The sequence below is a fragment of the Plantactinospora sp. GCM10030261 genome (genome assembly GCF_042666615.1).
GTDB lineage: Bacteria > Actinomycetota > Actinomycetes > Mycobacteriales > Micromonosporaceae > KBS50.
On the sequence record NZ_JBHTDD010000008.1, the window covers coordinates 112,612 to 224,573 of the forward strand.

The 111,962-nt window shown below is 70.4% G+C and carries 112 protein-coding genes, 2 tRNA genes and 1 pseudogene (2 of these 115 only partly in view); 50 read left to right on the forward strand and 65 right to left on the reverse strand.

Annotated features, from left to right (window positions below; translation table 11 throughout):
- Positions 1-95, forward strand: the 3' portion of a protein-coding gene (locus ACFQUZ_RS12255; protein ID WP_377441341.1) for a hypothetical protein. It extends 1,915 nt beyond the left edge of the window; the window shows 95 of its 2,010 coding nt (coding positions 1,916-2,010); the start codon falls outside the window, past its left edge; the stop codon is at positions 93-95.
- 7 nt (positions 96-102) lie between these two features.
- Here ACFQUZ_RS12255 and ACFQUZ_RS12260 read toward each other — a convergent pair whose 3' ends face one another.
- A complete protein-coding gene (locus tag ACFQUZ_RS12260) occupies positions 103-1,650 on the reverse strand; it encodes a glycosyltransferase family 87 protein (RefSeq protein ID WP_377441343.1) in 1,548 nt (515 codons plus the stop codon).
- A gap of 111 nt (positions 1,651-1,761) precedes the next feature.
- Positions 1,762-4,431, reverse strand: a complete 2,670-nt coding sequence (locus ACFQUZ_RS12265) for a transglycosylase domain-containing protein (RefSeq protein WP_377441345.1) — start codon at positions 4,429-4,431, stop codon at positions 1,762-1,764.
- A gap of 127 nt (positions 4,432-4,558) precedes the next feature.
- Here ACFQUZ_RS12265 and ACFQUZ_RS12270 point away from each other — a divergent pair, with 127 nt between their 5' ends.
- Positions 4,559-4,681 carry a hypothetical protein gene (locus ACFQUZ_RS12270; protein WP_377441347.1) on the forward strand — a complete coding sequence of 41 codons (123 nt, stop codon included), beginning with the start codon at positions 4,559-4,561 and terminating at the stop codon, positions 4,679-4,681.
- A gap of 136 nt (positions 4,682-4,817) precedes the next feature.
- Here ACFQUZ_RS12270 and ACFQUZ_RS12275 read toward each other — a convergent pair whose 3' ends face one another.
- Positions 4,818-5,273, reverse strand: coding sequence for a DUF5318 domain-containing protein (locus tag ACFQUZ_RS12275; RefSeq protein WP_377441349.1), 456 nt, complete (start codon positions 5,271-5,273; stop codon positions 4,818-4,820).
- Between the two features lie 185 nt (positions 5,274-5,458).
- On the opposite strand from ACFQUZ_RS12275, the gene ACFQUZ_RS12280 reads away from it, so the two are divergent.
- Positions 5,459-6,190 carry a PadR family transcriptional regulator gene (locus ACFQUZ_RS12280; protein WP_377441351.1) on the forward strand — a complete coding sequence of 244 codons (732 nt, stop codon included), beginning with the start codon at positions 5,459-5,461 and terminating at the stop codon, positions 6,188-6,190.
- 23 nt (positions 6,191-6,213) lie between these two features.
- Positions 6,214-7,293 (forward strand): inositol-3-phosphate synthase, encoded by a 1,080-nt coding sequence (locus ACFQUZ_RS12285; protein ID WP_377441602.1) that lies wholly within the window; start codon positions 6,214-6,216, stop codon positions 7,291-7,293.
- Between the two features lie 190 nt (positions 7,294-7,483).
- Here the strand turns inward: ACFQUZ_RS12285 and ACFQUZ_RS12290 are convergent, their stop codons facing one another.
- The 3 genes from ACFQUZ_RS12290 to ACFQUZ_RS12300 form a co-directional block, all read right to left on the reverse strand.
- Positions 7,484-8,443: a hypothetical protein gene (locus ACFQUZ_RS12290; protein ID WP_377441353.1), complete on the reverse strand. Its 960-nt coding sequence runs from the start codon at positions 8,441-8,443 to the stop codon at positions 7,484-7,486.
- A 92-nt stretch (positions 8,444-8,535) separates the two neighbouring features.
- Complete coding sequence (locus ACFQUZ_RS12295; RefSeq protein WP_377441355.1) at positions 8,536-9,015, reverse strand: methylated-DNA--[protein]-cysteine S-methyltransferase; 480 nt, start codon at positions 9,013-9,015, stop codon at positions 8,536-8,538.
- Positions 9,016-9,082: 67 nt separating this feature from the next.
- Positions 9,083-10,534: a CCA tRNA nucleotidyltransferase gene (locus ACFQUZ_RS12300; RefSeq protein ID WP_377441357.1), complete on the reverse strand. Its 1,452-nt coding sequence runs from the start codon at positions 10,532-10,534 to the stop codon at positions 9,083-9,085.
- Between the two features lie 117 nt (positions 10,535-10,651).
- Between ACFQUZ_RS12300 and murJ the strand changes: the two genes are divergently transcribed.
- From murJ to ACFQUZ_RS12335, 7 genes are all read left to right on the forward strand, one after another.
- On the forward strand, positions 10,652-12,415 hold the full coding sequence (murJ, locus tag ACFQUZ_RS12305) for a murein biosynthesis integral membrane protein MurJ (RefSeq protein WP_377441359.1): 1,764 nt from the start codon (positions 10,652-10,654) through the stop codon (positions 12,413-12,415).
- A 242-nt stretch (positions 12,416-12,657) separates the two neighbouring features.
- Complete coding sequence (locus ACFQUZ_RS12310) at positions 12,658-14,277, forward strand: protein kinase (RefSeq protein WP_377441361.1); 1,620 nt, start codon at positions 12,658-12,660, stop codon at positions 14,275-14,277.
- Positions 14,274-14,978: an RNA polymerase sigma factor SigM gene (gene sigM / locus ACFQUZ_RS12315; protein WP_377441363.1), complete on the forward strand. Its 705-nt coding sequence runs from the start codon at positions 14,274-14,276 to the stop codon at positions 14,976-14,978. The genes ACFQUZ_RS12310 and sigM overlap by 4 nt, the downstream gene beginning before the upstream one ends.
- Positions 14,975-16,000, forward strand: coding sequence for a hypothetical protein (locus tag ACFQUZ_RS12320; protein ID WP_377441365.1), 1,026 nt, complete (start codon positions 14,975-14,977; stop codon positions 15,998-16,000). Before sigM ends, ACFQUZ_RS12320 begins: the two co-directional genes overlap by 4 nt.
- A gap of 183 nt (positions 16,001-16,183) precedes the next feature.
- Positions 16,184-17,137: a thioredoxin-disulfide reductase gene (trxB, locus tag ACFQUZ_RS12325; RefSeq protein ID WP_377441367.1), complete on the forward strand. Its 954-nt coding sequence runs from the start codon at positions 16,184-16,186 to the stop codon at positions 17,135-17,137.
- A gap of 29 nt (positions 17,138-17,166) precedes the next feature.
- Positions 17,167-17,490: a thioredoxin gene (gene trxA, locus ACFQUZ_RS12330; RefSeq protein WP_377441370.1), complete on the forward strand. Its 324-nt coding sequence runs from the start codon at positions 17,167-17,169 to the stop codon at positions 17,488-17,490.
- Positions 17,491-17,693: 203 nt separating this feature from the next.
- Positions 17,694-18,842 carry an N-acetylmuramoyl-L-alanine amidase gene (locus ACFQUZ_RS12335; protein WP_377441372.1) on the forward strand — a complete coding sequence of 383 codons (1,149 nt, stop codon included), beginning with the start codon at positions 17,694-17,696 and terminating at the stop codon, positions 18,840-18,842.
- Positions 18,843-18,888: 46 nt separating this feature from the next.
- Here ACFQUZ_RS12335 and ACFQUZ_RS12340 read toward each other — a convergent pair whose 3' ends face one another.
- Positions 18,889-19,545 carry a GNAT family N-acetyltransferase gene (locus ACFQUZ_RS12340; RefSeq protein ID WP_377441374.1) on the reverse strand — a complete coding sequence of 219 codons (657 nt, stop codon included), beginning with the start codon at positions 19,543-19,545 and terminating at the stop codon, positions 18,889-18,891.
- Positions 19,546-19,825: 280 nt separating this feature from the next.
- On the opposite strand from ACFQUZ_RS12340, the gene ACFQUZ_RS12345 reads away from it, so the two are divergent.
- Positions 19,826-21,130, forward strand: a complete 1,305-nt coding sequence (locus tag ACFQUZ_RS12345; RefSeq protein ID WP_377441375.1) for a PLP-dependent aminotransferase family protein — start codon at positions 19,826-19,828, stop codon at positions 21,128-21,130.
- A gap of 8 nt (positions 21,131-21,138) precedes the next feature.
- On the forward strand, positions 21,139-22,155 hold the full coding sequence (locus ACFQUZ_RS12350) for a D-alanine--D-alanine ligase (protein ID WP_377441377.1): 1,017 nt from the start codon (positions 21,139-21,141) through the stop codon (positions 22,153-22,155).
- A 420-nt stretch (positions 22,156-22,575) separates the two neighbouring features.
- On the opposite strand, the gene ACFQUZ_RS12355 is transcribed toward ACFQUZ_RS12350, so the two are convergent.
- The 9 genes from ACFQUZ_RS12355 to rpmH form a co-directional block, all read right to left on the reverse strand.
- Positions 22,576-23,589 (reverse strand): hypothetical protein, encoded by a 1,014-nt coding sequence (locus tag ACFQUZ_RS12355; RefSeq protein WP_377441605.1) that lies wholly within the window; start codon positions 23,587-23,589, stop codon positions 22,576-22,578.
- Between the two features lie 539 nt (positions 23,590-24,128).
- Positions 24,129-25,151 (reverse strand): ParB/RepB/Spo0J family partition protein, encoded by a 1,023-nt coding sequence (locus ACFQUZ_RS12360; protein ID WP_377441379.1) that lies wholly within the window; start codon positions 25,149-25,151, stop codon positions 24,129-24,131.
- Between the two features lie 25 nt (positions 25,152-25,176).
- Positions 25,177-26,406, reverse strand: coding sequence for an AAA family ATPase (locus ACFQUZ_RS12365; RefSeq protein WP_377441381.1), 1,230 nt, complete (start codon positions 26,404-26,406; stop codon positions 25,177-25,179).
- Between the two features lie 770 nt (positions 26,407-27,176).
- The gene (rsmG, locus tag ACFQUZ_RS12370) at positions 27,177-28,037 is read right to left on the reverse strand and encodes a 16S rRNA (guanine(527)-N(7))-methyltransferase RsmG (protein ID WP_377441383.1); all 861 of its coding nucleotides are present in this window, start codon (positions 28,035-28,037) and stop codon (positions 27,177-27,179) included.
- Positions 28,038-28,040: 3 nt separating this feature from the next.
- Complete coding sequence (locus tag ACFQUZ_RS12375; RefSeq protein ID WP_377441385.1) at positions 28,041-28,655, reverse strand: protein jag; 615 nt, start codon at positions 28,653-28,655, stop codon at positions 28,041-28,043.
- Positions 28,656-28,860: 205 nt separating this feature from the next.
- Entirely contained in the window at positions 28,861-29,883 is a 1,023-nt protein-coding gene (gene yidC, locus ACFQUZ_RS12380; RefSeq protein ID WP_377441387.1) for a membrane protein insertase YidC, read from the reverse strand.
- Between the two features lie 3 nt (positions 29,884-29,886).
- Positions 29,887-30,168 carry a membrane protein insertion efficiency factor YidD gene (gene yidD, locus ACFQUZ_RS12385; protein WP_377441389.1) on the reverse strand — a complete coding sequence of 94 codons (282 nt, stop codon included), beginning with the start codon at positions 30,166-30,168 and terminating at the stop codon, positions 29,887-29,889.
- Positions 30,165-30,587: a ribonuclease P protein component gene (gene rnpA / locus ACFQUZ_RS12390; RefSeq protein WP_377441391.1), complete on the reverse strand. Its 423-nt coding sequence runs from the start codon at positions 30,585-30,587 to the stop codon at positions 30,165-30,167. The genes yidD and rnpA overlap by 4 nt, the downstream gene beginning before the upstream one ends.
- 35 nt (positions 30,588-30,622) lie before the next feature.
- Positions 30,623-30,760, reverse strand: coding sequence for a 50S ribosomal protein L34 (gene rpmH, locus ACFQUZ_RS12395; protein ID WP_377441393.1), 138 nt, complete (start codon positions 30,758-30,760; stop codon positions 30,623-30,625).
- 633 nt (positions 30,761-31,393) lie between these two features.
- Here rpmH and dnaA point away from each other — a divergent pair.
- The 5 genes from dnaA (at position 31,394) to ACFQUZ_RS12420 (ending at position 38,209) form a co-directional block, all read left to right on the forward strand.
- Positions 31,394-33,292, forward strand: coding sequence for a chromosomal replication initiator protein DnaA (dnaA, locus tag ACFQUZ_RS12400; protein ID WP_377441395.1), 1,899 nt, complete (start codon positions 31,394-31,396; stop codon positions 33,290-33,292).
- A gap of 916 nt (positions 33,293-34,208) precedes the next feature.
- Positions 34,209-35,342 (forward strand): DNA polymerase III subunit beta, encoded by a 1,134-nt coding sequence (gene dnaN, locus ACFQUZ_RS12405; RefSeq protein WP_377441397.1) that lies wholly within the window; start codon positions 34,209-34,211, stop codon positions 35,340-35,342.
- Positions 35,343-35,406: 64 nt separating this feature from the next.
- Positions 35,407-36,285: a phosphogluconate dehydrogenase (NAD(+)-dependent, decarboxylating) gene (gnd, locus tag ACFQUZ_RS12410; RefSeq protein ID WP_377441399.1), complete on the forward strand. Its 879-nt coding sequence runs from the start codon at positions 35,407-35,409 to the stop codon at positions 36,283-36,285.
- A gap of 36 nt (positions 36,286-36,321) precedes the next feature.
- The gene (gene recF, locus ACFQUZ_RS12415; RefSeq protein ID WP_377441401.1) at positions 36,322-37,455 is read left to right on the forward strand and encodes a DNA replication/repair protein RecF; all 1,134 of its coding nucleotides are present in this window, start codon (positions 36,322-36,324) and stop codon (positions 37,453-37,455) included.
- A 73-nt stretch (positions 37,456-37,528) separates the two neighbouring features.
- Positions 37,529-38,209, forward strand: coding sequence for a DciA family protein (locus tag ACFQUZ_RS12420; protein ID WP_377441607.1), 681 nt, complete (start codon positions 37,529-37,531; stop codon positions 38,207-38,209).
- Between the two features lie 98 nt (positions 38,210-38,307).
- Here the strand turns inward: ACFQUZ_RS12420 and ACFQUZ_RS12425 are convergent, their stop codons facing one another.
- The gene (locus tag ACFQUZ_RS12425; RefSeq protein WP_377441403.1) at positions 38,308-38,862 is read right to left on the reverse strand and encodes a hypothetical protein; all 555 of its coding nucleotides are present in this window, start codon (positions 38,860-38,862) and stop codon (positions 38,308-38,310) included.
- A gap of 643 nt (positions 38,863-39,505) precedes the next feature.
- On the opposite strand from ACFQUZ_RS12425, the gene gyrB reads away from it, so the two are divergent.
- From gyrB to ACFQUZ_RS12455, 6 genes are all read left to right on the forward strand, one after another.
- A complete protein-coding gene (gene gyrB / locus ACFQUZ_RS12430) occupies positions 39,506-41,449 on the forward strand; it encodes a DNA topoisomerase (ATP-hydrolyzing) subunit B (RefSeq protein WP_377441405.1) in 1,944 nt (647 codons plus the stop codon).
- A 126-nt stretch (positions 41,450-41,575) separates the two neighbouring features.
- Positions 41,576-44,101 (forward strand): DNA gyrase subunit A, encoded by a 2,526-nt coding sequence (gyrA, locus tag ACFQUZ_RS12435; RefSeq protein ID WP_377441407.1) that lies wholly within the window; start codon positions 41,576-41,578, stop codon positions 44,099-44,101.
- Positions 44,102-44,104: 3 nt separating this feature from the next.
- On the forward strand, positions 44,105-45,061 hold the full coding sequence (locus tag ACFQUZ_RS12440; protein ID WP_377441409.1) for a DUF3566 domain-containing protein: 957 nt from the start codon (positions 44,105-44,107) through the stop codon (positions 45,059-45,061).
- A gap of 235 nt (positions 45,062-45,296) precedes the next feature.
- Positions 45,297-45,370: transfer RNA gene (locus ACFQUZ_RS12445), tRNA-Ile, on the forward strand.
- A 176-nt stretch (positions 45,371-45,546) separates the two neighbouring features.
- Entirely contained in the window at positions 45,547-45,675 is a 129-nt protein-coding gene (locus tag ACFQUZ_RS12450) for a DLW-39 family protein (RefSeq protein ID WP_377441411.1), read from the forward strand.
- Between the two features lie 39 nt (positions 45,676-45,714).
- Positions 45,715-45,787: transfer RNA gene (locus tag ACFQUZ_RS12455), tRNA-Ala, on the forward strand.
- A 93-nt stretch (positions 45,788-45,880) separates the two neighbouring features.
- Here ACFQUZ_RS12455 and ACFQUZ_RS12460 read toward each other — a convergent pair.
- The 19 genes from ACFQUZ_RS12460 to ACFQUZ_RS12550 form a co-directional block, all read right to left on the reverse strand.
- A complete protein-coding gene (locus ACFQUZ_RS12460; protein ID WP_377441413.1) occupies positions 45,881-47,092 on the reverse strand; it encodes a tyrosine-type recombinase/integrase in 1,212 nt (403 codons plus the stop codon).
- A gap of 1 nt (position 47,093) precedes the next feature.
- A complete protein-coding gene (locus ACFQUZ_RS12465; protein ID WP_377441415.1) occupies positions 47,094-47,285 on the reverse strand; it encodes a helix-turn-helix domain-containing protein in 192 nt (63 codons plus the stop codon).
- Positions 47,282-47,485 (reverse strand): hypothetical protein, encoded by a 204-nt coding sequence (locus ACFQUZ_RS12470; protein WP_377441417.1) that lies wholly within the window; start codon positions 47,483-47,485, stop codon positions 47,282-47,284. The genes ACFQUZ_RS12465 and ACFQUZ_RS12470 overlap by 4 nt, the downstream gene beginning before the upstream one ends.
- Before the next feature lie 89 nt (positions 47,486-47,574).
- On the reverse strand, positions 47,575-49,167 hold the full coding sequence (locus tag ACFQUZ_RS12475) for a replication initiator (protein ID WP_377441419.1): 1,593 nt from the start codon (positions 49,165-49,167) through the stop codon (positions 47,575-47,577).
- Positions 49,164-50,024: a hypothetical protein gene (locus tag ACFQUZ_RS12480; RefSeq protein ID WP_377441421.1), complete on the reverse strand. Its 861-nt coding sequence runs from the start codon at positions 50,022-50,024 to the stop codon at positions 49,164-49,166. Before ACFQUZ_RS12480 ends, ACFQUZ_RS12475 begins: the two co-directional genes overlap by 4 nt.
- Complete coding sequence (locus tag ACFQUZ_RS12485) at positions 50,021-50,227, reverse strand: hypothetical protein (RefSeq protein WP_377441423.1); 207 nt, start codon at positions 50,225-50,227, stop codon at positions 50,021-50,023. The genes ACFQUZ_RS12480 and ACFQUZ_RS12485 overlap by 4 nt, the downstream gene beginning before the upstream one ends.
- Positions 50,228-50,240: 13 nt before the next feature.
- Positions 50,241-50,663 (reverse strand): DUF3307 domain-containing protein, encoded by a 423-nt coding sequence (locus tag ACFQUZ_RS12490; protein ID WP_377441425.1) that lies wholly within the window; start codon positions 50,661-50,663, stop codon positions 50,241-50,243.
- Positions 50,660-51,007: an RRQRL motif-containing zinc-binding protein gene (locus ACFQUZ_RS12495; protein WP_377441609.1), complete on the reverse strand. Its 348-nt coding sequence runs from the start codon at positions 51,005-51,007 to the stop codon at positions 50,660-50,662. The genes ACFQUZ_RS12490 and ACFQUZ_RS12495 overlap by 4 nt, the downstream gene beginning before the upstream one ends.
- A gap of 785 nt (positions 51,008-51,792) precedes the next feature.
- On the reverse strand, positions 51,793-52,461 hold the full coding sequence (locus tag ACFQUZ_RS12500; protein ID WP_377441427.1) for a GGDEF domain-containing protein: 669 nt from the start codon (positions 52,459-52,461) through the stop codon (positions 51,793-51,795).
- Positions 52,458-52,976, reverse strand: a complete 519-nt coding sequence (locus tag ACFQUZ_RS12505; protein ID WP_377441429.1) for a hypothetical protein — start codon at positions 52,974-52,976, stop codon at positions 52,458-52,460. The genes ACFQUZ_RS12500 and ACFQUZ_RS12505 overlap by 4 nt, the downstream gene beginning before the upstream one ends.
- A gap of 88 nt (positions 52,977-53,064) precedes the next feature.
- Entirely contained in the window at positions 53,065-53,259 is a 195-nt protein-coding gene (locus ACFQUZ_RS12510) for a hypothetical protein (RefSeq protein ID WP_377441431.1), read from the reverse strand.
- Complete coding sequence (locus ACFQUZ_RS12515) at positions 53,256-54,173, reverse strand: FtsK/SpoIIIE domain-containing protein (protein WP_377441433.1); 918 nt, start codon at positions 54,171-54,173, stop codon at positions 53,256-53,258. Before ACFQUZ_RS12515 ends, ACFQUZ_RS12510 begins: the two co-directional genes overlap by 4 nt.
- Positions 54,174-54,287: 114 nt before the next feature.
- Positions 54,288-55,223 (reverse strand): hypothetical protein, encoded by a 936-nt coding sequence (locus tag ACFQUZ_RS12520; protein ID WP_377441435.1) that lies wholly within the window; start codon positions 55,221-55,223, stop codon positions 54,288-54,290.
- 129 nt (positions 55,224-55,352) lie between these two features.
- Positions 55,353-55,685 carry a hypothetical protein gene (locus ACFQUZ_RS12525; RefSeq protein ID WP_377441437.1) on the reverse strand — a complete coding sequence of 111 codons (333 nt, stop codon included), beginning with the start codon at positions 55,683-55,685 and terminating at the stop codon, positions 55,353-55,355.
- Between the two features lie 134 nt (positions 55,686-55,819).
- A complete protein-coding gene (locus tag ACFQUZ_RS12530; RefSeq protein ID WP_377441438.1) occupies positions 55,820-57,025 on the reverse strand; it encodes an MFS transporter in 1,206 nt (401 codons plus the stop codon).
- A 9-nt stretch (positions 57,026-57,034) separates the two neighbouring features.
- On the reverse strand, positions 57,035-57,253 hold the full coding sequence (locus ACFQUZ_RS12535) for a DUF397 domain-containing protein (protein ID WP_377441440.1): 219 nt from the start codon (positions 57,251-57,253) through the stop codon (positions 57,035-57,037).
- 14 nt (positions 57,254-57,267) lie between these two features.
- On the reverse strand, positions 57,268-58,116 hold the full coding sequence (locus tag ACFQUZ_RS12540) for a helix-turn-helix domain-containing protein (RefSeq protein WP_377441442.1): 849 nt from the start codon (positions 58,114-58,116) through the stop codon (positions 57,268-57,270).
- Positions 58,117-58,406: 290 nt separating this feature from the next.
- Positions 58,407-58,691 carry a hypothetical protein gene (locus ACFQUZ_RS12545; protein WP_377441444.1) on the reverse strand — a complete coding sequence of 95 codons (285 nt, stop codon included), beginning with the start codon at positions 58,689-58,691 and terminating at the stop codon, positions 58,407-58,409.
- 97 nt (positions 58,692-58,788) lie between these two features.
- Positions 58,789-59,283: a hypothetical protein gene (locus ACFQUZ_RS12550; RefSeq protein WP_377441446.1), complete on the reverse strand. Its 495-nt coding sequence runs from the start codon at positions 59,281-59,283 to the stop codon at positions 58,789-58,791.
- 263 nt (positions 59,284-59,546) lie between these two features.
- Here ACFQUZ_RS12550 and ACFQUZ_RS12555 point away from each other — a divergent pair, with 263 nt between their 5' ends.
- The 3 genes from ACFQUZ_RS12555 to ACFQUZ_RS12565 all read left to right on the forward strand — a co-directional run bounded on the left by ACFQUZ_RS12555 (position 59,547) and on the right by ACFQUZ_RS12565 (position 61,140).
- The gene (locus ACFQUZ_RS12555) at positions 59,547-59,942 is read left to right on the forward strand and encodes a hypothetical protein (protein ID WP_377441447.1); all 396 of its coding nucleotides are present in this window, start codon (positions 59,547-59,549) and stop codon (positions 59,940-59,942) included.
- A gap of 668 nt (positions 59,943-60,610) precedes the next feature.
- Entirely contained in the window at positions 60,611-60,886 is a 276-nt protein-coding gene (locus ACFQUZ_RS12560; RefSeq protein ID WP_199757668.1) for a type II toxin-antitoxin system Phd/YefM family antitoxin, read from the forward strand.
- Positions 60,883-61,140, forward strand: coding sequence for a Txe/YoeB family addiction module toxin (locus ACFQUZ_RS12565; protein WP_216931574.1), 258 nt, complete (start codon positions 60,883-60,885; stop codon positions 61,138-61,140). The genes ACFQUZ_RS12560 and ACFQUZ_RS12565 overlap by 4 nt, the downstream gene beginning before the upstream one ends.
- 195 nt (positions 61,141-61,335) lie before the next feature.
- On the opposite strand, the gene ACFQUZ_RS12570 is transcribed toward ACFQUZ_RS12565, so the two are convergent.
- Together ACFQUZ_RS12570 and ACFQUZ_RS12575 are read right to left on the reverse strand one after the other, a co-directional pair.
- A complete protein-coding gene (locus ACFQUZ_RS12570; protein WP_377441448.1) occupies positions 61,336-61,803 on the reverse strand; it encodes a hypothetical protein in 468 nt (155 codons plus the stop codon).
- A 176-nt stretch (positions 61,804-61,979) separates the two neighbouring features.
- Entirely contained in the window at positions 61,980-63,098 is a 1,119-nt protein-coding gene (locus ACFQUZ_RS12575) for a helix-turn-helix transcriptional regulator (RefSeq protein WP_377441450.1), read from the reverse strand.
- Here ACFQUZ_RS12575 and ACFQUZ_RS12580 point away from each other — a divergent pair.
- Positions 63,087-63,929, forward strand: a complete 843-nt coding sequence (locus ACFQUZ_RS12580; protein ID WP_377441452.1) for an alpha/beta fold hydrolase — start codon at positions 63,087-63,089, stop codon at positions 63,927-63,929. The two genes, ACFQUZ_RS12575 and ACFQUZ_RS12580, sit on opposite strands and share 12 nt — an antisense overlap.
- Positions 63,930-63,997: 68 nt before the next feature.
- Here ACFQUZ_RS12580 and ACFQUZ_RS12585 read toward each other — a convergent pair whose 3' ends face one another.
- Together ACFQUZ_RS12585 and ACFQUZ_RS12590 are read right to left on the reverse strand one after the other, a co-directional pair.
- Positions 63,998-64,627: a M15 family metallopeptidase gene (locus tag ACFQUZ_RS12585; RefSeq protein WP_377441454.1), complete on the reverse strand. Its 630-nt coding sequence runs from the start codon at positions 64,625-64,627 to the stop codon at positions 63,998-64,000.
- Positions 64,628-64,739: 112 nt separating this feature from the next.
- A complete protein-coding gene (locus ACFQUZ_RS12590) occupies positions 64,740-65,264 on the reverse strand; it encodes a hypothetical protein (RefSeq protein WP_377441456.1) in 525 nt (174 codons plus the stop codon).
- 258 nt (positions 65,265-65,522) lie between these two features.
- Here ACFQUZ_RS12590 and ACFQUZ_RS12595 point away from each other — a divergent pair, with 258 nt between their 5' ends.
- The 3 genes from ACFQUZ_RS12595 to ACFQUZ_RS12605 all read left to right on the forward strand — a co-directional run bounded on the left by ACFQUZ_RS12595 (position 65,523) and on the right by ACFQUZ_RS12605 (position 69,159).
- Positions 65,523-66,872, forward strand: a complete 1,350-nt coding sequence (locus ACFQUZ_RS12595) for a DUF222 domain-containing protein (protein WP_377441457.1) — start codon at positions 65,523-65,525, stop codon at positions 66,870-66,872.
- 80 nt (positions 66,873-66,952) lie between these two features.
- Positions 66,953-67,708, forward strand: a complete 756-nt coding sequence (locus ACFQUZ_RS12600; protein WP_377441459.1) for a class I SAM-dependent DNA methyltransferase — start codon at positions 66,953-66,955, stop codon at positions 67,706-67,708.
- Positions 67,709-67,977: 269 nt separating this feature from the next.
- On the forward strand, positions 67,978-69,159 hold the full coding sequence (locus ACFQUZ_RS12605; RefSeq protein ID WP_377441461.1) for a sodium:calcium antiporter: 1,182 nt from the start codon (positions 67,978-67,980) through the stop codon (positions 69,157-69,159).
- Positions 69,160-69,175: 16 nt separating this feature from the next.
- Here ACFQUZ_RS12605 and ACFQUZ_RS12610 read toward each other — a convergent pair whose 3' ends face one another.
- Entirely contained in the window at positions 69,176-69,811 is a 636-nt protein-coding gene (locus ACFQUZ_RS12610; RefSeq protein ID WP_377441463.1) for a dienelactone hydrolase family protein, read from the reverse strand.
- Positions 69,812-70,155: 344 nt separating this feature from the next.
- On the opposite strand from ACFQUZ_RS12610, the gene ACFQUZ_RS12615 reads away from it, so the two are divergent.
- The 3 genes from ACFQUZ_RS12615 (at position 70,156) to ACFQUZ_RS12625 (ending at position 73,986) form a co-directional block, all read left to right on the forward strand.
- A complete protein-coding gene (locus tag ACFQUZ_RS12615) occupies positions 70,156-71,502 on the forward strand; it encodes a ferric reductase-like transmembrane domain-containing protein (protein WP_377441465.1) in 1,347 nt (448 codons plus the stop codon).
- Between the two features lie 117 nt (positions 71,503-71,619).
- Entirely contained in the window at positions 71,620-72,564 is a 945-nt protein-coding gene (gene sigJ, locus ACFQUZ_RS12620; protein ID WP_377441467.1) for an RNA polymerase sigma factor SigJ, read from the forward strand.
- A gap of 195 nt (positions 72,565-72,759) precedes the next feature.
- Entirely contained in the window at positions 72,760-73,986 is a 1,227-nt protein-coding gene (locus tag ACFQUZ_RS12625; RefSeq protein WP_377441469.1) for an NAD(P)/FAD-dependent oxidoreductase, read from the forward strand.
- 112 nt (positions 73,987-74,098) lie between these two features.
- Here the strand turns inward: ACFQUZ_RS12625 and ACFQUZ_RS12630 are convergent, their stop codons facing one another.
- The 3 genes from ACFQUZ_RS12630 to ACFQUZ_RS12640 are packed head-to-tail and all read right to left on the reverse strand — an operon-like array spanning position 74,099 to position 76,374.
- Positions 74,099-74,557 carry a GNAT family N-acetyltransferase gene (locus tag ACFQUZ_RS12630; RefSeq protein WP_377441471.1) on the reverse strand — a complete coding sequence of 153 codons (459 nt, stop codon included), beginning with the start codon at positions 74,555-74,557 and terminating at the stop codon, positions 74,099-74,101.
- Between the two features lie 10 nt (positions 74,558-74,567).
- Positions 74,568-75,017 carry a GNAT family N-acetyltransferase gene (locus ACFQUZ_RS12635; RefSeq protein ID WP_377441472.1) on the reverse strand — a complete coding sequence of 150 codons (450 nt, stop codon included), beginning with the start codon at positions 75,015-75,017 and terminating at the stop codon, positions 74,568-74,570.
- Between the two features lie 10 nt (positions 75,018-75,027).
- Positions 75,028-76,374: an MFS transporter gene (locus tag ACFQUZ_RS12640; protein WP_377441474.1), complete on the reverse strand. Its 1,347-nt coding sequence runs from the start codon at positions 76,372-76,374 to the stop codon at positions 75,028-75,030.
- A 400-nt stretch (positions 76,375-76,774) separates the two neighbouring features.
- On the opposite strand from ACFQUZ_RS12640, the gene ACFQUZ_RS12645 reads away from it, so the two are divergent.
- The 3 genes from ACFQUZ_RS12645 to ACFQUZ_RS12655 all read left to right on the forward strand — a co-directional run bounded on the left by ACFQUZ_RS12645 (position 76,775) and on the right by ACFQUZ_RS12655 (position 81,510).
- A complete protein-coding gene (locus tag ACFQUZ_RS12645; RefSeq protein WP_377441476.1) occupies positions 76,775-79,522 on the forward strand; it encodes a fibronectin type III domain-containing protein in 2,748 nt (915 codons plus the stop codon).
- A gap of 147 nt (positions 79,523-79,669) precedes the next feature.
- Positions 79,670-80,533, forward strand: coding sequence for a hypothetical protein (locus tag ACFQUZ_RS12650; RefSeq protein WP_377441478.1), 864 nt, complete (start codon positions 79,670-79,672; stop codon positions 80,531-80,533).
- On the forward strand, positions 80,530-81,510 hold the full coding sequence (locus tag ACFQUZ_RS12655) for a nucleotidyltransferase family protein (protein WP_377441480.1): 981 nt from the start codon (positions 80,530-80,532) through the stop codon (positions 81,508-81,510). The genes ACFQUZ_RS12650 and ACFQUZ_RS12655 overlap by 4 nt, the downstream gene beginning before the upstream one ends.
- Before the next feature lie 28 nt (positions 81,511-81,538).
- Here the strand turns inward: ACFQUZ_RS12655 and ACFQUZ_RS12660 are convergent, their stop codons facing one another.
- The 5 genes from ACFQUZ_RS12660 to ACFQUZ_RS12680 are packed head-to-tail and all read right to left on the reverse strand — an operon-like array spanning position 81,539 to position 84,665.
- Positions 81,539-81,820: a PqqD family protein gene (locus ACFQUZ_RS12660; RefSeq protein ID WP_377441482.1), complete on the reverse strand. Its 282-nt coding sequence runs from the start codon at positions 81,818-81,820 to the stop codon at positions 81,539-81,541.
- On the reverse strand, positions 81,817-83,037 hold the full coding sequence (locus ACFQUZ_RS12665) for an asparagine synthase-related protein (RefSeq protein WP_377441484.1): 1,221 nt from the start codon (positions 83,035-83,037) through the stop codon (positions 81,817-81,819). Before ACFQUZ_RS12665 ends, ACFQUZ_RS12660 begins: the two co-directional genes overlap by 4 nt.
- A complete protein-coding gene (locus ACFQUZ_RS12670) occupies positions 83,030-83,875 on the reverse strand; it encodes an ABC transporter permease (protein WP_377441485.1) in 846 nt (281 codons plus the stop codon). The genes ACFQUZ_RS12665 and ACFQUZ_RS12670 overlap by 8 nt, the downstream gene beginning before the upstream one ends.
- The gene (locus tag ACFQUZ_RS12675) at positions 83,872-84,486 is read right to left on the reverse strand and encodes an ATP-binding cassette domain-containing protein (RefSeq protein WP_377441487.1); all 615 of its coding nucleotides are present in this window, start codon (positions 84,484-84,486) and stop codon (positions 83,872-83,874) included. Before ACFQUZ_RS12675 ends, ACFQUZ_RS12670 begins: the two co-directional genes overlap by 4 nt.
- A gap of 32 nt (positions 84,487-84,518) precedes the next feature.
- Positions 84,519-84,665, reverse strand: coding sequence for a lasso RiPP family leader peptide-containing protein (locus ACFQUZ_RS12680; protein WP_377441489.1), 147 nt, complete (start codon positions 84,663-84,665; stop codon positions 84,519-84,521).
- A 161-nt stretch (positions 84,666-84,826) separates the two neighbouring features.
- Between ACFQUZ_RS12680 and ACFQUZ_RS12685 the strand changes: the two genes are divergently transcribed.
- The 3 genes from ACFQUZ_RS12685 (at position 84,827) to ACFQUZ_RS12695 (ending at position 85,960) form a co-directional block, all read left to right on the forward strand.
- Positions 84,827-85,216, forward strand: coding sequence for a lasso peptide biosynthesis B2 protein (locus ACFQUZ_RS12685; protein WP_377441491.1), 390 nt, complete (start codon positions 84,827-84,829; stop codon positions 85,214-85,216).
- A gap of 73 nt (positions 85,217-85,289) precedes the next feature.
- A complete protein-coding gene (locus ACFQUZ_RS12690; RefSeq protein ID WP_377441493.1) occupies positions 85,290-85,574 on the forward strand; it encodes a type II toxin-antitoxin system Phd/YefM family antitoxin in 285 nt (94 codons plus the stop codon).
- On the forward strand, positions 85,571-85,960 hold the full coding sequence (locus ACFQUZ_RS12695) for a type II toxin-antitoxin system VapC family toxin (RefSeq protein ID WP_377441495.1): 390 nt from the start codon (positions 85,571-85,573) through the stop codon (positions 85,958-85,960). Before ACFQUZ_RS12690 ends, ACFQUZ_RS12695 begins: the two co-directional genes overlap by 4 nt.
- Here the strand turns inward: ACFQUZ_RS12695 and ACFQUZ_RS12700 are convergent, their stop codons facing one another.
- Positions 85,961-86,914 (reverse strand): GNAT family N-acetyltransferase, encoded by a 954-nt coding sequence (locus tag ACFQUZ_RS12700; RefSeq protein WP_377441497.1) that lies wholly within the window; start codon positions 86,912-86,914, stop codon positions 85,961-85,963.
- Positions 86,915-87,381: 467 nt separating this feature from the next.
- Positions 87,382-87,609 carry a hypothetical protein gene (locus ACFQUZ_RS12705; protein ID WP_377441621.1) on the reverse strand — a complete coding sequence of 76 codons (228 nt, stop codon included), beginning with the start codon at positions 87,607-87,609 and terminating at the stop codon, positions 87,382-87,384.
- Here ACFQUZ_RS12705 and ACFQUZ_RS12710 point away from each other — a divergent pair.
- Both ACFQUZ_RS12710 and ACFQUZ_RS12715 read left to right on the forward strand, forming a co-directional pair.
- Positions 87,608-88,096: pseudogene (locus ACFQUZ_RS12710) on the forward strand (DUF5753 domain-containing protein); the annotation flags it as partial. The gene ACFQUZ_RS12705 and the pseudogene ACFQUZ_RS12710 sit on opposite strands and share 2 nt — an antisense overlap.
- Entirely contained in the window at positions 88,086-88,193 is a 108-nt protein-coding gene (locus ACFQUZ_RS12715; protein ID WP_377441611.1) for a DUF397 domain-containing protein, read from the forward strand. The pseudogene ACFQUZ_RS12710 and the gene ACFQUZ_RS12715, both read left to right, overlap by 11 nt.
- A gap of 66 nt (positions 88,194-88,259) precedes the next feature.
- On the opposite strand, the gene ACFQUZ_RS12720 is transcribed toward ACFQUZ_RS12715, so the two are convergent.
- The 5 genes from ACFQUZ_RS12720 to ACFQUZ_RS12740 form a co-directional block, all read right to left on the reverse strand.
- Entirely contained in the window at positions 88,260-88,880 is a 621-nt protein-coding gene (locus tag ACFQUZ_RS12720) for a GNAT family N-acetyltransferase (protein ID WP_377441499.1), read from the reverse strand.
- A 47-nt stretch (positions 88,881-88,927) separates the two neighbouring features.
- A complete protein-coding gene (locus ACFQUZ_RS12725; protein ID WP_377441501.1) occupies positions 88,928-90,421 on the reverse strand; it encodes a sigma-70 family RNA polymerase sigma factor in 1,494 nt (497 codons plus the stop codon).
- 334 nt (positions 90,422-90,755) lie between these two features.
- On the reverse strand, positions 90,756-91,160 hold the full coding sequence (locus ACFQUZ_RS12730; protein ID WP_377441503.1) for a YciI family protein: 405 nt from the start codon (positions 91,158-91,160) through the stop codon (positions 90,756-90,758).
- Between the two features lie 147 nt (positions 91,161-91,307).
- Entirely contained in the window at positions 91,308-91,622 is a 315-nt protein-coding gene (locus ACFQUZ_RS12735; protein ID WP_377441505.1) for a hypothetical protein, read from the reverse strand.
- A gap of 69 nt (positions 91,623-91,691) precedes the next feature.
- Positions 91,692-92,639: a L,D-transpeptidase gene (locus ACFQUZ_RS12740; protein ID WP_377441507.1), complete on the reverse strand. Its 948-nt coding sequence runs from the start codon at positions 92,637-92,639 to the stop codon at positions 91,692-91,694.
- Positions 92,640-92,760: 121 nt separating this feature from the next.
- Between ACFQUZ_RS12740 and ACFQUZ_RS12745 the strand changes: the two genes are divergently transcribed.
- Positions 92,761-93,501: an ABC transporter ATP-binding protein gene (locus ACFQUZ_RS12745; RefSeq protein WP_377441509.1), complete on the forward strand. Its 741-nt coding sequence runs from the start codon at positions 92,761-92,763 to the stop codon at positions 93,499-93,501.
- Complete coding sequence (locus ACFQUZ_RS12750) at positions 93,501-96,026, forward strand: ABC transporter permease (RefSeq protein ID WP_377441511.1); 2,526 nt, start codon at positions 93,501-93,503, stop codon at positions 96,024-96,026. Before ACFQUZ_RS12745 ends, ACFQUZ_RS12750 begins: the two co-directional genes overlap by 1 nt.
- A 64-nt stretch (positions 96,027-96,090) precedes the next feature.
- Here ACFQUZ_RS12750 and ACFQUZ_RS12755 read toward each other — a convergent pair whose 3' ends face one another.
- Together ACFQUZ_RS12755 and ACFQUZ_RS12760 are read right to left on the reverse strand one after the other, a co-directional pair.
- A complete protein-coding gene (locus ACFQUZ_RS12755; RefSeq protein ID WP_377441613.1) occupies positions 96,091-96,708 on the reverse strand; it encodes a response regulator in 618 nt (205 codons plus the stop codon).
- 245 nt (positions 96,709-96,953) lie between these two features.
- Positions 96,954-101,552: an HAD-IC family P-type ATPase gene (locus ACFQUZ_RS12760; RefSeq protein WP_377441513.1), complete on the reverse strand. Its 4,599-nt coding sequence runs from the start codon at positions 101,550-101,552 to the stop codon at positions 96,954-96,956.
- Positions 101,553-101,698: 146 nt separating this feature from the next.
- Here ACFQUZ_RS12760 and ACFQUZ_RS12765 point away from each other — a divergent pair, with 146 nt between their 5' ends.
- A complete protein-coding gene (locus tag ACFQUZ_RS12765; RefSeq protein ID WP_377441515.1) occupies positions 101,699-101,962 on the forward strand; it encodes a hypothetical protein in 264 nt (87 codons plus the stop codon).
- A 136-nt stretch (positions 101,963-102,098) separates the two neighbouring features.
- Here ACFQUZ_RS12765 and ACFQUZ_RS12770 read toward each other — a convergent pair whose 3' ends face one another.
- Positions 102,099-102,533, reverse strand: a complete 435-nt coding sequence (locus ACFQUZ_RS12770; RefSeq protein WP_377441517.1) for a DUF6069 family protein — start codon at positions 102,531-102,533, stop codon at positions 102,099-102,101.
- Positions 102,534-102,704: 171 nt separating this feature from the next.
- Here ACFQUZ_RS12770 and ACFQUZ_RS12775 point away from each other — a divergent pair, with 171 nt between their 5' ends.
- Positions 102,705-103,829 carry a sensor histidine kinase gene (locus ACFQUZ_RS12775; RefSeq protein WP_377441519.1) on the forward strand — a complete coding sequence of 375 codons (1,125 nt, stop codon included), beginning with the start codon at positions 102,705-102,707 and terminating at the stop codon, positions 103,827-103,829.
- Positions 103,826-104,485: a response regulator gene (locus ACFQUZ_RS12780; RefSeq protein ID WP_377441521.1), complete on the forward strand. Its 660-nt coding sequence runs from the start codon at positions 103,826-103,828 to the stop codon at positions 104,483-104,485. Before ACFQUZ_RS12775 ends, ACFQUZ_RS12780 begins: the two co-directional genes overlap by 4 nt.
- Before the next feature lie 5 nt (positions 104,486-104,490).
- Here ACFQUZ_RS12780 and ACFQUZ_RS12785 read toward each other — a convergent pair whose 3' ends face one another.
- Both ACFQUZ_RS12785 and ACFQUZ_RS12790 read right to left on the reverse strand, forming a co-directional pair.
- Complete coding sequence (locus ACFQUZ_RS12785; protein ID WP_377441523.1) at positions 104,491-105,057, reverse strand: TetR/AcrR family transcriptional regulator; 567 nt, start codon at positions 105,055-105,057, stop codon at positions 104,491-104,493.
- Complete coding sequence (locus ACFQUZ_RS12790) at positions 105,050-105,856, reverse strand: alpha/beta fold hydrolase (protein ID WP_377441525.1); 807 nt, start codon at positions 105,854-105,856, stop codon at positions 105,050-105,052. Before ACFQUZ_RS12790 ends, ACFQUZ_RS12785 begins: the two co-directional genes overlap by 8 nt.
- A 107-nt stretch (positions 105,857-105,963) precedes the next feature.
- Between ACFQUZ_RS12790 and ACFQUZ_RS12795 the strand changes: the two genes are divergently transcribed.
- A complete protein-coding gene (locus ACFQUZ_RS12795; protein ID WP_377441527.1) occupies positions 105,964-106,158 on the forward strand; it encodes a hypothetical protein in 195 nt (64 codons plus the stop codon).
- Positions 106,159-106,323: 165 nt separating this feature from the next.
- The gene (locus ACFQUZ_RS12800; RefSeq protein WP_377441529.1) at positions 106,324-106,884 is read left to right on the forward strand and encodes a YbaK/EbsC family protein; all 561 of its coding nucleotides are present in this window, start codon (positions 106,324-106,326) and stop codon (positions 106,882-106,884) included.
- A 117-nt stretch (positions 106,885-107,001) separates the two neighbouring features.
- Here the strand turns inward: ACFQUZ_RS12800 and ACFQUZ_RS12805 are convergent, their stop codons facing one another.
- The 4 genes from ACFQUZ_RS12805 to ACFQUZ_RS12820 all read right to left on the reverse strand — a co-directional run bounded on the left by ACFQUZ_RS12805 (position 107,002) and on the right by ACFQUZ_RS12820 (position 111,244).
- Positions 107,002-107,451, reverse strand: coding sequence for a SufE family protein (locus ACFQUZ_RS12805; protein ID WP_377441531.1), 450 nt, complete (start codon positions 107,449-107,451; stop codon positions 107,002-107,004).
- 56 nt (positions 107,452-107,507) lie between these two features.
- Positions 107,508-107,933, reverse strand: coding sequence for a CBS domain-containing protein (locus ACFQUZ_RS12810; RefSeq protein WP_377441533.1), 426 nt, complete (start codon positions 107,931-107,933; stop codon positions 107,508-107,510).
- 53 nt (positions 107,934-107,986) lie between these two features.
- Entirely contained in the window at positions 107,987-109,741 is a 1,755-nt protein-coding gene (locus ACFQUZ_RS12815) for a proline--tRNA ligase (RefSeq protein ID WP_377441535.1), read from the reverse strand.
- 105 nt (positions 109,742-109,846) lie between these two features.
- A complete protein-coding gene (locus tag ACFQUZ_RS12820; protein WP_377441537.1) occupies positions 109,847-111,244 on the reverse strand; it encodes a hypothetical protein in 1,398 nt (465 codons plus the stop codon).
- A gap of 610 nt (positions 111,245-111,854) precedes the next feature.
- On the opposite strand from ACFQUZ_RS12820, the gene ACFQUZ_RS12825 reads away from it, so the two are divergent.
- On the forward strand, positions 111,855-111,962 hold the beginning of the coding sequence (locus ACFQUZ_RS12825) for an SGNH/GDSL hydrolase family protein (RefSeq protein ID WP_377441539.1). The gene runs 720 nt beyond the window's last position; the window shows 108 of its 828 coding nt (coding positions 1-108); its start codon is at positions 111,855-111,857; its stop codon lies beyond the right edge, outside the window.

The window sequence follows — 111,962 nt, forward strand, 5'->3', positions numbered from 1 at the left end:
CCGGCACCCCGTGGCAGGCCACGATCGACCTGCCGGTCGACGATCTTGGCATCCAGCGCGAGGACGTCGGCTCCGTGGTGGTCTACCGCTTCTGACGGACGGTCAGGGCGTCGCCGGAGACGGCGCGTCGGGGGCGGTGCGCCGGCCCTCGCCGGCGTTGGTGGCGCCCGGGAGACGGAACTTCGCCGCCCACGGTGCGTCCGCCGCGCCGTCCAGGACGCCACCGTCCGGGTCGTCGGCGTACGTCTGACGCACCGGATCCTGCTCGGGATGCAGGATGTCGTGCACCACAAGCGCGCAGAGCACCCCGACGGTGATCAGCCGCAGTCCGGCGGCCAGCACGAAGACGCCCTCCGGAAAGACCGGGGTGTTGGTGGCGGCGCCCAGCAGTTCCCCGTAGAAGGCGACGAAGTAGCACACCTCGGCGGCCTGCCAGGCGAGGAAGGCTCCCCACCGGGGGCGGGCCAGCACGGCGAGAGGCAGCAGCCAGAGCACGAACTGCTGCGACCAGACCTTGCTGAAGATCAGGAAGGCGGCGACCACGAGGAAGGCGAGCTGGCCCAGTCGCGGCCGGCGCGGGGCCCGCATCGCCAGGCCGGCGATCGCCAGGCAGGCCACCGCGAACAGCGCGTACGAGAGGTTGTTCAACGCCGGGATGTGACCACTGAGCCATTGGAACGGCCCCTGGTCACCGGCCTGGCCGGAGGCCCACAGTCCGTCGAGGTACCGGCCGATGTACCAGAGGGTGCCCCAGTCGACGGCGCGGGTGCTGTTCAGCTCGAAGAAGCGCAGCCAGCCCTCCCGGTAGGGCAGGGCCACCGGCAGGTTTACCGCTATGACGGTGACCACCGCCACGGCGATCGCGGTAAGCGCCGCCCGCATCCGAGCCGCCCGCACGGCGAGCACCAGGATCGGACCGAGGAGGAACAGCGGCCAGAGTTTCGCGGCCCCGGCCAGCCCCAGCAGGAGGCCGGCCAGCGCGGGTCTGCCGCGTGCCCAGGCGTACAGGCCGAGTGCGCCGAGTCCGATGGCCAGCAGGTCCCAGTTGACCGTCGCCGTGAGCAGCAGGGCGGGGGACAGCGCGAACATCGCGGCGTCCCACGGGCGGCGTCGGCGCAGGGCGAGGATGACCGCGACGGTGGCCACCGCCAGTGCGCCGAGCACCAGTGCGTTCAGGTTGTAGAACCACTGGCCCTGGTTGATGTCCGGCCGGTCCGCCCCGAGGGCGTGCACCGGCAGCCCGATGGCGCCCATGAAGTAGCCGGTCACCACCGGATACTCGACCGGATGGTCGCGGTACGGCACCGCCCCCTCGTTCAGCCGCTCCGCGTAGTAGAGCGCGAGGACGTCGGTGTAGCAGAACCGGGTGTACTGCTCGTTGGCCTGCCACGCTCCGTCCTGGCAGGGTGACTTCTGCACCCAGTGCAGGGCCAGGACGAGACAGGTCAGGGCCAGGACGATCCGGGCCGGTATCCAGAACCGGCTGGCGCTCGGCCGACCGCTCGCTCCGACCGCGTGCGCGCCGAGCGGGCCGCCGATCGACTCTGACAGCCCGCGGACGAAGCCGTCCGAACGGGAAGGATGGTCGACGCGGTCCGGGTTGTTGAGACGATCCGGATGGTCTGTGTCGGCCGTCGGCTGCGGGCTCATGAACAGGCATCCTGCCGTATCGGGGGGCAGGTTGTCCGCATCAGGGTGTTTCGTGTCGGCTGCGCGGCGCCCGCCGGCCGGTGCACGTGTCACCGGCCGGCGGTCGGCACGTTATTCCCGGCGCGTCGCGGTGGGCGTGGGCAGCAGCCCGCCTCCGCCGCCTCCGCCGCCGTCGTCGCCACCGTCACGGGGTGTGATGTTGGGGAACGGGTTGTTGTTTCCGTTGCCATTGCCCTCACCCGGCGGCGGGCAGGCCGGGTTGAACGGGTTGGGACAAACCGCTGGGTTCTGTGGCTGCTCCGGTGCCGGCGGTTCCGGAGACTTGCCGTCGCCGAGGTTCGGGTCGCCCAGTCCGGCCTTGTCCGGGAAGGAAAGCTCCTTCTCGCCCTTGAGCGCGCCCTCCATGTACCGCTCCCAGATGTCACCGGGCAGGTCGGAGCCGTACATGTTCTTGCCGCTCTTGGTGAGCAACGCCTCGGTCTTCGGACCGACGTTGCCGACCCAGACGGCGGTCGCCAGTTGCGGCGTGTAGCCCACCATCCAGGCGTGCGCGTTCTTGTCGTCCTTCTCGTTCAGTTCCCAGGTGCCGGTCTTGGAGGCGGCCGGCCGGTTGCCCGCCAGCGTGTGGTTGACCTTCGCGGGGTACTTCTTCAGCACCGCCGTCACGTCGTCGGTCACCTCGGGGCGGATCCGCTTCTGCGGCTTGAGCTGCTCCCCGCCGATCTTGTTCCACTCGCCGGTTTCCTGGTTCTGCCGCCAGACCCCGACCACGAAGTGCGCCTTGTTGTACGTGCCCCGGTTCGCGATGGTGGCGATCCCGTTGGCGTGGTCGAGGACGGTGACCGGATACTGCCCAAAGGCGACGTTGTAGAAGAACGGGCAATTGTTGGCCTGGCACTCCTCACTGCCCGACTTCGTCGGCGCCAGCTTCTTGCCCTCCGTCTTGGCCAGGTCGTACGGCTTCGGGGGGTTGTCGGCGCTGGACCACATGGTGGAGACGCCGGCGGCGCGCGCCATGTCGATCACCTTGTCCGCCCCGATATCCTCCGCGATCTTGTAGAACGGCACGTTGTACGAACTCAACGTCGACTCTTCGAGAGTGCAGTACTTGCCGCACTTGGTCTGGTTGTTCTCCCGCACGTTGCGGACCGTGAACGGTACGTTCTTCGGCTTGTAGGTGCTCGAGTCCCAACGGGAGTCGAGCGAGATGCCGGCCTCCAACGCGGCAGCCAGGGTGTAGACCTTGAATGTCGAGCCGGGTTGGTGCCCACCGTAGAGGTTGCCGGCGGTGTCCACATTCGTGCCGGCGTAGTCCGTGCCGGCGCCGCTGTCACCGCCGTAGTAGGCCACCACCCGGCCGTTCTTCGGGTCGACGGAGACGACCGCCGCCATGACGTTCTCCCGCTCGTCGGCCACCTCGGAACCCTTGGCCTTCCGGCGGGCGGTTGCCTCCGCGGCCTTCTGCATCTTGGGGTTGATACTCGTCTGGATCCGCAACCCGCCGTACCGCAACTCGTCGGAGCAGGTCGGCTTGCCGGATCCGTCGCCTTCCTTCAGCGTGCAGATGCCCATCGCCGCCAGCTCGTCGTCGATGTAGTTGACCACGTTGCCCCGCGGCGTGTTGACGCCGACAAGCGAGTTGCCGTTCTTGGGCGGCAGCACCTTGGGGTATTCGGTGGGTCGGTCCTGCGGCGCCAGCTTGCCCATCTCGACCATGCCGTCCAGGACGTAGGTCCAGCGGTCCTTCGCGGCCTGCGGGTTGTTGGCCGGGTCGTAGCCCTTGTGCCCGGAACTCGGCTCGGGCTGCTTGATCACCGCGGCCAGCACCGCGCCCTCGGCGACGGTCAGCTTGTTCGCCGGCTTTCCGAAGTACGCCTTCGAGGCCGCCTCGATGCCGTGCGCGCCCCGACCGAAGAAGATCGTGTTCAGGTAGTGCTGCATGATCGTCGGCTTCGGGTACTTGTCGTTCAACTTGGAGGCGAGGATCGCCTCCTTCACCTTCCGGGCGTACGTGTCGTCCTTCAGGTTCGCGATCGCGTTACGGGCGTACTGCTGGGTGATTGTCGACGCGCCCTGCTTCGTGCCGCCGGTGAAGTTGTTCCACGCGGCCCGGGCGATGCCCGCGTAGTCGACGCCGGAGTGCTGGTAGAACTTGCGGTCCTCGGCCGAGACGACCGCGTCCTGGACGTACTGCGGCACCTGGTTGATGGTGACGAACTCGCGGTTCTCCTCGCCCAGCTTGGCGATCACCTCCTTGTTGTCGGAGGCGTAGATCGTGGTGGACAGCCGCAACGCGATGTCCTCGGGCAGCACCACCTTTGTGGAGTAGTAGGTGCCACCCACCACGCCGATGCCGGACAGCATGATGAAGACGGCGAACGCCGCGATGATCAGGTTCAGCCGCTTCCGCTTCTTGTCCCCCCGGGCCGCGTCGCCGTTGCCGCCGCGGCCACCGCCGGGCCGACCTGGTCCGCTCCCGCCCGGTCCGCCGGGACCCGGGCCGCCGGGGCCGTAGCCGGCCGGCGAGACCGGGCGCACCGACGCCCGGCCAACCGTCGCCCGGCCGGCCGAACCTGAGTTCACCGAGGCCGAGCCGACCGAGGCCCGGCCCGGCGTGGCCCGACCGGTCGATCCGCCGCTGTTGAGGTAGCCGGCCGTTCCGCCGCCGCCGTAGCCGCCCGATCCGTCGCCGTAGCCGCCGGATCCGCCGCTACCGCCGGAGACGGGCACGGACGCCCGGCCGGCCCGTGCCTGGCCGCTGGCCGCACCGCCCGGGCTCACCGAGGCACGGCCCGCCGAAGCGGCGCCGCGGGTCGGTCCGCTGACGGACGCCCGTCCGGCGCCGGCACTCGCGGACCCGTAGCCCTCTCCCGGCGCGGAACGCCGGTACGCGTCATCGCGTGGCCCGGTGCTCCCGTTCGGCCCGAAGGAGGCCGACCCGCGCGCGGAACTGGGATCGCCGTACGAGTTCATTCGTCACACCCTGCCGGTCGCGGTGCTGGACGCGTCGCCCACCACCGGGTTGCCGTGACTTGGGCCACGTCGCACCGCGCGCCTCCGCGCGGCGGGGATCCTGGCCAGATCTTCGATATTCTGCTGAGTTGTCCGGATATCGAGGTAGTGCCGCTGGGTCGAAACCGTCTCGGGCCGGACCAGGGAACCGTCGATCACCGTCGCGCCTCGCGTCGTCGTATCTCCATACCGCCGCCGCCCGCGCTCGCGACCCGGTCGTCCTCGGACTCCGCACCGGCGGCGGCCAACCCGTCCCGCCCGAGCAGGTACTGCTCGACGAGATGGTTCCAGTCACAGCTGCGGCACACCTCCACCACGAAGACCTGGAACTCACGCACAGTCATTGCCAGCACGGGAAGCTCGGCGAGCGTGCGCGCCTGACCCGCGGACTGCTTGAGTTCGTCGCCGTAAATGTAGTGGACGTGGGTGAGGTTCTCACGGCGGCAGATCGGGCAGAGCCGGTCCGTCGGCTCGCCGTGGAAGTGGGCGGCGTTCTTCAGGTACGGCGAGGCGTCGCACACCTCGTACGTGCCGACCTGCCCGGAGAGCACACCACGCAGGACCGCCCGCTTCTGGAGCGAGTAGTCCACCACCTGGCGCTGCGTACGCATGCGGGCAAGGGTACGCGGTCGCGCCGGGGTAGGCGACCATCGTGACGCTGCGTAGGAGCCACCGTTGCGGACCGGGATTTGCCCCCCGGCCGCGCCCCGGCTACCGTGCGATATATCGGCCCGATACATCGGCCGGATTTCCGAACCGGTTTGTGGGTATCCGGACGGTGGAGAGGAGGAGACCGGTGCTGGAGTTCGCCATCCTCGGACTTCTCCACGAATCCCCGATGCACGGCTACGAGCTGCGCAAGGAACTCGTAGCCAAGCTGGGCGCCATCCGGGCGGCGATCAGCTACGGATCGCTGTACCCCACGCTGCGCCGTCTCCAGGCGGCGAACCTGATCACGGAGGCGACCGGCACCCCGGCCAACCCCGAGGAGGTCCCCGTTCTCACCAGTCGGCGGGGGCGGGTGGTCTACACGATCACCGCCGAGGGCAAGGAGCGCTTCGCCGAGCTGATCGGCCAGGCGGGTCCGGAAACCTATGACGACACCGGGTTCGGCGTGCACTTCGCGTTCTTCGCCCGTACCGACCAGGCGACCCGCCTACGGATCCTGGAGGGTCGACGCCGCAAGATCGAGGAACGTCGGGAGGGACTGCGGGACGTGTTGTCCCGAGCCGCGTCCCGACTGGACGCGTACACGCTGGAACTCCAGCGGCACGGCCTCGACGCCTGCGAGCGCGAGGTGCGCTGGTTGGAGGAGTTGATCGCCAACGAGCGCTCCGGTCGGTCCCCCGAGGGCCGGCTCTCGGAGGCCAGCCGGCCCCCGGAGGCCAGCCGGCCGGCCACGGACTCACCTCCGGCCGACCCGGTGCCACCACCGGCCGGCACGGACTCACCACCGGCCGGCACACATTCACCAGATGACAGCCCGACTCCGCCTGGACGGTCCAGGAATGAGCAGGAGCGGCCGTGAAAACCAACAAGGAGGCAAACCCGATGGGCTCCGTCCGCGTCGCCATCGTCGGTGTCGGGAACTGCGCCTCGTCCCTGGTTCAGGGCGTGGAGTACTACCGCGAAGCCGACCCGAACGACCGCGTCCCGGGTCTGATGCACGTCAGGTTCGGCGACTACCACGTCTCCGACGTCCAGTTCGTCGCCGCCTTCGACGTCGACGCCAAGAAGGTCGGGATGGATCTCGCCGAGGCCATCGTGGGCAGCGAGAACAACACGATCAAGCTTTGCGACGTGCCGCCGACCGGCGTGACCGTGCAGCGCGGTCCGACCCTGGACGGCCTCGGGCAGTACTACACCGAGATGATCGAGGAGTCCGGTGCCGAGCCGGTGGACGTGGCACAGGCGCTGCGCGACGCCCGGGTCGACGTCGTCGTCTCCTACCTCCCGGTGGGTTCGGAGGAGGCCGACAAGTTCTACGCGCAGGCGGCGATCAACGCCGGTTGTGCCTTCGTGAACGCCCTGCCGGTGTTCATCGCCTCCGACCCGGTCTGGGCGCAGAAGTTCACCGACGCCGGCCTGCCGATCGTGGGTGACGACATCAAGAGCCAGGTTGGCGCGACGATCGTGCACCGCGCCCTGGCCAAGCTGTTCGAGGACCGGGGCGTCGAACTGCTCCGGACGTACCAGCTGAACTTCGGCGGCAACATGGACTTCATGAACATGCTGGAGCGCAAGCGGCTGGTCTCCAAGAAGATCTCCAAGACCCAGTCGGTGACCTCCCAGATCCCCCACGAGGTCGCCAAGGGCGACGTCCACATCGGCCCGTCCGACCACGTGCCGTGGCTCGACGACCGCAAGTGGGCGTACATCCGGCTGGAGGGTCGCTCGTTCGGCGACGTGCCGCTGAACGCCGAGCTGAAGCTGGAGGTCTGGGACTCGCCCAACTCGGCCGGCGTCATCATCGACGCCGTCCGCGCCGCCAAGATCGCCCTGGACCGCGGGATCGGTGGTCCGATCCTCTCCGCGTCGTCGTACTTCATGAAGTCGCCGCCGGAGCAGTACGCCGACCACGACGCCCACCAGGCCGTCGAGGACTTCATCGCCGGCCGCGTCGAGCGCTGACGGCGCCGTCGACCGACCGCGAGACGAGGCAAAGCGGCGGTGGGGCCGGATCCGAGTGGATCCGGCCCCACCGCTTTCGTCGTCCCGGCCAGGTGCGCGGCGCGCGGTCAAGCATGTCGACGAGCCGGTCATACGTCCGGTTCCTACCGGCCGAGGACCGGACCGGTTGCCCGGCCCGCTCCGGCGGCGGTCACTTGCGCCAGCTGGGCTTACCCTTCTTGGCCAGCACCGCACGATCCGACTGGGCCTTCGCGCCGCGGGCGGCGCCAGCGCCCATGATCAGCGGTTCCACCTCCCCGACGCCGACGACGGCCGCGGTGATGTCGAGGATGACGTGGGCCGTCGTGCCCGAGAAGATGGAGACGGCGTCGCTGTAATTGTCGTCGTATCCGACGCCCACGGCGTACGCGTTCGAGAGGACGGCGCCGGCCGAGAAGTTGATGCTGGAGGCCACCGGCCGCGACCCGCCGTACGGGTACAGCGTAAGGAAGCTCCCGGCCACCGGCGAGACGACGGTGAGGTTCCCGAACACCGCGTCCGCGTAGAACAGGAAGTCCGACAGGTCGACGTGGATCGTCCGGCCGCCGATCACCCGGCCGCTGCTGTCCAGGTTGCCCGCGGCGTTGATGATGCGGGCGCGCGAGGCCGCGCTCCGAGTGTCGATCACGCGCTGCGGCTGGATCGGCACGATCCGGTTGGCGTTGCCCGACGTGTGGACGTAGTCGGTCAGGGAGCTGCCGTCGTACTCGAAGGTCGCGACGCGGAGGTTGTAGCCCTCATCCATGCCGATCGAGCCGAGCGGCGCGTCCCCGGCCAGGTCGATGCCGCTCGGCGCCATACGCAGCGCCGGCGACGCGAAATCGCCCTGAAGCCGGGTGTTCGCCAGTTGCAGGGTCGCCCCGGTGCCGCTGCTGGTGATGCCCGTGGTGGTGGCGCCCGCGGTCACGGTCTGGCCCTGGACCACCGGTTCACCGGGCGCCGCCTGGGCCGGTCCCGCCGCGGCGGCCGAGACCACCCCGGCGCCGGCCACACCGGCCGCGACGGTGCCCGCCCGGCGGAGCAACCGCCGGCGGCCGATGGCCTGGCTGTCCTGCTGTTCAGACATACGAGATCCCCCCGTGAGAGATAGGTGAACGAGAAAGTCGAGCAAGATCCTGCAGCATCGGGACGGCCGGGACAATGGCCGATCGGCGCACATTTTCGCCCGCGGAGGCCGCCTCCGGTGGCGCCCCTGACGCGGTCTCAGGTCCAGGCGCGCTCGAACGCGACCCGCGCCTCCAGCTCCAGCAGTCGGCGTTTGCGGTCCAACCCACCGCCGAAACCGACGAGCTTGCCGCCGGCACCGACGATGCGATGGCAGGGGACGATCACCGGAATCGGGTTGCGGTTGCACGCCACCCCGACGGCGCGCGCCGCGCCGGGGTCACCGAGGATCGCGGCCACCTCGCCGTACGTCCTGGTGGCGCCGTACGGGATCCGGGTCAACTCCCGCCACACGGCGCGCTCGAACACGGAACCGCGAGGCACCGACAGCGGCAGCGTGAAGGCGGTCGACTCCCCTGCGAAGTACGCGCGCAACTCGGCGACCGCGACGCGCAGCCGGGGATCGGCCGGCTCGTCGGCCACATTCGCTACCGGGCCGAAGGCCGTCCCGCAGACGCCGTCATCGTCGACGCCGACGGAGAACTCACCGATCGGCGAGTCGAGCACGGTCCACCACATGGCCCAAGCTTGGCACGGGCGCCCGACAGTCTGACCCCGACGGCACCGGTCCCGGTGAAGCGGTTCGTCAGCCGGTGATGCCCTGGTCGCTGGCCCAGCGGCGCAGTTCGGCCTCCGCCTCGGCGCGGCTGAGTGGTCCGCGTTCCAATCGCTGATCCTTGAGATGTTTCCAGGCCCGCCCCACGATCGGGCCGGGCGGCACCCCGAGCAGCTCCATGATGGCGTTGCCGTCCAGGTCCGGCCGCACCCGGGCAAGGTCCTCCTCGGCCTGGATCCGCCCGATCCGCTCTTCCAGGGCGTCGTAGTCCTCGGCCAGTTGGCGGGCCTTGCGCCGGTTGCGGGTGGTGCAGTCCGACCTGGTGAGCTTGTGCAGCCGGGGCAACAGGTCACCGGCGTCGGTGACGTACCGCCGGACCGCGGAGTCCGTCCACTCGCCCCGGCCGTACCCGTAGAACCGCAGATGCAGCGCGACCAGGTTGACCACCTGGGTCGTGACGTCCTTGGGGAAGCGGAGCGCCTTCATCCGCTGCTTGGTCAGCCGCGCCCCGACCACCTCGTGGTGGTGGAAGCTGACCCGGCCGTCGGGGGCGACCGCCTTGGTCGCGGGCTTGCCGACGTCGTGCATCAACGCGGCCAGACGCAGGACGAGGTCGGGTCCGCTTTCCTCCAACCGCACGGCGTTGCTCACCACGGTGAGGGTGTGTTCGTAGACGTCCTTGTGCTGGGCGTGCTCGTCGATCTCCAGCTTCAGTCCGGACAGCTCGGGCAGGAACCGGTCGGCGAGTCCGGTGTCGACAAGCAGCCGCAGCCCGGTGATCGGGTCCACGCCGCACAGCAACTTGCTGAACTCGTCCCGGATCCGCTCGGGGGTGATCCGGTCCAGGTCGGTCGCCATCGCCGCCATCGCGGCGCGGACCTCCGGCGCGACGGCGAAGCGCAGTTGGGCCGCGAACCGGGCGGCCCGCAGCATCCGCAGCGGATCGTCGCCGAACGACTCCTGCGGGGTGCCGGGGGTACGGATCACCTGGGCGGTCAGGTCGGCGAGGCCGCCGTACGGGTCGGTGAACCGGTGCTCGGGCAGGCTGACCGCCATCGCGTTGATTGTGAAATCGCGCCGCTCCAGATCGTCGATCAGGTTGGTGCCGTAGCGGACGGTCGGGTTGCGGGTGACCCGGTCGTACGACTCCGCCCGGAACGTGGTGATCTCCAGACGCAGGCCGCCGCGCTGCGCCCCGATGGTGCCGAACTCCCGACCGGTCTCCCAGATCGCCTCCGCCCAGCCCTTGAGGACCCGCAGCGTCTCGTCGGGATGCGCGTCGGTGCAGAAGTCGAGGTCTTCGCCGAGCCGGCCGAGCAGCGCGTCGCGTACCGAGCCGCCGACCAGGTGCAGTTCGTGACCGGCGGCGGCGAACCGGCGGCCCAGTTCGTCGGCGACGGGGGAGACACGCAGCAGCTCTGCGACGGCGTTGCGTTGCGCGGCGGTGAGCTGGGCCGCGCCCGGTGCGGAGGTTTCGGACATGGGATCACCAGCCTATCGGTCCGGCGGTCCGCCCGGGACACCGGGCAACGGGGTTGGTTAGGGTCTGGAGGCAGCCGACGGGCGGGTCCCGGCCGTCGTATCCCCTGGGAGGATCACATGGGCGGCCGGGTGTACCGGAGCGCGAACGCCGCGGGTGACGGCGGCGGGCCCCGCCCGGTCGACAGTGACGCCCGCGACCCTGACGGCGCGTTCATCGCCGCCGAACCGCTCAACCAGCCGGCGGTGGAGGCCAACGCGCCGCCGACCGAGCAGGTCGCCGAGGCCAGTGCCGCTGCGAACAGCGCGGTGATGGCGGTCGGCAGCCTGATCAGCAGGGGTACGGGGTTCGTCCGGACCATGATGATCGGCGCGGCCCTCGGTGGGGAGCTGATCGGCAACGCCTACACGACCGCGCAGTTCCTGCCGAACCAGGTCTACGAGTTCCTGCTCGGTGGTGTGCTCACCAGCGTGCTGGTGCCGGTGCTGGTGCGTCGGCGCAAGGCCGACCCGGATCGCGGGGAGGCGTACGCCCAACGGCTGCTCACCCTGGCGGTCATCGCGCTCGCCGCGGCCGTCGCGGTCGCCCTCCTGCTCGCCTCGGGGTTGACCGCGCTGTACGCCAGCGGGCAGTCGGCGGACTACCGGGGCCTGGTCACCGGCCTGTCGTACCTGATGCTGCCGATGCTGTTCTTCACCGGGATCAGCGCCCTGGTCAGTGCGATCCTCAACACCCGGGGGCACTTCGCCGCCCCGATGTGGGCTCCGATCCTGAACAACCTCGTGGTGATCGCCGTCTGCGCGGTCTACATCGCGGTCTTCGGCGCGGAGATCATCCAGCCGGACCAGATGACGGTCGGACGGGTACTGCTTATCGGTGGCGGGACCCTGCTCGGCGTGGCGGTGCAGGCCGCGGGCCTGATGCCGGCGCTGCGCAAGGTCGGCTTCCGGTGGCGTCTGCGGTTCGACTTCGGCGCGCTCGGCCTGCGCGAGTTGGGCCGGCTCGGCGCCTGGATGATCTGCTACGTCGGGGTCAGCCAGATCGCCGTCTTCGCGGTGGTCAACCTACTGACCCGCGCGGGCGGCGAGGACTCGGCCGGCATTCTGATCTACAACAACGTGTTCCTGCTGCTGATGATGGCGCACGGCATCATCGCCGTGTCGATCATCACGGCGCTGCTGCCCCGGATGAGCGCGGCCGCGGCCGACGGCCGGTACGCCGACCTCACCGCCGACCTGTCCCGCGGCACCCGGATGGTCACCGCGGTGCTCGCGCCGATCGCGGTCTGTTACGCGGTGTTGGCCGTGCCGATCTCCGTGGTGGTTTTCCGGTACGGCGCTTTCACCGGCGAGAACGCCGCCGCCACCGCCACCGTGCTGGGAGCGGCGGCGGCGGGCCTGGTGCCGTTCGCGCTCAGCCAGTTGTTCACCTTCGCCTACTACGCGCTGCCGGACACCCGTACCCCCGCATTGATCAACATTCCGGTGGTGGCCCTGCGGGTGCTCCTCTACATCGGCTTCTACCTCGTTTTCTCGGCCACCTTCGCGGCGGCCGGCATGATGATCGGCAACGCCGTCTCCTATGTCGCCGCGGCGGTCGTCTCGGCCTGGCTGCTCCGTCCCCGGGTGGGCCGGATCGGGCTCGGCGGGATCCTGCGGACCATGGGCAAGGTGCTGGTCGCCGCGGCGGGTTCCGCCCTGGTCGGCGTACTCGTGGTCAATCTGCTGCCGGGCGGCGACACGCCGAGTTGGATCGAGGCCGCCGCCGGGCTGGTCGTCGGTGGCGCCGCGATCGGCGGCACCTACCTCGGCCTGGCGATGCTGCTGCGGATCCGGGAGATCACCGAGGTGGTGGGCATGGTTCGGCGCCGGCTCGGCCGCTGATCAGGCGGCATCGGGCGGGCTCACCGCATCCGTCAGCCTGGATCGGGCGACCGGCCACGGCCGGGAGTCGCCGACCGGTCTCGGCCGCCCGGGTGCGGGGCCGACGCACAGTCATCGAGGGATGACGTGTCGGGGATCGGTCGGAGCCGGGTAAGGTCGCTCTCGGCGGGTGCCGACAGCACCTAGGCTAGTGGGGGACGCTCGCCGACAACGCGATCAGCGGACGGCGGAGCGGACTTCCGATGCCCACCAGAACGATGCCATCGATCGTCACCATCACCGAGGGAGGACGGGTGACCCAGGTCGGCGAGGGTCGAGAGGCGGACGAGGGCACCCCCCTGACCGCCTCTGTCGATGCTCCGTCCGCCGGTGAGGTCCTTGCCGAGCGGTACGAGTTGACCGAGCACATCAACGACGACAGTGCCGGTCGGCAGGTGTGGCGCGGCATTGACGTCGTGCTCCGTCGTCCGGTCGCCGTCGTGCTGCGGTATCCCGGTGGGGACTCCGCGGTCGAGATGCTCCAGGCCGCGGTCACCGCGAGCCGGGTGATCCACCCCAACCTGGTCGGCGTCTACGACGCCATCGACGAACAGGACCGGGCGTACGTCGTGCGCGAATGGGTGGACGGCCGGTCGCTGCGCGAGCTTGTTGCCCAGGACGGCTGCCTGGACCCGGCGCGGGCCACCACCATCGCGCACTCGGTGGCCGGAGCCGTCGCCGCGGTGCACGCCACCGGCATGGTGCACGGCAACATCCACCCGGGCACGGTCATGGTCGGTGACGACGGGCGGGTGGTCCTCGCCGACGCCCGGGCGGATTCCTCCGACTCCCGCACCACGGACGTGCGGGCCATCGGTGGTGTCCTCTACTTCGCCCTGACCGGCCACTGGCCGCACCACGAGGCCACCCTCACCGGCGGGACCGCCGGGCGGGGACGAGCCAGCCTGCCGGACGCGTTGCGCGACTCCGCCGGCGGTCTCACGGCGCCGCGGCAGGCGCGGGCCGGTGTGCCGGCCTATCTGGACGATCTCACGATGACCCTGCTCGATCCCTCGGTCGAGCCGCCGTCCTCGGACGTCCTCGCCGCCGAGTTGGGCCGGCTCGACATCGCCCAGGAGGAGTACCTCGACGACAGCGGTCCGCTCCGCTTCGCCGGTCGGTCCGACGACGGTGCCGAGCCGACGGGCGGCGGCCGGCGGAAGATCGCCGTCGGGGTGGCCGGGCTGCTCGTGGTCGCGTTGGTCGGGCTGCTCCTCGGCGTCAACGCGCTGGCCGGCGGCGGAGACGACGACCCGGGCTCGGCGGGGACCACTCCGGCCGCGCAGCCCGGTGGGTCGGACACCAGCGCCGGGGCCACCGCCGAGCCGCCGGGCAATCCCCAGCCGATCGAGCTCAACGCCGATCAGGTACGCGTCATCGACCCGGAGGGCACCCGCACCGAACTCCGCGACATCGACAAGGCGGTGGACGGTGACCCGGACGAGGGTTGGGACACCGAGAGCTACAACGACCCGCTCAGCAAGGTGAAGAGCGGGATGGGCATCCTGATCGATCTGAAGGAGCCGCGGACCCTCCAGTCGGTCCAGTTCGCCCTCTCCGCCCCGGGCACGAGCGCGGAACTGCGCACCGGTCCCACGGCGCCGAGTGAGAGCAGCAAGGCCGCGGACACGCAGATCGTATCGTCTTTCACCAGCCGCATCGGCGAGCCGATGATCGAGCACGACACGCCCACCATGACCTTCTCCGCCTTCGACGCCGACACGAAGTACCAGTACCTGCTGTTCTGGATCACCGAATTCCCCCGTGACGACGACGGCAAGTACCGGATCAGCGTCCAGGAGATCACGGTCAACGGGTTGTGACCGGACCGGCGGACCACCGCGCTGACGACGGCGACCTGCTCCGCGCCCACGTCGCCGGTGATCCGGACGCCTTCGCCGAACTCTTCCGCCGGCATCGGGACCGGTTGTGGGCGGTCGCGCTGCGTACCACCGGTGACCGGGAGGAGGCCGCCGACGCGTTGCAGGACGCGCTGCTCTCCGCGCACCGCGCGGCGGCCCGGTTCCGGGGCGACTCGGCGGTCACCACCTGGTTGCACCGGATCGTGGTGAACGCCTGCCTGGACCGGCTGCGGCGCCGGCAGGCGCATCCCACCGTGCCACTGCCCGATGGTTCGCGCTCGGACGATCCGGGTCACCACGGGGGTCGGGAACCGGCGGCGCCGGCCGCCGACCACGACCTCGCCCTGGTGGTCCGGCAGGCGCTCGCCGCCCTGCCGATCGAGCAGCGGGCCGCGTTGGTGCTTGTCGACGTGCAGGGTTATCCGGTCGCGGAGGCCGCCGACATCCTGGGCGTGGCCGAGGGCACGGTGAAGAGCCGATGCGCCCGGGGTCGGGCCCGGCTCGCCGTCCGGCTCGGTCACCTGCGGGGTCGCCCGCCCGTTCCCGCCGACAGCTCGGCCAGTTCGGGCGTGCCGCCCGTCACGCGGGGGAACCCCGGCCCGGTGGACAACGTCGGATCCGAGTCGGTGCACACCGGGCGCGACGGTCAGGAGGAACGGTGACGGCGGGCCAGTTCAGCGAGGTCGACCTGGACCGGCTGGCCGACTTCGTCGGCGGGGCGCTCGACGGCACCCCGGACGAGGCGGAGGTTCGCCGGCTGGTCGAGGAGGATCCGGCCTGGGCTGCCGCGTACGCCGATCTGGCCCCCGCGGTCGCGGCGGTGCGGGACCAGTTGGCCGACTGGGGCGTCCGGCCGGAGGAGCTACCGCCGATGGTGGCCGACCGCCTGGACACGGCGCTGGCGGCGGCCGGGACGGGCACCCCGGTGCCGCGCCCCCGGGAGACCGCCGGCCCGCACGCGCCGATCCGGCGGAGCGATCGTGCGCACCCGACACCCGACCGACCGACACCCGACCGACCCACACCCGACCGACCCACACCCGACCGGCCGACACCCGCTCGCCCGGCATCCCGACCGACCGCTGACCGCCCAATCCGGCGCCGGCGCTTGTCGAAGACGGCCAGACCGGTCCTGCTCGCCGTGTTGGTGGTAGCGGTGATCGGTGGCGGTGCCGGCCTGCTCGGGCGGTTCGGCACACTGTCCGCACTGGACGATTCGAGCGACAACGCCGCCACCTCGGCCGACTCCGGCGCCGGCGAGGTCCTGCGCGCGCCGTCGGCGGTACCGCCCCGGGTCTCCGGCACCGATTACGACGTCGACACGCTGCCGCTGGCCGCGACGATGACCGGCCCCGCCAAGGACGCGCCCGCTCCCGCGTCCACCCCCGGCATGCCGGGGATCGGACCGGAGACCGCCCCCGACGAAGGTGCCGTGCCGCCGGTGGAGTTGGCCCGACTGACCGACGCGGTGACGCTCGGTGCCTGCCTCGACGCCGTCGCGGCGGAGCACTCGGCGAGGCCGGTCACGGTGGAGCTGGTGGACCTGGCCGCGTACCGGGGCAGGCCGGCGGTGGTGACCGTATTCACGGACGGCGCGGGCGCCCGGTGGGTGTGGGTTTCCGGGCCGAGCTGCGGCCTGCCGGGCTCGGGAGCCGACACCCGGGACAGTCGCCGGGTAGGGTGAGCGAACCGACGCGGGCTGACTGAGGTCGGTCGCGTGACGTGACCCACCGGATGCCCGAATCGGGAATCCCCGGTTCGTACGATGAGTTCTGCTCAGCAGTTGCCGGCTATACCAGCGCGGCGGTCGGACGGCTCGGCCGGACGGCGTGCCGGGCGGTGACCATACACAGATCGGGAGACGGCAGTGGACGAGGTCCGCAACCTCATCATCATCGGCTCGGGACCGTCCGGCTACACGGCGGCCGTGTACGCGGCTCGGGCGAACCTCAAGCCGCTGGTCATCGAGGGCGTGCAGTCCGGCGGGGCGTTGATGACCACCACCGAGGTGGAGAACTTCCCCGGTTTCCCGGACGGCATCATGGGCCCCGAGTTGATGGACGCCATGCGCAAGCAGGCCGAGCGGTTCGGCGCGGAGTTCCTCACCGACGACGTGACCTCGGTCGAACTGGTGGACACCGGGGAGCCGGGTTCCGGTCGGACGCACACCGTACGGGTCGGTGAGACGGTCTACCGGTCCCGCGCGGTGATCCTGTCCACCGGGTCGGCCTGGCGTCCGCTCGGCGTGCCGGGCGAGCAGGAGTACCTCGGTCACGGCGTGTCCTCCTGCGCCACCTGTGACGGTTTCTTCTTCCGCAACCAGCACATCGTGGTGGTCGGCGGGGGCGACTCGGCGATGGAGGAGGCCACGTTCCTGACCCGGTTCGCCGAGACCGTGACGATCATCCACCGGCGGGACGAGTTCCGGGCCAGCAAGATCATGGCCGAACGCGCGCTGGCGAACGAGAAGATCCGTGTGGAGTGGAACACGATCGTGGAGGAGATCCTCGGGGCGGATGGCAAGGTGACCGGTGTCCGGGTGCTGAACACGCACACCGGGCAGACCAGGGTCATGGACGTCACGGGGGTGTTCGTGGCGATCGGCCACGACCCGCGGAGCGAACTGTTCCGCGGACAGATAGACATCGATGACAGTGGGTACGTGAAGGTGACCTCGCCGACCACGCACACAAGCGTTCCCGGGGTGTTCGCCGCCGGGGACCTGGTGGACCACACCTACCGCCAGGCGATCACCGCCGCGGGTACGGGATGCGCGGCGGCGATGGACGCCGAACGGTTCATCGCGACGCTGCAGGACTGACAACAACACAACCCCCGAGGAGGGTCCCAGTGGGAGCTACACAGGCGGTCACCGACGCCACCTTCACCAGTGCCGTGCTCCAGTCGGACAAGCCGGTCCTGGTGGACTTCTGGGCCGAATGGTGCGCGCCGTGCCGGAAGGTCGAGCCGCTGCTCGAGGAGATCGCCGGTGAGATGGGGGACAAGGTCACCATCGTCAAGCTCAACATCGACGAGAACCCGGAGACCGCCATGGCGTACCGGGTCATGTCGGTGCCGACACTTACCGTATTCAAGGGTGGTCAGCCGGTCCAGTCCGTGGCCGGCGCCAAGCCCAAGGGGGACCTGGTTCGGCTCATCGAAGCCGCCATGTGACCGCTCGGGAGGCCCCTCGTCGACGCTTCCGCGTCGGTGCGGGGCCTCCTTCGTACCCGCACCGGGTCGAGGCGGTACGGACGCCACAGGATGGGCATACTCTGCCAAGCGGCCGGCCGGGGATTCGGGGCGCGATAGGCTCCCGAGGGCCGTCGTCCGCCGGGCTATGGCGGCTGGCGGTCCCGCAGGCAGAGGAGGTTCACGTGCGCCCGATCCGACGTGGTGACCGAGGCCCGGCCGTCCGGGAGATCCGTTCGGTGCTGGTCGGACTCGACCTGTTGGACGGCGGCGTGACGGGCCTCGACGATTTCGACACGGCGACCGACCGGGCGGTTCGTGCCTTCCAGCAGAGCCGCGGGCTGAGCGCGGACGGTCAGGTCGGCGCGGAGACCTGGCGGGCCCTCGACGCCGCCCGCTGGCGACTCGGCGCCCGCACGCTTTACCACTCGGTGCCGGACCCACTGCGCGGGGAGGACGTCCGCGCGCTACAGGAACGCCTGCTGGAGATGGGGTACGACGTCGGCCGTGCGGACAGCATCTACGGGGTACGCACGGCCCGCGCCCTGGCCCAGTTCCAGCGGGAGGTGGGACTCGCCTCCGACGGCACCTGCGGGCCGCAGACGATGCACGCGCTCCGCCGGCTCGGTCGCAAGGTCGTGGGCGGACGCCCGCAGTGGCTGCGTGAGTCGGAGGCGTTTCGGCAGTCCGGCCCGGACCTGGTCGGCAAGGTGATCGTGATCGACCCGGGGCATGGCGGTGTCGACCCCGGTTTCGTCGTCCCGGACGGGTCGCTGCGTTGGGTCGAGGCCGATCTCGCGTACGACCTGGCGAGCCGGCTCGAAGGTCGGCTCGGCGCCGCCGGTATGCGCGTCCACCTCACCCGAGGGCCGGCGCCCACGGCGGCGCTGCCCGACCTTGCCCGAGCCGAGTTGGCCAACCAGCTCGGTGGCGACCTGCTGATCTCACTACACCTCGACGGCCACCCGAATCCCGAGGCGGACGGTGTCGCGACCTATCACTACGGCACCGGCAGCGGGGTGACCTCGACGATGGGCGAGCGACTCGCCGGTCTCGTGCAGCGGGAGATCGTGGTCCGCACCGGGCTGCGGGACTGCCACACCCACGCCAAGACCTGGGAACTGCTGCGGCTGACCCGGATGCCCGCGGTGCGGGTGGACGTCGGCTATCTCACCTCCCCGGTGGACCGGGAACGCCTGGTCGACCCCCTCTTCCGGGACCGGGTGGTGGACGCGATCGTGGCGGCGGTGCAGCGGATGTACTACCCGCAGGAGCAGGACGTGCCGACCGGTTCCATCGACGTACGCGAGCTTCGGGCCGCGCTCTCCGCCTAGGCACGCCGCGTCGGGGCGCGGACGGGCTCGCGAGGCGGTCCGGGCGTCAGATGCCGGACCGGGTGGCCGGCCGGACCGGGCGGAGCAGCGTCTCCGGGCTCATCGACCCGAGCAGCTTCTCCAGCGCGTACTCGACGTCGGACTTCCAGGACAGCGCGGTCCGCAGCTCCAGCCGCAGCCGCGGATAGCGAGCATGCGGACGGACGGTCTTGAACCCGACGGCCAGGAAGAAGTCGGCGGGCGCGACGCATCCGCCGGTCGGCTCGCCGCTCCCGTCGAACGTGGCGTCACCGAAAGCCTCGATCGCCTTGATGCCCCGTTTCGTGAGATCGCGTGCCACTCCCTGGACCAACATCCGGCCGAGTCCACCGCCGGCGAACGTCGCGACCACGTGCGCGGTGGTGAGCAGCGCCGCGTCGGCGGAGACAGGCGAGGTGGGGAAGGCCATGGACCGGGGCACGTACGCCGGTGGGGCATACATGACGAAACCGGCCGGCATGCCGTCGACGTAGACGAGCTTGCCGCAGGACCCCCACTCCAGCAGCGTCTGGGAGACCCATGCCTCCTTCTCCAGCCCTGGGTCACCCGCGGCGCAGGCGCGGTCGGCCGACACCGGGTCGAGTTCCCAGTAGACGCACTGCCGGCAGGGCCGGGGCAGATCCTCAAGGGTGTCGAGGGTCAAGCTGACCAGCCGTCGTGACATCGGCGTATCCCCACACTCCGGGCCCGCGGGTGAAACTTCGCGATCGGCACCGCGCCGCCGCCTCGGCCCCCAACGAGCGATCGTACGCCGGAACGTCGCGGCGAGGGAGGGGACAGCCCGATTCACACGTGTCCTCGGGTGGGACCCGGTTCTCGTCCGGTCCGCGATGTGGACCCCCGGTTCGGCCGGGGTATCCGCTGGCGGAGACGGGTCTAGGATCGACGGAACCAGCGGTACCCGCCGAATCGCCGGCTCCCGGCGACGCGATCGAGGTGATGTCATGACCGGCACGACGCTCGACGACTACACCGACCGGTACGCCCAGCGGGTGCGCGGCATGACGGCATCCGAGATCCGGGCGCTCTTCGCGGTGGCGAGCCGTCCGGAGGTCGTGTCGCTGGCGGGTGGCGCTCCCTACATCGCCGCACTGCCGCTGGACGCGGTCGGCGAGATGCTCGGGCAGTTGGCCAGCGAGCACGGGACGAGCACGTTGCAGTACGGCATCGGGCAGGGGACGCTGGATCTGCGCGAACGCATCTGCGAGGTGATGGCACTCTCCGGCATCGACGTGGCCTGCGGGGCGTCCCCGGAGGACGTGGTGGTGACGGTCGGTGGCCAGCAGGCACTTGACCTCGTCGCCCGGCTCTTTCTCGATCCCGGGGATGTGGTGCTCGCCGAGGGTCCGACCTACGTGGGCGCGCTCGGCGTGTTCCAGGCCGCCCAGGCGCAGGTGGTGCACGTCGCGATGGACGACGACGGCCTGGTGCCGGAGGCGCTGGAGGCGACCATCGCGGAGGTGGCCCGGTCCGGTCGACGGGCGAAGTTCCTCTACACCATCCCGACGTACCAGAACCCGACCGGTGTCACGCTCAGCGAGGAACGCCGGGAACGGGTGTTGGACATCTGCGAACGCGCCGGACTGCTGGTGGTGGAGGACGACCCGTACGGGCAGCTCGGTTTCGACGGCGCGGCGCCCGCACCGCTGCGGGCCCGGCGCCGCGACGGCGTCTTCTACCTGAGCACGTTCTCCAAGACCTTCGCCCCGGGACTACGGGTCGGCTGGATTCTCGCCCCACACGCCGTCCGGGACAAGTTGGTGATCGCGAACGAGGCGCAGGTGTTGTGTCCCAGCGCGTTCGCCCAGGCGGCGGTGGCCACCTACCTGTCCACCATGCCGTGGCGGCAGCAGCTGAAGGTCTACCGGGAGGTCTACCGGGAACGCCGGGACGCGCTGCTGTCCGCCCTGACCGACCTGATGCCCGAGGACACCACCTGGACCGAGCCCAACGGTGGCCTGTTCGTCTGGGCCACCCTGCCCGAGGGCCTGGACGCCAAGGCGATGATGCCCCGTGCCATCGCCGCCCGCGTCGCGTACGTTCCCGGCGTCGGTTTCTACGCCGACGGCTCGGGCGCCGGCAACATGCGGCTCAACTTCTCCTTCCCGCCGCCCGAGCGGATCCGCGAGGGTGTTCGCCGGCTGGCTGGCGTGCTGGAGCAGGAGGCCGACATGCGGCGGGTCTTCGGCGCCGGGCCGATTGCCGGTGACCGGCCCGGGACCCGGGAGCCACGCCCCGGCTTGGCATGATCTCCGGCATGGACACCAACCCCACCGATCCGATCGCACCAGTCCTCCCGCTGCCCCCGACGACCGGGTCGACCGCCGTCGAGCTGCGTGTGCTGGTGCTCGCCGGCGGCTTGTCGTACGAACGGGACGTGTCGCTGCGGTCGGGCCGGCGGGCGCTCGACGCTCTCCGTTCGATCGGCATCGAGGCGGAACTCCGGGACGCCGACGCGGCGTTGCTGCCGGCTCTCCAGGCCGACCCGCCCGACGCGGTGGTGATCGCGCTGCACGGCGCCACCGGCGAGGACGGTTCGTTGCGCGGCGTCCTCGACCTGACCGGCGTCCCGTACGTCGGTTGTGACGCCCGATCCTCCCGGCTCGCCTGGGACAAGCCGTCAGCGAAGGCGGTCCTCCGCGAGGCCGGGATCCCCACTCCGGACTGGGTGGCACTGCCGCACGACCGGTTCTCCGAGTTGGGTGCGGTCGCCGTACTCGACCGGATCGTCGACCGGCTCGGGCTGCCCCTGATGGTCAAGCCGGCGCAGGGCGGGTCGGGACTCGGCGCCGCGGTGGTCCGGGACAGCGCGTCACTGCCGCCCGCGATGGTCGGCTGTTTCGCGTACGACACCACCGCGCTTGTGGAACGGTACGTCCCCGGGATGGACGTCGCCGTTTCCGTGGTCGACCTGGGCGACGGCCCGGTGGCGCTGCCGGCGGTGGAGATCGTGCCCCGGGACGGCGTCTACGACTACGCGGCCCGGTACACGGCCGGGCTCACCACCTGGCACACGCCGGCCCGGCTGCCGGCCCCGACGGCAGGGCGGGTTGCCGAGATCGCCGTCGCCGCGCATACCGCACTCGGACTACGCGACCTGTCCCGCGTCGATCTGATCGTCGACGACAGCGGCGACCCGCACGTACTGGAGATCAACGTCTCGCCGGGCCTCACCGAGACCTCCCTCCTGCCACTCGCCGTCCGGTCAGCCGGCCTGGATCTGGGCCAGGTGCTGGGAGCGCTCGTCGCTCGCGCGGCGGCCCGCCTCGGCTGATCCCGCCTCGGCTGATCCCGGCTCTGCGGTCCGCCCGGCCGGCGGCCCGCGCCGGGCCCGCCTTCGCCGGCGTGCCGGGAGGAAGTGACCGGGTCCGCAGGGTCCGCCGTGACGGGCAACAGGCCGTCCCGCGCCCGTGTTTCACGTGGAACAACGGCAGGCGTCGGCCGTTCCCTGCGCCGGCCTGGTCCGGGCCGTTCCCTGCGCGCACCGTTTCACGTGAAACGGTGCGCGCGACGGTCCCGCAGAGACTGGCGCTGGCGACGGCGAATCCGGCCGGGCGCCGACGTTCCACGTGAAACGGCCGGTAGCGTGCGCCAGCGGCCGGCAGCGGATCTCGGACCTCAGCTTCGAGGCGTACCCTCAGGGCGCTCCGGGACCTCGGTGGTGGTTCCGCCGGTTGGCGCGCCACCCGCGTGGTCATCCCTGCGGGAATCCCCGGGCCGGCGGGACCACGTCCACGGACCGGCCGCCCTCTCCCGCGTACCGGCCACCGTCCACGGCGGAAGCGGCCGACCCGGCGGGTCCGTTGCCGTCCACGGCGGAAGCGGCCGACCCGGCGGGTCCGTTGCCGCCCACGGCGGAAGCGACAGGCCCGGCGGGCCCGTTGCCCGTCACGGCGGACCCCGCGGACCGGTCAACTCCTCCCGGCGCGCCGGCGGAACCGGCGGGTTGTCCGGTGCCCTCCGCAGCCGGCCCTGCGGGCCGGTCCCACCCTTCCGGCATGCTGGCGGGTCGTCCGGTGTCCTCCGAGGCGTGGGCAGCCTGATCGTTCTCCCCGTCCGCTTCGCCAGCCGGAGCCTCCGCCTCCGCTACCGACACGTCGGGCGTCGCCGGTGGATCGATCGGGACGGTCTGGCTGAAGCTCGACGGCGCCTGCCACTGGATCCGCGGCGGTTCCGCCAACGGCCGTCCGCCGAACTCGGCGAGCCACGCCGCGACAAGTGCCAGGTTCTCCCGCCACTGCCGGTCCGGGATGGGGGGCAGGATCGCGTCCCATAGCGACAGGAACGTCCCTCGAAGCTGAAGTTGGCCATACGGTCGGGCCAGGAACCACATGTGCAGGTGAGCCGAGCCGTCTCCCCAGCGGTTCACGTGCACGCGGGCGACGCCGTCGAGCGAGCGGATGGCTCGCTCCAGGCGGACCGTCATCACCCCCAGTTCCGCGGCGAGCAGGTTGGGCAGGTCACCGAGATCGAGGTGAGACCTGGACTCGAGGATCAACACCATGGGCAGCCCGGTCGGTCTGTCCATGGTCCGGACGCGCCATCGATCGCTGACCCAGATGTACGCGTCATCGGGCGCGTTGCAGGCCGTGCAGTCGTTCCCGTCCTCACCCTTGCGGGCCGGCTCGACCGGCACCGGGTCTTCGAGTTCCTTGAGGCGGAGAGCACCCTCGAAGGGGAAGGAGGGCCATTTCGTGAAGTCTGGTATGGCGGGAGGGGTGTGGGGCACGAGGGTGACCATAGCCCTTTTGCGAGTCGCTGTCGTGGGTGGGATTTGCGGCCGGCGGAACCCTTCGCCGCGACGATCTCTCGCCTGTCGGCTGGTGGATTCGAACAGGGATCAGGTGGCCCCGAACGGACCGCGGCCGGTTCCGGGGAGCCCGCCGGTGGCCGACCAGCCGGCGTATGGAGTCGTTATCCACAGGCTCACACCCCCGCTGACGCCTGGTTTCACGTGAAACGTGACCGCCTGTGGAAAACCCCTGTGGATAGTGAGGGCACCTCGCCCGCGGCCGGGTCTCGTCGTCGTTTCACGTGAAACCTTGCGTGGGGTTCGCCGTGCCCCGGCATGACTCGGGTCGGGCGCGCCGGTTCCCACCCCGGAGCGGTAAGCATCGGAGCCCGGCCAGCCGGACGCCTGGGAGGAGGGCCCTGCAGCGCGACGGCCGTGGATCCGAGTGGATCCACGGCCGGTGGTAGATGGGACGTGGTTATCAGTGCACAGGACGGTCGGCGAGCCCGGTCGGCTCAGTCCTCCGACTGCTTCTCCGTCCCGATGATCCCGACGATCCGCTCCAGGTCGTCCACTGTGGCGAATTCGATCGTGATCTTCCCTTTGTTGCGGCCGATGTCGACCTTCACCCGGGTGTCGAACCGATCTGACAGGCGGTCAGCCAATTCGGTGAGCCCCGGGGCGTGCGGCTTTGCCCGGCGCTTGGCCGGTGACGCCTTGCCCGCCGATCCGTCGGAGAGCGCGAGCTGCACCAGTTCCTCGGTGGCCCGGACCGACAGTCCTTCGGCGACGATCCGCTTCGCCAGGGTGTCCTGCGCGGCCTGGTCATCCAAGCCGAGCAGCGCCCGAGCGTGACCGGCCGAGAGCACCCCGGCGGCGACCCTGCTCTGCACCTGCGGGGGCAGGTTCAGCAGGCGGAGCGTGTTGGAGATCTGTGGCCGGCTACGGCCGATCCGGCGGGCCAACTCTTCGTGAGTGGCACCGAACTCGTCGAGCAGTTGCTGGTACGCGGCCGCCTCTTCGAGCGGATTCAGGTTGGCCCGATGAATATTCTCCAGCAGCGCGTCCCGCAGCATGGCGTCGTCGCGGGTGTCCCGCACGATCGCCGGGATCGACTCCCGGCCGACGGCCTGCGCGGCCCGCCACCGACGCTCTCCCATCACCAGCTCGTACCGCTCGCCACCGAGTTGCCGGACGACGATCGGCTGCAGGAAGCCGACCTCCTGGATGGAAGCCTTCAACTCCTCCAGCGCGTCCTCGTCGAAGACCTGACGGGGCTGCTTCGGGTTCGGCTCGATGGCGTCGACCGGGATCTCGGCGAACCGCGCCCCAGGGACCGGGGCGAGCCGATCCTCGTATCCGCCCGAGGTGAGGTCCGAGGCTTCGGTGGGGGATGACGATCCCGAGTCGGCGTTCGACTGGGTGGCCGACTGGCCGTCCGGTGGGACGATGGCAGCCGCCGTGGCCGGCTGCACGGGTGCGGTCGGGATCAGCGCCCCCAACCCGCGTCCGAGCCCGCCGCGCGGACGGTTCTTCATGCCATGCCTCCCACTTGTTCTGACCTCAGGCATTCCGGCCCACGGCCGTTCGGACGCCCCGCTCGGCGATCTCCTGGGCCGCCTCGAAGTAGCTGGTTGCCCCCCGCGAACCGGGATCGTAGGTCATCACCGACTGGCCGTAGCTGGGAGCCTCCGACACCCGCACGTTGCGGGGGATCACCGCTTGGAGCACCTTGTCACCGAAGTGGTTGCGCACGTCCTGCTCTACAGCGTCGGCCAATCGGGTCCGCCGGTCGTACATGGTGAGCAGGATCGTGGAGACGTCGAGGTTCGGATTGAGGTGCTGACGTACCAGGTTGATGTTGTTGATGAGCTGGTTCAGGCCCTCCAGCGCGTAGTACTCGCACTGGATCGGGATCAGCACCTCCCGAGCGGCTACCAGCGCGTTGACCGTCAACAGGCCGAGCGAGGGCGGGCAGTCGATGAAGACGTAGTCGAACTGGTCCGGGTGGGCACTGATCGCCCGCGACAGCCGGGACTCCCGGGCCACCACCGAAACGAGTTCGATCTCGGCGCCGGCCAGGTCGATGGTGGCGGGTACGCACCAGAGGTTCGGGATCCCTTCGACCGGCTGGGCCACGTCTGAGATCGGTGCGCTGTCGATGAGACAGTCGTAGACGTCCGGGACTCCCGTGTGGTGCGGCACGTTGAGTCCGGTGGAGGCGTTGCCCTGGGGGTCCAGGTCCACCACCAATACCCGGTTCCCGTGCAGGGCGAGAGCGACCGCCAGGTTCACCGTGGTGGTGGTCTTGCCGACTCCTCCCTTCTGGTTGGCAACGCACATGATCCGAGGCTGGTCCGGGCGCGGCATGGTGACCTCACCACTCGGATTGAGAATGTGCACGGCGCGCATAGCCTCCATAGCCAGGGGTGGGTCTTCGTCGTCGGGGGGTGCGGCCGGGAGGGCCACCGAACCGGCACCGTCGTCCACCGGGGCATCGGTGGGGTAGGCGTCCGCAGCGGAGGGATGGGGCGTCCCAGCGGGCGCGGTGCCACCCGACCGTACGGCATCCGTCGGGTGCTCGGCACGTCCGGTCACGTCGGGCGGCCGGGGAACTTCGGCCCGCCCGACGTGCTCGGAGCGGCCGCCCGGCGGCGTCGACACCGGACGCGTCGGTGGCGTGCCGGTCAGGGGCGCCGACGGCTGGCCCGAAACCGGCGCCGAAGCCGGACCAACCCGACCAGCCGACGAAGCGGACACGGGGCCGACCCGACCAGTCGGCGGAGCGGACACGGGGCCGACCCGACCAGTCGGCGGAGCGGACACCGGCCCAACCCGACCAGCCGGCGGCCCCGAGGTCGGAGTCGCCGACGTCGGTCCCTGGAAGGCGGGGCCGTTCGGGTCCGGCACGGATCGGCCAGGCGGGGGTTCGGCTGCCACCGGACCGGCGGTCGGCTCGGACGGTGCGGCTCCTGGCGACTGGAACGCGGGCGTCACCGGTGGCTGCCGACGCTCCTCCCAGGACGGCGCCGGCGCGGCGGGAGCCACCCGAGGCTGCGGAACATACGATCCGTCCGATTCAACCTGGGGGTACGACATGCGGGAACGTCCGCTCGCCGACCAGCCGTCGTAGTCGGTTGTTTCACGTGAAACGGTGGCGCGGTCTCCGTGCGGATCGACCACGTCTGACTCGTCGTACCTACCGTTGTTCTGCACCGTGTGATCCCTGCCCGCTCCGGATGGGGGTCGGCACCGCCGCGCTCACGTCCGCGCGTACGGGCGAAGCGTGTGGCCGGCGATGAGCGTCGGGCCTGTCGAGCATCGCCCAATCGCGTCCGGATCCACACTATCGACGCGCGGCCAGCCTACGGCCGACGGGCGGCTGAGGCCACGGCTCCCCACCATTCGGTCGAGAGTCACCAACCGAACGAGTCAGGGTGTGGTGCCGATACGCCCTGACCCGTCCACTACCGGCTGGTTTGTCGTGGCGCGCCCGCACGGCGCGCCGCACGATCCCATGTGGAGGGTCGTCCCGTAGGCCATGGCATCGTTCAACGGGTACGTCAGGAACGTCCACCGCGCGCGGACCGCGCGCCACCGGCAGCCCGCTCCCGGCGGATGTCGATCACAGTGGTCGGTGGGTCGAGAAGGTCGACGCCGCACTGGCGTACCACCGGGTCGTCACCGCCGAGCCGGTGCACCGCGCCGCGGTGCTCCGCCACCTCGCCGGCTGCCGATGCCCCCTTCATGGCAAGCAACCTGCCGCCGATGTCGACAAGCGGCAGGCACCATCGGGCCAGCTTGTCGAGCGGGGCCACCGCCCGGGCCGTGACGATGTCGGCGGGCGGGTAGCCGGCGCCCGGAATCTCCTCGGCCCGACCCCGCACCACCGTCACGGAGCCGGCGAGGCCGAGTGCCGCCACCGCCTCGTCGAGGAACGCGGTACGCCGGGCCAGTGGCTCCACCAACGCGATGTCCAGGTCCGGTCGGGCGATGGCCAGCACCAGGCCGGGCAGGCCGGCGCCGGATCCCACGTCGACGACCAGCCGCCCGGCGGGGATGAGTTCGGCCAGGGCCGCGCAGTTGAGCAGGTGCCGCTCCCAGAGGCGGGGGGTCTCCCGGGGACCGATCAGCCCGCGCACCACGCCGTCGGTCGCGAGCAGTTCGGCGTACGCGACGGCCAGCGGCAGTCGTGCGCCGAACAGCGCCGTGGCCGCGTCGGCCGATCCCGGCGGTACCGGTACGCCGGAACCGGCGTCGCCAGCGGAACCGGCCAGGTCCGGCGGTTGGGTGGTGGCAGCGCGGCGCACACCGGCAGCCGCCTCGGCGGATGGGCCGTCGGTGTCGTCGCTCTCCGGGGGGACACGCTCCGGCCCGGGTGGTGAACCACCCGGGCCGGAACCATCACCAGTGTCGTCGATCATGCGTCAGTCAACCGGGCGGACGACGATCCGCCGGTTGGGCTCCACACCCTCCGACTCGCTCTCCACCCCACTCATCGCGTTTACCACGTCGTGCACGCACTTGCGCTCGAAGGCCGTCATCGCGTCCAGTCGGACGGGCTCGCCGTACTCGCGGACCTTCTCCACCGCGTTCTTGGCGACCGCGGCCAGCTCCTTGCGCCGGGTGGCCCGGTAGCCGCCCACGTCGAGCAGTAACCGGCTCGGCGATCCGGTCTGCCGGTACACCGCGAGCCGAGCCAGTTCCTGAAGCGCTTCCAGGGTGGCGCCGCGCTGACCGACCAGGGCCTGCAACCGGCCGCCGACCACCTCGACCATCGGCCGTCCACCGGAGATCAGCTCGTCGATGTCCCCGTCGTAGTCGAGGATGTCGAGCAGTCCTTCGACGTAGTCCGCGGCGATCTCGCTCTGCCGGAACAGGTCGCTGTCGTTGCCGCCCTTCGCGGCCCCACCGTTGCCGCCCTCGGCGGGCTCCGCGTCCTCGCGCTCACCGGCCACGTCGGCCGACTCGGCCGTGGCGACCGCCGTGTCGGCATCCTCGCTCAGCGGTTGCTCGGCACGTGGCGTGCTGGTCTCGGTCACCGTCTCATCTCCGTATCCGATCGGCCGGACCCTGCGGTCCGCTGGTTTCCCCGGCCGGCGGGAGGTCGCCGTGGCCCGGGGCACGTCTCATGCGGGCATCCTCGCGCCCTCGCCCCGCCGCGCGGGGGCGATTGGCGGAACCGCACCGGCCTCGCGGCGGCGCGGTTCCGCCTGCTCCGCGTCCGGCGGGCCGGGCGACGGGCCGTCACCGGCGCTTCGCCGGCCGCTTCTTCTTCGGGTTGACCGGCTTGGCGCCCGGCTTGGGCGCCAGCGCCCGGCTCTCCGGGGCCGGCTGGGTGACCGGCTGCGCGCCGTTCGCCTTCGCCCGGTTGAACAACCCACCGGACTTCGCCGGCTGCGCGGGGCCGGTCTTGGCCGCCGGCTTGCCCGCGGTCTTCGCCGGCACCGGCTTGCCGGAGGGCGACATGGTGGGCGGCGGGGGGAACTTGCGCAACACCCACTGCTGCTGGGCGAGGGTGAAGAGGTTGTTGGTAACCCAGTAGATGATCACACCGATCGGGAAGATAGCGCCGGAGATCAACAGCGAGGCCGGGATGCCGTAGAGCATCAGCCGCTGGATCATCCGCTGCTGCGGGTCCTGCGCCCAACCGGTCTTGAGGATCATCTGCTTGCTGGTCAGGTACGTCGTGAGCATCATGATCAGGACCAGCACGCCGGCCATGATCTTGACAGTGGTGCCGTTGGCGTTCAGCGCGGCGAGTTCCTCGGCCGTCGAGCCGAACTTTCCGGCGATCGGCGCGGTGAACAGCGTCGCCATGGAGGCGCTGTCGAACTGCTCAACCGTCCATCCGTACAGGACCTTGTTCAACTCGCTCTTGCCCGGGTCGAGCCGGCGCAGCACGTGGAACAGGCCGAGGAAGACCGGGATCTGGAGGAACATCGGAAGGCAGCCCATGAGCGGGTTGGCCTTTTCCTTCCGGTACAGCTCCATCATTTCTTTCTGGAGCGACTCCCGGTCACCCTTGTGCTTCTCCTGGAGCGCCTTCACCTGCGGCTGGAGCGCCTGCATCGCCCGCTGCGACTTGATCTGCTTGACGAAGACCGGGAACAGGATGACCCGGACCGTCACCACCAGGAAGACGATCGCCAGGATCCAGGACCAGTTGGTGCCGAGCACCGAGCCCGCCGGCACCCCGATGGCGTCCCAGGCCGAATGCCAGGCCAGCAGGATCCACGAAATCGCGAAGTAGATCCAGTCGAGACTCAATTCTCAGGCTCCAGTCACATCGACGTGGCGGCGGCCCGGCACCGGTACCGGGTCATATCCACCGGGGTGGAAGGGGTGGCACCGGAGCAGCCGCCGGACCGCCAGGCCGGTCCCCCGGAACGCTCCGTGCCGCGTCACCGCCTCGAGGGCGTACGCGCTGCACGTCGGGTGGAACCGACAGCGGGCCGGCAGTGCCGGGCTTATCCAACGACGGTACGCGACGATCGCACCCGTCAGCACTCGGGCACCGACCGTGCGGGCGGCAGGTCGTCGCGGTTCGGTCATCGACGCCCCCGGTTCGGTCGACGCGGGGCCCGGGCCGCGGCCAGTGCCGCGTCCAAATCATGACCCAGCCGTGCACTGGACGCCCCGGCCGCCTCGGGAAGCGCCCGCACCACCAGATCGGCACCGGGCGGCAGTCCGTCCATCCGGTCCCGGACCAGATGGCGCAACCGCCGTCGTACGGCGTTGCGGGTAACCGCGTTGCCGACCGCCTTGGACACGACAAAGCCGGCCCGGGGCGGCTCGGTCGTGGACCGCGTACCGCCGCTCGGAGCCGGCTTCGGCGATGGCGGCCGGTCGGCCGCCGGAAAGGCGGGCATCCGCAGGTGTACGACGAGGCTGCCCCGCCCGGCCCGACGGCCACCCCGGATCGCTGCGGCGAACTCGGAGCTGCGCCGCAGTCGGTGTGCGGCGGACAGCACGACTGCCTTGTCCTGCGGATCGGCCCCGGTGGCGCTCAGGCCGCCAGGCGGGCCCGGCCCTTGGACCGTCGGTTGGCGACGATGGCCCGCCCGGCCCGGGTGCGCATGCGCAGCCGGAAGCCGTGGGTCTTGGCGCGCCGGCGGTTGTTCGGCTGGTACGTGCGCTTGCTCACGTCAGGCTCTCCGTCTTCGTACGCCCCGGACACTGATCGTCGGGGTCGTGTGGTGGTCTGGCGTCGGCCGCCGCGGTGGCGGCCTCGGGTTGGTGCTGCCCGGTGGTCGCCGGTGACCGGAGCCGACCGGGCGGCACGCGAACAGCGAGCACTCGTCACCCTAGCAGAGGGCAAGAAGGCAGCCGTTCCAGCCTACGCACGGCGCAATGCACCGTCAAACCCCCGCGATTCCCCGCACTGACCCGGACACCGATGCCGAAACCAGCCCGGACCCCCGCACGTCGACGGCCCGGTGACCCGCGACGGTTGAACGGTTGTGGACGACGCTGTTAGCGTGCCCGTTTGCCGGTCAGCGTCAGCAGTCCCGGTCGCTACCGCGCAAAACCGGGAAAGCTCCTCGATCGTTCGCACGGTAGCCCACGCCACGCGCCGTGGCGGCGTGGGCGGGTCAGACGAACGTGCGATGTGGGAGCCACAATCGGTCGATACACAGGCTGTGGATAACTTGTGGACAGCCACCGGTATCGGCGCCGGGGGGTGCGACATCCTGCCTGCTCGAGCACGGCGGCAGGCCGGACGGCCGTCGGAGGACCGGCGGCGGTCGGGACGCAGAGGCGAGGGGGTGGCGCGACGGTGGCCGACACGATCGACCTTGCCGCGGTGTGGTTGGCCACGACGGACGAGTTGGCCGATGAGATCGGCTCGGCGCAGCAGCGGGCCTACCTCAGGCTGACCCGGCTCCGCGCGATCGTCGAGGACACCGCCCTGCTTTCCGTGCCGGACGCGTTCACCCGCGACGTGATCGAGTCCCGGCTGCGGCCGTCGATCACCGAGGTGCTCTCCCGGCGACTCGGCCGCCCGATCCAGGTGGCGGTGACCGTGCGCGCACCCGAGGACGGTCAGGGGCGCCCGACCGGCACCGTTTACGGCAGCGCCGTGGTCGTGGACTCCGCGGGGTCCGATCCGGGACCCGGCGGTTCCGGTCCGGACTTCCCGGCGGACATCCGGTCCGGCATATCCTCCCCGGACACCGGGCCGGACCGGGCCGACCCGGCGGGATACCGGGACCAGGACTGGCCGGCCTACCGGAACGAGGGTCGGACGGGTGATCCCGAACACCTCACGTCCCGGACGCCGAGCCATCCGGACAGGTCCGTCGCGGCGGAGCCGGTCGACCGGTACGCGGCCGAACCGTCCACCGGGTCCGCCCAGCACGCCGGGTCCGCCCAGCACGCCGGGTCCGCCCAGCACGCCGGCTCGGCCCAGCACGTCGCGGACCGGAACGCCGCGCCGTCCGGTCGGGATGGTCAGGAGGCGCTGTTCGCCGCGCCGTACCCAGAGCCGCGGCGGCCGGCACCGGGAGAGCGTCGGGGGCCGGCCACCGAGCGCCGGCCCGAGCCTCGGCCTCCCGAGCGGCCCGCGGAGCGTTCCCAGCCGCGGTACGGCGAGAGCCTCGGCCCGCGCAACGACCGTCGGCCCGGTGGCGTGCCCGAGCCGACCCAGGGCAACCGGCTCAACCCCAAGTACATGTTCGAGACGTTCGTCATCGGTTCCTCGAACAGGTTCGCCCACGCCGCGTCGGTGGCGGTGGCGGAGTCGCCGGCGAAGGCTTACAACCCGCTGTTCATCTACGGCAGTTCGGGGCTGGGTAAGACCCACCTGTTGCACGCCATCGGGCACTACGCCACGACGTTGGGCAATGCCCGCTCGGTCCGGTACGTTTCGACCGAGGAGTTCACAAACGACTTCATCAACTCGTTGCGGGACGACAAAACCAGCGCGTTCCAGCGCCGCTACCGCGACGTGGACATCCTCCTGATCGACGACATCCAGTTTTTGGAGAACCGGGAGCGGACCCAGGAGGAGTTCTTCCACACCTTCAACACGCTCCACAACGCCAACAAGCAGATCGTGATCACGTCGGACCGCTCGCCGAAGCAGCTCGCCACGCTGGAGGACCGGCTGCGCACCCGGTTCGAGTGGGGACTGCTCGCCGACATCCAGCCGCCCGACCTCGAGACCCGGATCGCGATCCTGCAGAAGAAGGCCGCCCAGGAGCGTCTCTTCGCCCCACCGGACGTGTTGGAGTTCATCGCCTCCCGGGTGTCCAACTCGATCCGGGAGCTTGAGGGAGCCCTCATCCGGGTCACCGCGTTCGCCAGCCTGACCCGGTCGACCGTCGAGCTGTCCCTCGCCGAGGAGGTCCTGCGGGACTTCATTCCGGACGGCTCCGGGCCGGAGATCACCGCCGACCAGATCATGGTCTCCACGGCCGACTACTTCGGGGTCAGCCTGGAGGATCTGCGTGGCCACTCCCGGTCGCGGGTGCTGGTCAATGCCCGCCAGGTGGCCATGTACCTGTGCCGGGAGCTCACCGATCTCTCGCTGCCCCGGATCGGCCAGGCCTTCGGCGGCCGTGACCACACCACCGTGATGCACGCCGACCGCAAGATCCGCCAGCAGATGGCCGAGCGTCGGTCGCTCTACAACCAGATCGCCGAGCTGACCAACCGGATCAAACAAAGCACCTGACCTCCGCTGACCACCACCGCCCGGCCCACCGCCCGGCCCACCGCCCGGCCCACCGCCCGGCCCACCGTTCGACCCTGCCGCCCGCGTCCGTGGTGGCGGACCAGCGCCGACTGCGCCGTCTGCCCGCACCGGCCGACCTGTAGGTGGCCGGGCCTCGGTCCCTGGCTGCCCGCCGCGGCTCATGGGCCCACGATCTGCCCGCCGCGGCTGTAGCCCGACTCCGCGCTCCGGTCATCTCGGCCGGCCTCAGCCTCCTCACAAGGCCTCGGTTGTCCCCAGCCCCGGCCGTTTGTCCACAGCACGTTATCCACCGACGGTGGATAACTCACCCTGTGACAGCGGACAGTTACCCACAGGTTGTGGACAAACCCTGGGGACGACGCTGTGGATGCCTGGGGACAACCTCGGCCTTGTCCACCGATCGACCCTCCCCTGTGTACAGCCTGTTGAAGGTTCTGGGGAAAACTTCGAATCATCGAGGATCCGTTGTCCACAAGGCTGGGGAGAAACCGGGGGGTAACCCGGTGGATAACCGGTGGATAACCGTGGACAACTCGTCGACGGAGCGGGGCTGTGGATCCACACGGGGGGTTATCCCGAGGCCATCCACAGCTAACTCACCGGTCCGCACGCCGCTGACCTTGGTAAACGTCGGTTCTCCACAGTTTGCACAGCACCGATGAAGACGATGAGTTTTATCTTCTGAGAGACAAAAACCAATCATCGGCGTTGGGCATTCTGTGGATTGCACCATCGGCCAGTCCCCGGCCAGGAAGAGATCTTCAAAGTGCGGGGGGTCGGGTCCCCAGCCGATGCCTTCACGCCCTAAGGTGCATCTGGACCCGCACGGTTGGCCGGGCCGGTTAGGTGTCGTCGGCATGAGAGAGTGGTCGCTGACGTCGAGGCGGAGGCAGGCATGAAGTTCCGAGTGGAGCGCGACGCGCTCGCCGATGCGGTGGCATGGACGGCCAAGAGCCTGCCCAGCCGCCCGTCAGTTCCGGTACTGGCCGGGGTGATGCTGCGGGTCACCGACGGCAGCCTGCACGTCTCCGGCTTCGACTACGAGGTTTCCAGCCAGGTCCGCGTCGACGTGCAGGCCGACGCGGACGGTGCCGCACTGGTCTCCGGGCGGCTGCTCGCTGAGATCACCAAGGCGTTGCCGGCGAAGCCGGTGGACATCGCCGCCGTCGGGGCCCACCTGGAACTGGTGTGCGGCAGTGCCCGGTTCACCTTGCCGACGATGCCGGTCGAGGACTACCCGACACTTCCCGAGATGCCGGCGAACGCGGGCACCGTGGACGCCGCCGCGTTCGCCGCCGCGGTGGCCCAGGTGGCGGTCGCCGCCGGCCGGGACGAGACGCTGCCGATGATGACCGGGGTTCGTCTCGAACTGAACGGGAACACCCTCGTCATGCTGGCCACGGATCGATACCGGCTGGCGATGCGGGAGATGCCGTGGCAACCGGACGACCCGGACGTCAGCGTCAACGCGTTGGTGCCGGCGAGGACGCTGCACGACACGGCCAAGGCACTCGGCCCGCTGGGCGGGGAGGTCACGGTGGCGCTGGCGCACGGGACCGCCGGCGAGGGCATGATCGGCTTCGCCGGGGGGACTCGCCGGACCACCAGCCGGTTGCTCGACGGTGCCAACTACCCGCCGGTCCGCTCGCTCTTCCCGGCGACATCCAACGCCCAGGCGCAGGTCACCGTGGCCGCCCTGGTCGAGGTGGTCAAGCGGGTCGCCCTGGTCGCCGAGCGGACCACGCCGGTGCTGCTCAGCTTCAGTGGTGACGGACTGGTCGTGGAGGCCGGCGGCACCGAGGAGGCGCGCGCCAGCGAGGCCATGGACGCGAACTTCACGGGCGAGCCGATGACCATCGGCTTCAACCCGCAGTACCTCATCGACGGTCTGCAGAACATCGGTTCGCCGACGGCGTCGCTGTCGTTCGTGGACGCCTTCAAGCCCGCGGTGATTTCTCCCTCGACCGAGGATGGGGAGCCGGTTCCTGGGTACCGATACCTGATCATGCCGATCCGGGTCACCCGCTGAGGCTGGTTCGGCACTGACCCGGGGCCCGACAGGCTCGCACCACCATCGTCGAAGGGGTAGCACCATGCAGCTCGGTCTTGTCGGTCTCGGCCGGATGGGCGGCAACATGCGCGAACGGCTGCGCGCCGCAGGCCACGAGGTGATCGGGTTCGATCGCAATCCACAGCTGAGCGACGTGGCCAGTCTGGCTGAACTCGCTGAGAAGCTGACCGGCCCGCGCGCGGTGTGGGTGATGGTTCCGGCAGCCGTCACCGACGCCACCATCGACGAGCTGGCCGGTGTGCTCGACGAGGGTGACATCATCATCGACGGTGGGAACTCCCGGTTCAGTGATGACGGGCCGCGCGCCGAGCGACTGGCCGGCCGGGGCATCGGCTATCTGGATGTCGGGGTCTCGGGCGGCATCTGGGGGCGGGAGAACGGCTACGCCCTGATGGTGGGTGGCGCCGAGGAACATGTGGAACGGCTCATGCCGGTCTTCGACGCGCTCAAGCCGGCCGGCGAGTTCGGCTTCGTGCACGCCGGACCGGTCGGCGCCGGGCACTACGCCAAGATGGTGCACAACGGCATCGAGTACGGCCTGATGCACGCCTACGCCGAGGGTTACGAGCTGTTGGCCGCATCCGAACTGGTGACCAACGTGCCGGGTGTCTTCCGGTCCTGGCGGGAGGGGTCAGTGGTGAAGTCCTGGCTGCTCGACCTGATGGATCGGGCGCTGGAGCAGGATCCGGAGCTGGCGCAGCTGCGCGGTTACGCCGAGGACACCGGCGAGGGCCGTTGGACGGTGGACGAGGCGGTCCGGCTCGCGGTGCCGATGAACGTCATCGCGGCGGCGTTGTTCGCCCGGTTCACGTCCCGGCAGACCGACTCGCCGGCGATGAAGGCGGTCGCCGCGCTGCGTCAGCAGTTCGGCGGGCACGCCGTCACCCCCGCCGACGGATAGGCTCGCGTCCCGATCGCGAGCAGGAAAGGTCTCCTCGTGCACGTCCGCCGGCTCGAACTGGTCGACTTCCGGTCGTACGAGCGGGTAGCAATCGATCTTGAGCCGGGCGGGAACGTGCTCGTGGGCCCGAACGGGGTGGGCAAGACGAACCTCGTCGAGGCGCTGGGCTACGTCGCGACTCTGGCCAGCCATCGGGTGGCGACCGACGCCCCGTTGGTCCGCGCCGGTGCCACCGCGGGTGTCATCCGGTGCGCCATCGCGCACGAGGGCCGGGAGCTGCTGGTCGAGCTGGAGATCGTCCCCGGCAAGGCGAACCGGGCCCGACTCGGTCGCTCGCCGGTGCGCCGCGCCCGCGACGTGCTCGGCGCCCTGCGGCTGGTCCTGTTCGCCCCCGAGGACCTGGAGCTGGTCCGTGGCGACCCGGCCGAGCGGCGCCGTTACCTGGATGACCTGCTGGTCGCCCGGGCACCCCGGTTCGCTGGCGTCCGGGCCGACTACGAGCGGGTGGTGAAGCAACGCAACGCCCTGCTGCGCACCGCGTACCTGGCCCGCAAGACCGGCGGTACGCGCGGCGGCGATCTGAGCACGCTCGACGTGTGGGACGTGCACCTCGCGCGGCACGGAGCCGAACTGCTGGCCGGCCGGCTGGACCTGGTGGCGGCGCTGGGTCCGCACCTGACCAAGGCGTACGACGCGGTGGCCGCCGGCAAGCACGCCGCGGCCATCGGCTACCGCGCGTCGGTGGAGCTGCCCGATCCGGTGCCGGACCGGGACGGCCTGGCCGCCGCCCTGACCGCCGGACTGGCCGCGACGCGCTCCGCCGAGGTGGAGCGGGGCACCACCCTGGTCGGCCCGCACCGCGACGAGTTGCTGCTAAACCTGGGACCGCTGCCGGTCAAGGGGTATGCCAGCCACGGCGAGTCCTGGTCGTTCGCGCTGGCGTTGCGGTTGGCGGCGTACGACCTGCTGCGGGCCGACGGGATCGAACCGGTGCTGGTGCTGGACGATGTCTTCGCGGAGCTGGACACCGGTCGCCGGGCTCGGTTGGCCGCGCTGGTCGGCGAGGCGAGCCAACTGCTTGTCACCTGCGCGGTCCCGGAGGATGTGCCGGACGTGCTGCGGGGCGCGCGGTTCGAGGTCGGTACGGGGGAGGTGCGTCGTGCCGGCTGACCGCGACGGCCTGTCCGGGGACCGGGCGCCGGATTCGGGAGCCGCCCGCCGCGGCCGGCCGACCCGGCCGGACCTGAGCCGGGTCGACCCGACCGGTGCCGGCTCACCTGGTCCGTCGGCCGGACCGTCGTCGGCCGGACCGTCGCCGGTCGACGCGACGAGCGCCGGTGCGCCCGGTAAGCCGGCCGGACCGTCGCCGGACCGCCCGGCCGGTGCCGGTAAAGCGGGTGACGGCCCGGCGGGTCCCGAGCTTGCCCGGGCGGTGCTGGACGCGGCGCGAGCGCGGCGGGGGACGAGCCAGCCCGGTCGGCGTACCGGAGGTTCGGGTGGGTCTGCCGACGGTGCCGGCGCGAGCCAGCGGCGCCGGCCGCGCGGCTACTCCGGGCCCGGCCCGGATCCGCGCGATCCGCAGCCGCTCGGCGCGGTGCTGGCCCGGTTGGTCAAGGCCCGGGGATGGCAGCGCCCCACCGCGGAAGCCACGGTATTCGGGTCCTGGGCGAAGGTCGTGGGCGCGGATGTCGCCGAGCACAGCCGGCCCGTCAAGCTGGTCGATGGGGAGCTGACGGTGGAGGCCGAGTCCACCGCCTGGGCGACCCAGTTGCGGCTGCTCAGCGGTTCGCTGTTGCGGCAGATCGCGGCCGTGGTGGGACATGACGTGGTGCGTCGGTTGAATATCCACGGCCCGGCGGCGCCCTCCTGGTCCCGGGGGCCAAGGCGGGTCCGTGGCCGCGGCCCCCGCGACACCTACGGCTAACCCCCGCCCCTCCCTTTTCTCGTCGATCTAGGGCAGATGGTCACTGTTTGATCTCCAATCACGACCATCTGCCCTAGATCGACGAGAAAAGGGAGGGGTCAGGAGTCGGCGTAGACGGCGAAGCCGCGGTCGGCGCAGCGGCGGTAGAACTGGCCGAGCACGGCCAGTTCGGAGCGGGGGAAGCGCCACTGCGGGGCGGCGCCGGAGTCGTCCCGCAACGCGTCCAACCGCTGTTCCAGCCAGCGCAGCTGCTGCTCGGCGAGCCGCCCTTCGGCGAGGGTGGCGCGCAGCACCTCGGCCACGGTGTCGAAGGTGACCACCTCGCCCCGGTCCCGGTGGCCGGCCACGAACCGCTCCAGGCCGCCGGCGATCCACGCGCAGCCGTCGGGGTCGATCACGGGGTCCTCGTCCTCGGCAGCGGCCTCGGTGGCGTAGAGAACCCCGTCCAGGCCGAGCAGCAGGTCCACAAGTTCGGTGTACGCGGTGGCTCGCACTGAGCCGGTTTTGGCGATGTACCCGGCCAGCGCGGCGGTCGGCGATTCGACGTCGACCGACTCGGCCAACTCGCCGAAGTCGACGAACTCCGCCGGCGCCACCGGGTCGTAGAACCGCCCGGTCCGCGGCCACTGCACCGCGACGTTGTCCAACCCCATGTCGGCTTCCTCCAGCGCGTACGGAAGTTCGGTCGGGTCGATCCGGTCGACCAGTTCCTCGGGTGGCGACGCAAAGTTACGGCACGGCGTGCGGTGGCCGCGACCCCCGTGCCGGCCTGGCGGCCCGGACGGCCCCGATCGCCAGCCCGGCCAGCCCGGACCCCCGTGCCGGCCTGGCGCGGCCCGGACGGCCCCGATCGCCAGCCCGGCCAGCCCCGATCGCCGTGCCAACCCGCGTCCCGGACGGCCCCATTGCCGCGCGTCGGCGGACCGGCCGGCCGGTCATGATGGCCGTGATCGGGACACCCGCGTGTGGGGGGAGTAGCGGCCTGCGCGGTTCGGCCGGCTACGAGCGTCTGAGGTGCCTTCCAGAGGGTGCCGTGTGGAGAATCTGTCGGCTCGGCACAGTAGGATTGATGCGAGACGCGGAGCCGGTGCGAGCGCCGGTCGGGGCCACCTCGGCCTTGGTCGACCTTGGCGGCCGGCTCCGACCCGATCGCGATCGCGAGTGGCTGGCGCGATCGGCGCACTCAGTCCCGTACCCGGACAATATCCCCGGGCGGTCCGTGCGTCGACCGACGGCGACCCGCCGAACCTGCGTCCGCGCGCCGTACGGCGCCGTGGGGGCGAGAAAGTGGCCAGGGTGGCAGCGCAGAAGAAGCAGGAGTACGGCGCCGAGTCGATCACCGTGCTGGAGGGCCTGGAGGCCGTCCGCAAGCGACCCGGTATGTACATCGGGTCGACCGGTGAGCGTGGTCTGCACCACCTGGTCCAGGAGGTTGTGGACAACGCGGTCGACGAGGCGATGGCCGGACACTGCGACACCATCGACGTGGTCCTGCTCGCCGACGGCGGCGTCCGGGTGACCGACAACGGCCGGGGCTTCCCGGTGGACCTGCATCCCAAGCTCAAGAAGCCCGGCGTCGAGGTGGCGCTCACGGTGTTGCACGCGGGCGGCAAGTTCGACGGCAAGTCGTACGCGGTCTCCGGCGGCCTGCACGGCGTCGGTGTCTCGGTGGTCAACGCGCTCTCCACCCGGATGGCCGTGGAGATCCAGAAGAACGGCTTCTTCTGGCGGCAGCAGTACGCCAACTCCAAGCCCGGTCCGCTGGAGAAGGGCGAGCCGACCAACCGGACCGGCTCGGCCGTGTCGTTCTGGCCCGACCCGGACGTCTTCGAGACCGTCGACTTCGACTTCCAGACCATCTACCGCCGGCTCCAGGAGATGGCCTTCCTGAACCGGGGCCTGACCATCTCGCTGCGTGACGAGCGGGTCCACGAGGAGGACGGCAAGCCGCGCGAGGTCACGTTCTGCTACAAGGGTGGCATCGCCGACTTCGTCCGGCACCTCAACGCCTCCAAGAACGCGATCCACAAGACGGTGGTCGAGTTCGGTGCCGAGGAGGACGGCATGGCGGTCGAGATCGCCATGCAGTGGAACGAGTCGTACGGCGAGTCGGTCTACACCTTCGCGAACACCATCAACACCCACGAGGGCGGCACCCACGAGGAGGGCTTCCGGGCCGCCCTGACCGGTGTGATCAACCGGTACGGCGCCGACAAGAAGCTGCTCAAGGGGGACGAGAAGCTTTCCGGTGAGGACATCCGCGAGGGGCTCGCCGCGATCATCTCGGTCAAGCTGCGGGAGCCGCAGTTTGAGGGCCAGACCAAGACCAAGTTGGGCAACACCCCGGTGAAGAGCTTCGTGCAGCGGGTCTGCAACGAGTGGCTGGTCGACTGGCTCGACCGCAACCCCAGCGAGGCGAAGACCATCATCCAGAAGGCGTCCCAGGCCGCTCGTGCCCGGATCGCCGCCCAGCAGGCTCGCAAACTGGCCCGGCGCAAGTCGCTGCTGGAGTCGGGTTCGATGCCGGGCAAGCTGGCCGACTGCCAGTCGACCGATCCCCGCGAGTCCGAGCTGTTCATCGTCGAGGGTGACTCGGCCGGGGGTTCGGCCAAGCAGGGCCGGGAGCCGCGGTTCCAGGCGATCCTGCCGATCCGTGGCAAGATCCTCAACGTGGAGAAGGCCCGGATCGACCGGGTGCTCAAGAACAACGAGGTGCAGGCGTTGATCACCGCGTTGGGCACCGGCATCCACGACGACTTCGACATCGAGAAGCTGCGGTACCACAAGATCGTGCTGATGGCCGACGCCGACGTGGACGGTCAGCACATCCAGACCCTGCTGCTCACCCTGCTGTTCCGGTTTATGCGGCCGCTTGTGGAGCTGGGTCACGTCTACCTCGCGGCACCGCCGCTCTACAAGATCAAGTGGAACCGGAAGGGTGACGACTCGCAGTACGCCTACTCCGACCGCGAGCGGGACGGGTTGATCAAGCTGCGTCAGCAGAAGAAGGCCACCGCGAAGCCGGACGACATCCAGCGGTTCAAGGGTCTGGGCGAGATGAACTACCCGGAGCTGTGGGAGACCACGATGAACCCGGCCACCCGTACCCTGCGCCAGGTCACCCTGGACGACGCGGCAACCGCCGACGAGCTGTTCAGCGTCCTCATGGGGGAGGACGTCGAGGCCCGCCGGTCGTTCATCCAGCGCAACGCCAAGGACGTGCGCTTCCTGGACATCTGATGAGACGGGGGCCCGTCGTCGTGCGGCGGCGGGTCAACCGTCCACACAGTTATCCACAGTTTCGCCGGTTTCCACAGCCGTTATCCACAGCCATACGCGGTATTTACTCCTGATAAGGGTTGACTTGTGACGGATACTCCCGAGCCCTCGAACGTCGAGCCGTCCCAGCCGGAGGCGCTTGGCGGCGTCCTCTCCCGCGACCGCATCGAGCCGGTCGGGCTCGAGGTCGAGATGCAGCGCTCGTACCTCGACTACGCGATGAGCGTGATCGTGGGCCGGGCCCTGCCGGACGTCCGCGACGGACTCAAGCCGGTGCACCGCAAGATCCTGTACGCGATGTTCGACTCGGGCTACCGGCCGGACCGGGGCTACGTGAAGTGCTCCCGGGTCGTCGGCGACGTGATGGGCCAGTTCCACCCGCACGGCGACTCGGCCATCTACGACGCGCTGGTCCGGATGGCCCAGCCCTGGTCGCTGCGCTACCCGCTTGTCGACGGCAACGGCAACTTCGGCTCGCCCGGAAACGATCCGGCCGCCGCCATGCGCTACACCGAGTGCAAGCTGGACCCGCTGGCCATGGAGATGCTGCGGGACATCGACGAGGACACCGTCGATTTCCAGGACAACTACGACGGCCGGGCCAAGGAGCCGACGATCCTGCCGTCGCGCATCCCTAACCTGCTGGTGAACGGTTCCGAGGGCATCGCGGTCGGCATGGCCACCAAGATCCCACCGCACAACCTGCGGGAGATCGCCGCGGCCGTGCAGTGGTGCCTGGACAATCCGGAGGTCGACGAGGCCGAGACGCTGGACGCGTTGATCGGGATCGTCAAGGGACCGGATTTCCCGACCCGGGGCCTCATCGTCGGCACGACGGCGATCCAGGACGCGTACCGGACCGGCCGTGGCTCGATCCGGATGCGGGCCGTGGTAGAGGTGGAGGAGGACCGCCGGGGCCGGAACAGCCTGGTGGTCACCGAGCTGCCGTACCAGGTCAACCCGGACAACCTGGCCGAGCGGATGGCGGATCTGATCAAGGAGGGCAAGCTCGCCGGGATCGCGGACATCCGCGACGAGTCCTCCGGGCGGACCGGCCTGCGGCTGGTGATCGTCCTCAAGCGCGACGCGGTCGCCAAGGTGGTGTTGAACAACCTCTACAAGCACACCCAGTTGCAGGAGACGTTCGGCGCCAACATGCTGGCGCTTGTCGACGGGGTGCCACGCACCCTCAACCTGGCCCAGTTCATCCGCTTCTACGTCGAGCACCAGATCGACGTGATCCGCCGGCGGACGGCGTACCGGTTGCGCAAGGCCGAGGAACGGGCGCACATCCTGCGTGGTCTGGTGAAGGCGCTGGACGCGCTCGACGAGGTGATCGCGCTGATCCGGCGCTCGCCGACCGTCGACCAGGCCCGGCAGGGCCTGATGGAGCTGCTCACCATCGACGAGATCCAGGCGACCGCGATCCTGGACATGCAGTTGCGCCGGCTCGCGGCGTTGGAGCGTCAGAAGATCATCGACGAGCTGGCGAAGCTCGAGGTCGAGATCGCCGACCTGAAGGACATCCTCGAGAAGCCGGAGCGGCAGCGCCGGATCATCTCCGAGGAACTGGGCGAGATCGTCGCCAAGTGGGGGGACGACCGGCGGACGCAGATCATGCCGTTCGACGGCGAGGTCTCGATGGAGGACCTGATCGCCCGCGAGGACGTTGTGGTGACAATCACACGGACGGGTTACGCCAAGCGGACGAAGGTCGATCTGTACCGGTCGCAGCGGCGGGGTGGCAAGGGCGTCAGCGGCGCCAACCTGCGGCAGGACGACATCGTCAGCCACTTCTTCGTCTGCTCGACGCACAACTGGATGCTGTTCTTCACCAACAAGGGCCGGGTCTACCGGGCCAAGGCGTACGAGTTGCCGGAGGCCAGCCGGTCGGCCCGCGGCCAGCATGTGGCGAACCTGCTGGCCTTCCAGCCGGACGAGCACATCGCCCAGGTGATCCAGATTCCGGACTACCAGGTGGCGCCGTACCTCGTCCTGGCCACCAGGAACGGCCTGGTCAAGAAGACGCGGCTGGAGGAGTTCGACTCCAACCGCTCGGGCGGGATCATCGCCATCAACCTGCGCGATGGCGACGAGGTGGTCGGTGTGGCGCTCGCCGGCCCGGCTGACGACCTCCTCCTGGTGTCCAAGAATGCTCAGGCGATACGGTTCAATGCCACGGACGAGGCGCTGCGTCCCATGGGCCGGGCGACCTCCGGTGTCATCGGGATGCGTTTCACGGACAGCGATGTGCTCCTGGCCATGGCGGTCGTCCAGGAAGGGATGGATCTGGACGTCCTGGTCGCCACGAACGGTGGGTTCGCGAAACGTACACCGATCGAGGAATATCCGGTCCAGGGTCGGGGAGGAAAGGGTGTGCTCACCGCGAAGATCACTGAGCGCCGTGGCGCGCTGGTCGGCGCGGTCGTGATCAGCCCTGACGACGAGCTTTTCGCGATCACGAGCAACGGTGGTGTCATCCGGACTCCGGTGAAGCCTGTACGCCGAACTCGCGATCGGAACACAATGGGGGTCAAGCTGATGGACCTACCGGACGGCGTGACTATCGTGGCAATCGCGCGTAACGCCGACGAACCTGACGGGCAGGACTAGTTGATGACGGAGACACAGGCGAAGTCGGGGACTGCGGGGGCCTCGACCACCCCGGTCGACGAGGAGGCCGCCGGCGGCGGCTCGCCCGCGACCGGCCGCGCGGCGGTCGGCCGGGCGGCAGTCCCCGCTGACCCGCCGTCCCCCAAGTTCACCAGGGCACCCGGCATGCCGCCTCCGCCCGGCGCTCCGGACAAGCCCAGCGATGATCAGCAGCCGGCCGCCACGAAACCGGAGAAGAAGCCGGCTTCCGGGTCCGCCGGCAGCGGCACGGCCACCGCCGGGTCCGGTGATTCCGGTCGTACGCAGCCGAGCGCCGGCCGGTCGACGGCGGGCGACCCGACGCGGACCGCGGCGGGAGACGGCGGTCGTTCGGCGGCCACCGGTGCCCGACCGGCGGGCGGCCCGGCGGGGGCGACCACGACGGCGTTCCGGCCCGGCTCGGTGGGTGACCGGTCTGGCCCGGTGGGTGACCGGTCTGGCCCGGTGGGTGACCGGCCCGGCCCGGTGGGTGGCGCGGCGGCGGTCGGCGCGGCCCGGGTGACCGAGGCGGTCCGGGCGGCCCGCAGCACCGTCAACTCGGCGGCGTCCCGGGGACCGCGGCGGGCCCGGCTGAACCTCAAGCGGATCGATCCATGGTCGGTGATGAAGTTTTCCGGCGCGGTATCGGTGGTGCTGTTCATCGTGGTGGTGGTCGCCACCTCGGTGCTCTATCTGGCGCTGGACGCGATGGGCGTGTTCGAGAGCGTGAACAGCAGCCTCGCCGATCTGATCAGCGCGGGCGGTGGGCCGGGCGCCGAGACCTTCCGGATCACCGCGAAGGGCGTGATCGGCACGTCGGCCTTGATCGGCCTGGTGAACGTGGTGCTGTTCACCGCGTTGGCGACGCTCGGCGCGTTCATTTACAACGTCTGCGCCGACCTGGTCGGTGGCATCGAGTTGACCCTCGCCGAGCGCGACTGACGGTCTGCTTCCGTAGGGTTCGACTCTTCGCACCGGGGCGCTGCGACTATGCGGTGGCCCCGGTGCGGCCTTTCCGGGTAGGGTCGCCGGAGCCGAGCGCCGTCGGCGGGGCCGATCGGTGCTGGCGCCCATGATCCGCACGTACGGTGAGTGGCGCCTGGTCGCCGTCGCCGCAGGGGAGCGCCCCGATTTGGGCGCGCATCCGGCGGTACGGTAACCTTGCTCGTCGCCACAGGGGGCTATAGCTCAGTCGGTTAGAGCGCAGAGCTGATAACTCTGAGGTCGCTGGTTCGATTCCAGCTAGCCCCACCTCAACATCGTCGAACGCAGGATCTCCTGCGTTCGACGGGCAGGCGTTCCAGCCGCCGGGGTTCCCCCGCGACCGCAGTTCGACGTTGGATGTCGGGCGCCGAACGCGTTGGTCTGCCTGCTACGCTCGCCGAGGCATTCCGCCTGATCGGTAGTCACGTGTGAGGGGTTGCCCCGTGTTCAAGAAGCTCTTGGTTATCGCCAGCGTGGTAGGTGTGGCAGCCCTGGTCTTCAAGAAGGTCAAGGCGTCCAACGACGAGCGCACCCTGTGGCACGAGGCCACCAACGCGCCCGACCTACGCTGATCCTCCGTGCGGACCGTCCCGGCTGGACGATCCGCTCCCGGGGCCGTAGCTCAACTGGCAGAGCACTGCCTTTGCAAGGCAGGGGTTAGGGGTTCGAGTCCCCTCGGCTCCACCGATAAGGCCCGTGACCAGGGCGTTTGTCTGCCGCAAGGTCATCGGGCACAGATCCGGCACAAGTCGCTTCCGATCTTGGTTCGCCGGCTGGTCACAAGTCCGCCGACGCAGCCCGCAGGATCTCCCCGATCAGCCCTCGGCGCCGGTCCCGTTTGGGCCACCAATGCACGTAGGTTTCCAGCGTGATCCGCAGTGTCTTGTGCCGCAGCAGCCGCTGAACCTCCTGCGGTTCGGCGTGGTTCGTGATCAGGGTCGTGGCGAAGAAGTGCCGCAGGGCGTGGAAGCCGCCATGTTCCTTCGGCCATCCGGCGGCATCCCGCCAGCCGACCCACTCTCGGGACCACGTCCGATCGGTGAACGGATTCCCGTGGGTGGTGGTGAACAGCAGTGGAACACTCCGTCGGACCGGTTCACCCGAAAGGATGTCGACCATCTCGACCTCAGCCGGGGGGAACCGCCGAACATGTTCGGTCAGCACCTCTCCGACGACTTGGTCCAGGTCGAGCGTGCCGGATGATCCGGCCTTGGGTTCGCTGAGGTAGAAGCCGTCGTGTTCCTTCGGGGAGTACCGCAGTTGCTGAACCACGTGCAGTTCCGCCCGGCCGATGTCGACGCAGCGTTCCCCGTCCTCCATTCCCAGTGCCTCACCGAGGCGGCATCCCTGACCGGCGCCGAGCCAGATCATGGCCCGGTACCGGTCCGGCACAGTGCCGAGCAGGGCTAGCACCTCTCGTTCCGTCGGAACCCATTTCGGCGTTCGGGACAGCCCGCGCAGCACCTGGGCGAGCTTGACCCCGTCACACGGGTTGTCCGGGATCACTTTGTCGGTGACGGCGGCCGACATGACGGCGTCGAGCAACTCGAAGTAGAGCTTCAGCGATGATTTCGGGGTGTCCTCGGCCAGGCGGCGGGACAGCCATTCCATGACGGTGGTCAGTGTTACCGCGCGTGGCGGCCGGTCTCCGAATACGGGATACAGGTGGCATCGAAGGTTCGACTCCACCCGCTTCCGGGTTTCCAACGCCCAGCCGACCTCGCGCGACAACCGCCACCGTTCGGCGTACTCACGGAAGGTCGTTTGCCGCTCCGACTGGTCGACCTTCGTCTCAACGGCGGCGCCGGTACGCGCCTTGAGGTCCCAGTCCTCGGCGGTGACCTTCTTCTCGAACAGCCTTTCGCGAGGCTCACCGTGAGCGTCCTGGTAGCGGACCCGCCATCGTTTGCCGCGTCCGTGCCGTTTCGAGGGGAGGCGTTTGCCGTCGGTCCCGCGTTTGCTGAGGTACCACAGGTCATCGATGGGCATGTCAGGCCGCCTGGTTGTCGAGCCAGGCGCGGACGTCGGCGGGTTTGTAGCGCAGGTGGCGGCCGACCTTGGCGGCGCGGGGGCCTTTGCGGCGGTGGCGCCATTGGTAGAGGGTGCCGACCGGGACGCGGAGGTAGGCGGCGGTTTCGGCGATCGACCACAGTTCCGGCGTGGGGGTGGTGGGTGCGGTCATCGGGGCTCCTTCCTGGTGATGGTGATGTAGACGCGGCTTTCGCCGGTGTATCCGGCGTGGTGGGTGCTGGTGCGGCAGGTGACTCGGTCGGCGCCGTGGTGGGCGACGAGCTGGGCGGCGATGGTCGCGGCGTGGGTGGTGACGGTGGCGGTCGGGCCGATGAGCCGGACCGCGATCACGGGTCGAGTGCGGGTGGGCATGGCGACTCCTTCCAGGTCAGGGGTTGCGGCTGGGTTGGTGCGCTGTGGAGTTGTCAAGGAACGGCTTCGCAGGCGTTGACACGTACGTGTCAAGCGGCCAGGGGTTGGGCGGTGGATCGGGGGGTGTGGTCGTCGGCGAGGGCGTCGAGGCCGGCAAGGTGTCGGGCGCGGGCTTGGGCGGCGGCGGTGTTGGCGAGTAGGGCGTCGCCGGTGGTGATCCAGCCGGTGGCTTGGTAGCCGAGTTGGTAGATGACGCGGTCGGTGTGTTCGTCGTCCCAGGTGTGGGGGTGGCCTTCGGTGCGTCGCCAGATGGTGCGTTGGAGGCGGATGTGGCCGTAGGTGACGGAGAAGGCGCGGCTTTTGGTGGTGATGTGGCCGCCGTAGCCGTATTGGTGGGCCCAGCGGCGGAGTCGGTGGTAGGGCTCGTGGTCGCCGAGGTCCCAGCAGGCGCGGATGAGTCGGCCGACGTGGGTTGCGGGGTCGCCGTGGATGTCGATGGTGATGTCGTCGACACGGCGCAGGGTTTGGCCGGTGACCTCGGTGGATTTGGTGACGTACTTGGCGATGTAGCCGGTGATGTGGTTGAGGTTGACGGGTCCGCCGGGGGCGTTGACGTGGGCGAGGTCCAGGCCCTTGTCTCCCCAGGCGATGCGCCATCCCTGGTTGCCGTGGGCGGGGTGTGGGGCGCAGGTGTAGGTGGTTTTGACGAACGCGGCCCGGACAGCGTCGGCGAACATGTCCCGGCTGATCGTCCGGGGTGGGGGCACGATCGCGTCGGGGCAGTCGGGGTTGTGTCCGTCGAGGCGAATGAGGGCGTGGTAGTGGATGACGCCGCGTACCTGGAATTCGTAGACCTTGATGTAGCGGCGGCGTAGGTCGACGCCGTACGAGCGGCCGAGGCGGCGGAGTTCGCGGTCGACTTGTTGGATGGTGCGGCGCCACAGTTCGGGGGCTTCGTGGTTCCACACGACCTGGGCGTGGTGGTCGTAGCAGTCCAGGCACAGCGGTTGGCCGAGGTGCGGGTCTGTGGTCTTGTGTCGCTGCCCGCAGCGCATCTGGTGTCCGTGGGGGCAGGTGCGGCCGAACGGGTGGCAGATCGCCGGGCGGCAGGTGCAGCCGTCTTTGCGGCGGCAGTCCGCGGCGTGGGTCTTCACCACGCGGTGGTGTACCGGGCCGAAGGAGGGGGCGGTGGCGGTGAGGAAGATGGCGATGTGTTGGTCGAGTGGGGGGATGCCCCACCGGTCGCCGCGTAGCCCGGCGGCGATCAGGTGGTAGGTGTCGCGGCGGTAGGTTTCGGCGCAGGACGGGCAGATGTTGGCGCGGCGGTTGCCGCACGGGGTGTAGATGGCGCCGTCGGGCATGGTGTCGGTGTCGACGGTGGCGATGCGCCTGCCGTCGGCGTCGGTGACGTGGATCTGCCCGTCGAGGCGGATGGGGTGTTTGCAGGCGGCGGCGGCCCGGACGTGGTGCAGCCATTCGGGGTAGTCGGGGTCCTGGGCGCGGGCGCGGCCGGATTGAACGGTGCGCGGGTCGTGGCCGCGTACCCAGCCGTCTTCAGCGGGGGTCCGAGTGGTTGGGGTGGGGGTGGCCCAGGGCCAGTAGCCGGTGTCCGGCTCGGCGGAGGCTCCCGTGCCCGGAACCTTGGGGGTTCCGGGCGCGAGAGGCAGCGTCGAGGCTGTCACTTGGCGGCTCCGACGGTGGTGCCGTTGTGCGGTCGGTCGTTGATCGATGGTTGGTTGGTGTTGGTCAGGGCCGTGAGGATGTCGGCGGCCGTGGTGGTGGGGACGCGTAGTCGTACGGCGAGCTGCCCGGCGGTGATCGGGTCACCGTGGGCTTTCGCGTGCGCGTCGGTGATGATCCGTGCGCCGGTCAGCAGTCGGGGGTTGAGCCCACTGGACGCGGTGGACACGGGCGTCGGTACCGGTTCGGGTGCGGCCGGGGTCGGCTCCGGGGTTGCCGGTGCGCTGGGTTCCGTCTCGTCCGGTTGCTCGGTTTCGGTTTGCTCACCGGTGACGGCGGTGGTGGCCCTGGTCGTGGTGTCGGCGGCCGGGCTGACCTCCGTGTCGGCGGTGGTGTCGGAAGACTGCGCCGGGACGGAGGTGGCCGGCACAGGTGCCGGGACCGGGTTGGTGGGCCGTGCCGTGGTGGCGGTGAAGACGAGCTTGGACAGGGCGAAGAACGCCAGCGCGGGCAGCGCGGAGACGATCCAGCCGAACACGGTCGGTTCGGCGACCGCGAGTTGCGCGGTCAGGGACACCCCGACGGCGGCGACGAGCAGGATCATCGGGTAGCCGATCGGTTTGTTGGCGCGGCGACGCCTACCGATCTCGATCAGGGATGCGGTCGGGATGAGTTCGGAGATGACCGCGTTGGCCCAGCCGAACCAGTCACCGGTTCCGGTAGGGCTGTTGGACATGGTCCAGTCGTGGACGTGGGAGAACGAGGCGGCGCCGGCCATGGCGCCGACGAGGAGGACGATGAGGACCAGGACGCCGTCTTGGAGACGGTCGACGCGGGCGGGCTTGACGGATGTGGTCATGACGTTGCCCGACGGGTCGGGGCGGGGTTGTCGAAGCGGGAAAAGCTGAGGATGAACGGGTTGGTGGCACCGCCCTTGCGGCGCAGGTAGTCGAGAACCTCGGTCAGGTCGTCGGTGCAGGTGATGGGAGCCGAGCGGCTGAACTCGATGGAGCCGTAGCCGGTGCTGTGGGCGTAGGCGATGAGGTAGCGGTAAGACAGCATGGTGGTGGTCCTTTCAGAGGCAGGCGATGAGTAGGGCGGAGGCCCAGAGGCAGGTGTGGTGTAGGGATTGGTCGGCGAGGTACATGCCGCAGATGGGGGTTTGACGCTCGGCGAAGTCGGCCGAGCCGGTGTGGCGCAGGATGAGGCGGACCGTCCAGCGGCGGTCCAGCAGTGCGTGGGTGACGGCGGAGAAGCCGAGGCCGGCGGTGAGTCCGACGGCGGTGACCGGTAGGTCGAGCAAGGTGATGGTGATGGTGAGCATCACGGCCACCGTGAGGTGGTAGGTGGTGACGTGGGCCAGGAGGTGACGCCAGCCGTCCCAGCCGGGATCGGCTTTGTGGGAGGCGTCGGAGTCGGTTTGCACGATGTGGTCGGCGAGGTGGTGGGCCGGGATCAGTACGGCCGTGATGACGGCGAAGACAATGGCGGTGGTCATTGGGCACCTCCGGGGGTGCAGTCGAAACACTCGCCGAGCGAGTGGCGGATGTAGTAGGGCTTCACCTGCCGGCAGGTGGGGCAGGTACGCCGCGCGAGAAGCGCTTTGTCGATGGCCGCCCGTTGGGCGGGGGTGGCAGTGCGCTTGGGTAGCGCGTGGTCGATCAGGTAGAGGTAGGCGACGCGCTTACCGCGCCGCCAGAGGATCTGGGCGGCGGGTTCCTGCCCGCCGGGGCGCAGGTCGCGGTCACGCAGTTGCCGGCGGGTGGCCATGCCGGCGGGGGCGAACTTGTACGGGTAGGTCGGGATGCCGTACTTCTCGCCGGTGGGGTCGTAGAACACCATCGGGTCCTCCGCGTCGTCGGCGTCCTGGTCGTCGTTGTCGTCCTGGTCCTGGTCCTGGTCCTGGTCGCCGTTGCCGGTGGCGAGGGTGGGGTGTTCGTAGGTGTCCCGGTCGATGTCCTCGGGCAGGAACGCCGCGCCGCAGACGGCGCAAACGATGGGGCCTTCTTCGAAGGCGGTCTTGGAGATCCGGAGTTTGCGCGGGCACTCGCATTCGCAGGTGTGGCCGTTGTTGTTGTTCGTGCGGGTCTTCGCCTCACCGGTGGGTTCCGGGTGGCGGTAGACGGTCAGCGCCTGGGCGAGACCGGCGATGGCCTGCCGGTACCGGGCCTTCGTGATGTCGGTCAGGGTGCAGGGCGAGTAGCCGAGCTTGTCGTCTTTGGTGGTGGCCATGCCGAGTTCGGCGGCCAGGGCGGCGAACCGCTTGTTGTGCCAGCGGCCCTGTCGGGAGGTGTCCTGCACACCTCGTACGTCGGCCAGGGCGTGAGTCGCCTCGTGCAGCAGGGTGGTGAACACGGCGTCCGGTTCGCGGGTCAGTCCCTCACCGGAGACCAGCACCTCGGGTAGCTGGGTGTCGCCGGACTGCCAGCGCAGGGCGGCGAAATGGCCCCACTTCATGCCCTGGTTGGGTTTGCTGGGGGAACCGGAGCCGACGACGATAACCGCCGCCGGTACCTCGGGATGCTGGACGCGGATCGCGGCCCACGCGTCTTCGAGGGAACGGATCAGGGTGGCGGTAGAGACGTCTTGACACGTACGTGTCACGTCGGTGATCTCAATGGCGGTGGTCATGCGGCCCTCCATGCGGTGGTCAGGCGGCTGGTGGGGCGGGCCAGTTCACGGGCCCGCTGGATCGGGCGGGTGTCGGTGGCCGGGGTGGTGGTGTCGGCCCAGATGTGGGTGGCCGCGCGGTGGGCGCGGGCGGTGTACATGGCCAGGTCGGCGCGGTGCAGCCACACCTCAAGCGGCTGACCGGCGTGGGCGGGGACGGCGCCGACGGTGGCGCCGACGGCCAGCGGGTGGCCCTGGTAGGTGACGGGTGTGGTGAGTGCGGTGTGAAGCCGCAGCAGCAAGCCGTCCAGCGGCCCGCTCGAACGGGTCAGGAGGGCGAACTCATCGCCACCGAGACGGGCGGCGATCCCGCGAGGTCCGGCCATGGTGGTGAGCCGGTGGGCGGTGGTGGTGAGGATGTGGTCCCCGGCGTCGTGGCCGTGGGTGTCGTTGACGGCTTTGAAGCCGACCAGGTCGACCAGGGCGACCACGACGGGTTGCCCGGCGTTCAGGATGGCGTCGGCAGCGGCCGACAGACCGGCACGGTTGGCGATGCCGGTGAGCGGGTCGATCGTGGCGGCCCGTTGGGCGGCGACCAGCTGGCCGCGCATCCGGTAGCGGGCGGTCAGGTAGCCGCCGGCAGCGGCGAGGCCGACAGCGGCCATGGTGAGCGGGTGGCCGTTCATCGGGCACCGAGCCAGGCGAGGAAACCCTCACGGGTGGGGTGCTTTTCGGCCCACACGCAAGCGTCGGCGTAGGTTTCGAGGTCTTCCTCGGTGGCGTGGGTCCAGTCGTAGTCGTCGGCCGCTTCGGTGAGCGTGGTGAGGACCTGGTCGAGGGTGCGGCCGGGTCGGTCGTTCCACTCGAACGGAGAGTGGCGGTCGTCGTCGGGCAACGGGTCTTCGTCGTCGTCGCACGGTTCGGTGCGGGTCAGGTAATCGATGAGGACGTCCAGGGCGCGGTTGAAGTCACGGCGCTGCTCATACGGCAGGTCAAGCGGTGCGTAGGTGAGCCGGCCGAAGGTGGCCATGCTGATAGCGCCGACAACGCAGGCCGACGGGAACGCATCGGTGGTGGTGGGCGGGTAGTAGTTGCCCTGGATCCAGCCGTGGGTCTGGAGGTAGTGGGCGGCGCAGCGCAGGATGTCGGCAGGCGTGATGTCGCCGAGCGCGGCGCGGGGTGGGTTGTGGGTAGGGTTCATGGCAGCCACGTCCTTTCGTGGGCGGTGGTTGGCGCCGGCAGGTCGGGTTCGCTTTCTCAGGGCAGGTCCCGGTCTGTCGGCGGTCTTGCTATGGGTGGTGCAGGTGGAGCCGGATCAGCACCCGGTGCCGGGGGTCGTTGCGACCGGCCGGGCGGGGTGTGGAGCGGTAGACCAGGACACCGGCACGCCGGGCCAGATCAGTGAGGGCGGCGATGTCGTCGCCCGTGGCGGTGACGATCAGGTCGGTGAAGTCGGCCGGGTTGGGCCGGGTGCGGGTGGTCATGCCGCCGGCCTGACGGTGCGCGCGATGCGACGCTCCGCCGGGGTGGTCAGACCCGAGCGGCGGCGGATCCAGGTGGCGTAGTCAGCGACGCGGATGATGTCGGCGTCGGTCATGTAGGCCGCCTTGGTGCGGGCCGGGATGCCGCCTTCGGCGATGAGGTAGCCCTCGCCCTGGTTGTTCGGGTCGATGCTGTTGGCGGAGAAGCCACGGGCGTACCAGCCGTGCCCGAGCACGATGTCCGACGACACGTCGTTGGTGCAGCGGCCGGCGAACCGCCAGGCGAACAGGTCCCGCAGCGACGGCGGGATGATGTCCGACGACGGTCGTTGGGTGGCGGCGGCGACGATGATGCCGACCGCCCGTCCCCGCGCCACGATGTCGCGCAGCAGGGCGGAGAACAGTTCCTGAGTCTTCTTGTCCCCGGCGGTGGCGGAGAAGTAGGCAATCTCGTCGCAGGCCACCAGGATCTGACCGAACACATCATTCGGGCCGATCTTCCGACGCCGGTAGGCCAGCAGGTAGGCGTAGCGGTTGTCCATCACGGTCTGCACCCGACGCAGGGTCCGGATGGCGTGCTCAATGTCCGGGCCGACGAACACATCGGCGGCGTCTTTCCACAGGCCAAGCTCGACCTGCTTCCCGTCGAGCAGACACAACCGGGCATCCCGGCACAGGGCGGCGTGCCCGACGATGGTGTTCAACAGGCTGGATTTGCCGGCGCCGGGTTCGCCGCCGATGAGGATGTTGCGGTAGATCATCGGCAGGTAGACCGGGTGGCCGAACTCGTCGATGCCGAGATAGATCGGGTCGAAGATGGACAGCATCGGACCGACCGGCACCGTTTCCGCAGCAGCCGGGGCGGGGACGGGGGCGATGCCGATGGGTGGCAGCGGAAGCGTGTCGGTGAGGCTCATCGGTTCTCCTGGGCAGGGTTGACACGTACGTGTCAGCGGGACGGGAGAGGGTGGGGGCGTGGACGCTCGACCCGGCGGGTTACTGGTCCACGCCGCACCTGGTGGTGGTGGTGGTTAGGCGTAGTCGGTGGGGTCGAACCCGTTCGGGCTCGACTCGGCGGTGGTGGGGTTGCGTGGCCTACGGGGCCGGAGCGGGTCGGCCGGTACGGTGACCGGTTCGTCCGGCACGTCGGGCAGGTCGAGGCCGACCGGCGGCATGCCCGGAGATGTCGGAGTGTTGGCGGGGACGTCGGTGACGTAGCCCGGCAGGGGTGAGGTGACCGTCGCGGCCAGGGGTTCCCGGCGGGTGATGTCGAGACGGATCAGCGCCGCGTAGCGGCGGGAGGCCCGCATGACGCGGATCTCGTTGGCCCAGCACGCCACGGCCAGTTTCTGCACCTGGCCTTCCTGCTCCAGGTCGTGCAGGGACAGGCCGGGACGCAGCCACACCCAGACCCGTTCCCCGGCCGGGGTCGGCCGAGCGAGCAGGATCAGCGGCAGTGAACCGTGCCGGTTGGTGGCGATGAACGCCGAGAAGCACAACCGGAGCCGGTGCCGAACGATCAGACACCACACCACCGCCACGATCCGGCGGCGGACCGGGCTAACAGCGGCCGGGACACCGGCGAGCAGGGCGACGATGAGCAGCGACACCACCAGTGGGGTGGACTGCATCAGCGCCTGCCAGCCGTAGACGGCGACCAGGCCGAGCACGATCTCCGGGAGCCAGTGCCAGAACACCCGCAGCACCGGCCACGCCACGATCAGCGCGAACGCCATTACGCCGACGACAGCGCCGACCAGGACGCCGACGATGGCCCCCAGGATCGGGGGCAGATAGTGAGAGGCGACAGTGCCGGCCAACAGGCCGACCACCCCGAGGCAGATCCAGAACGCGATGATGGCCCGACGCCGGTACGACCGGGCGATCGGAGCCTCGATGACAGTGACGACGTTGTTGCCCCCACGGTTCGACAAGCCGAACGGGGACCGCTGACTAGACTTGCGCACGACAAGTCCTCCCTATCGGTAGGGAACGGAATTGTTGACAGGACGCGGGGTCGCAGACGACGCCAATCAACGGCGACCCCGTGTCCAACCCTTCATTGATGAAGTGCGGAGCCGGTCAAGAGACCCGAGCTACGCGGCGGCGGTGTCCAACGGACGCAGACCCGAGGACCGGAACGCCACACCCGAACGGACCTTGCCGTCCCGGTCGTTGACCCACGGCAACGCCTCCAGGTCCTCCGGCATCACCGGCTGACGAACCGTCACCGGCGGCATCGTCGGCGACACGACGGTCACGTTGATGACCTCACCCGCGTTCTCCGACAACGCGTACAGGTGCACCGTCCACATCGGGTGCTTCGTCTCCCGGTCGAACTTCTGCTGACCGTTCTGATCCAACTTCGGCACCGGGTTCACCGACACCTCGTACGACACCCGCGACGTGTCCAACAGCAGACGTCCCATGACTGACTCCTTCTTGTTGTGAGCAGGGCCGATACCGGCCGCTCCGATGGCATGTCATCTATGCATGCATGACTAGTATGCGCGCGTGCATAGCCATCGTCAAGGAGATAGCGCGATGGATCTCGACCTGAGAGTCAGCGGCGGCCGTATGGCCAGGTGAGAACGCCAGCGACCACCAGGACCGCACTCGCGGCGATGAGAGTGGCCGTCAAGCCGAAGCCGCTGGCGATGCCACCGCCGACGAGGGCGCCGATCCCGGCAGCTCCGAGTCCGAACAGCCGGAAGGCTGACACGACGCGGCCGAGTAGATGGTCTGGCGTCATGGCTTGCCGAGCGGAACCAACGGCGACGCTCGATAGTGCGGATCCAGCACCCAGCGCCGCGAGCAGTACGGCGGTAGCCCAGACGTTGCCCGCCAAGGCGATCCCGAGCCAAGCTGCGCCTTGAACGAGGTGTGCAACCGCCATCGTTTGTCGGTAGGACGTCCGGCGGGTCAGGAACTGGGCACGCCAGCCGGCGACGACACCACCGACCGCGCTTACAGCGAGGAGGACTCCGTAAAACGCGGATGGCAACGACAGCACATCGGCCGCGTACAGGACGAAGGTCCCCATGGCCATGTTCCAACCGAAGTTGTAGGCGCCCATGCTGACGGCGAGAACGCGAAGGTCACGGGTTCGCAGCAGGTGTCGGAGACCAGCACGAATCGCCGTGCCGATGCGCTCATGCGGTCCATCTGCCGCCGGGATGACAGGCAGCCGTCGGACGAACATGGCGGACAGCACGAAGGACACGGCGTCAGCGACGAAGGGCAGTCCGCGGTTCACGGCGAACGACAGCGAACCGAGAGGTGGACCGAGGAGGGATCGCCCCACCGTGTCGAGGGCCCAGTAGCGACCGTTGACGTGAGTCAGGGTCTCTTTGTCACGGCCGACCAGGGCAGGGATGCTGGCTTGGGCGGCAGAGTCGAAGAAACATTGTGCAACGCCGACCACGAGCACGGCGGCGAGGAGTATGGGAAGCGCGAGGTAGCCAGCGGCTAGAGCCGCTACCAGGAAGGCCAACACAGCAGCTCGGGCAAGGTCGGCAGCAACCATGACGGTCCGCCGTGGCCAGCGGTCTACCAACGCTCCAGCCGGTAGGCCGAACACGAGCCAGGGGATGTAGAAGGCTGCCGTCACCGACGCCACAGCGACCGGATCGCGGGTCAGCGTCACGGCCAGGAGCGGAGCCGCCGCGATGAAAGCCCCGTCGCCCGTGACAGAAATGCCGGTCGACGCAAGCAGCGGCAGAACCCGACGAGCAGCTCGGGAGTCCTTCACCACCGCTTGCGTCCCCACCCCGCGCTCCTAACCAGCCAGCGACTTCAGCTCGAACTCACCTTGCTGCGCACCGGCGAGAAAGGCCACCCACTCCCGTTCCGTGAACAGCAGGACCGGGCCAGCGCCGTTGGCTTTGGTGTCTCTCACCCCGATGACGCCGTCGGCATACGCGACCTCGACGCACCCGCCGTCGCCGCTGCTGGAACTCTTCCGCCACCTGGCCCCGATCAGTCGGTCTTCGCTCACGGCAACCGTCTCCTTCAGGCGTTCCCCATGTAGCGCTCGATATCGAGCGCAAACGATTGCAAGTATTCAACCGAGTCCATGGGGGAAAGAGCAAGCCCTTGAAGCTTCTTGAAAATCTCTCCGTAACGGTTGACGTCATCGGGTGCGGAGTAGTAGGTGTCTCCGGTCGGAGACTCCGTCCAGACAACCGACGGACTGTCCTTGTGCTGGAAGTCGTAGATGTTGAATCCGACGACGGCGAAGGTGGAGACCTCAGCACCGAGTGGCACAACCTGGAGGCTGACACGCTTATGTCCTGCTCGATCGACAAGGCCAAGTATCTGATCCCTCAGAACGTCGAGATGGCCGAGTCGAAGAAGTAGGGCACGAGCGTCAACCACTGCCTCATAGCGAGGCGCCGACTTCGCATTTAGCGTTTCTTGACGCCTCATTCGCGCTTCCGCTATGGCCTCCGGATCGGAAGCACCTACAGCCTTCGCAACGAGTCGTGCGTAGTCGTACGTTTGGAGCAGTCCTGGGATTACTACCGGCTGATAGTGCCGTATCCGCTTCGTAGCCGACTCCATGTCGGCGATGGTCTCTTGCCGTCGCGGATAGCCACCAGCTTGAAGAACCCACGTTGACTCACCAGTGTCCTGGGCCGTAGCCGCCAGCAGTTCGGCACGCAGGTCAGCCGACACGCCGTAGAACATGAGGAGACCGGTCACGTCTTTGACCGTGAACGGCCATCCCGATTCGATCCGCGACACCTTCGACTGAGACCAGTCGAATTCCTGTGCCACACGCTCACCCGAGAGTCCGGCAATCTCACGCAGACGGCGCAACTCTGCTCCGATGCGCTTACGCTGCGCGGTCACCTTCATGGCTACCAACTCTCATGCGTGCATGAATAGCGCTCAGTCTACCACTAGGCATATCGCGAGGCATAACGCAGTCGATCAGACGGGGGACTCACAGCGGGCTTCCCGTGTGAGAACTTTCTGTACGGAATCAAGGCGGCCCGCCCCGCGGGCCGCTCGCGCCGCCGACCAGGGGCCGACCCAGAGGGTCGCCGCTCGGGGACCCTGCCGCCCAGGCGCAAGCGCCGGCGGCACCCCGGCGGTTTCAGCCCCGCCGGCGGCGCGACGGCAGATAGCAGAGGACCCCGGGCCGTCTAGAAGAGATCAGGTGGCTCGGGGTCCTCGGAAACGGCGTCCCACGGATAGTCATCGTCAGTGACGGGCGGCCGTAGTGCTTGCAGCGCCAGCTTGCTAAGCCTCGACTCGATCGCGCTGGGCTGCCGACCGAACTCCTGGGCGAGGTCCTCCATGCTGCGACCGTCCCGGTACCCGGCCAACAGGCGAGAGTCATCAAGGGCAGTCCAGCGCTCGTAGGCGTTGGGGTAGCGCGTCCGAATCTCATCAACCGTCGGTCGTGCCGTCTCGAAAGGCTCATCCATGATGCTAAATCTAGGCCCTTGATGCGACACGATCTCGGCGTCGGAGCGTGTCTCCGGCGGGGCGCTCGGTGCTCTGGGATGGCGGTGGGCGTGGAAGCTACTTCCCGGCCGACGACATGGCAACGCCAAGGGCGATGATGGCCACGACGGTCTGGATGCTGCCAACAGCTAAGGCCCACAACGCGATTCGTGCCTCAAGAGTCATCTTCCTTCCAGGAGCTACGGGCGTAGATCTTGGAATGGCTTCATCTGGCGGCAGATGTACAGACGGCACAGGCAGCGGCGCGAATGATGGTGGAACGACGTGTAACCGGTAGAGCAGCCGATCGAGCCAGCTCGCCGCGCCTAGATGGCGGATCCATGCGACAAGCTTCTGCCACTTGTGCACTTGGCACCCGACGACTACCTTGCCGTTCTTCATGCAGGGCTTCCCAGTTCGTTTGCCGATCACGAGACACTTCGCTTCGAGCTTGAACCCGAACCAGTAGCAAATGAACAGGAAGAGTGCGGCGGAACACAGCATGATGCAGCCGACGTTCTCCCAGAAGGTCGGCTCACGGACGGGCTCGGTGGCAGCAGCCAGGATGGGCACGAGATGGCAATTTACACCAGGCAATCTAGCGGGCCCGGAAAGTGATCATGCTGGACGGGCAGAGACCTCCGCGACGACACCACGAGGAGTACGCCCGTCGAGCATGGTCGGCTACCGAGCGACTCGGACCGGTAGCGACCCGCGCAGTGAGCTGGCAAGGCGTTGGTCAATCGCCCAAGGTGACTGTCCAGAAGTCGACACTCTCTATGAGTCTCGGGGAGCGATCTTCACGTTCGGCGTTCGGGTCAGTACTCTTCGCGTCCATGGCGTCTCGCGACAAGTCGAAGCTATGGCGGTTCTGGGGCTACGGCGTGCTGGCCGTGCTTCTCCTGTCCCTCGGCAGCAACGCGTTTGGTCCAGGCATCTACGCGGCTCTCGTCGGCCTGTTGCTCTTCTTCGTCCTCTTCCAGGCCCCGGTCTACTGTGGGGCGATCAACCGGAGGCGCGGCGGTGTCGTTGAGTTCTGTCGCAACAACTCGGCAGGGCTCATCCTGGGCTGCCACCTCCGACAGCACAAGTGGCAGAAGTTCGGGCGCGACTGGTGGTCGCTGGGGTGGCAAGAGAAGAGCAGGGGCATCTGGACGGGAGCCCAAGCCAAGTTGGCGACTCTGAGTTTCATCATCGGCACGGTGACCGGCGTCATCGGCGTCTTCAAGTAGCCCATCTTCGGCGTGCGGAGAAGTGCATCAGCGAGGTACTGCAACCGACGGCACCCGTGCCGCTGCAACCATCGCCCTATCAGCCCTCATGGGAGCCCAAGGTCATGCCGTACCCAGGCCGTACAACGGGGGCCAGCGCTGACCATTGTTGGCCGTCCATGCCAGGCGTGGCCGCAGGTCAGAGCCGCAGCCGTCCGGTTGACTGGAAGGGACGGAGCAAGGGCGCCTCCGGCGGGGCCTCGGGCACTCCGGGATGGTGGCGCCACCCCGACGACCTCCGTCCGGGCAAAGCCGAGCAGGTGGGGCCTGCCCGGTCAAGGTCGTTCAGCCGTAGGGTGCTCCAGCCTTGACCGGGCAGGCCCCACCCGCTCCACAGGGTGCGGACGAAGGCCGACGGGATGGCTGAGGGCGAGACGGCGGCGACTGTGGCGGTGATCATCGGGCACAGATCCGGCACAACCGAGACTGATAACTGGTGTCAGACGCCGGCAGGTCTTGGCGGTGGTTACGCAGGTGGCCGCGCCGATGCGTCCGATTACGGATGATCTATGTCCCCTGATCGGTTTAGGGGTTCGAGTCCCCTCGGCTCCACTTATTGATCCTCCCTGCGAACCCGGCCGGACCGCCCACCTGAGGTACAATTTTCTGTACTTGTCCTGGAGGTGGTCATGCGGACCGTGAATTTCACCCAGCTGCGGCAGAACCTGGCCGCCGAACTCGACAGCGTGATCAACGACGCGGAGGAAGTGGTGGTGACCCGGTCAGGCCACGATCCCGTGGTGATCGTGCCGCTTGCGGAGTACGAGTCGATGAAGGAAACCGAGTACCTCCTGCGCAGCCCGAGCAACGCCGCCGCTCTGCGACGATCGATGGCGGAGCTTGAGAAGGGCGACGCGGCCGAGAGGGATCTGATCGACCCGGCCACAGTGCGGGACGTCGCATGAGGCTGGTCTTCACCGCCACGGCGTGGAGCCAGTATCTCAGCCATACGGATCGTAAGTTGGTCAAGCGCATCAATGACCTCATCGCAGACGTGATGCGCAACGGATACGAGGGCATCGGCAAGCCGGAGCCTCTTCGGGGCGAGCTGTCCGGCTACTGGTCCCGCCGGATCGATCGCGAACACCGGCTGGTGTATAGGATCACCAAGGACGACGTCGAGATCATCGCCTGCCGTTACCACTACGTTGACCGCTAGCGGACTGTCCTGGAATCAGGAACGTCGGTTGTCTGGCCACCGAGGCTCGGGACGCGCGAACTGAGGCTTCGCAGCGGCAGCGGGTCACCGGCGATGGTCGTCGGTTGGTTCGCATGGTGGTACCTCCGGCCCACCAGCACGTTTGTAGCTGTACTCGCTGGCGCGGAGGAACGATCGCGGGGTCGAGTCGAAGCGTCACCTGTACGGCGCGTACTGAATACTCTTGGACCAGCGCCGCCAGAACGGGAGCGGCAGGCAGCCAACCAGTCCCTCGTATCCCGTCTCAGTCTCGATCGACCCATCCGCCAGCATTACCGACACGACGGAACGTCCGCGAGCGAAGACCTCCCGAACGTGACCAGCGACGACCGAGCGAGCGACAGCGGCGAGGAACGTCATGTCGTCGGGTCCGCTGCCCAGTTCCCACCGGCCGCCGACTTCGCCCACGTGAAGGATGACCTCCTCGGGGAAGTCCACCCAACCGAAGGATCTTGCCTGGGCATTGTTCGGCGTGATCGTCACCGACAGTCCTCGATCCATCTTGTTGATCTCCACCGAAGCCACATCTGCCAGCTCGTGCGCCAGCCGTCTTGCCAGGTGCAGGGTCGGGGCTGCCGACGGGAGATCGATTCCGGGCCCCTCATCCGGGTCGGGGTTACTCACGCAGCCAGCCTGCCAGCGCCACGCCCCGCTGATCCACTCGATTCGAGGTGTACGGCCCTCCGGGCGCCGCTGGTTCCGGCTGCTCCCAAGATCAAGGCTGGCACGTCCATCGCGCTTGTTGGCAGGTCCGAGAGATGACCTCGGTTGTCGTCCTGCCGTACAAGTCCGTGCCGGTCTCAGCCGTATCGCTTGATGAGCGTGTTGCCGATCGAGGCCAGGTGGTCCCGTACACCCGGAGGGCCGGTCACCTCGATCCATTCGACCAGCCCGGCAAGCTCGCCAGCGAGTATGTGTTCGTCGTTGCCGCGGATCACGACCTCGATGCGGCCGTCGGTCCTGGAACCTCCCACCTCGAGCCGACCGCCGAACCCCATCCGGAGCACGCCTATCCCCTGGGGCTCGCACACTGCCCGGACTTCGAGGGGTGTTCGTTTACGGTCGACCTCGTCGGCGATCGCGCGCCAGCTGTCGTTGAGGTCGAAGTCCTCGGGCCGGTGCGCGGGGTCGCAGGTCGGATCGACGGACGAAACGCGGTCGATCCGGAAGGTCCGCCGACCGGCCTCGGTGTCAGCGACGAGGTACCAGGATGGGCCTTTGGCGACGATGCCCAGCGGGTGGACGGTTCGCTCGCTTTCGGTGCCTTCGCGGTCGACGTAGCCGAGCCGGACCTGGACGCCGCGGATCACCGCGTCCTGGAGTTCGTCGAGGAAGTGCGGCGGTCGGGGCTCGACCCGGCTCGACCCCCACCGCTGCGGGTCCATTACCAGCGACGACGCTGCCGCCTTGGCCTGTACCCGGAAGGGTTCGGGCAGGGCTTGGACGAGCTTGCGCAGCGCCGCTTTCACGGCCGGCGTCGCCGATGACGCTGGGCCGGCAACCAGGAAGAGGGCGCGGGCCTCACCTGCGGTCAAGCCGGACAGATCGGTGCGGGAATTGCCCACGAGGCGCCAACCGCCGCCTCGGCCCTGCACGGAGTACACCGGGACCCCGGCCATTCCCAGGGCGTCGAGGTCGCGGCGGGCGGTGCGTTCGGAGATTTCCAGTTCCCGGGCGACATCCGCTGCTGTCACCTGCTTGCGATCTTGCAGCAGCAGGAGGATGGCCATCAACCGGTCGGCTCGCACTCCGACAACACTTCCACGAAAACCGGTCAGGGGGTGACCGGTATCGGTCGGCAAGATGCCGGTATGACAATCAATTTTCCCAAGCCGACCCGCATTTCGGTCAACGGTGTAGAACTCGAAGTCTTCGAGTCTGGCCGGCAGCACGCGGGGAATCCGATCGTGCTCTGTCACGGCTGGCCGGAGCATGCCTTCTCCTGGCGCCATCAGATGCCCGCCCTCGCGGCTGCGGGCTACCACGTCATCGTCCCGAACCAACGGGGCTACGGCAACTCGTCCCGCCCGACCGAAGTCACCGACTACGACATCGCGCACCTGTCTGGTGACCTCGTCGCACTGCTCGATCACTACGGATACGACGATGCCACCTTCGTCGGTCATGACTGGGGTGCGGCCGTCGTCTGGGGCCTGACCCTGTTGCACCCGAAACGGGTCAGCAAGGTGATCAACCTGAGCCTGCCGTACCTCGAGCGCGGGAATAAGCCCTGGATCGAGTTCATGGAGGATGTGCTCGGTAGCGACTACTATTTCGTTCACTTCAACCGGCAGCCGGGCGTCGCGGACGCCGTGTTCGAGGAGAACACGTTCCGGTTCCTTCGGAACATGTACCGGAAGGACGTGCCCATCGCGGAGCCGCAGCCGGGCAATGCGTTGATCAACCTCGCCAGAATGGAGAACCCACTCGGTGAGCCGATCCTGAGCGACAGTGAGCTGTCCGTATTCGTCTCCGCCTTCGAATCAACAGGTTTCACGGGCGGTTTGAATTGGTACAGAAACCTGGACCGCAATTGGCGTCTGCTGGCGGATGTGAACCCAATCATCCGACAACCCACCCTCATGATCTACGGCGACCGTGATGCGGTCGCGAGGTCTGAAAGACTTACAGAATTCGTGCCGAACGTGGAAGTGGTAAGTCTGGATTGCGGTCACTGGATCCAGCAGGAGAAGCCGGACGAAACAAACCAGGCGATTCTCAGGTGGCTGAACCAGCGGGATGCCGCGTAGCACTGCAGCAGGAAAATTCATGCATGCCAACGCAGGCGCCGGGCGGCTGATCGTCTTCGGCGCGGCCGTCAGCCCGTCGACGCGTCCCTGATCTGCGGCGGGCAGGTGCCACCGGGTCGCACCGACAGTTCGTAGTGCCACCGCTCGTTGGCGTACACCTGACAGAGGCCGTAGTCGGCACCATGCTGGCTCAGCCAGCTGGTGGCGTCCGTCGGTCCCACATCGACCGCCTTCCCGGTGACGTGTTTCGACCGGTCGGGCGTGCTGACCCAGGTGCGGGCCTCCGCCTCGCTGCCGTAGGTCGCGATCGCCTCGTCAAGCAACATCTGCTGGTAGCGCGCGCTCCGCCAGCCACTGTTGATCATTATGGTCACCCCGTCGGCACGGGCGTCGGTGGCCGCGCGCTGGATCGCCGCCCGCAACTCGGGGTCGAGGTTCGCGATGGCCGGCGGTTCGATGTCGTACGGGGAAAGGGGCTGACCGTCCGGGACATACCCGTCGGCGGCCGTGCGTCCGGTGCCGCTACCTTGCGCCGCAGATCCGCCGTCGCCGGCTGGAGCCCCGTGCCACCGGGACTTGAACTGGTCGGCGCACGCGCTGGACGCGAACAGGACGACCGCGGTGACGGCGGCGGTGGTGACGGTCAGCGTGGTGGTCCGGCGCCGGGGACTCGGTGATCGGGTCGACTGCTGCTCCACTGGTATCCCTTCTGGACACCGAGCGGGGATGCCGGCTGCCCGGATACCAGGTCACCAGGGCGTTTGTTGCCGGAGCATCAGCCGATTTCCATACATTTTCGCAACCTCCGGATCAGTCAGTGATCTCGATGATCGGGCTGTCGCTGACGACCGCCACCATGATCATCGGGGCGTCACCGTCGCACTGGTTGACCGAGACCGCGATCCACCGCCCATCGGTGGTCGCGGCGGATACCGGCCCCCACACGGCCAGGTCGCCGTAGCAGTCCCCGTCACACAGTGACCGGAACAGTGCCGGCATCGGTTCACCGGCCTGGTCGCGGAAGAGCGGCACTCGCATGGAAACCGGCCGGTGGGGACCCCACTGGCGGTCCAGTTCGCGGACGACGAGAGCCAGCTTCTCCTCGGCGGCCTCCTCCGCGTCGGTCCAGTCCGTCCCGTACAACCCGGTGAGCGCGTCGCTCTCCCAGATCGGCCTGATCCGGAAGCCATCGCCGGTGGTGGCGGTCCACTCTCCGGTGTCCGGGTCTCCCTCGCTGACCGCCACGCCGCCGGTGGGCAGGTCGACGGCGAGGAGCGCCTCGACGTCGGACACGGCTCTGGCGGCACTGAACGCTTCACCGGCCCGGCTGGTCATCGCATCGCTCGTTCCACCGCTACCACCTTCCCCGGGGCCACCTTTAGGAGGCCCACGAACTCTCGCATGCCCCCACGAACCGATGGTCTGGCCCCATCCCCCGCCGGCCGGCGCCGCTCCCCGACCGATTCTCGGCCGACCGTCCCAAGCGCTCACCCTGACTCAGGCTTTTGTCTGCCTTTTCCGTTGACGCTCATGGCGTTGGTGCGATCTTCACTGAGTGTGGTTGTGTCGTACACGCGTGCGAAGGTCGGTGGCATGCGGGAGGCGTTGACACGAGTGGGCGAGGCGGTCACAGACTGCCTCGCCACGACCGCGTGGACGCTGAACGACACCGACCTGCTGGCCGCCTTGGACGCCGCTGTGCTCGCCCACCGCCGGATGGCGGCGGTGGTGTCCGCCTTGGTGACCGAGGTCGACGGCCGGGACCTGTCCCGCCGCGAGGGGGCCACGTCGACTACGGCGTGGTTGCGGCACCGGCACCGGATGACCGGCCGGATGGCCCGGCACGCGGTGGCCGACGCCGCGCGGTGGGACACCGCCCCCGACCCGATCCGACACGCGGTCACCACCGGCACGGTAAGCATCGAACAGGCCCGGGTCATCATCGACACCGTCGACCTGGTACGACGCGAGGCCGGTGCCGAGGCGGCCGACAAGGCCGTCGGGATCCTGCTGGACTGGGCCCACCAGTTCGACCCCGACGATCTGCGGCGCCTCGCCCACCGGATCCTCGACCACGTCGCTCCACACCTGGCCGAGGACGCCCACCGACGAGCCCTGGAGGCGGCGGAGAAACGCCACCGCCGTGATCGCTACCTGCACCTGTCCTCCGTCGGCGACGGCCGACTCCGACTATCCGGCCTCCTGGACGTGGAAACGTCCGTCCTGCTGCGTACCGCCATGGACCCACTCACCAAGCCCGCGGGCCCTGACGATGTGCGTAACCCCGGCCAACGCCGCCACGACGCCCTCACCGACATCTGCCGACTGACCCTGCGCACCGGAGACCTACCCGAGCACGGCGGGGAACCCACCCAACTGGTGGTCACCACGACCTGGGAAGCCCTCACCAGCCGACTCGGCCCCGGCACCCGCACAACAGGGCACTCCGGCAGCCCCGGCAGCCCCGACGCCGGCAGCCCCGGCAGCCCCGACGACGCCGGCAGCCCCGGCAACCTCGGCCCCGGCCAGTTGGACATCGGCGACACCATCTCCGTCGCCACCGTCCGCCGACTCGCCTGCGACGCCGGCGTCATGCCCGCCGTCCTCAACGGCGATGGCCAGCCCCTCGACCTTGGCCGACAACGACGCCTGTTCACCGGCGCCATCCGCCGCGCCCTGGCCTTACGCGACGGCGGATGCGCCTTCCCCGGCTGCGACCGACCACCACGCTGGACGCAGGCCCACCACATCGTCCACTGGGCCGACGGCGGCCACACCGACCTCGACAACGGAGTCCTGCTCTGCGGCCACCACCACCAAGCCGTGCACCACGACGGCTGGCACATCGACGCCATCCCCGGCGGTCACCCCACCTTCATCCCCCCACCCTGGATCGACCCAGAGCAACGACCCCAACGCAACACCTACCATCGACGATGTTGAGGGACCGCACATTACGACGACCACGGTCGACGCCGCTAATTCGTTGGTGCGCGCGGCGAGAGTCGAGCAGGCTCCAGGGAATGACGAGCAGCGACCTGTGGGACGCGGACACCGCAGAGCATTACGATGAACGCGCGGCTGAGAAGTTCGCGCCGGACGTGCTCGACCCGACGGTGGCGTTCCTCGCTGCCCTGGCCGAGGGCGGTCCGGCGTTGGAGTTCGCCGTCGGGACCGGACGGGTGGCGGTACCGCTCGCCGCCCGAGGCGTCGCCGTGTCCGGAATCGAGTTGTCGCAGCCGATGGTGGACCAGTTGCGACGCAAGGCGTCAACGGAGGAGTTGCCGGTCGTCGTCGGCGACATGGCCACGACGAGAATGCCCGGCCGGTTCTCCCTCGTGTACGTCGTGTGGAACAGCATCGGCAACCTGCGTACCCAGGAAGAGCAGGTGCAATGTTTCCGCAACGCGGCCCGGCACCTGTCACCCGGGGGCCGGTTCGTCATCGAACTCGGGGTGCCGGGGATCCGACGGTTCCCGCCGGGCCAGGCGGCGGTGCCGTTCGCCGTGACCGACCAGCACGTCGGCTTCGACATCTTCGACATGGTCACCCAGCAGGGAACCTCCCACCACTATCACCGATTGGACGACGGCACTGCCCGCTATGGCCGCAGCAACTTCCGTTACATCTGGCCGGCCGAGTGTGACCTGATGGCCCGGCTTGCCGGGCTGACGCTGGAGCAGCGGGTGGCGGACTGGACCGGGGAGCCGTTCACTTCGGAGAGTGAAAGCCACGTGTCGGTGTGGCGCAAGCCGCTCGATGCCGCTGATGAGGACTGAGGCGCTCCCGAGATGACCGGGGGCCAGGGCGCACGGGTCGACCAGCCACCGCACGCCATGGGTACCCGACCAGCTAGCCCGGGTCTTGGTTAACGCCCGCCGGGCCAGCGGTGACCGGCGGCCTGCTGCCCTGGTTCCCCGGCCGCGTCGCACATAAGAGGGTGTTCGGCGGCCAACTTCGGGAACCTGCCGCCCGGCGACCGGTGCCGCCGTACTGTCCCCGGCATGGGCCACATGTGCGGCGGCGGGCCTCGGACCGGCGGGTTTCCGTGAGCGGGCTGTCCTCGCCGCTGCTGCTTGTGATCTTCCTGGCCTCCGCCGCGGTGATCTGGGGTACCGGCACCGTCCTGTCGGACAGCACAGACGTGCTGTCCCGGCGGCTGCGGCTCGGGGAGGCGCTCGGCGGCGCCATCCTGCTGGCCATCGCCACCAACCTGCCGGAAATCGCGATCACCACGAGTGCCGCACTGACGCACCGGGTCGACATCGCGGTGGGCAACATCCTCGGCGGCATCGCCATCCAGACCGCGGTGCTGGCCCTGCTGGACGCGGTCGGTGTGCGGCGCCGCCTGCCGCTGACCTACCTGGCCGCCTCCCTCACCCTGGTGATCGAGTGCGCCCTGGTGGTGGCGATGCTGCTGGTGGTCGTGATGTCCACGCAGTTGCCCGAGTCGGTGATCGTTGCCCGGCTCACCCCAGGGGTGGTGCTGATCGCGCTGCTCTGGATCGTTGGGCTGTTGCTGGTGCGGCGGGCCCGGCGCGGCCTGCCCTGGCCCACGGCCGCGGGAGAGACCGACACCACTGCCGGAGAGACCGACACGGCCGCCGGAGAAACCGACACGGCCGACACCGCCACTACCACCGCCGGAAAGACCACCGCCGCTGGTGACGCCACCGCCGGCGGTGACGCCGCGACCGCTGGCGGCAAGGTCAAAGAGGCACAGCCGGTACGCGCGAAGCGGGCCCGCCTGCGCACGACCGGGATCGGCCGGGCGTCTGTGGTTTTCGCCCTCGGGGCGGCGGCGACGCTGACCGCAGGCGTGTTCGCCACTCTCTCCGGCGAGGTGTTGTTCGGCCGGCTCGGCCTGTCCGGCGTGGTCTTCGGAGCGACGGTGCTCGCCGCGGTGACCGCGCTACCGGAGGTCACCACCGGGCTCGCCGCGACCCGGCTGGGGGACTACCAGCTCGCGTTCAGCGACATCGTCGGCGGCAACGCCTTCCTGCCGGTGCTCTTCCTGCTGGCCACCGTGCTGTCCGGGCAGTCGGTGCTGCCGAAGGCCCACCACACCGACATCTATCTCACCGCCCTCGGTGGCCTGCTCACCCTCGTCTACCTCGTCGGGCTGGTGTTCCGGCCGCGCCGGCAGTGGCTGCGGATGGGCCCGGACTCGATCACCGTGCTGGTGCTCTACGCGGTCGGCGTCGTTGGTCTGGCCCTGGTCCCGAGCTGAGCAGCGCCGGAGTTCGTCAGTGCGTGTTGAGGAAGTCGAGCACCCGCTGGCGGAGCAGGGCCGCGGCCTCCGGCTCGTACGACTGGAGGCTGGCGTCGGCGAACAGGTGCTGCTTGCCGGGATAGAGGAACAGTTCCGCGGCCGAGCCCGAGGCCGTGCCGGGGCCGGCAGCCGTGCCGGGGCCCGAGGTCGTGCCGGAGCCGGCAACCGCGCCGACCAGCGCGCGGGCGGCCTCGATATCGCCCTCGTCCACGAAGAACGGGTCGGCGTCCATGGCGTGGATCTGGACCGGTACGCCGGCCGGCCAGCCGGAACCGAACTCGCCGGTCGGGACGCAGGAGTGGAAGAGCAGCGCACCGCGGGCCCCGGGTCGGGTCTGCGCGAGCTGCTGTGCCGGCATCACACCGAGCGAGAACCCGGCGTAGATGAGGGCATCGGGCAGGCCGTCGGCGGCCCGGACGCCGCGTTCGCGGATCTCGTCGAAGCCAACCTGCCCGGCGTACGCGAGACCCTCCTCCAGCGTGGGGAGGACCCGGCCCGCGTAGAGGTCGGGGGCGTGCACGGTGTGCCCGGCCCGGCGGAGTTCGTCGGCGAAGGCGAGGAACCCGGAGGTCTGGCCCTGCGCGTGATGGAACAGCAACACCTCAGCCATGCTCTCCCTGCTTCCTACTCGGCGAACCCTCGGCGGCGAACCCTCGGCGACCGCGCCGTTGGCGACGAGCCTCGGCGACCGCACTGTTGACGACGAACCTTCGGGAACGAAATTTCGGGGACGAAACCCCAGGATGATGACCGATCGTTCAGAGCCGGGCAACCCTGTCGGCAGGATCCGGCACCGCCAGCGATGCTGGCCGTGGCCGGGACGTCGCCGCCTCGTGGCTAAGATGATCATGTGGAACGTTGAACCTTTTCCGCCTCTCAGACATATATCTCACTGACCGCTCCGGTACGGCGAGCGGTGGTGGCGGCGCCGGGTCGCGGACAGGAGGGGTTCCCATGGCGGTGACGAGTCACGCCCTGCGCCGGACGGTGCTGCCGCAGGGCATGCTGGCCCGGGTGGTGTTCTGGGCCGTGGTGGCGGTCAACGTGCTCATCGTGTGGACGTTGTTCGTGGCCGCCGGGCCGGGAAAGAACTCCATCCTCACGGTCGCCAAGTTCTTCGGCCTGCACGTCGCCCTGCTGATGATGCTCCAGTTCGTCCTGGTGGCCCGGCTGCCCTGGCTGGACCGACGGATCGGGATGGACCGGCTCACCGCGTGGCACCGCTGGGTCGGCTTCGGTCTGCTGTGGACGGTGTTGCTGCACGCCAGCTTCGTCGTGGTCGGCTACGCCACCCTGGGCGACGATCCGATCATCGGCACCTTCTTCGCGCTGGCCGGCGTGCCGGCGTCGCTGCTGGGCATCTGCGCCGCCGCCATCATCGTCGCGGTCGCGGCCGTCTCGATCCGGTACGCCCGCCGCCGCCTGCCGTACGAGGTGTGGCACGCGCTGCACCTCGCGGTGTACGTGGTGCTGGTGCTCGGTCTGCTGCACCAGTACAAGGAGACCACCACCTTCAAGGCGTCCAGCTTCGCCACCGCGTACTGGTGGACCGCGTGGACGCTGGTGATCACGGCCCTGGTCGTCGGTCGGGTCGGGCTGCCGGTGTGGCGCAACGTCTACCACCGGTTCCGGGTGGCCGCCGTGGTGCCCGAGTCGCCCAACACGGTCTCCGTCTATGTCACCGGCCGGCACCTCGACCGGCTGCCGGCCCGGGCCGGGCAGTTCTTCATCTGGCGGTTTCCCGGGCACAACGGCTGGTTCCAGGCGAACCCGTTCTCGCTGTCGGCGGCGCCGGACGGCCGGTCGCTGCGGCTCACCGCCAAGGCGGTCGGTAGGACCAGCGCCGGGCTGCGCCGGCTGCCGGTCGGCAGCCGGGTGTTCGTCGAGGGCCCGTACGGCGCGTTCACCAACCTCACCCGGGCCCGGCGGGACACCGTGCTGATCGCCGGCGGTGTCGGCATCACCCCGATCCGGGCTCTGCTGGAGGAGTCCACTCAGTCAACCGTGGTGCTCTACCGGGTGGCCACCCCAGCAAACGCGGTGCTGCTGGACGAGATCCAACAACTGGTCCAGGACCGGGGAGCCCGGTTGCACCTGCTGACCGGACGCACCGGCGCCGGCTCGCCGCCGAACGCCCCGTTCGAGCCGGGCAGCCTGCACGCGTTGGTGCCGGACATCGCGGACCGGGACGTGTACGTGTGTGGTCCGCCCGCCATGACGAACACGGTCCTGCGCGGTCTTCGGGCGCTGCGGGTGCCGCGCGCCCAGGTCCACTCGGAACGCTTCGGCCTCGGCGGCTGACCCCCTACCTCGCGGCGATCTTGCGATTCGGGCTGGCGCATAAAGGATAGAAACCACATAAAGGCAGCCCAAAGTGCAAGATCGACGAGAGGGGTGGGGGGTGGTTAGGGTTGACGGGTGGGGTTGACGGCTGGGGATGTCGATCGGTTCGAGGCGGCCCGGCCGCGGCTGGCGGCCATCGCCTACCGGTTGCTCGGCTCCGCGGCGGAGGCCGAGGACGCGGTGCAGGAGACCTTCCTGCGCTGGCAGGCCGCCGACGTGCCCGCCATCGAGGTGCCGGAGGCATGGCTCACCCGGGTCCTCACAAACGTGTGCCGCAACCAGCTCGGTTCCGCCCGGGCCCGCCGCGAGACGTACGTGGGCCAGTGGCTGCCCGAGCCGCTGCTCGCCGGGGATCCGATGCTCGGCCCGGCGGACACCGCCGAGCAGCGGGAATCGGTCTCGTACGCGATCCTCACCCTGATGGAGCGGCTGTCCCCGAACGAGCGGGCGGTGTACGTGCTGCGGGCTGCCTTCGACTACCCGCACCGGGAGATCGCCGACATTCTCGACATCACCGAGGCTGCCAGCCAGCAGCTCTTCCATCGTGCCCGCCAGCACGTCGCGGTCGGCCGAGCCCGTGCCCAGGTGGACTCGGCCGCCGCCCGGCGGGTCGTCGAGGAGTTCCTGGCGGCCGCCTCCACCGGCCAGACCGAACCGCTCGTACGCCTGCTCACCGCCGACGCGATCGCGATCGGGGACGGCGGCGGTAAGGTCCCGGCCCGCGCCAAGGCGTTCGAGGGAGCGGTCGCGGTGGCGAAGTTCCTGTGGGGCCTGTTCAGGCCCGGCCAGGCCAAACGCGACCTGGTCGGGGGCGCCCCGGACGTGTACCTCTGGACCGCCAACGACGAGCCCGCGATCGTGGCCGTGGTGGACGGTCGGGTCATCGCCGTCATGTGCCTGGAGGTAACCGTCGACGGCATCGCCGCCGTCCGCAACCAGGTCAACCCGGACAAGCTCCGCCGGGCGACGGCCCACTGGGCGACCGTCGACCACGGGAAACCCCTGTTCACCGCCTTCTGATCGGCCATATGCACCGGTTGGCCGGGCACGGCGGGTCGACCGCGAGCACCGGACCGACCGCGAGCACCAGACTGACGCGCGTTCGGCTGTGTGCGGTAGGTCACATCGCGGACCTGTCAGCAACCAGCGGCCCGCCCGGGTCAGGTGGCAGCACCCCCGACTCAGGAACGGGGCAGCAGAGACAGGAGCGGAACCATGCCGCATCGCGTCATCGTCATCGGAGCCGGTTACGCCGGAGCAATCGCCGCCGGCCGCATCGCCAGGCGGATCCGCCGGGAGGACGTCGCCATCACCCTCGTCAACGCCGAACCCGACTTCGTGGAGCGGGTCCGGCTGCACCAACTGGCGACCGGTCAGCGGCTCAAGACCCGACCGCTGGCCGAGATGTTCGCCGGCACCGGCGTCGACCTGCGGATAGCGCGGGTCACCGGCGTCGACGTGGACCGCCGGACGGTGTCCGTGACGGACGGGAACGGCGTCGACGACGAACACGACTACGACACGCTCGTCTACGCGCTCGGCAGCGGCTGGAACAGCCGGGGCGTCCCCGGGACGAGCGAGCACGCGTACGAGATCGCCAGCCGGCCCGGGGCGCTGCGGCTGCGCGAGCGCCTGGCCCGCCTCGACGCCGGGCAGGCCGTGGTCGTGGTCGGCGGTGGCCTCACCGGACTGGAGGCGGCGACCGAGATCGCCGAGACAAGACCGGATCTCGACGTCACCCTGACCGCCCGGGGCGGCCTCGGCGACTGGCTCTCTCCCGGTGGCCGCGCGCACGTCCGGACGGTATTCGACCGGCTCGGCATCACCGCGCGCGAGCACGCCGAGGTGACCGAGGTGGCGGCCGACCACGTGAGCACCGCCACCGGCGACACCATCCCCGCCGCCGTCACGGTCTGGACCACCGGCTTCGCGGTCCACCCGATCGCCGCGGCGTCCGCTCTTGAGGTCACCGACGGCGGCCAGATCGTTGTCGACTCCACCATGCGGTCGGTGTCGCACCCCGACGTGTACGCCGTGGGTGACGCCGCCCTGGCCATCGGCCCCGGCGGGAAACCGCTGCGGATGTCGTGTGCCTCGGGAGGCCCGGCCGCGTGGCAGGCCGCCGACGCGGTCGCCGCGCGGCTGACCGGCCGGAAGCCGCCGACGGTGCCGATCCGCTACTACAACCAGTGCGTCTCGTTGGGCCGCCGGGAAGGGCTGATCCAGTTCGTCACGGCCGACGACCGGGCGGTGTCCGCCTTCCTGGCCGGCCGGTTCGCCGCCGGCTACAAGGAACTGGTGTGCCGGGGGGCCGCCTGGGCCGTCGCCCACCCGACGCTCGGGCTGCCGACCCGGCGCCGCCGCGTGACGCCGCAGGGTCAGCGCAACCCAGAGCCAGGAGACGTACGCTTCCCCCTGCGCCGGTCGATAGCGAAGTTGTGACCCCTCCTTCTCGTCGATCTTGCAATTCGGGTTGGTGCATAGCGAAATAAAGCCACATAAAGGCAACCCCAAGTGCAAGATCGGCGCGAAGGGGTGGGGTACGGGCAAGCCGTTAGAGGAGCAGTTCGCCTACCGTCTCGCCGTCGGCGTGCTCGCCGGTGATGCGGAAGCCGAGCTTCTGATAGAACCGCTCGGGGCCGTCGTCGCCGGGATGCCAGGTGACGTACATCCGGTCCCGGCCGCGGCGGCGTACCTCGTCGGCGACCGACCGCACGGCGAACCGTCCGTAGCCGCGGCCCTGCTGGTCGGCGGCGATGTTGAGCCGCCACAGCCCGGACCGGATGTCGTCCGGCCGGGTCTCCTCCCACTGGATGTCGAGGAAGGCCATCAGGAAGCCGACCAGCCGGTCACCGTCGTAGATCAGGCGCGGCCAGGCGGTCTCGCCGTGCGCGTACGCCTCGGCGAGCGACGTGGCGACCGGCGCCACCAGACGCCGCTGGTCGGGGCGCACCTCGATGTCGAGGGCGGCCGCCACGTTGGCCGGGGTGACCTTTTCCAGTCGGGGGGACATGGCCGGCAGGCTATCCCGTGCCGCTCGGCGGGTCTGATCGGGAGTCGGTTGGCTTCCAGAGCAGGATCCGGCGGTGGTGGTTGAAGCCGTTGCGCAGATAGAAGTCGACCGCGCGGTGACCGGAGTGGACGGTCACGTGCAGCAGCCTCCGGGCACGGGCCTCGGCCAGGATCGCGGCGATCAGGGCACTGCCGATGCCTCGGTTGCGGTACTCCGCGCGGACCTCGACCGACTGGATGTCGCCGTACCACCGGTCCAGCGATTCGTTGCTTGGCACCCGTGGCGCGACGAGGAGCCAGGCGGCGCCGACCACCTGCTCGTCCAGCTCCGCGACGAACGGCAGGTGCGTCTCCGCGTGGGCGACCACCCAGTCGGCGTACGCGCTGAGCTTGTCCCCGTCGACGCCGCGTAGTTCCGCGAGCGCCGCCGCGTCTGCCGCGCTGGCCCTTCGCACGATCATCGGGCGGAGTCTAGGTGAGCCTTGCGCTGGCGGTGTCCCGACGGACCCGGCCGCGTTCAGGGTCGTCCGCCAGCGCCCGGGGCGACTCGTCCGCCGGCGCCCGGGGCGACTCGTCCGCCAGCGTCCGAGGGGCCTCGTCCGCGAGGGTGTCCGGGCCGCGGCCGGCGAGCATCCGCAGCAGTACGCCGGCCAGCAGGTATCCCGCGCCCTGCGCGGTGAGCAGGTCCATGACGGGTACCCGGTCGCCCAGCGCCCCGGCGAGAGCAGCGCCGAGCATCCCGGCCGCCGCCTGGCTCACCGACAACGCGGCGAAGCCGCGTCCGCGCAGCGCGTCGGGGATGCGGAGCTGGAACAGCGTGACCAGCACCGGATAGCCGATCGCACCGGGTATCCCGATCAGGAAGAACAGCACGACGACGGGCCACACCGCCGCGTCCCACCGGGGATAGTTGAAGATCACCAGGTCGCCGAGCCCGAACAGGACGAAGCACCACGTGGCCAGCGTCACCGGCCGCAGCCGGCCGGCCCCACGGACCCGGGTGGCGACCAGCGCGCCGACGATGCCGCCGACCGCCTGCGCGGCGAGCAGCCAACCCAGCTCCCGGGCCCCGGCCCGCAGGGCGTCGGTGACGTACACCGCGAACAGGGTGAGCATCATCCCCTCGCCGATCCCGATGAGGGTGCCGAAGACGAGCACGGCGCGGGCGATCCGGTCCCGGCAGACGGCACGTACCCCGGCGGCCAGCTCGCGGCCCGGCGAGCCCGCCGGCCGCACGACCACGGCCCGGTGTCGGCCCCGGATGGCCGCGCACAGCACGGCGGCCAGCGCGTACGAGGCGGCGTCCAGCAGCACCGCGCCGGTGAGCCCGGCGCTGGCCGCGACCAGCCCGCCGAGCGCCGGCCCGGCCAGTCGGGCGAGCCAGTTGTTGGCGCTGTTGAGGGCGTTCGCGGCGGCGAGCTGGTCGACCGGGACCAGACGGGGCAGCAGCGCGTTCTCGGCCGGCCCGGAGAACTGCGCGAGGGTGGTCTCGACGAACGCGACCGCCACGACGATCCACACCCGGCCGGCGGAGGTGACGGCGAGCAGCGGCAGCAGCGCCCCGACCTGGAGGGCGTAGACCGCGACGAGCACCCGGCGGCGGTCCCACCGGTCGACGTACCCGCCGGCGACCGGGCCGATGATCAGCGTGGCGGCCAGGCCGGCGAGGACCACCGCCGAGACGGCCGCCGGGGAGCCGGTGAGCCGGAGGACGGCGAGTGGCAGCGCGACGCGCAGCGTCCAGTCGCCGGTCATCGAGATCAGGCCGGCCCACCAGAGCAGGCCGACGTCGCGGTGGCGCAGGGGGGTCAGGTTCACGGCGGGCACCCGTCGGCTCGGCGGTGAACGCGCCGCACCGGGGCGCGACGTGGCGCCATCGGGTCGGTCGCGTTCCGGCATCGAGTCGACGGGGCGATGACGTCGGTGCCCCAGGGGGCGGTGACGTGGCTGTCCGTCGCGCATGTTCGCCGGAGGCGAACGCGACAAGCCTACCGTCACGGCGTGTCAGCAGCGGAAACGCTTGCCTGATAAGGGCGGCTGCGTGCTATAGAGCTTAGAAGCAGATTAATAGTTTTAAATGCGACATAAATTCGCCATTTGGGAGCGGCGGAACTTTCGTGTGTCTGGCTGCGGCGCCTTGACCAGCGACAACGAGCGGGTAATTGCGGCCACAACCGGAAGGAAAACGCGCGGTTCCGCGACAAGAGGTAGGAGTCGTATGTCAACGTCGCGTCGTTTCCGGGCGCTGGCCGGATCAGCGCTCGCCATCGCGCTGATCGCGTCGAGCCTGGTAGCCAATCCAGCATCAGCCCGGCCACCCGGGGACTCCCCGGCGAAGCCGTCCGCCGCCGCCCCGGTCAAGACGAAGGCCGCCCCGACCGGCTCGGCCACCGCCGCTGAGGCGGGCAGGCAGGTGGTGAAGGCCGCGAAGAAGCCGGCCGCGCCGGCCCGGCCGATCGCCGGCAAGCGCGGCGGCACCGCCGTTGTCTCCTGGAAGAAGCCTGCCGAGAACGGCAGCCGGATCACCGGGTACGTCGTGCAGCCGTACCGTAACGGAAAGAAGGTCGCCAAGCCGGCGAACTTCGACGCGTCGACCACCACGCAGACGATCAAGATTTCGCCGGCCAGCGGGGCGTGGACGTTCACCGTGGCGGCCACCAACGGCGTCGGCACCGGCCCGGCAAGCAGGCCGTCGTCGGCGGCCCGGCTGCTCGCCCTGCCCAGCGCGCCGGAGATCATCGCACTCGCCACAGACATCACCGCGGCCCGGTTGAGCTGGCGGCCACCGGCCGACACCGGGGGATTCCCCGTCATCAACTACCTGATCACCCCGTACATCGGGGGCATCGCGGAGCCGCCGCAGTCACTGCCGGCGGTCACCTCGGGCCAGATCACCGGCCTCACCCCGGCGACCACCTACACGTTCACCGTAAGGGCCCGCACGGCGGCCGGCACCGGGCCGGAGTCGGTGCCCTCCTTCGCGGTCACCACCGGACTCTCGCCGAGCGTGACGTTTGTCGGCAACCCGGGCAACGAGGGCGCCGCATACCTGGCCAACGTCGTGGGCGAGAACGGCGCCCCGCCGTTCACCTGGTCGATCGACCCGGGCAGCCCCGGCGGGTTGCCGCCGGGAATCACCCTCGACCCGGTCACCGGGGCGGTGAGCGGCATCCCGGCCGTGGGGTCGGCCGGCGACTATCCGGTGATCTTCCGCGCCACCGACAGCTTCGGCCGGATCGGCACGCTGCTGGCGACCATCGTGATCAACAAGAGGCCGGACATCGTCATCCCGGTCCTGGCGCTCGGTGAGGTGGACGCGGCCTACTCGCAGCCGCTCACCGTGCTCGGCGGGACCGCCCCGTTCACCTGGTCGCTCGTCGGCGGCACCCTGCCCCCCGGGGTGTCCCTCGCCCCGACCACCGGAATCATCTCCGGCATCCCGACCGCCGGCGCGGTCGGCGTCTGGGGCGCCGACATCCAGGTGACGGACGCCAACGGGCAGACCGACGTCCAGGGGATCCAGATCCGCATCCAGGCGGCAAGCGTCGTCACCCTGATCGCGGCCACCCCGACGAACGTGTTCGCCGGTGAGGAGTCGTTCACCGTGCTCATCGGACCCGGTATCGCCGAGGGCTCGGTCAACCTGTTCGGCACCGGCCCGTTCGGTGTCACCCGCCTGCTTGGCAACTTCCCGGTCGAGCGTAACCGTGCCTCGTTCGCCGTGCGGATGCCGAACTTCGGCCTCAACACCTTCCAGGTGCAGTACATCGCCACAAACACCAACGCGGTCACGTTCTCCGGCCCGGTGACGGTGGACGTGCGAGCGCTGCCGGGTCAGCTGCTGATCGGGCAGTTCCGGCAGTCCGGGATCGACGGGCCGCTGGACCAGTACGTCGGCATCTACAACAACACCGCAATCGAAATGCCGCTGAACGGGGTCCAGATCGAGGCACCCGGGGGCGTGGTCCGGACCATCGGGGCCACCACCGTCCCGCTGGCGCCGCGCCGGGTCTTCCTGGTCGCCGCGCCGAACTTCTCGCTGGCCGGTGAGGCGGAGCCGGACGTCGAGGTGCCGTCGCTCGGCACCGGCGGCGGGCTCCGGATCCGGACGCCCGACACCGCGGGGACCATCGTCGACGCGGCGGGGTCGGTGCCCGGCTACTACACCGGCACCCCGTTGCCGGCGTTCACCAGCCCGCCGTTCGTCCAGTTCGTCTGGGGTCGGCAGTGGGAACTGGGCCTTCCGCAGGACACCCGGAACAACGCGGTCGACTTCCGGCTGGCGGCCACCACCTACGGCCCGATCAACGGGGTGCCGTCGGCCCTGGGTGCCCCGTCGCCGCGCTGGCAGGAGGCCCCGGTCATCACCAACGACCTGGTGCAGAGCACCCGCCTCGACCCCAACGTCCCGATCAACGTGGCGCCCAACCGGGAGGTCATCCCGGCCGGTGGCGGGCAGCCGCAGCGGCTGGTGATCCGGCGTCTGCTCACCAACCGCTCGACCCTCCCGGCGACCTTCGTGCAGCTCCGGATCCAGGCGCTGAGCCAGGTCAACGGCGCCCCGCCGCCCCTTGAGCCGCTGCCACCGACGCAGGGCAACCTGCGGCTGATCAACCCGGTGACCCCGGTACAGACGATCACGATCAGCGACGGTCGGACCTTCACGGTGCACAACCTGGTGATGCAGCCCCCGGCCACGTACCCGCCGGGTGGGGGGCTGTTCACCCGGCTCGAGTTGCCGCTGCCGATCGGTGGCCTGCGACCCGGGGCGTCGATAGCGGTCGCGCTGACCTTCGCGATCGACACGCCGGGCCGGTTCTGGATCTACTGGGACACCGAGACCCTCGGCCTGGTCAACGATCCGGGACCGACAATCGCCAAGGCCGGTGCGCCGGCGAAGGTCGGCACACCGGGCCGGTCCGGTAAGGCGACGTCGCTCAACGGGGACAGCGGCACGCTGCGCTGACCCTCGCCCACCGGCCCTCGCGGGCGGCACCGCTGGTGCCGCCCGCGAGGCGCGATCGCACCGCCCGGGTCGGTCGCGCCACCGTCCCGGCGGTAGCACGTTGTGTCTAGGGACCGGGGTCGCCACCACGACGGGAGCAGTTCACCGATGACCGAACGACCAGCCGGCCGGAACGTCTACGGCCTGCGGGTACGCGGCCTGGACCGGATCCCCGAGTTGCCGGTCGCCGACGGACCGCCTGACGATCGCCCGGTCGTCCGGATCCGCTGGTCCGCCGCCCCACCGGATGAGCCCGCCGAGGGCGGCGCCGGCGATCGTGGTGACCGAGACCGGTGTGTCCGGGTGCTCGCCGACGGCCGGCGGGTGACCCTCGACCGGCGGGCCGGCACGGCGACCTTCCACGGGCCGCCGGCGCCGCCGGACCTGCTGCCCCACCCGTACCTCGCCTCGGTCGCCACGGTGGTCAACCGGTGGGCCGGTCGGGAGGTCTTCCATGCCGGGGCGTTCGTCGCCGCCGGCCTGGTGTGGCCGGTGCTCGGCCCGCGTACCGCCGGAAAGAGCAGCCTGCTCGCGGCGCTCGCGGCGGACAGCGTGCCGATCGTCGCCGACGACATCCTGGTCTCCGACGGCGAGGTCGGCTACGCCGGGCCGCGCTGCCTGGACCTGCGGGAACCGGTGCCCGGTCTGCCTCGCGACGGCACCCTGGTCCGGCACCGGACCCGGCTGCGGATCCCGCTGCCGCCGGTCCCCGACCGGCTGCCCGTCGGCGGCTGGTTCTTCCTCCACTGGGGCGCGGCACCGGAGCTGTGTCCGATCGGTGCGGTCGACCTGCTGCCCCGGCTCGCGGCGCTGCGATTCTGGCCGGACCACCCGTCGGACCCGGCGGCGCTGCTCGCGTTGGCCACCCGCCCGGGATGGGACCTCACCAGGCCCCGCGACTGGACCGCGTTGCCGCACTCCCGGCGGCTCGTCGACACCGCGATCTCCGGCGCCGCCGGGGTGCCGGCGTGAGTGGCGCGGGCCGAGCCCGCCTGAGTGGCGCGGGCCGAGCCGACGGGATCGCGGTCGTGGCGCGCTGTCTCGCGTTGGACACGCTCGCCGCCGACACCTGCGCGCTGCTGCACGCGCGCGGCGTGGACGCGATCCTGCTCAAGGGCGCCGGTCTGGCCCGCCGGCTGGGCACCCAACGGCACTACATCGACGTCGACCTGCTGGTGGCTCCCGCCAAGTTCGACACCGCCCAGCGGATCCTGACCGGCGCCAACTACCGGCCGGTCCTCGCCGGGGCCCGGCCGGACGACCAACTGTTCCACGAGCGGGCCTGGCTGGCACCCGGACCGGTGCCGCTGGTGGTCGACCTGCACCGGGGCTTCGCCGGGGTCGACGACGCGGAACGGTTCTGGCGGGAGGTCCGGTCGACCGCCGAGGAGATGCCACTGGTCGGCCGGACCGTGCTCGTGCCGGACCGGACCCACGCGCTGCTGCTGGTCGCCCTGCACGCGGCCGATCCCGGTAAGGCTGATCACCCGCGAATGGACCTGCGCCTCGCTCTGGACCTGCGCACTGCCGACGGTTGGCCAGCCGTGGACGATTGGCGGACCGTCGCCGTCGCCGCACACCGATGCGGCGCCCAGGAAGCGTTCGTGCTCGGCCTGCGTACCACCGAACGAGGCCGGCTGCTCGCCGCCGAACTGGGCGGCCTGCCCGAGGTCTACGCCGCGACCCGGTGGCTCGCCGCGCAACGGTCCTCGGCGACGGCGCTGTCCCTGGCCCGACTGACCGAGTTGCCCAGCGCCCGCGCGCGGCTGCGGCACCTGCGGCTGCGGCTGCTGCCGTCGCGCGCAGCGATGCGCTACTTCAGCCCGCTGGCCCGGCACGGCCCCGCCGGGCTGCTGATGGCGTACGCCGTCCGGCTGGCTCGGCACGCGATCGGACTGCCCCGCGCGGTCCGGGAACTGCGCGCCGCCGGCCGCGCGTCCCGACCCTGAGGGCTGCGGAAAGCGGCTCGATCGTGTCTCAGGCCGACCGCAGCAACCCGTTCCGCCGCAGATCTTCGAGGAAGGTGTGGACGTCCGCTGCGGCCCGGGCCTCGTCCACCGGAGCGTTGGCGACAAGCGTGGCGACGAGTTCGGCGACTGTCGCGCCGGCCACCAGGCGGTGCCAGAGCAGGCTCGCCGACCGGTCGAGCCCGAAGTAGACCGCGTTGACCGTGTCGAGGATGACCACCTCGTCACCGGCCGCCCGCCAGGCGACCTGTGGACCGGCGATCCGATGGATCTCGTGCTGGTCGGTGGTCATCGCGATGTCTCCAATCCGGTCGGCGGCACCGGTCGCGGGATGGCGGCCGGCACCCGACGCCGGACCGACGACTCGGGATGTGCGGCCAGCCAGAGATGCTGGATCAACATTGAGCTGGTGGCCGGGACGGGCCAGCGCGACCAGATCCGACGCAAGGCCACCGGATCGACGAATTCGAGGTCCATACCGGTGCCGTCCCAGGAGCGGAGGAAGTCGCGGGTGTGCCGGCGCCGGTAGGCCTCGTGGTACTTGGCCTTCCGGCGCGGGGCGGTCACCACCGCGGGCAGGGTGTCGCCGACGATCCGGGACAGCAACTCGTCCCGGGTAGGACGATGGCGGTATCCATCTCTCGCGATCAACGCGGCCAGGAAAACCGGATCGAGCAGCGGATGATTCATCACCACGTCGTAGTCCGCGCCGACGGCCCCCAGAGCGGCCAGGCACAGGCGAAGGTCCCGACGCCCGAGATGCCACAGAATCCGCTGGTCCAACCGATCGGGCTCGGCCTGCCGGGCGGCGGCCCAGACCGCCCTCGCCTGATCCGCCACCGCCGGGCGGAGCCACTCGAAGGTGGCCGCCGCCGCACCGGGACGGGCGCCGCCGGACATGCGACGGCGGAGGGCGGCCGGCAGCCGGCGCAGCCGGGCCAGCGCGCGGAGTGCCCCGGAACGGCGATCATGCGACGCCGGCCGGGGCAGCCCGAGGAGCATCTGATCCCCGCCGATGCCGGTCAACACCGAGCCACCTCTGGCCAGGTCGATCGCCGGCAGGGACCCATGGAGATTGTGTGGATACAGGACGCCGTACCGGTGCAGCACCCGCTGCGCCACCGGACCGACAATGTCCAACTCGTCGTCGAAGGTGACGACGTGCCACCGGCCCGCGATGTCGAGGGCCCGGACGACAGCGTCCTGCCAGTCGGATTCGTCGGCGGCGGGCGCGTCGGAGAACCGCATCGTGACCGGCACCGGATCGGCGAGACCGTTGGCCCGGGCCATCCGCACGGCGAGGGCGAGGATCAGCGACGAGTCCAGTCCGCCGGAGAAGCTGACGACACAGGGCGGCCGGGTCAGCGCCGGCAGCATGGCCCGCTCCAGGGCTGTCAGCGGGTCCCGGCTCGACGGATCAGGAAGCCGCGCGATCGTGTCGGGCGGATCCAGCACCATGCCGATGGCGATCTCCCGAGCGGTTGGTCGCGGCACGTTCGGTTCAGTCACGGGTCAGCACTCCTCGTTTGGCGGCCAGCCGAACGGCCCGACCGAAAATCCATGCCGCGGCCGGCACGAGCACGGCGGTGCTTGCCAGCAGGATCAGGGCCGCCTCGATCCATGAGTCGCCCGCGACAGCGGCGCGGAGGCCGTCGAGCGCCACCCGGCTGGGCAGGCCGGCGGTCACCGTCTCCAGCCTCGGATCGAGCGTCTCGATCGGGAAATAGGTGCCGGAGAGGAAGGCGAGGGCCAGCACGACCACCCGACCCGCCAGGTCCCCGTGCCCGACCACGATCGCGAAAGCCATCAGCACGATGCCGACGCCGGCCATCGCGGCACCGCCCAGCAGTAGCAGGACCGCGACCCCGGCCCAGTCCGCGCGGTCCACACCCAGCCCCAGCAACGGGCCGAGGACGGCGAAGTAGACGGCGGCGCGGAAAACGGCGAACAGGAACGGATACGCGGCGAGACCCACCGCGAGTGTCGAGCCGCGAACCGGCTGGGCGGCCAGGACCTCCAGGGTGCCGCCGCGCTGTTCCCGGGCGATTCGCGAGGTGAGCTGCGCGGTGGCCGCCTGGATGACGATCGTGAAGGCGAGGCCCACTGCCACGAAATCGAAGTAGCCCGCCGAGTGGGTCGGGCCCCCGGATTCGGGGATCAGGCGCGAGATCAGCAGGAAGATAGCCAGATTGACCGTGGCGAACGCGAAGTCGAACAGCAGCGAGACCCTGAGTATCGGCTGTTCCACGAGGTCACGACGAAGCAGGGCGAGCACCGGACTCGCGCGACCGCCGGGCGATCGGCGGGCCAGGCGGACGGTCGAGGCGAAGCGACCGGCAGCGGTCACCGGCGTACCGGGAGGTCGAGTGCCTCGTCGCAGCGGGACCGGTCGTCCGGTTGGTGCGAGGCGATCACACAGGTCAGCCGGCGACGGTCCAACGCGGCCCAGAGCAGGGTGCGACCGCGCTCGTCGAGGGAGCGGCCGGGCTCGTCGAGCAGCAGCACCGCCGGCCCGCCAAGCAGGGCCCGCGCGATGCTCACCCGGGCTCGCATGCCGGCTGAACAGTGTTGGGCCGGCAGCGTGGCGTACGCGTCGATCTCGAACTCACGTTCCACCTCGGTGACAGCAGAGGTGGCGGCGGTCCGGGACAGCCGCAGGCTCGCGACCAACTCAAGGTTGGCGCGGGCCGAGAGCCGGTCATAAAGTCCCTGCTCGGGTGCCAGGCACAGGCCCACGCGCTGGCGTGCGCCAAGCGAACCGGCAGGTAACCCGCAGATCTCGGCCCGACCGGCGGTGAGGGTCAGCGTGCCGGCCAGGCAGCGGAGCAGCGTGGTCTTACCGGAGCCGTTGCCGCCGGCAAGGAGCAGGCGGGAACCCGTGGCGACGTCCAGATCGAGGCCGGAGAAGACGGACCGACCGGCGAACGACCGGGCGGCACCGAGGGTCCTGATGCTCATCGTTCCGCTGCCCAGGCGTGCCGAAGGTCAGCTCACGACGCCCCCTGGAACCCGGCTTGGCCATCGTCGATCGGACCCTCCCCGGCCTTCGTCAGTTCGGCGAGGGTGCCCAGGCGTCGCAGCCGAGGCGGCTCGTACTCGCGCTCGACCGACGGGTAGCTTTCGCGAGTCTCATTCATTTTGGCACCCTTTCGTGCTCATAGCTCAATAGAAGACTATATACGCAGCAAACTCTATTCACTGCCGAAGTGACATGGTTTGAGAGGGATGGTCAGTGGCGAGCCGACCCAGCACTCCCCTGTCAACGACGCTCCTCCTGTTCCGGCGCGGTGCGCGGCTGATGATGGCGTCAATCCGTCTGCTGCGCCGGGACGGGCCGACCGGCGTACGGCTGGCATGGTGGACCCTGCGTGCGTACCGGCGGGTCCGCCGCCAGCTCACGCACGGCGGACCCCAAGCCGTCCGGCTGCCGGCGCCACCGACCAGCGGCAACCCGCACATCGTGCTGCGCGCCCTGCGCCGGGCCGGCGCCAACTGCCTGGAACGCTCGCTGGTCCGGCAACGCTGGTACGCCGCCCATCGGACCAGCCGGACCATCGTCATCGGGGTGACCGCGCCGAGCGACGACTTCCACGCGCACGCCTGGCTCGACGGTGACATCGACGTCGAGGCGGCCCGGATGCTGGAGATCCACCGCTATCCGGCGCCCGACGCCTGGCTGGCACGATGATGGCGGGTCGTAAACCGCCGGCCCCCGTTGTGGGTACAATCGTGGCGTTGTCGGCACATGGGAGGCGTGGCACATGAGCACCGTGTCCGTGCGGGAGTTCTCCTACAACCCCAGCGCCATGTTCGCCCGAGTGGAGCGGGGCGAGACGATCGAAGTGACACGGCACGGCAACGTGATCGCCGTTCTGCTCCCGGGGTCAGGGACACTGGGCAGATACTCGTCCCTGGTGGCCAAGGGCCTGATCCGGCTCAAGGCGACCACCACGAGTGATCTCGACCGGCTGCCCCAGTACGACGTACCCCCTGATGTGTCGCCCCTTGACCTGCTGCTGGCCGACCGCGAGGACGACGAGCGGTGATCTACCTCGACTCGTCCGCCTTGATCACGCTCCTCTCGGGGCGGCCCTACGCCACCGAACTGCGGGAGTTCCTGGCGGCGCGGGCAGGCATGCCGATGGCGACCAGCACCATCGGATTCGTCGAGACGGTGCGCACCCTCGACCGGATCGGGGACTATCCCGACACCATGCAAACTTTGGCGCGGGACTTCACCGAGATCCTGTTGACCGAGGAAGTCCGGGACGCGGCGGCGATCCTGCCTGCGGGGATCCGGACCCTGGCCGCGTTGCACGTGGCGAGCGCCCAGATCCTCGGGGACGCCCTTGACGTGCTTGTCACGTACGACAAAAGGATGTCAGATGTCGCAACCTCGATCGGCCTTCCCGTCGCTGCTCCGGGCGTCTGATCAGCGGGGGCGGCGGAAGCCGTACGTGTCGTGGGTGCGGGCGAAGCCGAGCGACTCGTACAGTCTGAGTGCCGCCTTGTTGTCCGCGTTGTGGTTCACCGACACGCTGGTCAGCCCGGCGTCCCGCATCCGGCGCATCGACTCCAGCATGATCGCGCGGGCCAGGCCGAGCCGCCGGAAGTGACGCGACGTGCCGACCGGCTCGAAGTGCCCGGCGCGGTTGCGCCCGTCGGTCCAATAGACGGTGTACGCCGCCAGCCGTCCGTCCGGGGCCTCGGCGACGACCTCGCGCGCCGGGTCGTAGCCGGGGCGGACCATCACCGCGGCCCGGTACGTGTCGCCGGTCCAGTCGGAATCGAACGACTCGTTGTGGACGGCGGCGAGCCGCTCGGCGTCGTCGATCGTCGCGCTGCGGACCCGGAAACCCGGCGGCACCACGGGGTCGGGCAGCGCGCCGGTCAGCTCCCGTTCCCGGACATGATCCCAGGTGCGGAAGTGCTCGAAGCCCAGCTCGGTGAGCAGCCGGATGCGGTGCTCGTCGCAGCTCCAGACATCGGTGAGGACGTACCCGCCGGGAGCGATCAGCTCGGCGGTGCCGGCGGCGGCCGTGTCGAGCATGTGACATTCGGCGCCGGTGCCCCGCAGCGCGGGCGCGGCGAACACGTCGAACGCCTCACCGAACCGGCCACAGATCGCGACGCCGACGATCTCGTCGCCGGCCTCCCACAGCCGCACCGGTCCGCCCGACGGCGGGCCGTGATGGGCGGTCGCCGGCTGGTCGGCTGGTTGGCCGTGCTCGTCGGTTGCCCGGCCCCGCAGGTTCTCGTAGATACGGTGTGGCAACTCGCCGATGTGGTCGTATCCGCAGCGGCCCGCCTCGGCGATCCAGCCGGCCACCGTCTCCTGGAGCCGGGGCAGATCGGCATCGGCGTACCGGCGTTCGACGATCTCCATGATGGGCGAGTCAACCGGCGCGGATCGCCGTCCGCAACGCCGTTTCTGTCACCGTCGCCCGTCGCCCGTCGCCCGTCGCCCGTCGCCCGTCGCCGTTGCCGTTGCCGTTGCCGTTGCCGGCAGATTGTGTGGGGTTGTTGTGGCTGGGGCGGGGCTGGGGCCACTACAACTCTGCACACTTGGCCGGCCGATCCCGGCCGCTCCGGCGCGGGACGTCGAGCCAGCCGCGAAAGCGGGTCCACAGCACCGTGGGGCGGGAGGATTGTCGGGGTGCAAGGCGCAGAGGTCGCGTACGGCGTCGTCCAGGTGCGCGGACAGGTAGATCGCCAGGCCGGTCAGGTCGTCCCGGTACTCGGTGAGCAGGCGCAACCGGGCCTCCCCGCACGGCCATGGTTGACCGTCGGCGCGGCATCGCCAGATCGGCCGCACCGGCAGATGCGGCCGACGGCGGTACGCGGCACGCCTGGTCACCAGAAGTGGCCACCGTTCGCGGGTGGCCCCGTCGCGCCGCTCGGACCGTTCAGGTCGGCTCGTACGGCGTACCGGCGGAAGTTCCTCGGTGGTGGCGGTTGCCCAACCCGGTGGGCGTCGGTGCGGCCGGCGGTGCCGGTTCGGTTGACGTGGCCGGGTGGGGCGATCGGCGCCGCAGCGGGGATGGAGACCTCGGGCGCGCAGCGCCAGGACGTGACTCGCATGGCCCTCCCGGCTGTACGAAAGCTCGGCGCCCCGATCTGGCTCCAGGGATGGATCGAGTTCGAGCGCGAGGCAGAGACGCTGCGTTGGTTTGAGCCGGCGTGGTTGCCAGGTCTCTTCCAGACCGAGGAGTACGCCCGGCTGACCCTGGCCGGTGAGATGCTTCCGTCGAACGGGTTGACCAACTGGTCGCGGCCCGGCTGAGTCGCCAGGCCATCCTGCGTGATCAACCCGCCGATGGTCGTCGTGGTGCTGGACCAGGCGGTTCTGACCCGTGTCACGGAGGAACAGCGATCGCTCATGGCCAGGCAACTGGCCCATCTCGCGGAATGCGCCCAACTGCCGCATGTCCAGATCCACATCGTTTCGTCGCGGATCGGCGTGTACGGCGGTCTAGGCGGTCCGTTCGTATTGGCTCAGTTGCCCGACGGCCAGCGCGCCGCGTGCGCTCACGGGCAGCTCAACGCTCAGGTCACGGATCGACCGGAAGACGTCGCTACGGGGCAGCAGGGACCCGGCCGATCCGGCGCTCGTCTTCACCCCGACCGCCTGGCGGGCCTTCGTCACCCGATCCATCTCCCGTTGACCGTGTCGATCGTGGATTGATGGTGCCCCTGGAGGGGCCTCAGGAATCCACGATCGACATAGCGCGTCACCTGGGGATCAGGGGGTGGCGGTAGCGCACCTCGTTCATGGGGAAACCGCGGTCGTCGTCGGTCCGGGTCGTGCCGTCGGCCACCCAGCCGCCGACGGCGTAGAACCGGCGGGCCCGCCGGTTGCCGTCCAGCACCCACAGGACGGCCTCTCGGTAGCCGGCCTCGTCCATGGTGCGCAGCGTCTCCGCCACCAGGGCGCGGCCCATGCCGGTGCCCCACACCTCGGGCAGCGCATAGATTGCGAACAGCTCACCGGTAACGGTCGGCGGTTGCCGGCCAGCGTCGGTGGTAGCGCCGTGACCGGCGCGGTTGTTGTCGACGGCGCCGGCGTCCCGGTCGGGGCCGGTGTGGTTGTTGTCGACGGTGTCGTCGCCGCGGTCGGGGCCGAACGCGGCGAAGCCGACCACGCCCCGGCCGTCGGACTCGGCGACCAGGGTGCCCTGACGCGGCCAGTCCGCGCTGGCGACGATGCGCGCCCAGCCGTCCACCCGGTCCGCCGGGTCGAGTCCGTCCAGGTAGTCCTGCGGCACCAGACCGCGGTACGTCGCCTGCCACGACCGTACGTGCACCTCGGCCAGCGCCGCCGCGTCAGTGCTCTCGGCCCGTCGGATCCGCATCGGCCCGATCGTAATAGCGGCCCTCCCGCTCCGGAACGCGATAACCCTTACAGCTCGGCGGCGCGGGCGAGGAGCAGGGTGCGCTCCCGGGCGTTGCGGGTCAGCCCCGCCGCCCGCTCGAACTCGGCCCGCGCCTCAGCCGGCCGGCCCAGCCGCGCCAGCAGATCTCCGCGCACGCTCGGCAGCAGGTGGTACGCCCGCAGTGTCGGCTCGTCGACGAGCTGGTCCACCAGGGCCAGGCCGGCCTCCGGCCCGTACGCCATGCCGAGCGCGACCGCCCGGTTCAGCTCGACCACCGGCGAGGGTGCCACCGTGGCCAGCAACTCGTACAGTGTCGCCATCCGCCGCCAGTCGGTCTCCTCGGCGGTACGCGCGCGGGCGTGGCACGCCGCGATGGCCGCCTGGATCGTGTACGGGCCGGGCGTACCGGGAAATGTCGCGGCCCGGTCCAGTGCCGCCAACCCGCGCCGGATGTGCAGTTGGTCCCAGCGTCCCCGGTCCTGCTCCAGCAGCCGGATCGGCGTACCGTCCGCGGCGGTGCGGGCCGCCGCCCGGGAGGTCTGGATCTCCATGAGCGAGATCAGCCCGTGCACCTCGGGCTCGTCCGGCATCAGGCCGGCGAGGATCCGGCCCAGTCGCAGCGCCTCGGCGCACAGCTCCGGTCGCATCCAGTCGTCCCCGGCGGTGGCCGAGTAGCCCTCGTTGTAGACCAGGTAGATCACTTCGAGGATCGACGACAGCCGGGCGGTGCGCTCGTCGCCCTGCGGCACCTCGAACGGCACTCCCGCGTCGGTCAACGTCCGCTTGGCCCGGACCAGCCGCTTCGCCACCGTCGGCTCGGGCAGCAGGAACGCGCGGGCGATCTCGTCGGAGGTGAGCCCGCCGAGCAGGCGCAGGGTCAACGCCACCCGCGCCTCGGTGGTCAACACCGGGTGGCAGGACACGAACATCAGCCGGAGCAGGTCGTCCTCGATGTGGTCCTCGATCGCCGCGTCGATCCCGGCCTCGCCGGTGGCACCGCTAACCTCCAGGTCCCGGCCGATCTCGGTGAGCTTTCGCGCGTACCGCTGCTGGCGCCGGATGCTGTCGACGGCCCGGCGCTTCGCCACCGACATCAGCCAGGCACCCGGATTGCGCGGCACCCCCTCGGCCGGCCACTGCTCCATGGCGGCGACCAGCGCGTCCTGGGCCAACTCCTCGGCCTGGCCGACATCACCCACCATCCGGGCCAGGCCCGCGACCAGTCGAGCCGACTCGATCCGCCACACCGCCTCGATCGCGTCCGCCGCCCGGCGAGCATCGCGGCCACGCTCGGGCTGGCGCTCGGGCTCGCCGCCAGGGTCGTGACCGTGGTCGGGTTCGGGTTCGTGGCGGTGGTCGGGTTCGTGGCCGTGGCCGGATCCGTGGCCGTGGCCGTGGCCGGATCCGTGGCCGTGGCCTTGGCCGTGGTCGGGCTCGGGTTCGTGGCGGTGGTCAGGCTCGGGCTCGGGGCCGCTTCCGCCCTGCTGGTCGCTGTCGCCGGGAGCCGTCACGGCACCCATTCAACCGCACGATCTCGGCGGCACCCCAGGTAGATCGGCTCGCACGGTCCCTGCAACGGGCCGATTGATCGACTCGATGTCGGCGAAGTTGCGGGGTTGGGCCGGGCCTGACCCCGCTATACGCCGACATCGAGTCGATCTTCGTGGCGGTGGGTGGGCGGATGTGGGCGGGTGGTTGTGGGTGTGGGTGTGGGCGGGTGGGTGTGGGCGGGTGGGTGTGGGTGTGGGTGTGGGTGTGGGCGGGTGTGGCATGTGCCTGGTGTGGCGGATGTGGCCGCGCGGAATCCGCCGCGAGGCGACGGAGTGGCGGGGGCCCGGGGTCGCCGGCTTTTGTTCAGGCGGGGTCGGTCAGATCCGGATGCACCTCGGCGGCCGACGACGCGGCCCGGCGTACCTCCACCACGGCCTCCTGGTCTCCGGTGACCGCCAGGTGCACGGGGCACCGCTTCGCCCACTCGATGGCCTCCTCCGGCGACTTGACGTCGATCAGGAAGAAGCCGGCGACCAACTCCTTGGCCTCGGCGAACGGCCCGTCCACCACGGTCCGCCTACCGCCCGAGTAGATCACCCGAGCGCCACCGGCTCCGCTCGGGTAGAGCCCTTCGGCGGCCAGCAGGATCCCCGCCTGGGTCAGCTCTCGCAGGTAGTCGCCCATCGCGTTCACCAGTTCCTGCGACGGCGGCTGGTCCGGAGCCGGGTCGCCCTTGAGCAGCAGCATGAAGTGCATGAGTTCCTCCACGGTCGATGCGACTGTCTGTCTACCAGTGCGTCGACCGGGCGATGCCGCCAGAGGACAGGATCTGGGCCGTGTCGCACGTCGGCGATCCTTCGGTGGCCCGGCCCGGCCCGGCCCGGCCCGGCCCGGCCCGCCCCGCCAGCGGCAGCGTCAGCGCATTTGGGTGAGGCTCAACCAGCGGTCCCGGGTGAAGATCTGCCAGAACTGGTTGACCAACTCGCCGTTCGGGGTCACCACCAGTTCCACAGTGCCTCCCGGGCCGACCTCGAACTCCACCGGACGGCTGCCGGTCCAGTCGATCCGGGCCTGCGCCACATGCCGGCCGGGCGCCACCACGAAGCTGCGGGCTTGATCACGACGGATCGTGCCCTTGACCTGGCCGTCGATGAGTAGCTTGTACGGCCGGAGCATGTCTCGCCAGCCGGAGGCGGGCCGGTGGAAGGTGACGGTGGCGGCGACGGTCATGCCGGACGATGTTCCCGCCGGAGGCGCCCCCGCAAACGCCGACCGTGAACGCCAAGCCCGAGATGCCGCTCAGCGGTCGACGGTGACGACCGTGGTGCCGGGCGCGATCTCGGAGAGCAGTTCCCGTTGTGCGTCACGGGTCAACCGGATGCAACCGTCGCTCACGTACTTGCCGAGCGAATTGTCGTTGTGCCAGGCGTGGATGCCGATGTGCGCGCCGCGCAGCGCCGTCGGCAGGTTGTCCACGTTCTCCGGGAGCGAGCCGAGTGCGAAGACGTCGGTGTTCGCGTACACCTTTCCGGGCAGTTTTGACCGGCCCAGGACGAACGAACGGCCGAGCGGGGTGGGGGTTTCCGGCGCGCCGAGCGTCACCCGCCAGGAGCGCATCTCCTTGTCGTCGCGTAGCCAGATCAGCCGGTGCGAGCGCCGCTCGATCACGATCAGGTCGCGTAGCGGCACCGTCTCCCAGTCACCGGGCGGCACCCAGCCGATGGTCCGGTTCGCCGACGGCAGCAACACCGCGGCCCAGCCGGACCGCCGCTCGACGATCGGCATGGTCAGCGGGACACCGGAGATCGTCGGGGCGAGGAAGGCGCGCGGCTTGCCGCCCGGCGCGTCGTACACGGGGGTCCTGTCGACCGGGTGCAGCCCTTCGGAGGGCCGTACCGTCGACTGTGGATCAGGGTCGGCCGGGAAGCCGCTCGGCGCCGGGCCGTAGTCGATGGTCTTCAGGAAGGCCGGCGCGGGCGCGGCCGTCAGCGGCGCGGCGGTGGTCGGCGCCACGCTCGACGGCGCGGGGCTGGCCCGCATCGGCTCGCCGGCCCCGGCACCGGGTGCCGGCGGCCGATCGGCGTCACCGGAGAGCGCCACCACCAAACCGACGATCACCAGCATGGCGAGCACGACCAGACCGGCGACGACCCCGACCGGCAGCCACCGCCGAGTCGGCGCCGGGGCGTCAGCCGACGGCGTCGATCCGGCTGACGGAGACGGAACCGGGGGGGACGGGACAGTCACCCCCACGACTCTACGGGACCTGGGACGGGCTTCCGCCGGGCGCGGTCCGACCTGAGGCGTACGCGTCGACGGCACCCCGGACGGACGCCGACAAGGGTGGCCCGAACCTAGCGTCGATCGCATGACCATGACCCTCACCCGCCCGGCGGTGTCCGTCACCGAGCTGACGAAGACGTACGGCTCCGGCGACGCGGCCGTCCACGCCCTCGCCGGAGTGTCCGTCGACTTCGCCGCCGGGGCGTTCACCACCATCATGGGTCCGTCCGGGTCCGGCAAGTCGACGCTCATGCACTGCGCGGCCGGGCTGGACGTGGCCACCAGTGGCAGCATCCGGCTCGGCGAGCACGAGCTGACCAGGCTGTCCGACACGGCGCTCACCCGGTTGCGCCGGGACCGGATCGGCTTCGTCTTCCAGGCGTTCAACCTGCTGCCCACGCTGACCGCCGGGCAGAACATCACGCTGCCGCTGGACCTCGCCGGCCGCCGCCCCGACCCGGACTGGCACGACCGGCTGGTCGGCGTCCTCGGCCTGGCGGATCGGCTGCACCACCGGCCCAGCCAGCTCTCCGGTGGCCAGCAGCAGCGGGTGGCGTGCGCCCGCGCGCTGCTCGGCCGACCCGACGTCATCTTCGCGGACGAACCGACCGGCAACCTGGACTCCCGCTCGTCGGCCGAGGTGCTCGACTTCCTCCGGCACAGCGTGCGGGAGCTGAACCAGACGGTCGTCATGGTCACCCACGACCCGGTCGCCGCCTCGTACGCCGACCGGGTGGTGCTGCTCTCCGACGGGCGGCTGGCCGGCGACATCGTCGACCCGACCGCCGACACCGTGCTCGACGCGCTCCGCCACCTGGGGGACTGATGCTGCGCACCACGCTCCGCACCCTGCGGGCACACCCGTTCCGGCTGGTGGCCACCGCCCTCGCGGTGGTCCTCGGCGTCGGCTTCGTGGCCGGCACCCTGATCTTCGGGGACACGGTCCGGGCCGCGACTTACGACCAGTTCGCCCGGGCGGCCAGCAACGTCGACGTGTCGGTGGAGTCCGACCTCGATCTGCCGGGCGGCACGGTGGACACCGTGCGGGCCGTGCCCGGGGTCGCCGCCGCCGAGGGCCGGATGGAACGGCCGCTGCCGCTGCTGGATCGGCGCGGCAAACTTGTCGACAACGGCATGAACCCGGGAATCACCATCTCCGCCGGCACCGAACCCCGACTGCGCCCGTACGACATCGCTGCCGGTCGCGCACCGGCGGCGGCCGGGGAGGCGGCGCTCGACGTGGCCACCGCCGACCGGACGGAGTACCGGATCGGCGACCAGATCACCGTGCTGGACCAGGACCAGGACCGCCGGCAGCTCACCCTGGTCGGGACCGCCGACTTCGGTGCCGCCAGGCAGTACGCGGACCAGTCGGTGGTGCTGCTCACCGACGGTGGCATCACCGCGTTGACCGGGGCCGACCAGCCCGAGCAGGTGGTGGCGGTCGCTGCCGCCAGCGTCGACGAGTCGGAACTGGCCCGCCGGGTGGCCGCCGCCGTCCCGGCCGACCTGCGGGTACGCACCGGTGCCGAGTACCGGTACGACCTGGCCGACGCCGCCACCGGCCAGCTCGGCCCGTTCCTAACCATCCTGCTGGTCTTCGCCGGGATCGCCTGCGTGGTGGCCGCCTTCGTCATCTACAACACGTTCACCATCCTGATCGCGCAGCGGATCCGCGAGCTGGCGCTGCTGCGCTGCGTCGGCGCGTCCCGCCGCCAGGTCTTCGGCTCGGTGCTGCTGGAATCGGCGGTCGTCGGGCTGGTCGGCGCACTCATCGGGATCGGCGTCGGCGTGCTCGTCGCCATCGGGTTGTTCGGCGGCGCGAACGCGGTGGGCGCCGAGCTGCCCGCCCATCCGCCGGTGGTCACGGTCACCCCGGTGCTGGTCGCCGTGCTGGTGGGCGTGCTGGTCACGGTCGTCGCCGCGCTGCTGCCGGCGGTCCGGTCCACCCGGGTTGCGCCGCTCGCGGCGCTGCGCGGCAGCGCCGCGGGCGACGTCACCCCGACCCGCCGGCGGGTACTGCTGATCGCCGCCGGGACGCTTGTCGCGGTGCCGGGCTCCGCGCTCACCTGGTACGCCTCGAACCGGGTCGACGACTCGCAGACGGCCACCGTGCTGGTGGTGGCCGGCGGGTTGGCCAACTTCCTCGCCGTGCTGATCGTCTCGCCACTGTTCGTCGGCCCGCTGACCGCCGCGCTGGGCTGGCTACCGGGCCGCGTCTTCGGCACGCCTGTGAAACTGGCCTCGGCGAACGCCCGGCGTAACCCGGGCCGGGCCGCCGCCACGACCGCCGCCCTGATGATCGGGGTGGGGCTGATGTCGGCCGCCACCGTGGCCGTCAACACCGTGCAGCGGACTGCCGACCACGAACTGGCCGCTAACTATCCGTTCGACTTCCTGGTGCGGTCGCAGATCCTGGAGGGCGAGTCCGGCGTGCCGGCCGAGGTGGCGGACCGGTTGCGTGCGGAGGAACGGTTGTCGTCGGTGACCCAGGTGCGCATCGAGTCCGGCGTGCTGGATGGCGACGGTACCCGGGTGGGCACCCTGGACGACGAGGCACTGGCCACCTTGAACGGTCCGGAGCTGGTGGCCGGGTCGCTGCGGGACCTGACGCCCGGCCGGGTCGTGCTGTTCACCGGTGGTCCCGGTGCGACCGGGCGCGACCTTGGGGACCAGGTCACCGTCACCGGGCGCGACGGGCGGCAGCGCGTCCTCACCGTGGCCGGGTTGGCGGAGGGCCGCTCGAACACCGGCGACGTGCTGGTGCGCTGGTCCGACTTCGAGGGGCTGTATCCCGACGCGCGGCAGGACGACCTGGTGATGGTGCGGGCCGCCGACGGCGTGTCGCCGGCCGACTCGCGGGCCGTGGTGGAGTCGGTCACCGACGACTACCCGCTGACCGGCGTGCAGAGCCTCGCGGTGTGGCGGGATCAGATCACGCAGGCCGTGGAGCAGTTGATCACCGTGGTGGCGGCCCTGCTGGCAGTGGCGATCATCATCGCGTTGATCGGGATCATGAACACGCTCTCGCTGTCGGTGCTGGAACGCACCCGAGAGTCGGCGGTCGTCCGAGCGCTCGGGCTCACGCGTACCCAGCTCCGGCTCACCCTGTTGGTGGAAGCGCTGCTCATGGGTGTTGTCGGGGCGAGCGTGGGGATCGGCTTCGGGTTGCTCTACGGCCTGCTGACCGCTCGGGTCATGTTCGACGGCATCGACCCGATCGTCACGGTCCCGGCCGGCCAACTCGCCGGGTACGTGACGCTGGCCGCCGTCGCGGCCGTGCTCGCCGCGGTGCTGCCCGCCCGCCGGGCCGCCCGGTCCTCGGTAGTAGCCGCGATGTCCCACCCCTGACCCACCCACCCCCTTTCCCGTCGATCTAGATCGACGAGGGAAGGCGGGAGGGCGAGGGTAGGGGTTAGGGGCGGCTTGGGCGGATCAGTCCTTTTTCGTACGCGAGTACTACGATCTGCACCCGGTCGCGCAGGCCGAGCTTGGTGAGGATTCGCCCGACGTGCGTCTTCACCGTGGTCTCCGCCACGTAGATCCGCTGTGCGATCTCCAGGTTGGACAGCCCCTGCGCCACCAGCAGCAGCACCTCGCGTTCCCGCTCGGTGAGGCCGGGTAGCGGGTCGGTGGCGGGATCGACGCCGCCGGCCGGCACCAGTTGGTCGGCGAACCGGTCCAGCAGCCGCCGGGTGATCCGGGGCGCCACCACCGACTCTCCGGCGGCGACCACCCGGATGGCGGCGATCAGTTCCTCCGGTGGGACATTCTTGAGCAAGAATCCGCTGGCCCCGGCCTGCAACGCGGCGAACGCGTCGGCGTCCGTGTCGAACGTGGTGAGCACCAACACCCGGGGCGCGTCCGAGCCGCTTGCGACGAGCTGCCGGGTGGCCTGCACACCGTCCATCACCGGCATCCGGATGTCCATAACCACCACCTCGGCCGGGGTACGCGCGAGCAACCGCAACGCCTCGGCGCCGTCGCCGGCCTCGCCCACCACCTCGATGTCCGGCTGGGCGTCGAGCACCATTCGGAAGCCGGTACGCACCAGCACCTGGTCGTCGACGATGACTACCCGGACGGGCGTCTCGACACGGACGTCGGTGTCGGCTCCGTTGGTGGGCCCGGTGTCGGCTCCGTTGGCAGACCCCTGGGTCGGCATGGGGCCAGCGTAAGAGACCGGGGACGCCGACCGTCCGGCCACCCCGGCACAGGACGCAAGATCGCCCTCGATCCGTGATGTAGGGGCTTCGGAGGCAGGCCGAGGCCCCTACATTAGGGATCCTGCGTGATCTTCGCGCGGTTGCGGGACGGTCCAGGGCCGTCGGTCGATTCGGGACCGTCGGGCGAGCGGGGGTTGTCGGGGGTTCGGGCGGCGCTGTCGGGCGAGCGGGCGTCGTCGGCCAAACCGCCGTCGTCGGGGGTTCGGCCGCCGTGGTAAGCGTCGGCCACCGAGCCGGCGTCGGCGTCCTCCGCGGGTGCGGAACCGTCCGATTCGTGAAGCGTGAGCCGGGCCACCCGCCGGCCGAGGGTGGAGTTTGCCAGCGTGGCGCTGACCGCGCTACCGGCCGCGATCGACCAGCCGACCGGCCCCAGCGGCGTACACCCGAAGAAGTGGCTGAGCCCGGGGGTCTGCACGATCGCGGCGAGGGTGGCCACCGAGGCGCCGGTGGCCAGCAGCACCGGTGGGCTCGCCCCGCCGGCCAACACCGTCTGGCCGAGTTGACTGCCGATCAGCGACGCCAGCGCCACCGTGCTGGCCCGGCGCTGGGTGCCGGTGAACCGGGCGATGGTCCATCCGGTGGTGGCGCCGAGCGTGGTCGCGGCAGCCCGCAGCGCCATCTCCCGTTGCAGGGTGGCGCCCAGCGAGGTGTCCGGCCCCTCGGCGAGCAACTCGTCACCGCCCGAGGCGTGCGGCGGACGTACCGCGATGGCCATCGCCGGCGCCAGATCGGTGAGCAGGTTGACAAGCAACAACTGCCGGCCGTTGAGCGCCGATCGGCCGGTCACCGCGGCCGACAGCACACTGAACGCGATCTCGCCGAGGTTGCCGCCGACCAGGATGCTCAGCGCGTGCCGCACCGACGACCACATGGCCCGGCCCTCGACCAGGGTGGCGATGATGGTCTCCAGCTTGTCGTCGGTGACCACCAGGTCGGCCGCCGCCCGGGCGGCCGGGGTGCCTCGCTGACCGAGCGCGATGCCGACATCGGCCAGCCGGATGGCCGGCGCGTCGTTGGCGCCATCCCCGGTCATCGCCACCGTCCGGCCGCACCGCTGCAACGCCTGGATGATGCGTACCTTGTGGGCCGGCGTGCAGCGGGCCACCACGTCGGTCCGCATCATCGTCTCGGCCACCGCGTCGTCGTCCAGCGTGTCCAGTTCGGTCGCGGTGACCACTCGCTGCCGCTCGTCGTCCGCCCCGATGATGGACGCGATGGCCGCCGCGGTCGCCGGATGGTCCCCGGTGATCATGATGGTGTGCACGCCCGCGTGCCGGATCCGGCGGACCGCCGGCGCCGCGCTGGCCCGTACGCCGTCGGCGATCGCCAGGAAACCCAGGAAGGTCAACTCGTCGACCGCCGCGTCGGTCACGTCCCCGGCGGGCAGCGACCGTTGCGCCACCGCCAGCACCCGGTGCCCCCCACCGGCCAACTCGTCCAGTGCCTCGGCCAGGCGCCGGTGGCCGTCGTCGTCCAGCGGCTCGGCACGTCCGTCCCGCAGGGCCCGCCGGCAGCGCGGCAGGATCCGCTCGGGAGCACCCTTCACGTCCAACCGGAACCCGTCCGGGCCGTTGCCCGCCGTCGCGTGGTAACCCCGGGACGGCTCGAACGGCAGCGACTCCGCCGCCCGCCAGCCGGGGCATCCGGTAGCCACCTCGACCCTGGCCCCCCGGGCGCCCTCGACCACCGCGCGGTCGGTCTGCCCCGACAACTCGTCAAGGGAGTCGACCTGCGGGGTAGCCCGGATCGCCGCCGCGAGGACACCCCGCAGCCCCGCGTCGAGATCCGCCAGGCTCGCGTACCGCCGGCCGTCACCGACCCCGACGAGCCGCAACCGGCCCTCGGTGAGGGTGCCGGTCTTGTCGAAACACAGCACGTCCACCCGGCCCAGCGCCTCGATGGTGCGCGGGTTGCGCACCAGGGCGCCGTGCTCGGCCAGCCGCCGGGCCGCGGCCAGCTGCGCCGCCCCGACCAGGAACGGCAGCCCCTCCGGCACCGACGCCACAGCCAGGTTCGCGGCGGTCGCCGCCGACTCCCCCAGGGGTACGCCACGCAGCAGCCCGGCGCCGGCCACCGAGACGGCGGAGGCGACCGCCAACGGTACGGCGGTGCGGGTGAGCCCGGTCAACCGCTGCTCCACCCCGCTACTCGGCGGCGCCTCCCGGGCCAGCGCCATGCTGCGACCGACCTCCGTGTCCGCCCCCACGGCCACCACCACGCCGGTGGCCCGGCCGGCGGCGACCGTGGTGCCCTCGTACAGCATCGACGAGCGGTCGGCCACCGCGGCGGCCACCACCGGCGGGGGAGCCTTCGGCACCGGCAGCGACTCCCCGGTCAGCGACGACTCGTCGGCCTCCACCGCGTCCGCCTCGATCAACCGGCAGTCGGCGGGCACCGCGTCACCCGGCCCGAGCAGCACGATGTCGCCCGGCACCAGGTCGTCGGCCGACACCACCCGCTCGGTCCCGTCGCGGCGCACCGTCGCGGTCACCGCCGATCGGGACAACAACTCGGCAAGCGCACGTTCGGTACGTACCCGTTGCGTGGCGCCGACCAGCGCGGACACCCCGATGACGCCGCCGACCAGACCGGCGTCGACCGGCGAGCCGACCGCGGCGGACAGCGCCGCGCCACCCGCCAGCACCGGCGTCAACGGGTTCGCCAGCTCCTCCACGAACGCCTGGCGCAGGCCCAGCGGCCCGTTCCGGTCCACGTCGCGCCGGGCCCGTCCACGTACGTCGTCGGTGGTCAAACCCTCGGGGCGGGCGCGCAGGTGGTCGAGCACCACGGGCACCGGCATCAGGTGCCACGGCACCACCGGCCGGGCCGTCTCGCGCGGCCGGTCCGGCAGCTTGTGCGCCCGCCACATGCCGTTGAGCAGGGATATCCCGGCCGCCGCGTTTACCGCGTCCACGGACAACTGCGGCAGCCGGCGGGGCGTCGCCGTGAGCGCCGCGAGCGCCCCCACCCCGGTGCCGGCGGCGGACAGCCGGATGCTCTGCCGGGCCACCTGGCGGGCCAGTCCGGCCGCGTCCACGACCAGTGACGCCACCTCCAGGTCGGGGCCGATCAACAGGTGTGCCCCCCACGGCGGCCGGTCGCCCCGCCGCCAGACGCCCAACCCGCAGTCGGCGGCGCCGAGCGCCCGGCCGTCGCCGGACACCAGCATCACCGTGGCCCCGTCGCGTTGCAGTCGGCGTACCGACGCCAGCAGCCGCTCGCCACCGGGAACCCGGCTCGCCGGCATGGCGTACCGCTCGTCGGCCTCCCCGGCCACCAGGACCCGCAGGCCGGCGCGCCGGGCGGCCATCATCAGCGCCTCGGCCCCCGGGGCCGGTTCCGGCTCGGTCCGGAGTACGGCCGCCAGCCGCTCTCCCTCGGCGAGCCCCAACACGGTGCCACCGTCGTGGCCGAGCCGGCGTGCCTCCCGCTCCCCGGTCCGGCCGCGCAGCGACAACCGGTCCAGCGGACCCAGACGCCAGCCGTCGTCCGTCGCCACCTCGGCCGGGTCGGCTGGGCGGAACAGCCCGAACGCCCGGGTGGCCACCTGCTCGGCGTCGGTGCCCGGCAGCGGAACCAGCTCGGTCAGTCCGCTCCGGTCGCCGCGCAGCACCGACTCGTCCAGCAGTAGGGTGTCGATCCGGTCCAGTTCGCGCAGCACCCCGCGCTCCATCGCGATCACGCCCCGGTGGGCCAGTGTCCGACCGAGGCGGGCGGCGTACCCCTCCCGACCGGTGGCACCCGCCTTGGGCATGGCAGCCAACCCGACCGCCGCCGCCCGTTTGCCGCCCACGAGCGGCGTCAGCGCGGCGGCGGCCACCCCACCGGCGGCCAGGATCCGGCCGGCGTACCGCTCGACCGGGCCGTCGGGTTTGCGCAGTGGTCGGTCGTCCGGGCACGGCGGGGCCGCCGCCCGGTCCGGGGTGCCGGCCAGGTCCGGCTCTGCCTCGTTCCAGGCGGCGAGTTGGGCGCGCGCCTCGCTCCACTGCAGGAGGCGTTGACCGGCGTCCAGCGCGGTGCCCGCCCACCCGCCCGCGAGCCCTTGGACCAGTGCCTCCACCAGCGGAAACAGGGAGTTCGCCCGATCCGGTCGGAGCCCCTTGCCGGCGATCTCGTGCAATCGCGGATGTAGGTCCACCACGTTTATCAGGTTGGCCGCCTCGCCGGGCACCCGGGTGAACGGCAGCACCCTGGACGCGGCGGCGAGCGTGAGGCCGAGCGCGTCGGCGGCGATGGCGGAGACCGCCCGCTTGGTGCGGGGCCCCTCCTCCGGCGGATGGGGCGGCTCGCAGTCCGGGTCCGGAACCAGTCCGTCGCGTCGTTCGACGGTGGCGATGGTGGCCATCAGGTCGCGGAGCCGTGGCCCGCGCGGGGTCACCGCGACCACCACCCGACCGGACGGGCCGTTGACCCGGGCCCAGGCCACGCCGGGCAGGGCGGCCAGCGCCCGTTCCACCTGCCGGGCCAGTCGCTCGCCGCCGGCCTGCGACACGCCGCGTACCTCGATGTGGTGCCGGCCGGGCCTTGACCAGACGCCCCGGCCGTTCAGCCCGGCCGCGCGCGCCGCCCGGGACACGGCCGCGCCGGTACTTCGGGAAACGCCGGTGACCAGGTCCGGAAGCCAGGACGGCCCGGGCACCCGGTACGCCATGCCGCCTCCCCGATGTCTGATCGCCCGGCTTTCCCGTCGTCGGCCGCCCTATGCCGCCCGTACCCGGGCGAATTTCCGCCCCTCGGCGGGCATGGACGATGGTCCCGGTGGAATACCGCGGGGTCGTCGGATTCTGGGGAGGAACGATGACCGCGATAACCGGAATGAGCGCCCCGGCCTCGATCACCGCCATGCGCCGCGCCACCAGACAGGTCGAGTTGCCGGTGCTCGGCACAGTGGCCGTGCCGCCGCCGGACAAGATCGCCTACTACGCGGGAATCGGGGTGCTCACCGCGCTCCAGGTGATCGAATGGCCGCTCGCGTTGGTGATCACCGCCGGTCATCTGCTGGCCGACCAACACCTGTCAGGGCTCGCGCGGGGAGTCGGCGAGGCGCTGGAAACGGCCTGACACCGGCACCGGTGGTGCCCGCCCCGTGCCGGGCACCACCGGTGTGCCGGGCGCCGTCGGACTGGCGGGGTGAACCGCCGCCGGGCCGCCGAGCACCCGGGCGGGGCGAAACCGCCAGTCCGGGCCGCCGCGTCGGTCAGTTCCGTGCGGTGCCGCGCAGCGTCGGGATGAGCACCGCCCCGGCGACCAGGTGCAGGGACACCAGGGACAGTTTGGCGGCGGTGTCGACGCCACTGAGCGGTCCGGTGAGCAGGGACAACGCCAGCACGACGAGCGCCACGCCGGTCCAGATCGCCCGGGCCCGGCCGGTGAACCGTTCGAGCAGGGCCAGCAGCGCCCAGCCGGCCAGCCCGGCCAGTGCGGTCGCGACCACCACGGACGCCGGCCCGATGGTCCGCTCCGTGCCACCGGGTCGAGCCACCAGGTCCGTTCCGGCGAACGGGACGATGAACGCCCAGAAGGCCAGGGTCGCGCCGGTCGCGGCGAGGACCGCCAGCACCCGTCGGACACGTCGCCGCTCGGGCCGGGTCTGCGTGGTCGGGGCGGACGTCCCCTGGGTCGGTACGGACATGTGCGGCACCTCCATCTGTTCGGTTCCCTGGCAACGCTAGGAGTGCGGTGGGCCTGGCGGATCGGCCCACTGATCGGTCCTCGTCTCGTTCGTGAGGACTGGGCCCGTACCCCCGGATCTCCGTCTGGCGACCGATGAGCGGCGGCGGACGGGACAAATACCATCCGGAGCATGCGTTCCAGGCTGGCCCGGCTGTTGATGATGATCGACGGCGCGATCGCCGCGGTCGTCTTCGGCACCGTGCTGCTCGTGGTGTCCACGGCACCGGACGGCACCCGCCGTCCCGTCGAGGCGGCACTTGTCGTCGCCCTGGCGGCGGTCCAGGCCGGTACGTTGCTGTGGTTCCGCCGGTGGCCGCTGCGCGCCATGGCCGTCGCCGTGCTCGCCGGCGTCGGGTTGGAGATCCTCAGTCCAAACCTCGCCTGGCTCGGATTGATCTTCGTACCGCTTACCTACCTGGCTCGGTTGCGACCGCCCCGGGTCTCCCTGCCAGTGTTGATCGGGTTGCTCCTGCCGACCCCCGTGAAGCTGCTCACCGGTGACTGGCGGGACGCCTTGCTCGCGGCCGTCGGGCTGGCCTTCTCCTGGGCGGTCGGCGAGTTGCAGCGTGGCCAGGCCCACCGTCGACACGAGGAACGGCGACGCATCGTGGCCACCGAGCGGGAACGGATCTCCCGCGAACTGCACGACGTGGTGGCCCACCACGTCGCCGTGATCGCGGTGCAGGCGGCCGGTGCGCAGGACGTCTTCGACCGCCGACCGGACCGGGCCCGGGCGGCGCTCGACACCATCCAGACGTCCGCCCGGTCGGCGCTGGCCGAGCTGCGGACGATGCTGAACACGCTGGCCCCGGAGACCGCCGATGACGAGCCGGCGCCGGCACCGCAGCCGCGCCTCGCCGAGCTGGACGCCCTGGCCGCGTCGGTGCGGGCTGCCGGGCTGCGGGTGACCGTGCGCCGGGAGGGCCCGGACACGATCCTGCCGGACGGGGTCGAGCTGTCGGCGTACCGGATCGTGCAGGAGTCCCTGACGAACACCCTGCGGCACGCGCACGCCACCCGGGCCGACGTCCTGCTCCGCTACGGGCCGGCTGCGCTGGAGCTGGAGGTGGTCGACGACGGCGCCCTCGACGGGGGCGGCGCGAGCGGCGGCTGGTCCGCGGCGGCCGGCGGGGGGCACGGCCTCGTCGGCATGCGGGAGCGGGCCCGGTCGGTCGGTGGCACCCTGGAGGCCGGCCCGATGCCCGGTGGCGGCTTCCGGGTGTCCGCCCAGCTACCCGTGGAGGGGATCTCGTGACCATTCGCGTGCTGCTCGCCGACGACCAGGAGCTGGTCCGTGGCGGCCTCGCGATGATCGTGGACGCGCGTGACGACATGGCGGTCGTCGGCGAGGCCGGCGACGGGTTGTCGGCGATCGCGGTGGCCGAGCGCACCCGGCCGGACGTGGTGTTGATGGACGTCCGGATGCCGCGGCTGGACGGCATCGAGGCGACCCGCCGGTTGGTCCGGTCGGGACATCCGGCCCGGATCGTCATGCTCACCACGTTCGACCTCGACGAGCCGGTGTACGCGGCGTTGCGGGCCGGCGCGAGCGGGTTCCTGCTGAAGGACACCCGGCCGGCGGATCTGGTCGAGGCGATCCGGGTGGTGGCCCGGGGTGAGGCGTTGCTCGCCCCCACGGTGACCCGACGGCTGCTGGACCGGTTCGCCGAGCGGCTGCCCGGCCCGCAGACCTCGGCGCCGCGGTTGGCCGACCTGACCCCGCGCGAGGTGGAGGTGCTCACACTCGTCGCCCGCGCGCTGTCCAACGCCGAGATCGCCGAGCGGTTGTACGTGAGCCAGGCGACCGTCAAGACGCACCTGTCGGCCATCCTCGCCAAGCTCGGCCTGCGGGACCGGATCCAGGCCGTCGTCTTCGCGTACGACGCCGGCCTGGTGAAGCCGTCGAGTTGAGTCCGTCAGTCCGGCCAGGTGCGCAGCGCGCGGTCGAGCATGTCGACGAGCCGGTCGTACGTCCGGTCGACATCCCGGGGCAGTCCGAACCCGCCCGCCGCCTCCAGCGACACGAACCCGTGCAGGGTGCTGCGCAGGCTGCGGGTGGCGTCGACGAGCCGGTCACCCGCCAGGCCGTACCCGGCGAGGACCGCGAAGATGACCCGCACCGCGCGTTCGCCGGCGGCGGCGTGTTCGGTGTCGGCCGGGTCGGGGGCGCGCTGGGCGGCGGCGTATCCGCCGGGCCGGCGGCGTGCGTACGCCCGGTAGGCGTGCGCCATCGCGCGGAGCGCGTCGGAACCGGACCTGCCGACGGCGGCCTCGGTGATCGTGGCCGTGAACTCGTCGAGGGCCCGGATCGCGAGTTGCTGGTGCAGCGCGTCCATGCCGCGGATGTGTTTGTAGAGGCTGGGCAGCGCCACGCCGAGTTGCTGGGCGACCGCGGCCAGGGTGAGCCGGTCCAGTCCGACCTCGTCGGCGAGCCGGGCCGCCTCGGCCACCACGATGTCGGACGTCAGGCCGGCCCTAGGCACGCCCGTGCACCCGGTCCAGGAACGGCGTGAGCACCGGGTTGACCACCTCGGGATATTCGGCCATCGGGTAGTGCCCGGCGTCGGGCACCAGCAGCAGTTCGCCGCGCAGCCGCTCGGCGGCGAACCGGCCCTCGGCGGGGGCGTCCGGCCAGTCCCGGTCCTTCTCACCCATCACCACCAGGGTAGGCGCCTGCACCCGGCCGAGTCGGCGCTCGACGGGGGCGTGACTGGTCCGGGAGGTGCGCACGAACGAGCACCAGTGGTCGCCGCGCCGCAGGCTGGCCATGATCCGGGCCTCCTCGTCGGCGAAGTCGGCCGGCTTGCGACCCGGGTAGAGGCTGGCGTGGTAGGACTTCCAGAAGGCCGGGCCCCACGGTTTGACAAGCGCGGCCCGCAGCAGCAGGTTCATCACCGGGCTGGCCTTCGGCTGCCGGACCCAGGGGCCCATCAGGGCCAGCCCGGTGACCAGCTCCGGGCGCTCGGCCGCCGCGATCACCGCGGCGCCCGCGCCCATCGAGTCGCCGATCACGGCCGCCGGCCCGCCGAGGTGCTCGATCAGTGCGGCAATGTCGGTGGCCAGGGCCTCGTCGTCGTACGCGTCGAAGCCGTCGTCGCTGTCGCCGTGCCCCCGCAGGTCCATGGTGGCGACCCGGTAGCCGGCCTCGACCAGCACCGGGACGGTGAACCGGTAGACCGAGCGCAGGATCCCCATGCCGGGTACGGCGACCACCAGCGGGCCGGCACCCTGGACGTCGTAGGCGATGCGACCGGCGCCACGATCGAGGTAGCTAGTTGTCATAGCCGCAAAGCTAATAGCATTAGCTAGAATTGTCAACCCGGACACGTACGGGGGAACCAGCCGGAAGTGAGAGCTTTTCGTGCCAGCGCGGGTCATACCGTGGCGACATGCTCGCACTGGTTGCCACCGTCATCCTGTACACCGCGGGATTCGTCTTCCTGTACGGCGTGATCCGGTTCGCCGTCCGGCACGCCATCCAGGACGTCGAACGGCACCGCCGGGAGGTGCTGCTCGCCGAGCGGCGGGCCGCCCTCCAGGAACGCACGTTCATCCAGGAGAACGCCTACCTCGCCGGCGGCTGACCGGCGCCCAACGCTTCGGCCGGCGTGTTCCCCGGTGCCGGCTCGGTGTCACCCGGTGCCGGTCGGCGGGCCACCGGTAGGGGTCCGGCCCGGTGTTCCCTGGTGCCGGCCGGCGGGCCACCGGTAGGGGTGCGGAGACCGGGTTCCGGTGAGATGATCTCGGACATGCTGGGCACCCTCAAGACCGAACCGGCGCTCGGCCGGCCGGACCTGCTGGCCACTGCCGTGCACGAGGTGCTCGGGCAGTGGCCCGACGACGCCCCGATCGAGCCCGACGACGTCCTCGTGGCGCCGATCGACGCCACGCTCGCCGACACCGCCGCCTTCTGCGCGGCGTACGACATCGGCCTGGACGTCTCGGCCAACTGCGTCGTGGTGGCCGGCAAGCGCGAGGGTGCCGTCCGGTACGCGGCCTGTGTCGTGCTCGCCACCACCCGCGCCGACGTCAATGGGACGGTGCGCCGGCTGCTCGACGTCCGCAAGGCCAGCTTCGCGCCGATGGCGGAAGCCGTCGAACTGACCGGCATGGAGTACGGCGGGATCACCCCGATCGGCCTGCCCGACGAATGGCCGATCCTGGTCGACGCGCGGGTGGTCGCCGTGCCGCACGTGGTCGTCGGGTCGGGGGTTCGGCACAGCAAGGTGGTGCTGCCCGGTCCAGCCCTCGGCGTGCTCCCCAACGCGAGAGTGGTCGACGGCCTGGCCCGCCCGACAGAGTCGCGTTGATCAAGAGGTTCGCGTCATCGACAGGGCTTTCTCGTGACGCGAACCTCTTGATCAACGCGACGAAGATGGTCGGGCGGGGGGACGGTTATCGATGTTGTTGCACGTGAAACATTCCGCTCAGCCGATCTGTTCGCGTACCTGCCGCTTCAATCGGGCGAGGATGGCGGTGCCGCCGCGTACCCGCAGCGGACTGATCGCCTGGGCCAGGCCCATCCGCTGGTAGAGGTCGTCCGGCACGGCCAGCACCTGGTCCGCGCCCGCTCCGGTCAGCCCCTCGGCGAGAATGCCGGCGAAGGCCCGGGTGGTGGGCGCCTCGGGCGGGCAGTCGAACCAGGTGGTGACGGTGCGGTCCGCCGCCACCTCGACCCGCAGGAAGAACGCCGTCTGGCACTCGGGCACCTGCTCCATCCCGGCCCGGTCGGTCATCGTCTCGGGCAGCGGCGGGACGGCGTCCGAATACTCCAGCAGCATCTCCAGGACGACGTCGCGGGGCGCGGACGCGAACTCGTCGACGATCTCGGCGAGCTTCGGTGGCATGGCCGGCGGTGGCGTGGCCGTGTGTGACATGGCCGCCAGGCTACCGCCGGCGGTGGCCGGCCGGTCTCGCAGCTCAGCAACCCCACTCAGTTGTTCGGAGGTTGTTCGCTGATCTCGCCGAGCGTGGACCCCGGGTCCATCCGCATGGCCAGGTCACCCAGGGAGACGATGCCGACCAACTGGCGGTCGGCGTCACAGACCAGCACCCGGCGTACCCCCCGGTCCCGCATCAGCGTGGCGGCGTCCGCGGCCGACGAACTCTGCTCGATCATCACGACCTCGCGGGTGGTGATCGAACCGATCGTGGTCTCGCCCACGTCCCTCCGCTCCGCCACGGCACGCACCACGATGTCCCGGTCGGTGACCATGCCGATGATCGAGGCGCCGTCGGTGACCACCACGTCGCCGATGTCAGCGTCCCGCATGGCCTGTGCGGCCTCGTCCAGCGGAGTTTCCGCGGACAGGTAGATCACCTGCTTGGTCATCACGTCGCTGACCCGGTGCGCAGTCATGAGAGCCTCCCGATCCCGAAAGCGCCGGCGCATCGGACCGCCGGCATCCACCGTCATACCCGGTCGACCGGCGGATCCAACCGGGACGTCAGATCCGACACAGCAACGTCGTCCCGTTCGCCGGTGCGCCGGTCGCGCAGCTCGACGTACCCCTCGGTGAAACGACGGCCGACCACGACGACGCGCGGGATGCCGATCAGCTCGGCGTCGGCGAACTTCACCCCGGCCGACACCTGCGCGCGGTCGTCGAGCAGCACCCGTCGCCCGTTGGTGGCGAGGCCCGTCGCCAGGTCGACGGCCGCGTCGAGATGCGGACCCTTGCCGACCGCCACGACGTGTACGTCGCACGGCGCGGCCGCCGCCGGCCAGGCGAGGCCACGATCGTCGTGGTGCTGTTCGGCGATCGCCGCGACCAGCCGAGACACGCCGATGCCGTAGCAGCCCATCAGCGGGCGGACCGGCCGACCGTCCGGCCCGGACACATCCACCCCGAAGGCGTCGGTGTAGCGGCGGCCGAGCTGGAAGATGTGCCCGACCTCGATGCCCCGGCGGATGGTGAGCGACCCGGTGGCACACGCCGGGCAGGGGTCACCGGCCCGCACCTCGGCGGCCTCGATCGTGCCGTCGGGGACGAAGTCCCGTCCGCAGACCACGTCGGTGGCGTGCCGGTCCGGCTCGTTCGCCCCGGTCAACCAGGCGGTTCCGGTCACGACCCGGGGATCCACCAGGTAGCGGATGCCCAGCTTGGCCAGGATCTGCGGTCCGATGTAGCCGCGCACCAACTCCGGACGCGCGGCGAAGTCGTCGAACACGTCCACGGTGGCCGGCGCCAGCACCGCGGCCACCCGCTTGAGATCCACCTCCCGGTCACCCGGCACCCCGATCACCAGCAACTCGGGCTCGGCGGCCCCGGGCCGACGGACGGAGAGCACGACGTTCTTCAGCACGTCCGCCGCGCGCCACGAGTCGCGGCCGCCCAGCCGCCGGTCGTTCGCGAGGGTCACCAGCGACGCGATGGTGGGTGTGCCGGGCGTGTCGTGCGCCTCGGCCGGCGGGTGCGCGTCGAGATCCCCGGCCGTCGGCGCGGGCGTGACCACCGCCTCGGTGTTTGCCGCGTAGTGGCAGGTCGTGCAGGCCACGAAGGTGTCCTCGCCGACCGGCGTGGCGGCCAGGAACTCCTCGGAGGCCGACCCGCCCATCGCCCCGGACACCGCGGCCACCGTCGTGTAGTTCAGCCCGAGCCGGTCGAAGATCTGCTGGTACGCGACCCGGTGCCGGTCGTACGCCGCCCGCAACCCGGCGACGTCCAGGTCGAACGAGTACGCGTCCTTCATCAGGAACTCACGGCCGCGCAGCACCCCGGCGCGGGGCCGGGGCTCGTCGCGGAACTTGGTCTGGACCTGGTAGATCGTCACCGGGAAGTCCCGGTACGACGAGTACAGGTCGCGCACCAGCAGCGCGGCCAGTTCCTCGTGGGTGGGTGCCAGCAGGTGCGGCGCGCCCCGCCGGTCGGTGAAGGTGAAGATGTCGTCGCCGTACTCGGTCCACCGGCCGCTCGTCTGGTAGGGCTCGGCCGGCAGCAACGCCGGGAAGTGCACCTCCTGGTCGCCGATCGCGGCCAGCTCCTCCCGGATCACCTCGGTCACCCGGTCGAGGACCAGCTTGCCCAGCGGCAGCCAGGTGTAGCCGCCCGGCGCCGCGCGCCGGATGTACCCCGCGCGGACCAGCAGCCGATGGCTCGGCACCTCCGCGTCCGCCGGGTCCTCGCGCAAGGTACGAAGGAACAAGGTGGACATCCGATGCAACATTGCCGCAGCTTACGGAGGGCCGGAGCGGCTGGCGACGCGATTTCTCCGAGCCCGGTTCAGGGTCCCCCGACGGGGCTGTGTCCGGCCGAGGGACCCCGCCCCGGGTCAGCCCACCTTGCTCTTGACGTAGGCCGCCCACTGCCGGTCGAAGTCGAAGTACTTCAGGCCGAGCACCTTCGGCATCACCTGTTCCAGTGACTGGCCCCGGTAGTGTTCGGCGACCACCTCGAACGCCTTCCGCTCGCCGTACTTCTCCACCATGTACGAGACCGCCGAGTGGCCCAACCAGTAGTGGTAGCTGGTCCGGCCGTCGCGATCCCATCCGACGTTGTTGGGCAGCAGCAGGTTCCCGAGCTTGGTGGCCCGCACCCGGCTGCGGCCGGACGCGGCGCGGTCACTCGTCGTCCACGACTTGCGCTCGTGCCCGAAGTATTCGGCGAAGCCCTCGACCAGCCACTTCTCCTGCTGGTAGAGGATCGCGTCGTTGCCGATCTTCGTAAGGCCGTGGGCGAGTGAGTGCGCCAGCTCGTGCCGGAAGATCTCCGCGGGTCCTTCGCGGTCACCCGCCCTGAAGAACGACCGATCGGTGACGTCGATGACCACCCGGCTGCCGCCGACGACGTAGTCATCGTCCTCCCGGTCGATGTCGTCGTACTGTGGCACGCCGAAGGAGAACCCGGACTCGGGCGGGGTCTTGTTCGTGGTTCGGTAGAGCGTGGCCAGCCCTTTCTTACCCTTGACCAGCGAGATGACGAAGCCTTTCGGCACGTCACCGGGCACCCCGGCGGACTGCCAGGCGGCGAGGTTGGCGGCCGCCGCCCGTTCCGCGATCGGGGCGTAGCGCTGCGCCTCCGCCCGCAGCGCCACGTCGACGATGAACAGGGTGTGCTCGGTCCGTTCGACGTGGATGGTGGACCACTTGTCCCACGGCGCCGGGTGATAGGTCATCTCCTCCGGCTTCTCGCCGGTGTGACCCTTGACCGCGGTGACCGTGAGGGGCGCGCCGCGCTCCGGCCGGAAGATCGTCCAGGTGTACAACTCGTCGACCGGGTGACGGTCGTACCCGTCGAGTTGGTGCACGAAGGACAGCGTGAAGTCGACGGTGAAGCCGGCGCCCACGGGCTTGACGTCCCGCAGGACGACGCGCGACGCCAGGGCTCGTTGCTGGAATCCGGCCTTGGCCAGCGGCAGCTTCCGGAGGTTGCGGAACAGGTTGCGCTGCTGGTCGACCAGTTTCTTGTTGGCCGGGTCGAAGGCGGCCAGGAACGCGTTTTCGTCGCCGTCCTTGAGTGCCCTGGTCCGCTCGTCCATGAGGTCCTTCACCTCCTCCGGCTTGATCGGGTTGTTCTCCTCGTACCGGACGGCCGCCGCGGTGTCGTTCTTGCCCTTGACGTAGGAGCGCAGGCCGAACGCCGAGCCGGTGCAGACCAGGGCAACCGCGAGCACCGCGCTCAGGGTGATCCACAACCAGCGCTTGGACTTCCCACCGGGCGGTGCGGCCATCGGCTGGGGTCCGTACGCTCCGGGCGGGCCGTACGGGCCGGGGTGCCCTGGGCCGGGCTGCCCTGGGCCGGCCGGGTACGGCAGCGGGCCGTGCGGGCCGGGGTGCCCTGGGCCGGGCTGCCCTGGGCCGGACGGGTACGGCGGGTACGGCGGCGGGCCGTAGGGACCCGGAACGCGCTGCGCCGGTGGTCCGTAGGGCCCCGGCGGGGCGGCCTGGACCGGTGGCCCGTACGGCGGTGGGCCGCTGGAGGGCTGGCCCGTCGGTGCCGGCATGGCGGGGTTCGGTGCGGGGACGAAGGGTGGTCCCTCGGTCATGTCAGATCCTCGTTCGTGCTCCGGACGCTCGTCCACAGGTGACGGACGCGCCTGTCGGGTCCGCGACATTATGCGGACCGGCACGCTCGCGCGGTGCCCCGCCAGCGCGACCGGGTAGGAGGCCCGACCTCGGGTGCGGTCCGGGTCACGTCCGGTTCCGCCGGCCGTCGGGTCATCGACCGGCGTGCCAGAATCTGCCGTTGCGGCGTCGTCCGAACAGGTTGCGGCGTCGTCCGAACAGATTGCGGCGTCGTCGAGACAGGTTGCGGCGTCGTCGAGACAGCGGGAGGACGAGGTGCGCTGGCGCAGCTTCGTGGCCGTGGGGGACAGCTTCACCGAGGGCATGGACGACCCGTACCCGAACGGGACCTACCGGGGGTGGGCTGATCTGGTCGCGACCCGG

What these genes read in the sequence shown, in the direction of transcription:
- ACFQUZ_RS12360 (WP_377441379.1), bottom strand. Translation starts at nt 25,151, where the DNA reads ATGAAGAACCGTCCGCGCGGCGGGCTCGGACGCGGGTTGGGGGCGCTG.
- ACFQUZ_RS12515 (WP_377441433.1), bottom strand. Translation starts at nt 54,173, where the DNA reads ATGAGCCTCACCGACACGCTTCCGCTGCCACCCATCGGCATCGCCCCC.
- ACFQUZ_RS12460 (WP_377441413.1), bottom strand. Translation starts at nt 47,092, where the DNA reads ATGCCCATCGATGACCTGTGGTACCTCAGCAAACGCGGGACCGACGGC.
- ACFQUZ_RS12675 (WP_377441487.1), bottom strand. Translation starts at nt 84,486, where the DNA reads ATGAGCATCAGGACCCTCGGTGCCGCCCGGTCGTTCGCCGGTCGGTCC.
- ACFQUZ_RS12810 (WP_377441533.1), bottom strand. Translation starts at nt 107,933, where the DNA reads ATGACTGCGCACCGGGTCAGCGACGTGATGACCAAGCAGGTGATCTAC.
- ACFQUZ_RS12795 (WP_377441527.1), top strand. Translation starts at nt 105,964, where the DNA reads ATGCTCGCACTGGTTGCCACCGTCATCCTGTACACCGCGGGATTCGTC.
- ACFQUZ_RS12565 (WP_216931574.1), top strand. Translation starts at nt 60,883, where the DNA reads ATGAGGCTGGTCTTCACCGCCACGGCGTGGAGCCAGTATCTCAGCCAT.
- ACFQUZ_RS12285 (WP_377441602.1), top strand. Translation starts at nt 6,214, where the DNA reads ATGGGCTCCGTCCGCGTCGCCATCGTCGGTGTCGGGAACTGCGCCTCG.
- ACFQUZ_RS12635 (WP_377441472.1), bottom strand. Translation starts at nt 75,017, where the DNA reads ATGATCGTGCGAAGGGCCAGCGCGGCAGACGCGGCGGCGCTCGCGGAA.
- ACFQUZ_RS12275 (WP_377441349.1), bottom strand. Translation starts at nt 5,273, where the DNA reads ATGCGTACGCAGCGCCAGGTGGTGGACTACTCGCTCCAGAAGCGGGCG.
- ACFQUZ_RS12495 (WP_377441609.1), bottom strand. Translation starts at nt 51,007, where the DNA reads ATGGTGTTCTACGACCCCACCGGCGAGAAGTACGGCATCCCGACCTAC.
- ACFQUZ_RS12720 (WP_377441499.1), bottom strand. Translation starts at nt 88,880, where the DNA reads ATGCGGATCCGACGGGCCGAGAGCACTGACGCGGCGGCGCTGGCCGAG.
- ACFQUZ_RS12555 (WP_377441447.1), top strand. Translation starts at nt 59,547, where the DNA reads ATGGCGTCTCGCGACAAGTCGAAGCTATGGCGGTTCTGGGGCTACGGC.
- ACFQUZ_RS12820 (WP_377441537.1), bottom strand. Translation starts at nt 111,244, where the DNA reads ATGGCCGCACCGCCCGGTGGGAAGTCCAAGCGCTGGTTGTGGATCACC.
- ACFQUZ_RS12765 (WP_377441515.1), top strand. Translation starts at nt 101,699, where the DNA reads ATGACCGCGATAACCGGAATGAGCGCCCCGGCCTCGATCACCGCCATG.
- ACFQUZ_RS12350 (WP_377441377.1), top strand. Translation starts at nt 21,139, where the DNA reads ATGGACACCAACCCCACCGATCCGATCGCACCAGTCCTCCCGCTGCCC.
- ACFQUZ_RS12660 (WP_377441482.1), bottom strand. Translation starts at nt 81,820, where the DNA reads ATGACCACCGACCAGCACGAGATCCATCGGATCGCCGGTCCACAGGTC.
- ACFQUZ_RS12510 (WP_377441431.1), bottom strand. Translation starts at nt 53,259, where the DNA reads ATGACCACCCGCACCCGGCCCAACCCGGCCGACTTCACCGACCTGATC.
- ACFQUZ_RS12505 (WP_377441429.1), bottom strand. Translation starts at nt 52,976, where the DNA reads ATGAACCCTACCCACAACCCACCCCGCGCCGCGCTCGGCGACATCACG.
- ACFQUZ_RS12485 (WP_377441423.1), bottom strand. Translation starts at nt 50,227, where the DNA reads ATGCTGTCTTACCGCTACCTCATCGCCTACGCCCACAGCACCGGCTAC.
- ACFQUZ_RS12295 (WP_377441355.1), bottom strand. Translation starts at nt 9,015, where the DNA reads ATGTGGTGGACCGTGCTCGACTCGCCGATCGGTGAGTTCTCCGTCGGC.
- ACFQUZ_RS12345 (WP_377441375.1), top strand. Translation starts at nt 19,826, where the DNA reads ATGACCGGCACGACGCTCGACGACTACACCGACCGGTACGCCCAGCGG.
- ACFQUZ_RS12630 (WP_377441471.1), bottom strand. Translation starts at nt 74,557, where the DNA reads ATGTCCCCCCGACTGGAAAAGGTCACCCCGGCCAACGTGGCGGCCGCC.
- ACFQUZ_RS12490 (WP_377441425.1), bottom strand. Translation starts at nt 50,663, where the DNA reads ATGACCACCGCCATTGTCTTCGCCGTCATCACGGCCGTACTGATCCCG.
- ACFQUZ_RS12700 (WP_377441497.1), bottom strand. Translation starts at nt 86,914, where the DNA reads ATGGAGATCGTCGAACGCCGGTACGCCGATGCCGATCTGCCCCGGCTC.
- ACFQUZ_RS12745 (WP_377441509.1), top strand. Translation starts at nt 92,761, where the DNA reads ATGACCATGACCCTCACCCGCCCGGCGGTGTCCGTCACCGAGCTGACG.
- ACFQUZ_RS12465 (WP_377441415.1), bottom strand. Translation starts at nt 47,285, where the DNA reads ATGACCGCACCCACCACCCCCACGCCGGAACTGTGGTCGATCGCCGAA.
- ACFQUZ_RS12425 (WP_377441403.1), bottom strand. Translation starts at nt 38,862, where the DNA reads ATGGGGTTGGACAACGTCGCGGTGCAGTGGCCGCGGACCGGGCGGTTC.
- ACFQUZ_RS12595 (WP_377441457.1), top strand. Translation starts at nt 65,523, where the DNA reads ATGCGGGAGGCGTTGACACGAGTGGGCGAGGCGGTCACAGACTGCCTC.
- ACFQUZ_RS12790 (WP_377441525.1), bottom strand. Translation starts at nt 105,856, where the DNA reads ATGACAACTAGCTACCTCGATCGTGGCGCCGGTCGCATCGCCTACGAC.
- ACFQUZ_RS12615 (WP_377441465.1), top strand. Translation starts at nt 70,156, where the DNA reads ATGGCGGTGACGAGTCACGCCCTGCGCCGGACGGTGCTGCCGCAGGGC.
- ACFQUZ_RS12540 (WP_377441442.1), bottom strand. Translation starts at nt 58,116, where the DNA reads ATGAAGGTGACCGCGCAGCGTAAGCGCATCGGAGCAGAGTTGCGCCGT.
- ACFQUZ_RS12725 (WP_377441501.1), bottom strand. Translation starts at nt 90,421, where the DNA reads ATGGGTGCCGTGACGGCTCCCGGCGACAGCGACCAGCAGGGCGGAAGC.
- ACFQUZ_RS12480 (WP_377441421.1), bottom strand. Translation starts at nt 50,024, where the DNA reads ATGACCACATCCGTCAAGCCCGCCCGCGTCGACCGTCTCCAAGACGGC.
- yidD (WP_377441389.1), bottom strand. Translation starts at nt 30,168, where the DNA reads ATGACCGAACCGCGACGACCTGCCGCCCGCACGGTCGGTGCCCGAGTG.
- ACFQUZ_RS12590 (WP_377441456.1), bottom strand. Translation starts at nt 65,264, where the DNA reads ATGACCAGCCGGGCCGGTGAAGCGTTCAGTGCCGCCAGAGCCGTGTCC.
- ACFQUZ_RS12680 (WP_377441489.1), bottom strand. Translation starts at nt 84,665, where the DNA reads ATGAATGAGACTCGCGAAAGCTACCCGTCGGTCGAGCGCGAGTACGAG.
- ACFQUZ_RS12800 (WP_377441529.1), top strand. Translation starts at nt 106,324, where the DNA reads ATGCTGGGCACCCTCAAGACCGAACCGGCGCTCGGCCGGCCGGACCTG.
- ACFQUZ_RS12775 (WP_377441519.1), top strand. Translation starts at nt 102,705, where the DNA reads ATGCGTTCCAGGCTGGCCCGGCTGTTGATGATGATCGACGGCGCGATC.
- ACFQUZ_RS12805 (WP_377441531.1), bottom strand. Translation starts at nt 107,451, where the DNA reads ATGTCACACACGGCCACGCCACCGCCGGCCATGCCACCGAAGCTCGCC.
- ACFQUZ_RS12260 (WP_377441343.1), bottom strand. Translation starts at nt 1,650, where the DNA reads ATGAGCCCGCAGCCGACGGCCGACACAGACCATCCGGATCGTCTCAAC.
- gnd (WP_377441399.1), top strand. Translation starts at nt 35,407, where the DNA reads ATGCAGCTCGGTCTTGTCGGTCTCGGCCGGATGGGCGGCAACATGCGC.
- ACFQUZ_RS12705 (WP_377441621.1), bottom strand. Translation starts at nt 87,609, where the DNA reads ATGCGAGTCACGTCCTGGCGCTGCGCGCCCGAGGTCTCCATCCCCGCT.
- murJ (WP_377441359.1), top strand. Translation starts at nt 10,652, where the DNA reads ATGGGCGGCCGGGTGTACCGGAGCGCGAACGCCGCGGGTGACGGCGGC.
- ACFQUZ_RS12560 (WP_199757668.1), top strand. Translation starts at nt 60,611, where the DNA reads ATGCGGACCGTGAATTTCACCCAGCTGCGGCAGAACCTGGCCGCCGAA.
- dnaN (WP_377441397.1), top strand. Translation starts at nt 34,209, where the DNA reads ATGAAGTTCCGAGTGGAGCGCGACGCGCTCGCCGATGCGGTGGCATGG.
- ACFQUZ_RS12650 (WP_377441478.1), top strand. Translation starts at nt 79,670, where the DNA reads ATGACCGAACGACCAGCCGGCCGGAACGTCTACGGCCTGCGGGTACGC.
- ACFQUZ_RS12750 (WP_377441511.1), top strand. Translation starts at nt 93,501, where the DNA reads ATGCTGCGCACCACGCTCCGCACCCTGCGGGCACACCCGTTCCGGCTG.
- ACFQUZ_RS12610 (WP_377441463.1), bottom strand. Translation starts at nt 69,811, where the DNA reads ATGGCTGAGGTGTTGCTGTTCCATCACGCGCAGGGCCAGACCTCCGGG.
- ACFQUZ_RS12340 (WP_377441374.1), bottom strand. Translation starts at nt 19,545, where the DNA reads ATGTCACGACGGCTGGTCAGCTTGACCCTCGACACCCTTGAGGATCTG.
- ACFQUZ_RS12735 (WP_377441505.1), bottom strand. Translation starts at nt 91,622, where the DNA reads ATGACCGTCGCCGCCACCGTCACCTTCCACCGGCCCGCCTCCGGCTGG.
- ACFQUZ_RS12625 (WP_377441469.1), top strand. Translation starts at nt 72,760, where the DNA reads ATGCCGCATCGCGTCATCGTCATCGGAGCCGGTTACGCCGGAGCAATC.
- ACFQUZ_RS12300 (WP_377441357.1), bottom strand. Translation starts at nt 10,534, where the DNA reads ATGTCCGAAACCTCCGCACCGGGCGCGGCCCAGCTCACCGCCGCGCAA.
- ACFQUZ_RS12545 (WP_377441444.1), bottom strand. Translation starts at nt 58,691, where the DNA reads ATGGATGAGCCTTTCGAGACGGCACGACCGACGGTTGATGAGATTCGG.
- ACFQUZ_RS12500 (WP_377441427.1), bottom strand. Translation starts at nt 52,461, where the DNA reads ATGAACGGCCACCCGCTCACCATGGCCGCTGTCGGCCTCGCCGCTGCC.
- ACFQUZ_RS12815 (WP_377441535.1), bottom strand. Translation starts at nt 109,741, where the DNA reads ATGTTGCATCGGATGTCCACCTTGTTCCTTCGTACCTTGCGCGAGGAC.
- ACFQUZ_RS12600 (WP_377441459.1), top strand. Translation starts at nt 66,953, where the DNA reads ATGACGAGCAGCGACCTGTGGGACGCGGACACCGCAGAGCATTACGAT.
- ACFQUZ_RS12760 (WP_377441513.1), bottom strand. Translation starts at nt 101,552, where the DNA reads ATGGCGTACCGGGTGCCCGGGCCGTCCTGGCTTCCGGACCTGGTCACC.
- rsmG (WP_377441383.1), bottom strand. Translation starts at nt 28,037, where the DNA reads ATGATCGACGACACTGGTGATGGTTCCGGCCCGGGTGGTTCACCACCC.
- ACFQUZ_RS12755 (WP_377441613.1), bottom strand. Translation starts at nt 96,708, where the DNA reads ATGGTGCTCGACGCCCAGCCGGACATCGAGGTGGTGGGCGAGGCCGGC.
- ACFQUZ_RS12690 (WP_377441493.1), top strand. Translation starts at nt 85,290, where the DNA reads ATGAGCACCGTGTCCGTGCGGGAGTTCTCCTACAACCCCAGCGCCATG.
- ACFQUZ_RS12470 (WP_377441417.1), bottom strand. Translation starts at nt 47,485, where the DNA reads ATGCCCACCCGCACTCGACCCGTGATCGCGGTCCGGCTCATCGGCCCG.
- ACFQUZ_RS12525 (WP_377441437.1), bottom strand. Translation starts at nt 55,685, where the DNA reads ATGGGACGTCTGCTGTTGGACACGTCGCGGGTGTCGTACGAGGTGTCG.
- ACFQUZ_RS12310 (WP_377441361.1), top strand. Translation starts at nt 12,658, where the DNA reads ATGCCCACCAGAACGATGCCATCGATCGTCACCATCACCGAGGGAGGA.
- ACFQUZ_RS12440 (WP_377441409.1), top strand. Translation starts at nt 44,105, where the DNA reads ATGACGGAGACACAGGCGAAGTCGGGGACTGCGGGGGCCTCGACCACC.
- ACFQUZ_RS12685 (WP_377441491.1), top strand. Translation starts at nt 84,827, where the DNA reads ATGATGGCGTCAATCCGTCTGCTGCGCCGGGACGGGCCGACCGGCGTA.
- ACFQUZ_RS12770 (WP_377441517.1), bottom strand. Translation starts at nt 102,533, where the DNA reads ATGTCCGTACCGACCCAGGGGACGTCCGCCCCGACCACGCAGACCCGG.
- ACFQUZ_RS12645 (WP_377441476.1), top strand. Translation starts at nt 76,775, where the DNA reads ATGTCAACGTCGCGTCGTTTCCGGGCGCTGGCCGGATCAGCGCTCGCC.